This is a genomic window from Leminorella grimontii ATCC 33999 = DSM 5078 (genome assembly GCF_000439085.1).
Classification (GTDB): Bacteria; Pseudomonadota; Gammaproteobacteria; order Enterobacterales; family Enterobacteriaceae; genus Leminorella; species Leminorella grimontii.
In genome coordinates, this window is record NZ_AUUA01000011.1 from 1 (window position 1) to 115343 (window position 115343).

Annotated in this window: 101 protein-coding genes, 1 tRNA gene, 1 rRNA gene, 1 pseudogene and 1 riboswitch (1 of these 105 running past the window's edge); of the genes and pseudogenes, 40 read left to right on the top strand and 64 right to left on the bottom strand. The window is 54.8% G+C overall.

The features are described from left to right. Both G544_RS0112630 and gmhB read right to left on the bottom strand, forming a co-directional pair. A 16S ribosomal RNA gene (locus G544_RS0112630) occupies positions 1 to 67 on the bottom strand; the annotation flags it as partial. Positions 68 to 433: 366 nt separating this feature from the next. After that, positions 434 to 1000, bottom strand: coding sequence for a D-glycero-beta-D-manno-heptose 1,7-bisphosphate 7-phosphatase (gene gmhB / locus G544_RS0112635; protein ID WP_027274949.1), 567 nt, complete (start codon positions 998 to 1000; stop codon positions 434 to 436). Positions 1001 to 1202: 202 nt separating this feature from the next. On the opposite strand from gmhB, the gene metN reads away from it, so the two are divergent. The 6 genes from metN (at position 1203) to proS (ending at position 6805) form a co-directional block, all read left to right on the top strand. Beyond that, positions 1203 to 2234 carry a methionine ABC transporter ATP-binding protein MetN gene (metN, locus tag G544_RS0112640; protein ID WP_027274950.1) on the top strand — a complete coding sequence of 344 codons (1032 nt, stop codon included), beginning with the start codon at positions 1203 to 1205 and terminating at the stop codon, positions 2232 to 2234. Continuing rightward, positions 2227 to 2880 carry a methionine ABC transporter permease MetI gene (locus G544_RS0112645; RefSeq protein WP_027274951.1) on the top strand — a complete coding sequence of 218 codons (654 nt, stop codon included), beginning with the start codon at positions 2227 to 2229 and terminating at the stop codon, positions 2878 to 2880. The genes metN and G544_RS0112645 overlap by 8 nt, the downstream gene beginning before the upstream one ends. A gap of 52 nt (positions 2881 to 2932) precedes the next feature. After that, positions 2933 to 3748 carry a MetQ/NlpA family lipoprotein gene (locus tag G544_RS0112650; RefSeq protein WP_027274952.1) on the top strand — a complete coding sequence of 272 codons (816 nt, stop codon included), beginning with the start codon at positions 2933 to 2935 and terminating at the stop codon, positions 3746 to 3748. Positions 3749 to 3887: 139 nt separating this feature from the next. Next, the gene (gene rcsF / locus G544_RS0112655) at positions 3888 to 4226 is read left to right on the top strand and encodes an Rcs stress response system protein RcsF (RefSeq protein ID WP_027274953.1); all 339 of its coding nucleotides are present in this window, start codon (positions 3888 to 3890) and stop codon (positions 4224 to 4226) included. Further along, positions 4227 to 4934, top strand: coding sequence for a tRNA (N6-threonylcarbamoyladenosine(37)-N6)-methyltransferase TrmO (gene tsaA, locus G544_RS0112660; RefSeq protein ID WP_027274954.1), 708 nt, complete (start codon positions 4227 to 4229; stop codon positions 4932 to 4934). It begins immediately after the preceding gene. 149 nt (positions 4935 to 5083) lie between these two features. Beyond that, on the top strand, positions 5084 to 6805 hold the full coding sequence (gene proS, locus G544_RS0112665; protein WP_027274955.1) for a proline--tRNA ligase: 1722 nt from the start codon (positions 5084 to 5086) through the stop codon (positions 6803 to 6805). 83 nt (positions 6806 to 6888) lie between these two features. Here proS and G544_RS21360 read toward each other — a convergent pair whose 3' ends face one another. The 5 genes from G544_RS21360 to G544_RS0112690 form a co-directional block, all read right to left on the bottom strand. Beyond that, complete coding sequence (locus tag G544_RS21360; protein ID WP_081650788.1) at positions 6889 to 7443, bottom strand: fimbrial protein; 555 nt, start codon at positions 7441 to 7443, stop codon at positions 6889 to 6891. 11 nt (positions 7444 to 7454) lie between these two features. Continuing rightward, positions 7455 to 8438: a fimbrial protein gene (locus G544_RS21365; RefSeq protein WP_051155737.1), complete on the bottom strand. Its 984-nt coding sequence runs from the start codon at positions 8436 to 8438 to the stop codon at positions 7455 to 7457. A 13-nt stretch (positions 8439 to 8451) separates the two neighbouring features. Then, positions 8452 to 10989, bottom strand: a complete 2538-nt coding sequence (locus G544_RS0112680) for a fimbria/pilus outer membrane usher protein (RefSeq protein ID WP_027274956.1) — start codon at positions 10987 to 10989, stop codon at positions 8452 to 8454. An 89-nt stretch (positions 10990 to 11078) separates the two neighbouring features. Next, positions 11079 to 11756, bottom strand: coding sequence for a fimbrial biogenesis chaperone (locus G544_RS0112685; protein WP_027274957.1), 678 nt, complete (start codon positions 11754 to 11756; stop codon positions 11079 to 11081). A 96-nt stretch (positions 11757 to 11852) separates the two neighbouring features. Further along, positions 11853 to 12374: a fimbrial protein gene (locus G544_RS0112690; protein WP_027274958.1), complete on the bottom strand. Its 522-nt coding sequence runs from the start codon at positions 12372 to 12374 to the stop codon at positions 11853 to 11855. A gap of 793 nt (positions 12375 to 13167) precedes the next feature. Between G544_RS0112690 and G544_RS0112695 the strand changes: the two genes are divergently transcribed. Further along, a complete protein-coding gene (locus G544_RS0112695; protein ID WP_027274959.1) occupies positions 13168 to 13686 on the top strand; it encodes a hypothetical protein in 519 nt (172 codons plus the stop codon). A gap of 2 nt (positions 13687 to 13688) precedes the next feature. Here the strand turns inward: G544_RS0112695 and G544_RS22725 are convergent, their stop codons facing one another. From G544_RS22725 to G544_RS0112725, 6 genes are all read right to left on the bottom strand, one after another. Then, positions 13689 to 14369, bottom strand: coding sequence for a C40 family peptidase (locus G544_RS22725; RefSeq protein ID WP_051155738.1), 681 nt, complete (start codon positions 14367 to 14369; stop codon positions 13689 to 13691). Positions 14370 to 14681: 312 nt separating this feature from the next. Further along, entirely contained in the window at positions 14682 to 16037 is a 1356-nt protein-coding gene (locus G544_RS0112705; protein ID WP_027274960.1) for an MFS transporter, read from the bottom strand. A gap of 506 nt (positions 16038 to 16543) precedes the next feature. Next, complete coding sequence (locus G544_RS0112710; RefSeq protein WP_027274961.1) at positions 16544 to 19081, bottom strand: autotransporter outer membrane beta-barrel domain-containing protein; 2538 nt, start codon at positions 19079 to 19081, stop codon at positions 16544 to 16546. A gap of 385 nt (positions 19082 to 19466) precedes the next feature. Further along, complete coding sequence (locus G544_RS0112715) at positions 19467 to 20612, bottom strand: glycerate kinase (protein WP_027274962.1); 1146 nt, start codon at positions 20610 to 20612, stop codon at positions 19467 to 19469. Positions 20613 to 20617: 5 nt separating this feature from the next. Further along, complete coding sequence (locus G544_RS0112720) at positions 20618 to 21886, bottom strand: GntP family permease (RefSeq protein WP_027274963.1); 1269 nt, start codon at positions 21884 to 21886, stop codon at positions 20618 to 20620. A gap of 118 nt (positions 21887 to 22004) precedes the next feature. After that, positions 22005 to 23141 (bottom strand): sugar diacid recognition domain-containing protein, encoded by a 1137-nt coding sequence (locus G544_RS0112725; RefSeq protein ID WP_027274964.1) that lies wholly within the window; start codon positions 23139 to 23141, stop codon positions 22005 to 22007. A gap of 418 nt (positions 23142 to 23559) precedes the next feature. Between G544_RS0112725 and G544_RS0112730 the strand changes: the two genes are divergently transcribed. From G544_RS0112730 to G544_RS0112740, 3 genes are read left to right on the top strand one after another with little or no spacing between them, the layout of a single operon-like run. After that, the gene (locus tag G544_RS0112730) at positions 23560 to 24966 is read left to right on the top strand and encodes an MBOAT family O-acyltransferase (protein ID WP_027274965.1); all 1407 of its coding nucleotides are present in this window, start codon (positions 23560 to 23562) and stop codon (positions 24964 to 24966) included. After that, positions 24953 to 26056, top strand: coding sequence for an SGNH/GDSL hydrolase family protein (locus G544_RS20520; RefSeq protein ID WP_071783380.1), 1104 nt, complete (start codon positions 24953 to 24955; stop codon positions 26054 to 26056). The genes G544_RS0112730 and G544_RS20520 overlap by 14 nt, the downstream gene beginning before the upstream one ends. Before the next feature lie 14 nt (positions 26057 to 26070). Beyond that, positions 26071 to 27273 carry an SGNH/GDSL hydrolase family protein gene (locus G544_RS0112740; RefSeq protein WP_051155749.1) on the top strand — a complete coding sequence of 401 codons (1203 nt, stop codon included), beginning with the start codon at positions 26071 to 26073 and terminating at the stop codon, positions 27271 to 27273. Between the two features lie 61 nt (positions 27274 to 27334). On the opposite strand, the gene G544_RS0112745 is transcribed toward G544_RS0112740, so the two are convergent. Then, positions 27335 to 28087, bottom strand: a complete 753-nt coding sequence (locus G544_RS0112745) for a protein bax (RefSeq protein WP_174788502.1) — start codon at positions 28085 to 28087, stop codon at positions 27335 to 27337. A 360-nt stretch (positions 28088 to 28447) separates the two neighbouring features. Between G544_RS0112745 and G544_RS0112750 the strand changes: the two genes are divergently transcribed. The 4 genes from G544_RS0112750 (at position 28448) to acnA (ending at position 34201) form a co-directional block, all read left to right on the top strand. Next, positions 28448 to 28945 (top strand): hypothetical protein, encoded by a 498-nt coding sequence (locus tag G544_RS0112750; RefSeq protein WP_027274968.1) that lies wholly within the window; start codon positions 28448 to 28450, stop codon positions 28943 to 28945. Then, entirely contained in the window at positions 28939 to 29781 is an 843-nt protein-coding gene (locus G544_RS0112755; protein ID WP_027274969.1) for an SDR family NAD(P)-dependent oxidoreductase, read from the top strand. Before G544_RS0112750 ends, G544_RS0112755 begins: the two co-directional genes overlap by 7 nt. Then, positions 29778 to 31307 (top strand): AMP-binding protein, encoded by a 1530-nt coding sequence (locus G544_RS0112760; RefSeq protein ID WP_027274970.1) that lies wholly within the window; start codon positions 29778 to 29780, stop codon positions 31305 to 31307. Before G544_RS0112755 ends, G544_RS0112760 begins: the two co-directional genes overlap by 4 nt. A gap of 221 nt (positions 31308 to 31528) precedes the next feature. Further along, entirely contained in the window at positions 31529 to 34201 is a 2673-nt protein-coding gene (acnA, locus tag G544_RS0112765; protein WP_027274971.1) for an aconitate hydratase AcnA, read from the top strand. A gap of 182 nt (positions 34202 to 34383) precedes the next feature. Here acnA and G544_RS0112770 read toward each other — a convergent pair whose 3' ends face one another. After that, positions 34384 to 35079, bottom strand: coding sequence for a helix-turn-helix transcriptional regulator (locus G544_RS0112770; RefSeq protein ID WP_027274972.1), 696 nt, complete (start codon positions 35077 to 35079; stop codon positions 34384 to 34386). Between the two features lie 513 nt (positions 35080 to 35592). Here G544_RS0112770 and G544_RS0112775 point away from each other — a divergent pair. The 5 genes from G544_RS0112775 (at position 35593) to G544_RS0112795 (ending at position 41214) form a co-directional block, all read left to right on the top strand. Next, complete coding sequence (locus tag G544_RS0112775) at positions 35593 to 36027, top strand: DoxX family protein (protein ID WP_027274973.1); 435 nt, start codon at positions 35593 to 35595, stop codon at positions 36025 to 36027. Between the two features lie 167 nt (positions 36028 to 36194). Beyond that, the gene (gene hlyD / locus G544_RS0112780; RefSeq protein ID WP_027274974.1) at positions 36195 to 37181 is read left to right on the top strand and encodes a secretion protein HlyD; all 987 of its coding nucleotides are present in this window, start codon (positions 36195 to 36197) and stop codon (positions 37179 to 37181) included. Positions 37182 to 37190: 9 nt separating this feature from the next. Further along, complete coding sequence (locus G544_RS0112785; protein ID WP_036024051.1) at positions 37191 to 38948, top strand: ATP-binding cassette domain-containing protein; 1758 nt, start codon at positions 37191 to 37193, stop codon at positions 38946 to 38948. Then, positions 38941 to 40083 (top strand): ABC transporter permease, encoded by a 1143-nt coding sequence (locus tag G544_RS0112790; RefSeq protein WP_027274976.1) that lies wholly within the window; start codon positions 38941 to 38943, stop codon positions 40081 to 40083. Before G544_RS0112785 ends, G544_RS0112790 begins: the two co-directional genes overlap by 8 nt. A 3-nt stretch (positions 40084 to 40086) precedes the next feature. Continuing rightward, on the top strand, positions 40087 to 41214 hold the full coding sequence (locus G544_RS0112795; protein ID WP_027274977.1) for an ABC transporter permease: 1128 nt from the start codon (positions 40087 to 40089) through the stop codon (positions 41212 to 41214). 48 nt (positions 41215 to 41262) lie between these two features. On the opposite strand, the gene G544_RS20525 is transcribed toward G544_RS0112795, so the two are convergent. The 10 genes from G544_RS20525 to nudF form a co-directional block, all read right to left on the bottom strand. Beyond that, positions 41263 to 42252: a tetratricopeptide repeat protein gene (locus tag G544_RS20525; RefSeq protein ID WP_051155740.1), complete on the bottom strand. Its 990-nt coding sequence runs from the start codon at positions 42250 to 42252 to the stop codon at positions 41263 to 41265. 227 nt (positions 42253 to 42479) lie between these two features. Continuing rightward, positions 42480 to 43895 carry a cell division protein FtsP gene (gene ftsP, locus G544_RS0112805; protein ID WP_027274978.1) on the bottom strand — a complete coding sequence of 472 codons (1416 nt, stop codon included), beginning with the start codon at positions 43893 to 43895 and terminating at the stop codon, positions 42480 to 42482. A gap of 94 nt (positions 43896 to 43989) precedes the next feature. Beyond that, positions 43990 to 44736, bottom strand: a complete 747-nt coding sequence (locus G544_RS0112810) for a 1-acylglycerol-3-phosphate O-acyltransferase (protein ID WP_027274979.1) — start codon at positions 44734 to 44736, stop codon at positions 43990 to 43992. 209 nt (positions 44737 to 44945) lie between these two features. After that, a complete protein-coding gene (gene parC / locus G544_RS0112815) occupies positions 44946 to 47216 on the bottom strand; it encodes a DNA topoisomerase IV subunit A (RefSeq protein ID WP_027274980.1) in 2271 nt (756 codons plus the stop codon). A gap of 57 nt (positions 47217 to 47273) precedes the next feature. Further along, the gene (gene parE / locus G544_RS0112820) at positions 47274 to 49163 is read right to left on the bottom strand and encodes a DNA topoisomerase IV subunit B (protein WP_027274981.1); all 1890 of its coding nucleotides are present in this window, start codon (positions 49161 to 49163) and stop codon (positions 47274 to 47276) included. Positions 49164 to 49336: 173 nt separating this feature from the next. Continuing rightward, positions 49337 to 49918 (bottom strand): esterase YqiA, encoded by a 582-nt coding sequence (gene yqiA / locus G544_RS0112825; protein WP_027274982.1) that lies wholly within the window; start codon positions 49916 to 49918, stop codon positions 49337 to 49339. After that, on the bottom strand, positions 49918 to 50745 hold the full coding sequence (gene cpdA, locus G544_RS0112830; protein ID WP_027274983.1) for a 3',5'-cyclic-AMP phosphodiesterase: 828 nt from the start codon (positions 50743 to 50745) through the stop codon (positions 49918 to 49920). The genes yqiA and cpdA overlap by 1 nt, the downstream gene beginning before the upstream one ends. 49 nt (positions 50746 to 50794) lie before the next feature. After that, entirely contained in the window at positions 50795 to 51208 is a 414-nt protein-coding gene (locus tag G544_RS0112835; RefSeq protein ID WP_027274984.1) for a DUF1249 family protein, read from the bottom strand. A gap of 242 nt (positions 51209 to 51450) precedes the next feature. Next, positions 51451 to 51789, bottom strand: a complete 339-nt coding sequence (locus tag G544_RS0112840; RefSeq protein ID WP_134389158.1) for a hypothetical protein — start codon at positions 51787 to 51789, stop codon at positions 51451 to 51453. 133 nt (positions 51790 to 51922) lie between these two features. Further along, on the bottom strand, positions 51923 to 52555 hold the full coding sequence (gene nudF / locus G544_RS0112845) for an ADP-ribose diphosphatase (RefSeq protein WP_027274986.1): 633 nt from the start codon (positions 52553 to 52555) through the stop codon (positions 51923 to 51925). Between the two features lie 223 nt (positions 52556 to 52778). On the opposite strand from nudF, the gene tolC reads away from it, so the two are divergent. The 3 genes from tolC to G544_RS0112870 all read left to right on the top strand — a co-directional run bounded on the left by tolC (position 52779) and on the right by G544_RS0112870 (position 56281). After that, positions 52779 to 54128 (top strand): outer membrane channel protein TolC, encoded by a 1350-nt coding sequence (gene tolC, locus G544_RS20530; RefSeq protein WP_071783383.1) that lies wholly within the window; start codon positions 52779 to 52781, stop codon positions 54126 to 54128. A 308-nt stretch (positions 54129 to 54436) separates the two neighbouring features. Beyond that, a complete protein-coding gene (locus G544_RS0112865; RefSeq protein ID WP_036024058.1) occupies positions 54437 to 55108 on the top strand; it encodes a DUF1190 family protein in 672 nt (223 codons plus the stop codon). A gap of 12 nt (positions 55109 to 55120) precedes the next feature. Beyond that, a complete protein-coding gene (locus G544_RS0112870) occupies positions 55121 to 56281 on the top strand; it encodes a glutathionylspermidine synthase family protein (protein WP_027274988.1) in 1161 nt (386 codons plus the stop codon). A gap of 57 nt (positions 56282 to 56338) precedes the next feature. On the opposite strand, the gene ygiD is transcribed toward G544_RS0112870, so the two are convergent. Then, a complete protein-coding gene (ygiD, locus tag G544_RS0112875) occupies positions 56339 to 57121 on the bottom strand; it encodes a 4,5-DOPA-extradiol-dioxygenase (RefSeq protein WP_027274989.1) in 783 nt (260 codons plus the stop codon). A 294-nt stretch (positions 57122 to 57415) separates the two neighbouring features. Between ygiD and zupT the strand changes: the two genes are divergently transcribed. Then, the gene (zupT, locus tag G544_RS0112880; protein WP_027274990.1) at positions 57416 to 58180 is read left to right on the top strand and encodes a zinc transporter ZupT; all 765 of its coding nucleotides are present in this window, start codon (positions 57416 to 57418) and stop codon (positions 58178 to 58180) included. Between the two features lie 66 nt (positions 58181 to 58246). On the opposite strand, the gene ribB is transcribed toward zupT, so the two are convergent. Further along, entirely contained in the window at positions 58247 to 58900 is a 654-nt protein-coding gene (gene ribB, locus G544_RS0112885; protein ID WP_027274991.1) for a 3,4-dihydroxy-2-butanone-4-phosphate synthase, read from the bottom strand. A 106-nt stretch (positions 58901 to 59006) separates the two neighbouring features. After that, a riboswitch (FMN riboswitch) is annotated at positions 59007 to 59181 on the bottom strand. 151 nt (positions 59182 to 59332) lie between these two features. Here ribB and ubiK point away from each other — a divergent pair. After that, on the top strand, positions 59333 to 59584 hold the full coding sequence (gene ubiK, locus G544_RS0112890; protein WP_027274992.1) for a ubiquinone biosynthesis accessory factor UbiK: 252 nt from the start codon (positions 59333 to 59335) through the stop codon (positions 59582 to 59584). Positions 59585 to 59618: 34 nt separating this feature from the next. Here ubiK and yjeH read toward each other — a convergent pair whose 3' ends face one another. Beyond that, on the bottom strand, positions 59619 to 60878 hold the full coding sequence (gene yjeH / locus G544_RS0112895) for an L-methionine/branched-chain amino acid transporter (RefSeq protein WP_027274993.1): 1260 nt from the start codon (positions 60876 to 60878) through the stop codon (positions 59619 to 59621). A gap of 11 nt (positions 60879 to 60889) precedes the next feature. Next, on the bottom strand, positions 60890 to 62317 hold the full coding sequence (gene hldE / locus G544_RS0112900) for a bifunctional D-glycero-beta-D-manno-heptose-7-phosphate kinase/D-glycero-beta-D-manno-heptose 1-phosphate adenylyltransferase HldE (RefSeq protein ID WP_027274994.1): 1428 nt from the start codon (positions 62315 to 62317) through the stop codon (positions 60890 to 60892). Positions 62318 to 62513: 196 nt separating this feature from the next. On the opposite strand from hldE, the gene G544_RS0112905 reads away from it, so the two are divergent. Next, a complete protein-coding gene (locus G544_RS0112905) occupies positions 62514 to 63452 on the top strand; it encodes a Kdo(2)-lipid IV(A) acyltransferase (RefSeq protein ID WP_027274995.1) in 939 nt (312 codons plus the stop codon). A gap of 39 nt (positions 63453 to 63491) precedes the next feature. Here the strand turns inward: G544_RS0112905 and G544_RS0112910 are convergent, their stop codons facing one another. The 4 genes from G544_RS0112910 to fdrA form a co-directional block, all read right to left on the bottom strand. Further along, complete coding sequence (locus G544_RS0112910; RefSeq protein ID WP_134389160.1) at positions 63492 to 69200, bottom strand: autotransporter outer membrane beta-barrel domain-containing protein; 5709 nt, start codon at positions 69198 to 69200, stop codon at positions 63492 to 63494. A gap of 237 nt (positions 69201 to 69437) precedes the next feature. Then, complete coding sequence (locus G544_RS0112915) at positions 69438 to 70343, bottom strand: carbamate kinase (RefSeq protein WP_027274997.1); 906 nt, start codon at positions 70341 to 70343, stop codon at positions 69438 to 69440. Positions 70344 to 70826: 483 nt separating this feature from the next. Next, positions 70827 to 72092: a YlbE family protein gene (locus tag G544_RS0112920; protein WP_027274998.1), complete on the bottom strand. Its 1266-nt coding sequence runs from the start codon at positions 72090 to 72092 to the stop codon at positions 70827 to 70829. Positions 72093 to 72104: 12 nt separating this feature from the next. Continuing rightward, positions 72105 to 73775: an acyl-CoA synthetase FdrA gene (fdrA, locus tag G544_RS0112925; RefSeq protein ID WP_027274999.1), complete on the bottom strand. Its 1671-nt coding sequence runs from the start codon at positions 73773 to 73775 to the stop codon at positions 72105 to 72107. 463 nt (positions 73776 to 74238) lie between these two features. Between fdrA and allD the strand changes: the two genes are divergently transcribed. The 3 genes from allD (at position 74239) to G544_RS0112940 (ending at position 77717) form a co-directional block, all read left to right on the top strand. Continuing rightward, positions 74239 to 75288, top strand: coding sequence for an ureidoglycolate dehydrogenase (gene allD / locus G544_RS0112930; RefSeq protein ID WP_027275000.1), 1050 nt, complete (start codon positions 74239 to 74241; stop codon positions 75286 to 75288). Between the two features lie 267 nt (positions 75289 to 75555). Next, a complete protein-coding gene (locus G544_RS0112935; protein WP_027275001.1) occupies positions 75556 to 76773 on the top strand; it encodes an MFS transporter in 1218 nt (405 codons plus the stop codon). A 101-nt stretch (positions 76774 to 76874) separates the two neighbouring features. Beyond that, positions 76875 to 77717, top strand: a complete 843-nt coding sequence (locus G544_RS0112940; RefSeq protein WP_027275002.1) for an oxamate carbamoyltransferase subunit AllH family protein — start codon at positions 76875 to 76877, stop codon at positions 77715 to 77717. Here G544_RS0112940 and allS read toward each other — a convergent pair. From allS to G544_RS0112960, 4 genes are all read right to left on the bottom strand, one after another. Next, positions 77714 to 78658 carry an HTH-type transcriptional activator AllS gene (gene allS / locus G544_RS0112945; protein WP_027275003.1) on the bottom strand — a complete coding sequence of 315 codons (945 nt, stop codon included), beginning with the start codon at positions 78656 to 78658 and terminating at the stop codon, positions 77714 to 77716. The two genes, G544_RS0112940 and allS, sit on opposite strands and share 4 nt — an antisense overlap. 204 nt (positions 78659 to 78862) lie before the next feature. Continuing rightward, complete coding sequence (locus G544_RS20535; protein WP_051155742.1) at positions 78863 to 79324, bottom strand: YfbM family protein; 462 nt, start codon at positions 79322 to 79324, stop codon at positions 78863 to 78865. 59 nt (positions 79325 to 79383) lie between these two features. Beyond that, on the bottom strand, positions 79384 to 80466 hold the full coding sequence (locus tag G544_RS0112955) for an SMI1/KNR4 family protein (RefSeq protein ID WP_027275004.1): 1083 nt from the start codon (positions 80464 to 80466) through the stop codon (positions 79384 to 79386). Positions 80467 to 80504: 38 nt separating this feature from the next. Continuing rightward, a complete protein-coding gene (locus G544_RS0112960; RefSeq protein ID WP_027275005.1) occupies positions 80505 to 81527 on the bottom strand; it encodes a DUF4272 domain-containing protein in 1023 nt (340 codons plus the stop codon). Between the two features lie 358 nt (positions 81528 to 81885). Between G544_RS0112960 and G544_RS0112965 the strand changes: the two genes are divergently transcribed. Then, positions 81886 to 82869 (top strand): alpha/beta hydrolase family protein, encoded by a 984-nt coding sequence (locus G544_RS0112965; RefSeq protein WP_036024061.1) that lies wholly within the window; start codon positions 81886 to 81888, stop codon positions 82867 to 82869. A 76-nt stretch (positions 82870 to 82945) separates the two neighbouring features. On the opposite strand, the gene G544_RS0112970 is transcribed toward G544_RS0112965, so the two are convergent. From G544_RS0112970 to G544_RS0112980, 4 genes are all read right to left on the bottom strand, one after another. Next, positions 82946 to 83338, bottom strand: coding sequence for a hypothetical protein (locus G544_RS0112970; RefSeq protein ID WP_027275007.1), 393 nt, complete (start codon positions 83336 to 83338; stop codon positions 82946 to 82948). Continuing rightward, complete coding sequence (locus G544_RS22200; RefSeq protein ID WP_147654620.1) at positions 83335 to 83550, bottom strand: hypothetical protein; 216 nt, start codon at positions 83548 to 83550, stop codon at positions 83335 to 83337. The genes G544_RS0112970 and G544_RS22200 overlap by 4 nt, the downstream gene beginning before the upstream one ends. Positions 83551 to 83715: 165 nt before the next feature. Next, positions 83716 to 86556, bottom strand: coding sequence for a bifunctional [glutamate--ammonia ligase]-adenylyl-L-tyrosine phosphorylase/[glutamate--ammonia-ligase] adenylyltransferase (gene glnE, locus G544_RS0112975; protein WP_027275008.1), 2841 nt, complete (start codon positions 86554 to 86556; stop codon positions 83716 to 83718). A 25-nt stretch (positions 86557 to 86581) separates the two neighbouring features. Then, positions 86582 to 87871, bottom strand: coding sequence for a CYTH domain-containing protein (locus G544_RS0112980; protein ID WP_027275009.1), 1290 nt, complete (start codon positions 87869 to 87871; stop codon positions 86582 to 86584). A gap of 406 nt (positions 87872 to 88277) precedes the next feature. Here G544_RS0112980 and G544_RS0112985 point away from each other — a divergent pair, with 406 nt between their 5' ends. The 3 genes from G544_RS0112985 to G544_RS0112995 all read left to right on the top strand — a co-directional run bounded on the left by G544_RS0112985 (position 88278) and on the right by G544_RS0112995 (position 90956). Then, positions 88278 to 88901, top strand: coding sequence for a TIGR04211 family SH3 domain-containing protein (locus G544_RS0112985; RefSeq protein WP_027275010.1), 624 nt, complete (start codon positions 88278 to 88280; stop codon positions 88899 to 88901). Between the two features lie 111 nt (positions 88902 to 89012). After that, positions 89013 to 90251, top strand: coding sequence for a multifunctional CCA addition/repair protein (locus G544_RS0112990; protein WP_027275011.1), 1239 nt, complete (start codon positions 89013 to 89015; stop codon positions 90249 to 90251). Between the two features lie 138 nt (positions 90252 to 90389). Continuing rightward, entirely contained in the window at positions 90390 to 90956 is a 567-nt protein-coding gene (locus tag G544_RS0112995; protein ID WP_027275012.1) for a hypothetical protein, read from the top strand. A gap of 48 nt (positions 90957 to 91004) precedes the next feature. Here the strand turns inward: G544_RS0112995 and bacA are convergent, their stop codons facing one another. Continuing rightward, positions 91005 to 91832: an undecaprenyl-diphosphate phosphatase gene (bacA, locus tag G544_RS0113000; protein WP_027275013.1), complete on the bottom strand. Its 828-nt coding sequence runs from the start codon at positions 91830 to 91832 to the stop codon at positions 91005 to 91007. 105 nt (positions 91833 to 91937) lie between these two features. Then, a complete protein-coding gene (gene folB / locus G544_RS0113005) occupies positions 91938 to 92306 on the bottom strand; it encodes a bifunctional dihydroneopterin aldolase/7,8-dihydroneopterin epimerase (RefSeq protein WP_027275014.1) in 369 nt (122 codons plus the stop codon). 109 nt (positions 92307 to 92415) lie between these two features. On the opposite strand from folB, the gene plsY reads away from it, so the two are divergent. Continuing rightward, on the top strand, positions 92416 to 93054 hold the full coding sequence (plsY, locus tag G544_RS0113010) for a glycerol-3-phosphate 1-O-acyltransferase PlsY (protein ID WP_027275015.1): 639 nt from the start codon (positions 92416 to 92418) through the stop codon (positions 93052 to 93054). 6 nt (positions 93055 to 93060) lie between these two features. Here the strand turns inward: plsY and tsaD are convergent, their stop codons facing one another. Then, on the bottom strand, positions 93061 to 94083 hold the full coding sequence (gene tsaD / locus G544_RS0113015; protein WP_027275016.1) for a tRNA (adenosine(37)-N6)-threonylcarbamoyltransferase complex transferase subunit TsaD: 1023 nt from the start codon (positions 94081 to 94083) through the stop codon (positions 93061 to 93063). Positions 94084 to 94332: 249 nt separating this feature from the next. On the opposite strand from tsaD, the gene G544_RS20540 reads away from it, so the two are divergent. The 6 genes from G544_RS20540 (at position 94333) to G544_RS0113045 (ending at position 101043) form a co-directional block, all read left to right on the top strand. Then, complete coding sequence (locus tag G544_RS20540) at positions 94333 to 95859, top strand: vWA domain-containing protein (RefSeq protein ID WP_134389170.1); 1527 nt, start codon at positions 94333 to 94335, stop codon at positions 95857 to 95859. A 160-nt stretch (positions 95860 to 96019) separates the two neighbouring features. Then, positions 96020 to 96235 carry a 30S ribosomal protein S21 gene (gene rpsU, locus G544_RS0113025; RefSeq protein WP_027275017.1) on the top strand — a complete coding sequence of 72 codons (216 nt, stop codon included), beginning with the start codon at positions 96020 to 96022 and terminating at the stop codon, positions 96233 to 96235. A 192-nt stretch (positions 96236 to 96427) separates the two neighbouring features. Beyond that, entirely contained in the window at positions 96428 to 98176 is a 1749-nt protein-coding gene (gene dnaG / locus G544_RS0113030; protein WP_027275018.1) for a DNA primase, read from the top strand. A 199-nt stretch (positions 98177 to 98375) separates the two neighbouring features. After that, the gene (rpoD, locus tag G544_RS0113035; RefSeq protein WP_027275019.1) at positions 98376 to 100229 is read left to right on the top strand and encodes an RNA polymerase sigma factor RpoD; all 1854 of its coding nucleotides are present in this window, start codon (positions 98376 to 98378) and stop codon (positions 100227 to 100229) included. Between the two features lie 81 nt (positions 100230 to 100310). After that, positions 100311 to 100886, top strand: a complete 576-nt coding sequence (ybiA, locus tag G544_RS0113040) for a riboflavin biosynthesis intermediates N-glycosidase (RefSeq protein ID WP_027275020.1) — start codon at positions 100311 to 100313, stop codon at positions 100884 to 100886. 81 nt (positions 100887 to 100967) lie between these two features. Beyond that, a tRNA-Ile gene (locus tag G544_RS0113045) sits at positions 100968 to 101043 on the top strand. Between the two features lie 42 nt (positions 101044 to 101085). Here G544_RS0113045 and G544_RS0113050 read toward each other — a convergent pair. From G544_RS0113050 to G544_RS0113085, 9 genes are all read right to left on the bottom strand, one after another. After that, positions 101086 to 101694, bottom strand: a complete 609-nt coding sequence (locus G544_RS0113050) for a hypothetical protein (protein ID WP_134389172.1) — start codon at positions 101692 to 101694, stop codon at positions 101086 to 101088. A gap of 60 nt (positions 101695 to 101754) precedes the next feature. Further along, positions 101755 to 102396: a hypothetical protein gene (locus G544_RS21370; protein WP_134389174.1), complete on the bottom strand. Its 642-nt coding sequence runs from the start codon at positions 102394 to 102396 to the stop codon at positions 101755 to 101757. Continuing rightward, complete coding sequence (locus tag G544_RS0113060; RefSeq protein ID WP_027275023.1) at positions 102378 to 102938, bottom strand: hypothetical protein; 561 nt, start codon at positions 102936 to 102938, stop codon at positions 102378 to 102380. Before G544_RS0113060 ends, G544_RS21370 begins: the two co-directional genes overlap by 19 nt. Before the next feature lie 95 nt (positions 102939 to 103033). After that, on the bottom strand, positions 103034 to 103324 hold the full coding sequence (locus tag G544_RS0113065; RefSeq protein ID WP_027275024.1) for a helix-turn-helix domain-containing protein: 291 nt from the start codon (positions 103322 to 103324) through the stop codon (positions 103034 to 103036). A gap of 2 nt (positions 103325 to 103326) precedes the next feature. Then, a complete protein-coding gene (locus G544_RS0113070; RefSeq protein ID WP_027275025.1) occupies positions 103327 to 103638 on the bottom strand; it encodes a toxin HigB-2 in 312 nt (103 codons plus the stop codon). 359 nt (positions 103639 to 103997) lie between these two features. Next, the gene (locus G544_RS22730; RefSeq protein WP_373876287.1) at positions 103998 to 104174 is read right to left on the bottom strand and encodes a FitA-like ribbon-helix-helix domain-containing protein; all 177 of its coding nucleotides are present in this window, start codon (positions 104172 to 104174) and stop codon (positions 103998 to 104000) included. A 19-nt stretch (positions 104175 to 104193) separates the two neighbouring features. Further along, a complete protein-coding gene (locus tag G544_RS0113075) occupies positions 104194 to 104610 on the bottom strand; it encodes a DUF3788 domain-containing protein (RefSeq protein WP_027275026.1) in 417 nt (138 codons plus the stop codon). A 26-nt stretch (positions 104611 to 104636) separates the two neighbouring features. Continuing rightward, positions 104637 to 105056, bottom strand: a complete 420-nt coding sequence (locus G544_RS0113080; protein WP_027275027.1) for a type II toxin-antitoxin system VapC family toxin — start codon at positions 105054 to 105056, stop codon at positions 104637 to 104639. Then, positions 105056 to 105310, bottom strand: a complete 255-nt coding sequence (locus G544_RS0113085) for a type II toxin-antitoxin system Phd/YefM family antitoxin (RefSeq protein ID WP_027275028.1) — start codon at positions 105308 to 105310, stop codon at positions 105056 to 105058. The genes G544_RS0113080 and G544_RS0113085 overlap by 1 nt, the downstream gene beginning before the upstream one ends. A gap of 633 nt (positions 105311 to 105943) precedes the next feature. Between G544_RS0113085 and G544_RS0113090 the strand changes: the two genes are divergently transcribed. Next, the gene (locus tag G544_RS0113090; protein WP_027275029.1) at positions 105944 to 106132 is read left to right on the top strand and encodes a hypothetical protein; all 189 of its coding nucleotides are present in this window, start codon (positions 105944 to 105946) and stop codon (positions 106130 to 106132) included. A 159-nt stretch (positions 106133 to 106291) separates the two neighbouring features. On the opposite strand, the gene G544_RS0113095 is transcribed toward G544_RS0113090, so the two are convergent. The 11 genes and pseudogenes from G544_RS0113095 to G544_RS0113145 all read right to left on the bottom strand — a co-directional run. Continuing rightward, the gene (locus G544_RS0113095; RefSeq protein ID WP_027275030.1) at positions 106292 to 106705 is read right to left on the bottom strand and encodes a type II toxin-antitoxin system HicB family antitoxin; all 414 of its coding nucleotides are present in this window, start codon (positions 106703 to 106705) and stop codon (positions 106292 to 106294) included. A 25-nt stretch (positions 106706 to 106730) separates the two neighbouring features. Continuing rightward, positions 106731 to 106915: pseudogene (locus G544_RS22370) on the bottom strand (type II toxin-antitoxin system HicA family toxin). A 519-nt stretch (positions 106916 to 107434) separates the two neighbouring features. Next, complete coding sequence (locus G544_RS0113105; protein WP_027275032.1) at positions 107435 to 107965, bottom strand: hypothetical protein; 531 nt, start codon at positions 107963 to 107965, stop codon at positions 107435 to 107437. A 3-nt stretch (positions 107966 to 107968) separates the two neighbouring features. After that, complete coding sequence (locus tag G544_RS0113110; RefSeq protein WP_027275033.1) at positions 107969 to 108910, bottom strand: ABC transporter substrate-binding protein; 942 nt, start codon at positions 108908 to 108910, stop codon at positions 107969 to 107971. A gap of 2 nt (positions 108911 to 108912) precedes the next feature. Further along, the gene (locus tag G544_RS0113115) at positions 108913 to 109599 is read right to left on the bottom strand and encodes an ABC transporter ATP-binding protein (RefSeq protein ID WP_245614595.1); all 687 of its coding nucleotides are present in this window, start codon (positions 109597 to 109599) and stop codon (positions 108913 to 108915) included. Then, positions 109596 to 110351, bottom strand: coding sequence for an ABC transporter permease (locus tag G544_RS0113120; protein WP_027275035.1), 756 nt, complete (start codon positions 110349 to 110351; stop codon positions 109596 to 109598). Before G544_RS0113120 ends, G544_RS0113115 begins: the two co-directional genes overlap by 4 nt. Further along, on the bottom strand, positions 110351 to 110908 hold the full coding sequence (locus tag G544_RS0113125; protein WP_051155745.1) for a hypothetical protein: 558 nt from the start codon (positions 110906 to 110908) through the stop codon (positions 110351 to 110353). The genes G544_RS0113120 and G544_RS0113125 overlap by 1 nt, the downstream gene beginning before the upstream one ends. Positions 110909 to 111057: 149 nt before the next feature. Continuing rightward, a complete protein-coding gene (locus G544_RS0113130; RefSeq protein ID WP_027275037.1) occupies positions 111058 to 111600 on the bottom strand; it encodes a 4Fe-4S binding protein in 543 nt (180 codons plus the stop codon). A 115-nt stretch (positions 111601 to 111715) separates the two neighbouring features. Next, complete coding sequence (locus G544_RS0113135) at positions 111716 to 112492, bottom strand: dimethyl sulfoxide reductase anchor subunit family protein (protein ID WP_027275038.1); 777 nt, start codon at positions 112490 to 112492, stop codon at positions 111716 to 111718. A 1-nt stretch (position 112493) separates the two neighbouring features. Beyond that, positions 112494 to 113111 (bottom strand): DMSO/selenate family reductase complex B subunit, encoded by a 618-nt coding sequence (locus G544_RS0113140; protein ID WP_027275039.1) that lies wholly within the window; start codon positions 113109 to 113111, stop codon positions 112494 to 112496. A gap of 10 nt (positions 113112 to 113121) precedes the next feature. Next, positions 113122 to 115343, bottom strand: the 3' portion of a protein-coding gene (locus tag G544_RS0113145; RefSeq protein ID WP_027275040.1) for a DMSO/selenate family reductase complex A subunit. Its footprint extends 208 nt past the window's final position; 2222 of the gene's 2430 nt are visible here — the last part of the coding sequence; the start codon falls outside the window, past its right edge; the stop codon is at positions 113122 to 113124.

Sequence of the window (115343 nt, forward strand, 5' to 3'; positions counted from 1 at the left end):
GTTCGACTTGCATGTGTTAGGCCTGCCGCCAGCGTTCAATCTGAGCCATGATCAAACTCTTCAATTAAAGTTTGATGCTCAAAGAATCTTTACTGTTAGTTCGTAATGAATTAACTGATGTTCACTCTTCAAGACTTTTATCTATCGTTTGCGCCGAAGCGCTGTTGGATAGCGTCCTGTGAGTGCCCACACAGATTGTCTGATAAATTGTTAAAGAGCGTGCGTCAGGGGAAAAACTTCCCGTGACGCGGGCTGCGTATATTACGTCATCCCGTTTCAGAGTCAAGCGGTAAATCACCGATTTGCGCATTTGCTTCTGAGGCTAACCGGCTTGTGCCGTGTCAGTGGAGGCGCATTATAGAGTGATTATTGCCAATGGCAAGCATTAATTAAACTTTCTTTCTGCCTATTTTAAACATCCGCCGATAATCGACTAAACTTTGCCCGTTTTAATAGCATTTGGTAGCGCAGCAAGGGAGTCAATAACGATATCCGCCGCTTTCTCTCCCTCTTCCGTTATGGATTTACCGCTTCGGACTAGAACCTTATGACCGACGCCGGCTTTTTGAGCCGCCAGCATGTCTTCAACTTTATCACCCACCATATAGGAAGCGGCCATATCGATGTTTAGCTCATCTTTGGCCGATAAAAACATGCCGGGTTCCGGTTTACGGCAGTCGCACTGCTGACGATACTCATCGACGCTTCCTTCCGGGTGATGGGGGCAGTAATAAATGCCGTCCAGATCCACGTCTCTGTCAGCTAAAGACCAATCCATCCACTCCGTCAGGGATATAAACTGATCTTCTGTAAACATGCCTCTGGCGATACCTGACTGGTTCGTAACAACCACCAGCGCAAACCCCATCTTCTTCAATTCCTGACAGGCTTCAATGACGCCATCAATAAACTGAAACCGATCTATTTCATAGACGTAGCCGTGATCGACATTAATGGTGCCATCCCGGTCTAGAAAAATTGCAGGAACAAGATTTGCCACGGGTCCCCCTCTGATGGCCTATAACTTACTGTGATTGTGCTCGATTTTACCCCCTGAGGGCGCTTTCCGATAGATCTAAAATTGTTTGACTTAGACGTCTAGACGCCTTAACATCCGTTCAATCACTCGGCCGATGCCGGGTTCTCTTTTATTGTCAATCGCCCGACGTTATAGCGATTGTAATGGCAGCTACAAATAGAAAATGATTAAACTTCATAATATTACAAAGGTTTTTCACTTAAAGGATAGAGCCGTCAGCGCGCTTTCCGACGTGAGCCTGCACGTCCCTGCCGGACAAATATACGGCGTTATCGGTGAATCCGGTGCTGGTAAGAGTACGCTTATCCGCTGCGTTAACCTGCTCGAGCGGCCGACGTCAGGTCAGGTTTTAGTAGACAATCAGGATCTCACCAAGCTGCTCCCCGGCGAATTAACAAAAGCGCGTCGGCAAATCGGCATGATTTTCCAACACTTTAACCTGCTCTCTTCGCGTACCGTTTTTGGCAACGTCTCTTTGCCGCTGGAATTAGACAATACTCCGGTAGAGGCGAGGAATAAGCGCGTAGAAGAGCTGCTGGCTCTGGTCGGGCTGTCGGACAAACGCGACGCCTATCCAGCCAACCTGTCCGGTGGCCAGAAGCAGCGTGTCGCTATCGCCCGCGCGCTGGCGAGTAATCCTAAAGTTCTGCTGTGCGATGAAGCCACCAGCGCGCTGGATCCGGCAACGACGCGTTCTATATTAGAGCTGTTGAAAGACATCAATCGTCGCCTTGGATTGACTATTTTGCTCATCACCCACGAGATGGACGTCGTTAAGCGCATCTGCGATCAGGTCGCGGTTATCAGCGGCGGCAAGCTGATAGAGCAGGATACCGTCAGCGCCATGTTCTCGCATCCCAAGACGCCGTTGGCGCAGCAGTTTATCCAATCAACGCTGCACTTAGACATTCCGGACGACTACTCTGCCCGCCTACAGCCTGAACAGCAGGAAAACACGCATCCTCTACTGCGTTTGGAGTTTACTGGCCAGTCGGTTGACGCGCCGCTGCTGTCGGAAGTGGCCCGCCGCTACGGCATTAACAACAATATCATCAGCGCCCAGATGGACTACGCCGGCGGCGTAAAGTTTGGCATCATGCTGACCGAAATCCACGGCACCAAGGAAAACACTGAGGACGCCGTTAAGTTTCTCCAAGAACACCACGTAAAAGTTGAGGTACTAGGCTATGTCTGAAGCAATGATTTGGATGATGCTGCAGGCGACCGGCGAAACCATCGTCATGACCTTCGCCTCCGGCTTTTTTGGTTTCCTGATTGGGCTCCCCGCCGGTGTGCTGCTATACGTCACCAGGCCAGGGCAAATACTTGAAAACGCCACGCTCTATCGCGGACTGTCCGCCGTTATCAACGTACTGCGTTCAATCCCATTCATTATTTTAATCGTGTGGATTATCCCCTTCACGACGATCATCGTCGGCACCTTTATCGGCCTTAAGGCCGCACTGGTGCCGCTGAGCATCGGCGCCGCGCCGTTTATCGCCCGCATGGTGGAAAACTCGCTTCTCGAGATCCCGACCGGGCTAATTGAAGCCGCACGCGCCATGGGCGCCACGCCAATGCAAATTGTCAATAAAGTGCTGCTGCCGGAAGCCCTGCCGGGCCTCATCAACAGCGCGACCATTACGCTGATTACCCTTCTGGGCTACTCGGCAATGGCGGGCGCCGTTGGCGCTGGCGGCCTTGGTCAGCTAGGCTATCAGTACGGCTACGTTAGATATGACGCTACGGTAATGAATACCGTTCTGATCCTGCTGGTTATTTTGGTGTATATCATTCAGTTTAGTGGCGATCGCATCGTTAAGTCCGTTACTCACAAGTAACGGGTCTAAATTAAGGCTGCTTGCAGCATACTGTTAACAGAGAGAGAAATTTATGTCATTTAAGTTCAAAACGTTTGCCGCCGTCGGCGCCCTCATTGGATCTCTCGCGCTGGCGGGATGTGGGCAAGAAGAGAAGAACCCGAACCACGTTAAAGTCGGCGTGATCGTCGGCTCCGAGCTGAAAGTCGCTGAAGTCGCCAAGCAGGTGGCTAAAGACAAATACGGTCTGGACGTTGAGCTGGTCACCTTCAACGACTACGTGCTGCCCAACGAAGCGCTGAGCAAAGGCAATATCGACATCAACGCCTTCCAGCACAAGCCCTATCTGGATCAGCAGATGAAAGAGCGCGGCTATAAGCTGGCCGTAGTCGGCAACACCTTCGTTTACCCGATTGCCGCCTATTCCAAGAAGATCAAAAGCATTGACGAACTGAAGGACGGCGCGCAAATCGCTATCCCTAACGATCCGACCAACATGGGCCGCTCACTGCTGCTGCTGCAAAAGCAGGGCTTTATCAAGCTCAAGGACGGCGTTGGCCTGATGCCGACCCCGCTGGACATCGTCGACAATCCGAGAAACTTCAAAATCGTTGAGTTGGAAGCGCCCCAGCTGCCGCGCGCGCTGGATGACAACCAAATCACGTTGGCCATCATCAATACCGCCTATTCCAGCCAGATCGGCCTGACGCCGACCAAAGACGGCATCTTCGTTGAGGATAAAAACTCGCCTTACGTCAACATCATCGTTTCACGTGAAGACAACAAGGACTCAGAGGCGGTGAAGAAGTTTGTTCAAGCCTTCCAGTCTGACGAAGTCGCTCAGGCCGCCAATACCGAATTCAAAGGTGGCGCGGTTAAAGGCTGGTAATAAATTACCTGACTGAGGCCCGTTCTCAGATATACTAAGGCAGATTGATTAATCTGCCTTTTTTATTATCCGCTCGCCCTGTTTACGACGGCGAAGCTGAGGCCCTTACGGCCCATTATTAACGATTTAAGGACAAGCTATGCGAACTCTCTCTTTCTGCCTGCTGGCGCTGCTGCTGGGCGGGTGCGCTCAGCAAACCTCGCTTTCGCACGTTGAGCCGGTAAAGCTCTATAAAACCGAAGCAGAGCTTTCCGGCGCAAAGTTTCAGGAGCTGGGCACAGTATCCGGCGACGCCTGCCAGTTTAGCGCTCAGGATTCCCCGCCCAGCATCACCGCGGCGATGCTGGACATGCAAAAGCGCGCGGCCTATAAGGATGCCAACGCCGTATTGCTACACCGCTGCGAGATGATGTCTTCCGCGCCGGGATGCTATCAGGTTGCCGTCTGCGAAGGCACGGCGCTGCGCGTTGCGTTTTAAATGAATTCGCTGTCGCTACAGCCTATTGGCGTTATCCGCTCGCCCTACCGTGAAAAGTTCGCCGTGCCGCGCCAACCGGGCCTGGTGGAAGACGGTACGGGCGAACTGCTCCTGCTGCCGCCCTACTCTCAGCCTGAGGCGGTACGCGGTCTGGAACAGTTTAGCCACGTCTGGGTCCTGTTTATCTTTCATCAGACCAAAGACGGCGGCTGGCGCCCTACCGTTCGCCCGCCCAGGCTGGGCGGCAATGCCCGCATGGGCGTTTTCGCGACTCGTTCCACCTTCCGCCCCAATCCTATCGGCATGTCACTGGTCGAGCTTAAGGGGATCCGCCTGAAAGGAGCAGAGGTTGTCCTTGAGCTCGGCAGCCTCGATCTGGTTGACGGTACGCCGGTCATTGACATCAAGCCCTACCTTCCCTTTGCTGAAAGCTTACCCCACGCGCGAGCGGGCTTTGCGCAGGATGCGCCCTCAGCCAACATGCCCGTCACGTTTTCACCCGACGCGCGGCAAACGCTGCTGCGAGAAGCGGTAAAATACCCTCATCTTGAGCGATTCATTACCCAAGTATTGGCGCAGGATCCTCGCCCCGCCTACCGCCAAAAAGAGCAGGAAGCACGGGAGTTTGCCGTCCACCTGCTGGACTTCAACGTCGTCTGGCGGGTTGAAAACGATGAAACCTGCGTTGTCGCTATTGATAAAAGATAGAAATTCCCGCTTCTCTCTTTTGGCAAGCCTTCGTCGCTGATACACTAAACCCCTTTTAAAAATCGGGCCGATTTCCTTTCGCCGCCGGTCTTCGGCCGGTGGAAGCAATCTCATGCCGTAACCTGACGTTTATATGGAAGCACTACACCATGCGCACTAGTCAATACCTGCTCTCGACACTCAAAGAGACGCCTGCCGATGCGGAAGTTATCAGCCACCAGCTCATGCTGCGCGCCGGGATGATCCGTAAACTGGCCTCCGGTCTTTACACCTGGTTACCCACTGGCTTACGCGTTCTGCACAAGGTAGAAACCATCGTTCGTGAAGAAATGAATAACGCCGGCGCGATTGAGGTTTCCATGCCGGTAGTTCAGCCAGCGGATCTGTGGCAAGAGAGTGGACGCTGGGAGCAGTACGGCCCCGAGCTGTTGCGCCTTGTCGATCGCGGCGATCGTCCCTTCGTACTGGGCCCGACGCATGAAGAGGTCATCACCGATCTGGTGCGTAACGAAATCAGCTCCTACAAGCAGCTGCCGCTGAACTTCTATCAGATTCAGACCAAGTTCCGTGATGAAGTGCGCCCGCGCTTCGGCGTTATGCGCTCTCGCGAATTCATCATGAAGGACGCCTACTCCTTCCACACCACGCAGGAGTCGCTGCAGGTGACCTACGACAAAATGTACGACGCCTACAGCAAGATCTTTACCCGCATGGGCTTGGACTTCCGTCCCGTGCTGGCCGATACCGGTTCTATCGGCGGTAGTTCTTCCCACGAGTTTCAGGTACTGGCCAGCAGCGGTGAAGACGACATCGTCTTTTCTACCGATTCCGACTACGCGGCCAATATCGAACTGGCCGAAGCGGTTGCGCCAAGCGCCCCCCGTGCGGAACCAACGCAGGAGATGCGCCTGGTTGATACGCCTAACGCAAAAACCATCGCCGAGCTGGTTGAGCAGTTCAGCCTGCCGGTAGAAAAAACCGTAAAAACGCTGATCGTTCACGCGGCCGAAGAGAGCGGCCACAAGCTTGTCGCCCTGCTCGTTCGCGGCGACCACGAGCTCAACGAAGTCAAAGCGCAAAACCTGCCGATGGTGGCAAGCCCGCTCGAGTTCGCAGGCGAAGAAGAAATTCGCGCGGCGATTGGCGCAGGCCCCGGCTCTCTCGGCCCGGTCAACATGCCGCTGCCGATTGTCGCTGACCGCGCCGTCGCCGCCATGAGCGACTTTGGCGCAGGCGCTAACGTTGACGGTAAGCACTACTTCGGCATCAACTGGTTACGCGACCTGCCGCTGCCGACCGTTGCCGACATCCGTAACGTCGTCATCGGTGACGCCAGCCCTGACGGCAAAGGTACGCTGCTTATCAAACGCGGCATCGAAGTGGGCCATATTTTCCAACTGGGCACCAAATACTCTGAGGCCATGAAGGCTACCGTTCAGGGCGAAGACGGCCGCAATATCACTATGACCATGGGCTGTTACGGCATCGGCGTGACCCGCGTCGTCGCGGCGGCCATTGAGCAAAATCACGATGAACGCGGCATCATTTGGCCTGACGCCATCGCGCCGTTCGAAGTGGTTATCATTCCGATGAACATGAGCAAGTCTTTCCGCGTACAGGAAGCCGCTGAGTCACTGTATGAAACCCTGAAGGCTAACGGCGTCGACGTGCTGCTAGACGATCGCAAAGAGCGCCCGGGCGTGATGTTTGCCGACATGGAACTCATCGGCGTTCCTCACACCGTTGTCATTGGCGATCGCAACCTCGATAACGACGAGCTGGAATATAAAAACCGCCGCGTTGGCGAGAAGCAGATGATTAAGAGCGACGACATCGTCTCTTTCCTGCTGTCTCAAATCAAACGCGCGTAATTCCAACGCTCACATAGACAAAGCGCGCCAAATGGCGCGCTTTTGCTTTATGGTCTTTACACGATTATCTCTGAGAGAATGCTTTACTGATAGGTAAAAGACACCATCATCGAGCTGGAAAATGTTCCCGCCACTATATTTTCGGTCGTACCTTGCGGCCGGCTGTCAAACGAGAAAGTCACAGAACGAGTATCGCTGGAAATCGCCTTGGTAATCGTTGGCCCCCCTGCTGGGATAATGCTGTTGTCGCTCCATCCCATTTCCGCCAGTTTTACCTTAATGCCAACCCCCGAGTAGGTACTTCCAATATAAGCGCCAAACAACGCAGGAGAGCGAGGATCGGCCGTACCCGTGACGGCCATAATTGCCGACGTTGTCGTTTCCGGGCAGTCGGTCAATCGAATAGAAAAGGATTTTGACACCCCGGCCGAACCTACGTAGGAAAGGCTGTTAGCAGGGATTTTGCCGAAGTCTACCGTCTGCATTTTATCATTCACATCAACAACGCATGGAGAAGCTAACACCTTCCCCGTGATGTTAACCGTTACCGTATCCGCTCGGCTATAAAGGCTACAAACGGTCAAAAGCGATAACAGGCAGTGGCGCCAAGCGCCAGACATGCTCGTCTTATTCATCATCTTGCGCCCTCTCACTGATAAACCATAGTAAGCAGTGCCGTCGTGTTGGCGCTGCCGGGCGTTACTTTAGGGCGGGTCTGGTAGTAACGAGCGGTAAAATTAAGCAGCTCTGACGTGTTGGCAGAACTCACGACCATACGGGTTTCACCTATATGCAGCGGCTGTGAATCTTGTAGGATCTGAACCCCCAGTCCCGTCGCTACGCCGCTTTGCCCAGCATTGGTCAAAGCCAGCACGCTGTCGTCGGACGTATCGCCGTTTTGAGTACCCGTCATAGCAACGCTAACGATAGTTCCGCTTTCACAGGTCAAGCCAATCTGGAAATCTTTGGAAACGGTCGTTGCCCCTACCTGCGTCAGGCTGTTGGACTGAACGTCCCCAAGAGGCACCTGAAGCTGCGTCGTGTTGACCTGGCAGGAGAGCGACTGGGGATAAATATTTATCGGATTAGAGGCGTATGCTTCAGTTGTAGTCACAGGATCGTATGTCGTAAGGGCAAGCGGCGAATACATCGTTATTGTCCCTTCCCTGACGGTATCCACTAGCACAAGCTCCATACGATAGTAAGCGGCCGGCGTATAGGTATTCGCAATAAGGCCATCATAAAACGAACTGCTTGAGCGCTCGGACGGAACAACCTGCCCATAGCTTGTATCATTAGAATTGGAATAATAAAGCCTGATTCCCACAGAGCTGTTAGTACTGGTGATAACGCCGTTTCCATAGGGAGACGCGGGCGTTGCACCGTAGTATCCTACAGTGGTTGTACTTGTCCACGAACAGCTAACTTTCGAGTTGCCCCCGCTAACCCATCCGCTATCGAAAAGTATGGTGCCCGGTTCAGCGTTGCGCTTAACATAAATGACCGAAGGGGTATTAATCGTTGTTTTTATTGTTCCACTGCCCCCGGAAAACGAGCAGTTAGCGAACGCTTTTCCCATTGGCAGCAGCGCCAACGCGATAAACAAGGCATATGCAATGCGCGCTTTTTTCATAGTCTTTCCTTTCCTATAAACAAACCGTTGACAGGCGATAAATCCCGGCAGCTTCCTGCGCCTGGCTCGCTTGATAAACGACGTTACACTGCTGCGAAGCATCGTTGCCCCATTTCACAATAAAGCGCCCTTGTTCAGGCATCCCCGTCATAAAAACGTCGCCGCCGTCGCCAACAATCGCCGAATTGGCCTTTTCGCTTTGCAAGCTGGCTACGCTGCCAAAAGGCACCGCATCGCCATTTTCCCTCGTGAGTGAAATCAGCATACGAAGTCCCACGTTAGGCGAGAACTCGGCGCGAACCATCGCGCCGCGCGTTGGAATGACCATTTGGCTGGTCAATGTCATATCGACATTATCCTTTAACGACGCCGTATCCAGAGTTATAGGCGTCTTACGGTATGGCGATACGTAGGGAACCACCGTGTAACCCCGCCAGTCAGTGCTGATGCCCACGCCGTTCATCACGCGAACGTCGCTTGCCAGCGGCGCCTTAACCAGCACGGCCGTTTCGCCAAACGCCTGAGAAAGCGTAATCCCGTCAGCGTGCGCAACGACACCGCCGCGCAGGCCGTAATTTACGCGCTGCATGTTTTGATCGTAGCTATAGGCCACGCTGGCTTCGCCGTATCCGCCCTTAAAGTTCAGACCGGCGTTACCCGTCGCGCCATCGCCGCCGTCGGTGTACCCTTGGCTAACGCTGTAGCTCAAGTTGTTCCTCGCCAACATCGTGCCGTTTATCCCAACGGTGTTTACCGTTTTTCCGTTGCGGCTGCTGTTTAAGCTGTAGTTGGCATAGCTGTTGGACAGCAGGCTGTCGATCGGGATACTCACGTTAAAAGAGAAAAGGTGATCATCCGTTGAATCGTCCGTTGTCGTATCGCTGCGGTTTTGGCTATAGGTATAGTTAATCCCATAGTTAGCGCTCTTCCAGCTATTGTTGTAGCCAAGGCTTGCAGAACGAACGTGTCGACCGTTATTCCAATATTCCTCATTACTGAGGCTCACCGAAAGACTGCCGCCGTTGTCCCAAAGCCTCTGGCTTAGCAGCAGCTCAGAGCGGCTTTTCTTGTGGTCGTAGCTTGAATCGTTGATGTCATACCTGTTGTTATAGCTATCCAACCCTTCCTGTAAGGTATAGAAGCCGGAGGTTGAGTAGCGATATCCCGCCAGTGAAAAGTTTGTCCCCGTGTCGACAAAATTCTTGCTGTAGCGCAACCGCCATGACTGCCCTCTTTCCGACGCACGATCTCTAAGCTCGGCTTTCGCATCCGTCATATCAACAGAAACGGCGCCGACCCATCCCATGTTTTTCCCCAGGCCAAGCGCCATTGAGCTATACCTGTCACCCGCAGACTGAAACCCACCGTACGCCGTCAGTCCCCAGGGTAAGCCATAAATCGCGGTTCCCTGAATGAACGACTTCTTCTCTATGTCACCGTTTGAAGGGCGATACTTCCCGCCCGTCACGCTGAACTTAAGGCGCCCCTCGCGCTGCAAAACGGGTACCGAAGCATACGGAACGGTGAAACTGCGCTCGCTACCGTCCGCTTCTTTCACTGTCACGGTAAGGTCGCCGCTGCCCGCGGTAGGATAAAGGTCTGATATCTCAAACGCGCCCGGCGGCACATAGTTCTGATAAATCTGGTAGCCGTTTTGATAAATCGTCACCTGCGCGTTGGTGTTGGCAATGCCTTTAACTACGGGGGAATATCCTTTCATGCTCTCCGGCAGCATGTCATCGTCGGAGGCAAGCTGGGCGCCGCGAAACGGTACGCTGTCGAACACGTCGCTGGGAGAAGTACTGTCGCCCAAGGTGAACTGACTTTTTAATGGAATAACGTCACGCTGCAGGTAAGTATTGATCGAGTCCCAGCGGTCTTCGCCGCCAGAATCTCTGCTCCAGGTGGAATAGTTACGCAAACGCCATGCGCCGACGTTTAACCCGGAACGTAAATTCAAATAGTAGTCATCGCTGTCCTGGTCGTTGCCCTGGCGCCCTTTAGAGTGTGCGCCGCTAAAGTTGTAGTTTAAAAGCAGCGCGTTAATGCCCTGTTCAAACTTATCGGGTGAAACATAGCCCCGAGCCTGAGAGTAAAGCGCCGCCTGAGGAATAGTGAGGTTCAACCGCTGTTGATTGAACTCAAACTTCACTGACGACATGGCGACCGCCTTCGTCAGGTCCACGCATTCTTCACTGTCACTTTGAGAAGAGAGCTCCGTTAGCCTAACGCCCAGAGACTCAAGCAGCGCTTTGCTCAGGCAGGGCTGTAGAAACGCATTTCCTGCAGTATCTTTTTCCAAAGTGAAGTCAATATCACGAGACTCAACGCTCTCGCCGTTTAAATACAGATCGACATGGTATGTACCGGGAGCCTGTACGTCCCCCTGCTCGAACAAAGAAAGATCCGCACCTTCTAACGACGGATTGTCTAGCGAGAGAAGCGCCGGGTTAAAGTATTCATCCGCTCTGGCGCTTGCGCCAAGCGCCAGCGCAACGTGAACTGAAAGAATCGCATATATAAACGGGCGGCAAGCCTTACGTCTGGCCATACTCTTTATTACTCCGGATGTCCTTGCCCCAACGGTGATGGCTCCTTTACCCCTGACTGTTTTTAGCCTGTCGGGCCATTACCTATAACTTATAAAGAGGTCGAATAAACTTTACTGATGCCGCCGTAGTCGTTAATGATTTTCCAACTCAGCGTTCCACTGCGCGCGCCTGCAGGTAGCTTAAACGTCATGTTGCCACCCGGAGGGAGCATCGTTGCTTCAGAAACCTTGGCGCCGTTGAGCGTTACGGAAAAAAACGTGATGTAAAAAGGAGACGCGTTTGTTGCGACTAACGAACTTCCTTCTTTTCGCCATTTCATCCCTTCTGCCGCTGCCTCCAACGTTTGGCCGAGGCCTGCGGGGCGATAAATCAGCTTGATGCGGGTTTTAACCGCGATCTGTAGTGAATTTTCAGCCTTCTTCGAAGAGGGGATTGACTTGATGTTTAGCCAAAACAAAGACTCTTTGTCTTCTGGCAGGTTTCCCCCGGTACGAACGACGCGCAGAACGTTCTCTCGTCCATCACCGTCCAGACGAAACAGCGGCGGCGTTACCGTAAAGGGCGCCTTTCCCGATACGCCGTCAGGGTTATCCACCCATGACTGAATCAGATACGACAAACTGTCAGGATTGGCTACGCTGATAGAGGACTCTTTACTCCCCCCGTCATAAATCAGGCGAGTACCGCCGATAACAACGCCGGCCTGGGCATAGGCGCATATCATCAGTAAAAAGGAAGTAACGGCTATCTTTATCATGGTTTTCATTTCGGTATTCCAACGAAAATGGAATAGCCAAGACAGGAACGTATAGACTTTCCCTCTTGGCCGTTCCAGACGGTTGACTAAATGAATTAGGTAATATTACGGATAGACAACGGTAAAGTTGGCTACTGCGTTTGCTGAACCAGAAACGATAGCTGTGTTGGTTGAAATATAATAAGCGGTGAAATCCAGAGAGTTCGCGCCTTCACTCAGAGGATATTTGGAGGAATCAGAACCAAAGACGATCTTCTGACCGGCATTGTCCTTAATCTGAACGCCTACGCCAGTCGCTACGCTGCCGCTAGCCAGATCGAGGACGTCCGTTTTACCAGCAACGGTTGTTCCTTCAAAGCGAATTTTTGCTCCGTCGGTCGTTACTGCCGCAGGGCATCCGGTTAATTTGAGGCTAAACGGCATTGCCGTAGAAACATCACCCACGCTGGTGAATACCGTTTTAGCCACCCGCCCCAAGTTTACGTCCAGGTTCTTAGAATTAATATCAACCGTACAGGCAGTATCTAAAATCGTGCCCTTAAAGTTAACCTGTCCGTCATAAGCCTGAGCGGATGAAACCAGAGAAGCGCCCACACAAAGCGCAGAAATAAGCAGATACTTATTCATATCTTTTCCTTTATCGAATATATCTTTGTGGCGTAGATCCCAGCCACTCCTTTCCTAAAAACAAAAAACCATCATCCCGTTATGTTTCAACGGGTTTTAGATGACAGGGGTTTTGTTTGATTTATATATTATAAAAAAAGCTTAGAACGCGTTATCCAAAAAGCGAAATCAGAACTAAAAATATTGAAATGGGCTCAATCATCTAAATATGAATAACAGGCTATCCTATGAAGATCAAATAAATAGGAAAATCAAAAGTCCAACAATAGACAATTGATATTTTGACGCAGAATCTCTCTGGCGGCATTTTCTTGGCCAAAAATAAGCCCTCCGAGGCAATACTCATACAAATCTCCAGCAAAGCTCAGCCAATAAATTACGCCAATCGCAATAATAAGGCTTACCTTATTTAAAACTAAACCAACCCCCAAATACAGGAGGCGAGCAATCGTTAAAAATCCTTAATATAGAAAAAATTACGTCACCCATTTACCTCTAAATGGGTGGCCCATTCATATTTATTACTCCCAAAAATGTTGCTGATTAATATATTCATAGAAAATACAACTTTTATAATATGTCCATCCTTCGTAATTAAGAAAACTATTTCTATAATAACAGTTAGTTATCCTAGAATTTTACTTCTCTATAGAGGGCCAACCCGCGTAGCGAAGCAGTAATAAAAGCGCCTCATGAAGGCGGCAAACAGCAAAGCCATTGACGCCCGTTGTTGGCCATCGCGGGCAGCGCTAAAATAGCGGCCAATCGCACACCACAAAAAGAGAGTTCGCCTTTGGCCAAGAAGTTTCAGGCGCTGATCCCCGCTCTGTTTCCAGAGGAAGAAGCTCAGTTTTGGCAACGATTATTTGACTCTGCGCCCCTGAGCATTTTCATCAGCCAACTTATTTTGGTCTTCCGGGAAGAACAGCGCTACTTGCCCAGAGAGGCCGCTCCGCTGTTTGAGGAAGCCGCCAGGTGCAGCCATCTGGATGCTGCCTATCGGGAAATTACGCCAGAATATCGCATTGAACGATGCGAATTTTCGCCCTGCCCCCATCCCTCAAAAGAGCTGAAAGAGGCAGGCTATCGCCACCTGCAGGAAAGGGAAAGAGAAGAGGATCGGGCTATCCCCTTTGAGGAGTACGATATTGAAGTTTTTCTCGATGAAGAGGCGGATGTGGCAAGGCTGGACTTTCTGCCTAAAATTCCGCCGGGCCTGAGCTGGATGGATATCGGTATGGGCGGGCCAGGTATGACTATCTATATAACGCTGACCCAACACGATCTGATTCAATACTGGGGCTATCGCTAACCTCAGCGAACGGCGTAGGCCAAAAGCACTCGACGAGCGCCGATGTAGTGGTCCTGCCAATAGTCATCGTCGAGTCGGCTAATCTGGATGTCTTTTCCCGTACGCGGCGCCTGAATAAACTCGCCGTCGCCCAGATAAACGCCCACGTGGTCGGCATGCTGATTGCTGCGGCCGTGGGTGCGGAAGAAGACCAGATCGCCCACGCGCAGTTCCCCTCTATCAACCCGCTTAGCCTGCGAAGAAGACATGTGATACATGCTGTTTGCCGTACGCGGCAGCGTCGACTTTAGCTTATCCCGATAGGCATAGTTGACCAACCCGCTGCAGTCAAAGCCGGTTATCGGCGACATGCCGCCATAGCGATAAGGCTTACCCAGCTGATTCATCAATTTGGATATCACGATGTGCCTTGCTGACTGGATTTTACTCTTTTCCTGAGCGGTCAACATGGGGGCGGCGCCTTTTGGCTCACCTGAAGCAAAGGGGTTTTTTCCTACCGGAGCGCGGTACTGTGACGTAAGCGACGCAGAGCTGCTGCCCCCTGCCTGCCCTGACGCGCTTTTCTTACGCTTATAGCCGCTCTTGTTTTGAACCTTGGTTGCGACTGGAGTCTTAATATACTTGTGATGCCCCGTAGCATGGGCGCAGGAAGAAAAAAGCAGCAATATCGCTACAAATGCCATCGTCTCCCAGGAAAAATTGAATAAAGCATCGAGTCTTGTTTGTAAGTAAGTCGTCATCATAAGCCAATTTGGATCTGTCTGTTTTCGATTAGCCAGCGGCGGCGACATTTAGTCTATTCAGGAAATCCTCGTTGGGAATGGCTTTTTTGTAACGTAACAGCAGATAAAAATGACAGGATATTTCAGCATGAAACATGATTCGCAAAATGCGAGTCGTATTATCAATGCGAAAAAGCGATGGTGCAGCCAAAAAAACGAGTGTAAAAACGCCGGGAAATCCCCGGCGTTTTCAATCATAAAGCGAAAGTCAGCTTACTCAGCGACAACGCCCGCCGGCGATGCCTCACTCTGCCTGCGTTTTGCCGTCCAGCCCTTATAGGACAGCGGCAGAAACGCCACGGCAACGGCCAGCAGCGATACGAAGCCCACATAGTAGGCCGGCGCCATGTGGCTTTGCTGCAGCCATGCGCCGGTAATCATCGGCGTCAGGCCGCCAAAGACGGCGTAAGACAGGTTATAGGCAAAGGACAGCCCGGAGAAACGGATCGCCGGAGGGAATGCGCGGGCGCCGACAATAGGCGTCGTCGCGATAGCCCCGGAGAACAGCCCCATCAGGCCGTAGTTAAACATCAGTTCGCCTGCGCCGATGCCCGTATGCAGCGCGCTATAGAAGTGGAAGGCGCTCAAGGCCAGGCCGCCCCACGACGCTACCATGCAGACGCGGGTTCCCAGCTTATCGCTAATCCATCCCCAAAAAATACAGCCCAAAGTCAGCATTAGCGTCGCAACGCAGTTCGCCTGTAGCGAAACGGTGCGATCGATCTGATACATTTTTTCCACTACCACTGCCGGCGTCATCAGTACCGTCACGACCACCGCGGTTGACAGAGACCAGGTTAATATCGCCGTAATGATACAGGCCTCTTTATGGCTCCTCATGACGGTTTTCACCGGCATCTCTTTAGCCAGCGCGTGCTTGGCGGCCATTTCCTTAAAGATCGGCGTTTCCTGCAGGAACTTGCGCAGATAAACGGAAATAAAGCCGAATATGCCGCCAAGAACGAAGGGAATACGCCAGGCATAGTCATTGATTTCAGCCGCGCTGTAGCTGCGTTGGATAAAAATAGCCACGATAGAACCCAGCAGAATGCCGCCGGTAATACCGGAGGTCAGCGTACCAACGCCCAGGCCATAGCGCTGAGCAGGCGTATGCTCTGCGATAAACACCCATGCGCCAGGCATTTCGCCGCCGATGGCCGCGCCCTGAAGAATGCGCATTAACAGCAGCAGAGCCGGAGCCAGCATGCCGATCGTTTCGTAAGTCGGCAGGAGGCCAATCACCAGCGTAGGCAATGCCATAAGGAAAATACTTAGCGTGAACATGCGCTTACGGCCAATTTTATCGCCGTAGTGCGCCATAATAATCCCGCCGATGGGGCGAGCGAGGTAACCCGCAGCGAAAATGCCCAGCGTTTTCATCTGAGCGATAAACTCATTGTCGCCCGGGAAAAACAGATGGGTTAACGTTCCCGTGAAGAATACGAAAATAACGAAATCATAAAACTCTAAAGTTCCCCCCAAAGAAGACAACCCTAAAGTTTTATAATCATTTTTATCTAACGGTCTAGCCTGGGGCTGGCCCGCCTGCGGATCTGAAGACGCTGTCATTGCCTTATAACCTGCCATTAAAACTGTCGTTTTTAAAACGTCGCCTAAAACACTGTCGGTTAATGCAACCGACGCCAAACGCGCCCGCTCAATAAAAAGCGAGGCCGGAATTTATCATTCAAAAATGGTCTATCGCTGAAGTCGTTCAATCCGTTGAAACGCGGTTGGTACTACGCAGCTGTGATGAATGGGTTCGTCTTAATGTTATAGCAGTATGTTCGAATCTCTGTAAACCTTTTAGTTCAAAATAGGGTTATCTGCTTTAAGCATCAGCGAAATATGGAACAAACCACCAAACAAAACGCATTTAGCACGTTTATTGTTGTTGAAGGCGGGGTTCACTCCGGTGCATGCGTTAGTCTTTTAGTGCTATTTTTATTAAAAATGCCCGATTAGCGCCGTTCGACAGGCTAATAATTCGCCCCTACCGATAAAAAATCGCTGAAAAAAAGCCGACGCCCCATAAAAAAGCGTCGGCCTTAATCGCCTCAAGTTAAACCTTCGGCTTAGAAATTATAGCGAATGCCCAGATTGCCCTGCATCGGTTCTTCCATCTTGCTGCCCTTTGCGTAGTTCACTTCGGCAAACACGGAAACCTCTTTATTAACCGTTGCGCTGACGCCTAAACCATACTTACCCATATCGCCGGAGAGATCGGTTTTAAAGGTATTCAAATCGTTAATCGTCGTACGGTTATCGTCAATATACTCATGAACCCAGGCGGCCTTCACGTACGGCGTTAACGTGCTATTGGCGCCGACGTTAAAAGTGCGCCCCAGATTCATACCAAGCTCGGTCGTAAAGGAGTCCTGATCGTCAATGCTGCCCCTCATTCCGTTGCTCAGTCTGACGTCTTTGCCTTCTACCTGAACGTAGGTCAGCTTGGCATAGGGTTCCGCCCAAACGCCGTAGGCAACGTCAACGTTGTAGCCTGACTCCAGCGAACCGCCGATCGCATTCTGGCTATAGTCGCCGCGGATGCCGTCGCCGTTGGTCGATACGGCTTTCACATCGTTGCTGAAGTGGTTGTACTTCAACACTCCGTCGACATACCAGCCGGTATTGTCAAAGTAGGTGGCGTATGCGCCCACGCTGTAGCTGTCAATGTTACTGTTACCGCCCCGGTCGTGTTTGACCTTAGCCGTACCGTAGCTGGTAAAGCCGCCGAAGAACGCCCTGCCGTTTGCATAGTCAACGATACGATCGGCGCCAACCTCAAGGCCAGACTGTTCCAGCTTGAAGTTGGTGTGTCCGGTATTCAGGCGGTTTGTTCCATCGGTCAGCCTTACCCACGCGCCGGCGCTGCCTTCGTTTTGTTCCAACATGCCTTTTCTAAAGCGCAGGTTTTGCAGCTCGTTGTTAAAAATCAGCGTCGGAGCGACGGCCATCGACAGCACCGCATCGGTGCTCGGCGTCGTTTCCGGCCGCGTTACCGGCGGCGTGACTTCTCCCGGCCCAGGGTTAGGCGCTGAAGGATCGTCTTTTGTCGCGCTCAGATACCAGATCTCGCTGCCGGCCTCTTCGCGATGATTCAGGCTGTACATATAGGTACCACCGTCGACCGCGTTGATATTCGTCCCGCTCAGGCTCGCCAGCGTGAAGTTGGCGCCACGGCTCTCGTCGGTAATCAAGTCCAGGCTGCGCTGACCGGGCTGCGTGATTTCCGTTCCGGAATCGGCCACGGAAACCTTATGGCTCCCGCTGCCGCTGCTTACCGTCAGATAGTCACCGCGGCCATTCTCAATCGACGTATTGAATAAGAAGTGCAGATTTCCCGACAGGCTGTCAACCTGAAGACGGGAATAGATCGGTTCTCCCGTCACGCTATCAGCGCCGCTAATAAAGCGAACCTTACCGGAACCGCTAAGCGCGCCGACGCGGGCCGTATCCGTATCTGCCGCGTTAGCGATCGCCAGCAGCACGGCGTTTTCACCGTTTAAGGTAACGTCCTGCGCATAAGCGCCGCCGGTTCCCGCCGCGGACGTTAGCTGCAGTTGACCATTGTCATAAACCTGCGTGACGCCTTCCAAGCGAGCGCCTGCGGCCAGCCAGGATTTAGCGCTATCGCGAACGGTGACGTTATCGGCAAACGAATTGCTGTAAATACTTTGAGTCGCGCTATCAAACAGCGCTACGTTGGACGCGCGGCCGCCCTGCTGAACCTTCTGGGCGCCGGTGCCGTAAATCTTGGTATCGTCAGAAACGCCAGCGACGGCGGACGGGTCGGAACCGCTGATATACAGATACTGAACGCCGCCGCTGTTGATTGTCGTAGCGTTGGCGATGCCGCCGTTGAAGACATACTGCAGGCCGCCGTTGTTGATAGCCGCGCCGTCAGACACGCCGTCGGAGGTTACGTACTGATAGCCGCCTTCATTAACTATGGTGCCGTTCGCCAGCCCTTGCAGACGAACGTACTGGATACCGCCTGCGTTAACCGTTGTGCCAGAAGCGCTCCCCTCCTCCTGCACGTACTCATAGCCGCCCTGATTGACGACGGTTCCTTCACTTTTGCCGCCCAGATAAACATAAAGCTTACCGCCGCTGTTGACCTGATTGTTGACAGACAGCCCCGGATCGTTCGCGTCTCCGGTATTAGAAACGTATACCGTCCCGCCGTTCAGGAAAGAGTCTTTGAGCGTACCGCCATCAAAAACGCGAACCAGGCCTCCGTTGACGTTGATGTTTGTCCCCAGTGCGGGAACCGTCGCATCGTAGTCGCCCACCGCGATTCTGGCATCTTTGGTAATGTAGACTTCTGCGCCGGTATTCACCGTTGAGTCTCGCATAAAGCCGATAACGCTCAGCTTGCTTCCGCTAAGCATATTAAGATTGATGGCCTCACCGGCGTAGCCGTTTTCTCCACCGTAATTCCAGGCGCCGATTTCTAAGCAGCTGTCGCCGTCCAGATCGCCGGAAAACGTTACGTCACCACCGTAGGTAACATGGGGCCTGCTGCCGCAAAAAGTGTCCGCATAAGCTGACTGAGATAAAGAGAGCGCTGTAAACAGTGCAATAGAGGAAAGCGTGGTTTTTAGTTGCATGGTGCCAAAATCTCCCTATAAAACAACAACCCTAAGAATTAACGATGGGTAAGATACCAAAATAGGGAAATAAAACAACACATTTAAATAATAAAAATAACAAATAAACAACACTTATATTTTTATTCATTACTATGATATTAAAGTGATTTAATTAAAAACAGCCCCACAAGATAAAAATAACAAATTGATAATAAAGGAAAAATAAATTCAATTAAAGAGACATAATAACAACGAGAAATAAATACAACCTTAAGGTTATTTATTCCCTCTATTTTAGTCAGGGAAATATATCGTATTAATGATAGCTGTCGTCTACATAGATAAAGTTGGGCCGTGTTCTATAAAGAACGCGGCCCGTGTACATAAACGCGCTTAGGAGAGATTATCCCGCGTGTGCCTGTGCCATCTTCCAGACGCTCGCCACATTGCGCGCAGTGACGCGCAAATTGTACTCAGCTTCCTGTAGCGCGTCAGGCAGCGTAACCACTCGAGTGAGAATCGAGAATGCCGCATCCAAGCCGTGCTCATGGACAACCGGGTAGTCTGGCAGCAGCCCTCCCGCTAAAGCGACAACCGGCTTGCCGTAGCGCTTAGCCGCTCGCGCAACGCCGATAGGCGTTTTACCGCAAATGCTTTGGCTATCAAGCCGCCCTTCTCCGGTGATCACCAGATCGGCATCCGCAACCAGATTCTCTAATCCCAACGTTTGGATAACGATATCAACGCCAGGCTTAAGCTCTGCGTTAAGCACGCCAAGCAGAGCCGCGCCCATGCCGCCCGCTGCGCCTGCGCCCGGTACGTTTATTACGTCCCGGCCGGTAGCCTGAAGGATAAGCTTGCCGTAGGCCGACAGAGCGCCGTCCAGCGTTTTAACCATTTCAGGCGTGGCGCCTTTTTGAGGGCCGAAAATAGCCGAAGCGCCGTTAGGGCCGCAAAGCGGGTTATTTACGTCGCAGGCAACGGTAATAGAAACGCCGTTTAACTTAGGATTCAACGCCTGCAGGCCTATCGCCGCCAGCGAAGTCAGCGCGCCGCCGTTAAGCGCAAGCGGCTTTGCGTCAGCGTCGAGCAAAGAAACGCCCAGCGCCTGCAGCATGCCCGCACCGCCGTCGTTAGTAGCGCTACCGCCGATGCCCAGCAAAATGCGCTCTACGCCGTGTTCCAGCGCGGCTAAAATCAGCTCGCCGGTGCCAAAGCTGGTGGTCATCAACGGGTTACGCAACTCCGGAGCGACGTGATGAAGGCCGGACGCGGAGGCCATTTCGATGATGGCGGTTTTGCCGTCGCCCAAAAGTCCCCAGCGCGCCATTACCGGCGTTCCCAGCGGCCCCATGACTTCCTGATGTACATAGCGCCCGTTCGTTGCCTCAACCATGGACTCAACGGTGCCTTCGCCGCCGTCCGCCATCGGCAGCTTCACGTACTGCGCATCGGGGTAGATCTCGCGAAATCCCTGCTCGATGGCGGTAGCAACCGCCATCGCAGACAGGCTTTCTTTAAAGGAATCCGGAGCAATAACTATCTTCATTTTTACTACCCCGCCAATCCAAATACGCCGAACATCAGCGTCGACACTGCGGCGATAACGAAGCCAACGATCGTTTCATAAGGCAGAAGGCCAAGGCGCTCGCGGATCTGCATGTTAACGCTGCCGCCAGTCGCGTGGAAGAAGCTGCCGTGGGGCAAGTGGTCCAGCACGGTCGCACCGGCGTGGATCATGGCCGCACCGGCCAGCGCCGTTACGCCAAGATCGAGCAGCGTCTGGCTAAATACGCCCGCAGCAACCGCCGTACCGGCAGTGGTAGACGCCGTCGCCATTGACATAATCGCACCGGAAATCGGCGCCAGCAGATAAGGCGGCAGGCCGGAAGCGGTCAGGCCTTCAATCAGCACCTCTTTCAGCGCAGAGTTGGCGATAATACCCGCCAGCGTCCCCGTGCCAAGCAGCATGATGGCAACGGGCGCCATACGAGACAGGCCCGCCATCATAAAGGAGTTACTTTGCTTGATGCGTCCCATCATCAGTGCGCCTACCAGGCCGCCGACGGGCAGCGCGATCAGCGGATCGATAGCAATGCCCGCAATCGGACGCAGCGCCAGCAGCACGATGGCGACCAACGGCGCGCTAATCGCAGCGAGGAAACCGGGCTGCGCTACCGACGTATCGTGCGAAATCACCTCTTCTGCACTCACCTTGCTGCCTTTATTGGTCAAACGCTTTGCCAGGAAGTAGGCTACGACCAGTCCGAAAAGCCCGGGAACGATACCGGCCATCATGACGGACGTCAGCGGGACGTGGAATGCATCAGAGGCGGCAATGGCGTTAGGGTTAGGAGACATCACGTTCCCCGCCTTGCCGCCGCCAATCATGGCGAGCAGGATGGCGGTTTTGGAAAGATCTGCGCGACGGGCAATGGACAGCGCGATCGGCGCTACGGTAATAACCGCAACGTCAATGAATACGCCAACGGCGGTCAGAATCATCGTCGCAATCGCCAGCGCCAGCAGCGCACGGGTTTCCCCAACCTTCTTGACGACCGTTTCGGCGATCGTATTCGCCGCGCCGGATTCAATCAGTACGCCCGCCAGCACGCCTGCGGCAAGGATGCGCAGCACCGCGTTGGTGATGCCCTGTGCGCCGGTCACCATCAGCGTGACAGTTTGAACCAGATCAGCGCCGCCGATAAGCCCCCCCACCAGTGCGCCGACCATCATGCCGTACGCAGGTGAAACTTTCCTTAATATTAAAACAATGGCTACCACCAGTGCGGCGATCGCGCCAACAGCGGATACAGTCGTCATACTTTCACTCTCCATAAAAAAGACTGAGTGAAGTATGAAAAACGCCGCCAAAAAAGGATTGAGCGTATTGACGAAAGATCTGGCCGTTTTAGAGAGAAAAATTGTAGAAACAGACAGTCTAGCGCTGAAGCTCCATGCCGATATACAGCCAAAACAGTTGTCTCAAATTATTGATCTTTATATTGGTTATATCCTCGATTCGCTGTAGGCGGTAGCGCAGCGTATTCACGTGGATATGCAAACCGGTGGCGGTTTGAGAAAGATCACAATTCTGCTCAAAATAGTGGCGCAGGGTGGTTTGCAAAACGCCCTTGGGATCCTGCTCGATCAGGCGCAGCCAAATTTTGGACAGCTCTTCCGCCTGCCAGGTGTCGGACAGCCCGCCAAGCAGCGAAGCCAGCGCATAGTCGTCATAAAATACGTACTGATTTTTCAGCCGAAGCCTCTTAACCATCGCCTGCACGGCCCTAGCCGTTTGATAGGAGCGCCGAAGCCCCGCTTCGCCGGGGAAATAGCCGCCGACGATAATGCGAGAAAATCCGGAGGATTGCGCATAATGCTTAAACCGCTGAAGCTCGCTCAGCTCTTGCTGCGTATCCCACTCTCCCTGACGCAGGGTGATAGGCTTGAGAATAATCAGTTCGTTAAAGTCGGTGAAGGTCACCAGGTGATCGCGCGCGCTGTATTCAAAATAATCCATCAGGTTACGTAACGCATCGCGATCGGGCTGCTGCAGCTCAAGGATAAGAACGACTCTGGGCTGCAGCAGGTTGACGCCGAGATAAGACACCATCGCATCGAGAGACGCAGGACGGCTTTCCCTCAGTATCAGCTGATGGACAAGCTCTTCGCGGTAGCGTTTATCCCACTGCTTTTGCTCCAACAGCGCCGTTTGTTCGATAATGAGCTCCGACGCCATTTTAACCAATTCGGCATAGGCCCTGACTTCGTCCGGCTCGCCGGTAATACCCAACACGCCGATTAGCCGATCGCGAAAGTTTATGGGCAGATTAATGCCGGGCCTGACGCCCTTAAGCCGATTGGCCGTAGCGGAATCAATTTCCACTACGCGGTTTTCCGTCAGCGCCAGCACGGCCCCCTCATGGCGCTGGTGAATGCGAGAGGCTTCCCCTGAGGCGATAATCATTCCGAACTCGTCCATCACGTTAACGGAGTAGGGGATTATGCTCATCGTGCGCTGCACTATTTGACGGGCCGTCGTGTCTTTTAAATAGCTGGTCTGGGTAGTATTCATCGGTATATCTCAAAACGGCACAAAAAGAGTTCTTTAGCCCCGTATTTTAAACGGCTAAAATATCGACACTTATTAGCGAATTTATACAGAAAATGTCTCAGAGAAAGAGACAAAGAAAGGCTAATTGTGAGGTAGTATTTTGTATTTACATACAAATCCAGTCGGGTTCCTATTGTGAAACATATTACGGTTTATTAATAATTTCAACACATTGAAAACACTTAAGCTTGGCGAGACGCGTGTTTTTACCCTTCGGAAGGGTACTATGACGCCGTTCACGATTTATGACTTAAAAACGCGGGCATGACCGCCTTAAAAAATCGTTGAATATTGCCAATTCTCGTTGATTACCTGCCGTAAGTTGGAATAAATTATACGCCTCTCTGGAGGGCTAAGATCGCTATCGTTGGATCGAAGAATGAATTTTTTTTCGTTAGGCTTTGCTTACTGTTTTTTATTATTTTTCTTATTGTACTGGTCCTTTCGCCCTTCAGTTTCTATACAAAATGGCCTGCTGTTGGGGGCGAGCTATCTGTTTATCGGCTCGTTTTCCCTTGGCTCAGCCGCTGTTCTGCTGATTTACAGCCTGCTGATTTACGGGCTGGCGCGATTTGCCCACCGAACGGAAAGTAAAAAAACCGGCTATATACTGCTGGCGCTGCTCGTATGCGCCTTTTTCGTCGTTTTCAAATACTACCCATTCTTTAGGGAAAGCCTCCAGCTACGCTTAAGCCAGCTCGGCCTACGGGGAAGCCTTCCCACGTTGGACATTCTGGTGCCCCTTGGGCTTTCTTTTTACGCCTTTCACTCCGTCAGCTACGTTGTGTCCGTCGCTAAAAAGGAAATAGAACCGGCGCGCTTTCCCGACCTGCTTCTCTATTTGAGCTTTTTTCCCAGCGTCGTCGCAGGGCCTATCAATCGGGCGATAGTTTTCCTACCGCAAATCCGCCCGCCCCATTTGCGCGAGCTTCGCTTCACCAATCGCGCAATTGGCCTGATAGCGTTGGCCATCGCCAAACTGTTTTTATGCAGCGCTTTTTTAGCGGAAAACTACGTCAACGGCGTATTCGACGCGCCGGACGGCTACACGCCGCTGCAAATGCTGGCGGCGGTTTATGCCTACGCCTGGCAGATCTATTTTAATTTCTCCGGCTACACCAATCTGGTCACCGGCCTGGCGCTGCTGCTCGGTTTCTACGTTCCCAAAAACTTCGATGCGCCCTATGTGTCTCTTAATCTACAGGAATTCTGGAAACGCTGGCACATCAGCCTGTCGACCTTCATCCGCGACTATATCTATATTCCCTTAGGCGGCAATCGCCACGGCTTCATCCGTAAAAACGCCAACCTGATGGTGGCGATGGTGCTTTCCGGCATATGGCACGGTGCGGGCGTTAACTTCATTATCTGGGGCGCGCTTCACGGGCTTGGGCTGGTGCTGTTTAACTGCCGGAACAGGCTGTTTCCTTCCGCGCCTTCAGGCGTAGCGGTAAGCTTTCTGGCGCGCCTGCTAACGTTTCACTACGTTTGCTTTGCCTGGATATTCTTTAGAGCGAACGATCTGGACACCGCAATGGCTATCGTTCGCGGCATATCGTCTCTTTCTTTGTCTTCGTTAACTTCCGGCGCGGGCGCAGGAGCGGTTTGGTCGTTCCTACTGTTTTTTATCGCCTACCCTCTGCTGGTTCGGTTCAAGACAAAGTTTTCAGCCGCCGTTAACGCGCTGCCCTGGTACGCCTATCCCGTACCGCTTGTTGTCTTTTTGACGTTGATTTTTATTTTTACCCCTGCGGGAATACCGGGATTTATTTATGCGAACTTCTGACGGCAGCACAGCGCTGACAAGGATGTACCAGGTCGTCTATATTCTGCTGTTAAGCTCCCTGGGCCTGGTTTGGCTGAACCAGCGCTCGCTGTCTCTTTACTGGCAACAGGAGTTTCATCAGGAAAGCCCGTGGGCAACTTTTGACAATCCGCTATGGCTCGCCGGCGGGCGCTTTGTTCCCGCGCTGGAGGCCGGCAAGGAAGCCTTTGTCGCCTCATTGAACGCCGAGAGTGAAACCTCCGTAGAGTTCGCTCCAACGTTGGACGTATCGGCGCTGGCCCTGCCGCAGTGGGGGTGGAAGGGTGTCCACCGTCTGCCTCATTCCAGCGCGCACCCCGGCGATCGCGCGCCGGAGGGTAGCACGCAGGAAGCCTCGTCTCGGACGCATTCCGACGCGGCTATCGTACTCTCGCCGCAAAGTAAGGTTCTCCTCGTTGGAGATTCCATGATGCAGGGCGTCGCCCCCCACATGATGAAGGCGCTGTCCAAAGACTACGGCATAAAAAGCATCAACCTGAGTAAACAAAGCACCGGCCTCTCCTATCCGGGCTTTTTCAACTGGCCTAAAACGATCGACGAAGCGCTGGAAAAAGATGAGAACGTCGATCTGCTGGTCGTCTTTCTCGGCCCTAACGACCCTTGGGACATGCCGCCGTCAAAGGGCGCTCGCTTTCTCAAGTTCAAAAGCCCGGAATGGGAAGCGCTGTACCGCAGTCGGATCGAGACTATATTAGAAAGCGCCCAGCGTCACCACAGCCGCGTCATCTGGGTCGGGCCGCCAAATATGCGTAAACCTGCGCTGTCAGATGGAGTAAACTATCTGGACACGCTGTATCGTGCCGAAGTGACCGCCGCCTCGCAGCTCTATATCTCCGTCAACGACGTGTTCGGCTATCAGGGCGCGGACTACTCTGACTATCTGGAGGAAAACGGCAAGAAGGTTAAGCTTCGCAGCGATGACGGCACCCACTTTACCCCTACGGGGCAAAGGCTGATTGCGCAGCGCATACTTTCCGCAATCAGCGTTACCGCGCCGGAAAATCCGGAAAGCCCAAAAGGCCCGGAGCACGTTGAAATGGCGCATAACTGATGAAGAAAAACGCAATGAATGCACGACAATTAAAGATTTTTCTGCCCGTAGCCGGCCTTCTCTGCGCGCTTTCTCTGGTCTCTTGCCATACCACGAGAGAAGACGGCGCGCCGTTAGAGAAAAAGAGCGACGGCATCCACTATGGGCAGTTAACCAACTACGGCGAAAAGCGCATCGCAGGCTTCGCCAATCGGCTGACCCACGCACGCAGCCAGAGCGTACACATCGTTCAACTAGGCGACTCCCATACGGCGGCAGACTTCTTCAGCGGCCAGCTTAGATCGCGGCTACAGCAGCGCTTCGGCAACGGCGGCCCAGGATTCGTCAACCCGCTGTCCGTTCCCGGCCAGCGTCACGGCCTTGTCGGCTTTAGCCAGGAAAAAAAGGCCTGGAATTTTTATACCAGCCGTAAAGACGACCGCGCCGACTTTCCGCTCGGCGGTTTTATCGCCCAACCCAATGCGGACCAGGCTTCCGCAACAATAAGGCTCTTTAGTAAAGACGGCGCCCCCTATTTGGTCAGCGCGCTTTATCGCGCTTCAGGCGACGCCCGCCTCTCGCTCAATGGCCGCGCCTTATCGCTTGGCGATACCCAGGGCCAGTGGAAATTCTCGGCCCAAGAGCAGGTTACCTTCCCCGCTGAGATCGCCGCTTCCCGCCAAAATAACCTGATGCTGGGAGGCTGGCTGATACAGCGCCCCGAGCACGGCGTCATGCTGACGCCGCTGGGAATCAACGGCGCCACCCTGACCATGGTGGACAAATGGCAGCCCGGCTGGATGGATACGCTAATTTCCCTCAAGCCTGACATGGTGATTTTGGCCTACGGCACCAACGAAGCGTTTAACGACAGGCTGGATCCTGCGCAGTACCGCAACCAGCTAGAACAAAAGATCGCGGCAATACGCCAGGCGCTGCCGGACGCACCCATCCTGCTGGTGGGGCCATCGGACAGCATCAAAAACAAGAAAGGCGAAAGCTGTGCAGAGATGCAGCCGGCTCAGCTCAACGCGGTTGTCGCTATCCAAAAAGAGGTGTCCCAGTCGCAGCACACCCTGTTCTGGGACTGGCGAGCGTTTATGGGCGGCGAGTGCGCCATCCAACGCTGGGCTGACGCCGGCGACGCGCGGCCAGATCTGGTTCACCTGTCGCAAAACGGCTATAAGAAAAGCGCAGACGCGCTGTTTGAACAGCTGATGGCCCTTATCGGGCGCTAAGCGAAGCGCACAAAAAAGCCGGAGATTATCTCCGGCTTTTTTCTTTACTCATCTATATCAATCAAAACTCGTCCCGAATGCTGGCGGTTTCAACGTCGTTTTGCGCCTGAATGATCAGATGCTCGTTGTTATCCAACACGCGCTGCAAAAACCGACTGTAGGATGCGCCTCTTTCAGAGTAGCGCCCCAGCTTGTTCACCAAATGATCGGCGGTCACCGTATCGCCCTGGCTTCTTAGCTCTGCCCGAGACTCACGCAGTTTGCCGTAGGCTCCGTGGCTATTCATATTCAGCATATAGGCGCGAACGGAATCATCGACCGTATCGTAGGCGGAATAGCCCTTTATGTTGCCGGGCTCGCCGCAGGTCTTACTTCCGCACCGCATGCCAAACAGGTTATTGTTAACCTGAGCAAGCTTAGAGGTTCCCCAGCCGGACTCCGCCGCCGCCTGCGCAACGACCAGGTGGGTCGGAAGCGTATCGACGCGTTTTAGCAACTCGGTCCACTTCACCTTTTCAGGATTAGAGGAACACTGCATCCGATAGTTTGAACAAATCTGCTGCAGACGGGCTATCTCTTTAGAGCTCCAGGCCTGCGACAGGCGTTTTCTCAACAGCCATTCCCTATCCTGGCGAATGAGCGCGTTTTGTTTGTCTATAATAGGAACTACGGCGTTTAAAAAGGCCTTCTTCCGTTGAGTGCCCGAAGGGTATTTTCTCAAATCGGGTAGGCTTTCCAGCTTATCATTGAGAGAATACTCTTGATGATTCATCGTACCCGTTGAAGCCCAGGCGCTCGAGAATCCTATGCTCATAACGAGCACTGCCGATCCTATTATTTTAAAAACAAGTGAAGTCATAGTACTCCTGCAGGTTTTAAAATAACTCAGATTACTTGCGGACAGATGGTCAATGATGCCCGACTAAAATGAAAGCTGCAAGATGTAACAAAAAACGACTATCTTATAAATTTACTGACATTCAGCATAAAACGTGATGAATAATAATGTTTTTAGCTGGTTATGCTAGTTCAGTTTGAGAGTTCTAAGAGAAAAAAAATACAGGCGTGGCACCTTTAAGCCGCCTCTTACGATCGTCCATGCCAGAAAAATTGAGAAAACGCAGCAGCCGTGTTATTACCTTGACGACGGTAAGTAAGGACAGGCGAACTCATCATGGAAATTGAAGAACTATGGGGCCTTATCGCGCTGGGTAAAGACGCGCCGCGTGACTATACCGACTGGGCTGAGCATCGTATGGCGCAAGAAGAATCGGATACGCTGGTTATTCTGGCTTCGCTGGGCTTGGATAAAGAGCCGATAAGAGAAGATGTCGTTCACTATTTTCATCGATATCTTAACGAGCGCTTAATCACACAGCCGACAAAAGAAGAGAGCCTCTCGCGCTACGTTAATCATCTATGTCGGCAAACGATCGACAAGGCGCTCGATCCTGACTGCGCCGTTCTGTTGCTGGCTGACCTCCATCGAAATACGGGTTTTGAAGGCGGATGGGATAATCCGTGGTCCCAGCTCTCTTACGATTTGACGCTGCTGGATATGGGGGAGAAAGTTCGTTTCTTTCATCCTGAGCTAAAACAAAGCAACCGGAATGACTATATTATGTCTTTTGCTTCGTCTTATCTTTCCCTGCGAACAATTTCCGTATGTTAAACAAACTCGCCTCACGCCTGCTGTTCCCCTGCCTCCCAGTGGATAAAAGCGCCCTTCGCCGTCGGCTTAAAAATAAAACTGTTCTTATTACCGGCGCCAGCTATGGCATCGGCGAAGCGCTGGCTTACGCACTGGCAGACCTTCCGGTACGGCTTATTCTGGTCGCTCGCACGCAGGAAAAGCTACAGCAGATACAAAGCGACTTTACCGCGCGCAAAGCCGACTGCCAAACGTTCGCCGCCGACCTGTCGAAGCCCGACGAATGCCAAACGCTGGCAGAAGCGATCGACGCGCTGCCCTACCCCGTCGACATCTTCGTCAACAATGCCGGCAAGTCTATCCGTCGTCCCCTGATGGCGTCGTTAGATCGCCTGCACGACGCCGAGCGGACGATGAGCCTGAACTACTTCGCTCCGGTGCGGCTATGCCTTCACCTTCTAAAGGGACACAGGCCAAGATTTACGCACATCGTCAACGTTTCGGCGGCGAACGTGCTTCTGGCGCCCACGCCCCACTGGGCGGCCTATCAGGCCTCAAAAACCGCGTTCGACCAGTGGCTGCGCTGCGGGGAACCTGAGCTTAGGGCAGGCGACGTGCGCGTAAGCTCCGTCTACTTTCCCCTCGTCGGCACCCGTATGATTGAACCAACCTACGCCAACAGATCCGTCCCGGTTTTGCCGGTTGAAAAAGCGGCCAACATTCTCTGTCGGGCGTTGCTTACGCAAAAAAGCGCCTTCAAACCCTGGTGGCTACCGCTGGGCCAGCTGTGTTCCGTCCTGTTTAATTCCCCGTGGCGGCGGGGATGGATCCGCTATCTAAAAGCGTCAACAAAATGAATAAACTGCAACTGCTAAGACAAACGGGCGTTCTGTCCGCCAAAGGGCTGCTGGCGTTAATCAAGTCCATCATGGCCAACGGCATCAGCCTGACGGCGCTTCTTGGCTATGCCGCAGCACGATACCCGGAACGCACTGCGGTTCACGATGACGATGAAGCGCTCACTTACGCCGAGCTTTACTCCCGCACGCGCCGCCTTGCCGCTGCGCTGAAGTATCGCCACGGCCTTGGGCCCGGCCAGAAGGTCGCACTGTGCTGCCGCAATCACAAAGGCCTGCTAACCGCCCTGTTTGCCTGCGCCTATACCGGGGCCGATCTCTTTCTTATCAATACCGAAATCGCACCGGAAAAGCTGGGCGCGCTGGCGGGCAAGCACGCCTTTAACCTGATGATTTACGACAGCGAGCTGAAACCGCTCATCGCAGCCTGCGGCTATCGGGGAAATCAGCTTCCCGTTGACGACGCGCATTTCAACGCCTGCTCCTCTGTTCAAGGGGCTGATTCACTGCCTGCACGCGTAGCCTACGGGCCAGGAAGCATCACCGTATTGACCGGCGGCAGCACCGGCGCGTTTAAAAGCGCCTCACGTAAACCTTCTCTATCGGCATTTCTTAACCCGTTATTCACCCTGTTGGACAAGCTAAGGCTTAGCCAATACCGGAAGCTTTACATCGCAACGCCAATTTACCATGGCTTTGGCCTCGCGGCCCTGTGTCTGGCTACTCTGCTTGGCGCGACCGTTTACCTTAGCAAGCGCTTCGACGCCGAGCGGGCGTCAACGCTGATATCCCATCATCGGGTGGAAGTTATCGCGCTCGTCCCCTTAATGCTTAGCCGGATGCTCCAGCTGGATCCCGAACGTTTGACGCCCCTGCGCTGCATTATTTCGGGCGGCGCGCATCTCACGCCTGCGCTGGCCGAACAAGCCCAAACCCGACTGCCCGGCGGGCTGTTTAATCTGTATGGCACGTCCGAAGCGGGCGTCTGCACAATAGCAACGCCAAAAGAGCTCCATGAGTCTCCCGGCACCATCGGCCGCCCGATTGAAGGCCTCAATTTACGCCTGTTGAATTTACGCGGCGGGCAGCCGATAGCCGACGGCAGCGTCGTTGGTGAAATCATCGTGCGCTGCGCCTGGTCGGCGCAGGGCGCTGACAGTGACGTCGCCACCGGCGATCTGGCCTACCGCGATAAAAATGGGAACTATTTTCTGTGTGGTCGAATTGACGACATGATCGTATCAGGCGGTGAGAACGTCTATCCCATCGAACTGGAAAACGTGCTGATAACGCACCCCGCCGTCAGGGAATGTCTGGTCGCCGGCGTTGAAGACGCTGAATTTGGTCAGCGCCTGAAGGCATGGGTGACGATTACCCCCGCCGAACGCATCGATAAGTTTGAACTGCTGTCGTGGCTTAAGCCCCGCGTGGCCCGCTACGCTATGCCGGTAGACGTCGTTTTAGTAGAAGAAATTCCGCTCACCGCCGTCGGTAAGCCGGACGTCCGACGCCTATTGCAACAATAGGCCGAATTTAAAACAGAGCCCGTTCCTCCGCATGCTCGGAAAGACGGGCGGTTCATCTCTCTCTTCCTTCTTTAGCCTCCAACGCATATTGGCCCTTCTTCACACTTCGATAATGTTAATAATATGTTGCTAATTTTTTATGTTATCTTTAATAAAAGAAAGAAGCGTCAATAAATACGCGCCGGCTCACGCCGGAGTACTTGATGAATACTGGAGGAGCCATGTCAGCTGATTTACGTAAAAGTTATGAAGATGTCCTCGCAGTCGACGGTCAAACGTTTAGCTACTATAGCCTGCCCAAGGCCGCCGAAGCGTTAGGAGACATCCAACGCCTGCCTAAATCCCTAAAAATTTTACTGGAAAACCTGCTCCGCTTTCTGGACGACGACACGGTGAAAGAAGCCGATCTGAAGGCCATTGTTGAGTGGCTGGCGCAGGGGCACGCCGACCGTGAGATCGCCTATCGCCCGGCACGCGTGCTGATGCAGGACTTTACCGGCGTGCCCGCCATCGTCGATCTGGCGGCCATGCGCGAGGCCGTTCGACGATTGGGCGGAGATCCCGCCAGCGTAAACCCGCTTTCACCGGTCGATCTGGTTATTGACCACTCGGTCACCGTGGACGACTACGCCAACGCTGACGCATTTTCTACCAACGTCGGCTTGGAGATGCAGCGAAACCGCGAACGCTACGCCTTTCTTCGCTGGGGACAAAACGCCTTTAGCCGCTTTCGCGTCGTGCCGCCCGGAACCGGCATCTGCCATCAGGTCAACTTGGAGTATCTGGGCCAGACGGTCTGGCGGGAAAACAAAGAGGGTAAAACCTGGGTCTACCCGGATACGCTGGTAGGCACTGACTCACACACCACCATGATAAACGGGCTGGGCATCCTCGGCTGGGGCGTCGGCGGCATTGAGGCTGAGGCCGCCATGCTTGGTCAGCCCGTATCGATGCTTATTCCGGACGTCGTTGGATTTAAGCTCGTCGGCAAGCTGCGTGAAGGCATTACCGCGACGGATCTGGTGCTTACCGTAACGCAAATGCTGCGTCAGCACGGCGTAGTGGGCAAATTCGTCGAATTCTACGGCGACGGGCTGGCACAGCTTCCTCTGGCCGATAGGGCGACTATCGGCAACATGTCGCCGGAGTTCGGCGCCACCTGCGGTTTCTTTCCTGTCGATGAAGAGACGCTGCGCTACATGCGCCTAACCGGGCGCGATGAAGATCAAATCGCGCTGGTAGAAGCCTACAGCAAGGCGCAGGGCCTGTGGCGCAATCAGGGCGACGAGCCGGTCTTCACCAGCTCGCTATCGCTCGATTTGTCAAAAGTAGAAACCAGCCTGGCCGGCCCCAAGCGGCCACAGGACCGCGTTCTGCTGGCAATGGTCAAGCAGGCGTTCGCAGACTATCAGGCGCTGGACGTCGCCTCGCGCACCGCGCGTCAGGAACAGGTTCCTGTCACTATCGACGGAAAAACCTATCCCCTCAAGCAGGGTGCCGTCGCCATTGCCGCCATCACCTCCTGTACCAACACCTCCAACCCCGGCGTGATGCTGGCGGCGGGCCTGTTGGCCAAAAAGGCAGTAGAAAAAGGCCTATCGCGCCAACCGTGGGTCAAGTCGTCACTCGCTCCCGGTTCAAAGGTGGTCACCGACTACCTGAATGCGGCCGGTTTAACGCCCTATCTTGAACGGCTCGGCTTTAATCTGGTCGGCTACGGCTGTACGACCTGTATCGGCAACTCCGGCCCGCTTCTGCCGCAAATTGAGGAGGCTATCAGGCACGGTGACCTGACGGTAGGCGCCGTGCTGTCCGGCAACCGTAACTTTGAAGGGCGCATCCATCCGCTGGTAAAAACCAACTGGCTCGCCTCGCCGCCGCTGGTCGTCGCCTACGCGTTAGCCGGTAATATGAGCATAGACCTTACTCAAGAGCCGCTAGGAAACGATAAAAACGGTCAACCCGTTTACCTGAGCGATATCTGGCCGACAACGCAGGAAATTGCACGAGCCGTAGAAGAAGTAAACGCCGGCATGTACCGCAAAGAGTATGCCGAAGTCTTCACCGGCGATCGGGAGTGGCAAAGCATTGCCATAGAGCCCTCCCTGACCTATGGCTGGCAGCAGGACTCCACTTACATTCGCCAGCCGCCTTTTTTCACCACCATGAAGAAAGCGCCCGAACCGGTTGAAGATATCCATCACGCCCGCATTTTAGTGCTGTTAGGCGACTCGGTAACCACGGACCACATCTCGCCGGCCGGCAGCATTAAGGTAGACAGCCCCGCGGGCCTCTATCTCAGCGAGCACGGCATTGAACGGCAGGACTTCAACTCTTACGGTTCAAGGCGCGGCAACCATGAGGTCATGATGCGCGGCACGTTTGCTAACGTACGCATCCGTAATGAGATGGCGCCCGGCGTGGAAGGCGGATTTACCCGCCACGTTCCGTCGCAGGAGATTATGCCCATTTACGACGCGGCGATGCGCTACCAAAAAGAAGGCGTGCCGCTGGCGGCCATAGTCGGCAAAGAGTATGGTTCCGGTTCGAGCCGCGACTGGGCGGCAAAGGGGCCAATGCTGCTTGGCGTTCGCGTCGTTATTGCTGAGTCTTTTGAACGGATCCACCGCTCAAACCTTATCGGCATGGGCATTCTTCCTCTGGAATTTCCTCAGGGCGTTAGCCGCAAAACCTTAGGATTGCGCGGCGATGAGACCATCACCGTTACGGGTTTGAATGCGCTATCGCCGGGACAAACGGTGCCCGTCACGCTGACGCACGCCGACGGCCAAAGCGTCACGATAGAGACGCTTTGCCGAATCGATACCGGCAACGAGCTGGCCTATTATCAAAACGGCGGCATTTTGCACTACGTCATTCGCAAGATGCTATAACTGTAAAAAAAGAATAGGCCCCATTTTGTGCTAAAAAATAGGGGCCTATCTGCATAAAGTTTTTTATTACCGCAAGTTATCAGCGACAAAAGTAACAAGAAAAAGCGATAAATATGTTATTTGTCATCATAAAATTACATATCTGAATTATCGATTCCCTCTGAACTTGTGAGACTGAATTCTCAATTAAGCAGGTTCAATTCTATCGCTTTCTTTATCGCGTGCTTAGCGTTTGATACGTTAAGCTTATTAACGATATTCTTCATATGAAATTTAATCGTTCTCTCACGGATGCCTAGAATTATTGCCGATTCTATATAGGTTTTACCCATACTCACCCACTTCAATATTTCCAACTCACGGGAAGACAATAGGAATTCCTCTCTTTCCTCAACAAGTTCATCATTAATATAGCGTATGACTTTATCATGAGTGTTAATAAGAAGAAGCTGCAATTCGGCCTGATATAATCTTATATTTTCATGGAAATTTTGATTTCCATCATAATTACAGAAACTCAACAGTGCGATTCGATTACTCGCATCATGAACTGGAAAGGTAAATCCGTCAAAAAGCCGGTTTCGATGCCTAAACTCTGCGATGCCCTCAAGCGGATAGCTCCGCTTCTTCATGTCGAGTTCACGCCAAGAGAAGGGAACAATCGTTTGTTTCGCATGAAGAATAACCGGATCGGTAAGATAGTATTCCGCCGCAATATACTCATCTATCCATTCCTGCGGATAGTTAGAAATAATGGTGGTTGCATTGCCGCTATACTTGGAAAATAAGAAATAGCAATACTCCTTGAGACCATAGTGCGATAACCGTTTCTCAAGGAATGAACGAATACTTTTATCCCTTTTTAAAGGTTTCATCATTACACTGCCTCATCATATACCTAATTCCCTTTTATTCTATATAGCATAATCTGATATCGCCGTCGGCGAAACTGTCATAATTACCAATATTGAAAAAAGTAGCGAAGGATAAAAGTCTATCCTTGGAAGTTATCTATACAAAGATAAAGACTAAGAACCCGTTTATAATTTATTATTCTGTCAGACTCGCATGATTCACTGAATTTATCAAAAATTATTAAACAAAAATCGACACTTATCGCCAATTAGCGATCAAATCCGATCTAAAAATACACATTTACGATCTAAAATATAAATTTATTCTGGTAAGAAGAGCGTAAAAGAGATCTTATTTTTTCAAATGAATAAACTCTACGCGCGATTTTTCGTTGACTTTCAGACCATCCTTCTGCACTCTCCGCATCGTCCAGTATATAGCTCCAAAATCTGCTATATTTATCCATAACTACGTTAACGGTTGCAGGCCAGATGAGACGTATCTACGCCTATGCGCAACAACAAAAGGAAAATGATATGGTTATCAAACTTAACCAAATGTTTACACGATTGACCGACCATCAAGACGGCGGGAAGCTTCTACTGAGAGTTATGGTTGCCGGGTTGATGCTGTTTCACGGCATTGCCAAAGCGCAAAACGGCGTGGGCTGGATAGGCGATTCCTTGGTCAATATGGGCTTTCCCTACTTTATTGCCTACGGCGCCTACGTGGGTGAAATCATCGCGCCAGTCATGATCATCCTAGGAGTGCTCACGCGACCGGCAGCGCTGGTCGTCGCCATTAATATGGTCGTGGCCGTTCTGATGGTCGGCGCTACCGGTAAGTTTTTCACTCTAACCAAAGTTGGCGCCTGGGGGCTCGAAACCGAAGCCTTTTTCATCATCGGCGCCGTTATTGTCATGCTGCTGGGCAGCGGTAAATACTCTATCGTTTCCGCCGATTACAGATAACCGCCGTCGGCCCCGAGTCGCTCGGGGCCACGGTTAAAAAAATCCCGCTTTTTACCACGCTTTATATATACGTATCTAAGTCAACGTTAATAAAAAAATCAATACGTTCCGCTTGAGTGTTTATGCTAGGCTGTGAAAAGTAGTTACCGCGATGGAAACGACAGCCTATGAAAAAGAAACCGCTTTTCGTTCTTTTAGCAATCGTAGTTTGCGTTATCGGCGCATTTTTGGGCTGGCAGCGCTATGCCGACAGCCATCAACCTGCCCTCACCCTGTATGGCAACGTGGATATCCGAACCGTTAACCTCAATTTCCGCGTTGGCGGCCGTCTGGCTGAGCTTCGCGTCGACGAGGGCGATAAGATCAAGGCAGGAGACGTTCTCGGCCGCCTTGACGATGCGCCTTATCGCATTGCCGTCGCGCAAGCCAGAGCCAACGTGGACGCCCTGAAGGCTCGGCTGGCGCTGATGCAGGAAGGCTACCGCGCGGAAGAGATAGCCCAAGCCAAAGCCGCCGTTGCACAAAGCCAGTCGGCCTACCAGTATGCAGAAAGCTTTTATCGCCGCCAGCAGGGCCTCTGGCAAAGCCGCTCCATTTCCGCAAACGCGCTGGATGACGCCCGCAGCGCCAAAGATCAGGCCTACGCTACGCTGCAATCGGCCAAGCAAAAGTTAACGCAGTTCGAAACCGGCAATCGCCCTCAGGAGATAGCAGAAGCCAGCGCCAACTATGAGCAGGCGAAAGCCGCGCTGGAAAAGGCAGAGCTGGACCTGTCCGATACGACCCTTGTCGCGCCTTCCGCCGGCACCATCCTGACCCGCGCCGTTGAGCCCGGCAGCATGGTTAACGCAGCGAACTCCGTATTCAGCGTTTCTTTAACCAGCCCGGTTTGGGTAAGAGCCTACGTCAGCGAAGTCAATCTGGCCAAGGCGGTTCCCGGCACGGAACTTGAAATTTATATCGACGCTCGTCCAGATAAGCCCTATCGAGGCACAGTCGGCTTTGTCTCGCCTAACGCGGAATTTACGCCCAAAAGCGTCGAAACGCCGGAACTGCGCACCGATCTGGTGTATCGCCTGAGAGTTATCGTTTCCGACCCTGACGAAAGCCTGCGTCAGGGAATGCCGGTCACTATCCGGTTTCCTTCCCGCTAAGGCCTGCCTATGACGGACGGCGCAATCGATCGAGAACGCTGCATCGTGCTGGAGAACGTCATTAAACGCTTTCCAGGCATGGCGCAGCCCGCCGTCGCCAGCCTGACGACTCGAATTGAAAGCGGCGCGGTTATGGGGTTGGTCGGCCCAGACGGCGCAGGGAAAACCACGCTGATACGCATGCTTGCCGGCCTGCTTACGCCCGACGACGGCGCAATACGCGTCGTCGGACTCGATCCCGTTACGGACGATAAGGCGCTGCACGCGGTGCTGGGCTACATGCCACAGAAGTTCGGCCTGTATGAAGACCTGTCGGTAATGGAAAACTTAAGCCTGTACGCCGACCTTCGCAGCGTGGTGGGAGAGGAGCGAGAGGCGACGTTTAAGAGGCTTTTGGCCTTTACCGATTTGTCCCGCTTTACCGACCGCCTGGCGGGTAAGCTCTCCGGCGGCATGAAGCAAAAGCTGGGGCTGGCCTGCACGCTTATCGGCCAACCGAAGGTTTTGCTGCTCGACGAACCGGGCGTCGGCGTTGACCCCATATCCCGCCGAGAACTGTGGAAAATGGTGCACGAATTGGCAAGCGAAGGCATGCTAATCCTTTGGAGCACCTCTTATCTCGACGAAGCCGAACAGTGCCGCAGCGTGCTGTTAATGAACGAAGGCCAGCTGCTCTTCAACGGCCCGCCCGGCGAGTTGACCCAACGCATGGCCGGGCGCAGCGTGCTTATTTCGGCGACGCGCGGCACCAACCGCAGAATGTTGCAAAAAGCGCTCACTTTACCGCAGGTTACCGATGGCGTTATACAGGGGAGATCCGTTCGCCTTATTCTGCGTGAGGGCGAAGATCATTCGCGCCTTCCTGAACTGCTGGATCAGCCATCGGCTCCGGTCACCGAAGCTGAACCTCGCTTTGAGGACGCGTTTATCGATCTGCTCGGCGGCAATCCCGCCAACGAGTCCGCACTCAGCCGAATTATGACGCGCGTTGAGGGAAACCCGGAAGATGTGGTGATCGAAGCCGTAACGCTGACAAAAAGGTTCGGCAGCTTCGCCGCCACGGACAACGTCAGCTTCCAGGTCAAACGGGGAGAAATCTTCGGCCTCCTCGGCCCGAACGGCGCGGGGAAATCAACGACGTTTAAAATGATGTGCGGCCTGCTTAAGCCCACGGCGGGTAAAGCGCTGGTGCTGGATCTCGATCTAAAAACCAGCTCGGGAGAAGCACGCCAGCGGTTAGGCTACATGGCGCAGAAATTCTCGCTCTACGGCAACCTGACGGTAGAACAGAACCTGAAGTTCTTCTCCGGCGCTTACGGGCTGTACGGTAAGCCGCAGCGCAAGAAGATGGACGACATGATAGAGGCCTTCGGTTTTACGCCAATTCTCAACCAGGAACCCAACGCCCTGCCGCTCGGGTTCAAACAGCGTCTGGCGCTTTCCTGCGCATTAATGCACGAGCCTGACATCCTGTTTCTCGACGAGCCGACCTCGGGCGTCGACCCGCTGACCCGCCGGGAGTTCTGGCTGCACATTAACGGCATGGTGGAAAAAGGCGTTACCGTGATGGTAACCACTCACTTTATGGACGAAGCGGAGTACTGCGATCGCATCGGGCTGGTCTATCGCGGCAAAATCATCGCCGCAGGTTCGCCGGATGCGCTCAAGCAGCAGGCGGCCAGCGACGACGCCCCTAACCCAACGATGGAGCAGGCGTTTATCTCGTTAGTGCTCGGCTATGATAAAGAGGAGGCGGCGCGTGGCTAATTCGCTGAGTACCTCATTCTCCCCGCGCAGGCTGCTGGCGCTGTGCCGCAAAGAGACCTACCAAATCCTGCGCGACCCCAGCAGCGGGCTTATCGCCTTCGTTATTCCCCTGATGCTGCTGTTTATCTTCGGCTACGGCATCAACCTAGACTCCAGCAGGCTCAACGTCGGTATCCTGATGGAGCAGCAAACGCCCGAAGCGCGCCGCCTGGTGGACGCATTCATCGGCTCGCCGTACATCAATCCGACTATCGACACGGACAAAAAGCGGCTTATTCATAAGCTACAGGCGGGTGAAATTCGCGGCCTTATCGTCATTCCGGTCGACTTTTCCGAACGCCTGCTCAACGGGCAGGACGACGCCCCCGTTCAGGTCATCACCGACGGCAGCGAGCCCAATACCGCCAACTTCGCCCAAGGATATGCTGAAGGCGTGTGGCAAATCTGGCAGCGAAACCAACTTCAGGACAGCGCGCAGCAGGCCCACGGCCTGATTGACGTTCAGCTGCGCTACTGGTTTAACCCTTCGGCCATCAGCAGAAACTTCATTATTCCCGGCGCCATCACCATTATCATGACCGTTATCGGCGCTATTCTGACGTCGCTCGTGATTGCTCGCGAGTGGGAACGCGGTACGATGGAAGCGCTGCTCTCTACCCAAGTCACGCGCGCGGAGCTGCTGCTGTCGAAGCTTGTCCCTTATTACTTCTTGGGGATGACCGCCATGACGCTGTGCGTAGCGGTTGCGGTGTTTGTGATGGACGTGCCGTACCGCGGCTCTCTGCCGATTCTGTTCGGCATGAGCAGCCTGTTTCTTGCCAGTACGCTCGGCATGGGGCTTTTGATATCAACGCTGACCCGCAACCAGTTCAACGCCGCCATGGTAGCGCTGAACGCCGCGTTTTTACCGGCCATCATGCTATCGGGCTTTATCTTTGAAATCGACAGCATGCCGCAGGTGGTGCGAGCGGTCACTTACGTTATCCCCGCCCGCTACTTCGTCAGCACGCTGCAGACCCTGTTTCTGGCAGGGAACATCGCCCCGATTTTAATTATCAACCTGCTGTTTATGGTGGTTTCCGCCATTTTCTTTATCGGATTGACGGCAATAAAAACCAGGCGGAGGCTGGACTAAGCAATGAAGAACTCGACGCTTACGACGCTGCACCGCCTGCTTTCGCTTATCTTAAAGGAGCTTCAGTCGCTGCTGCGCGATAAGCAAACGCGCTTTATTTTGATCATGCCGGTGCTGATGCAGGTCATCCTGTTTCCCTTCGCCGCAACGCTTGAGGTGACCAACGCCACCGTCGCCGTTTACAGCGAGGACGCAGGGCAAGCCTCCGTTGAGCTAACCCAGCGCTTCGCCAAGGCCAAGGCGTTTAGCAACGTGCTTTTGCTCAACGGCGCTCAGGAAATCGCCCCGACTATCGACGAGCAAAAGGCGCTGCTGCTGGTGCGCTTCCCAGCCGATTTCTCCCGCAGGCTGGCGGCCGGCGATACCGCCTCCCTACAAATTATTCTCGACGGTCGACGATCCAACAGCGCCCAGATCGCCGCCAACTACGTGCAGCAGATAGTCAGGCAGTATCAGTTAGAGATAACTCCAAAAGCGCAGGCGCAGAGCCAAAATCGTCTGGTTATTCGCAACTGGTACAACCCTAATCTCGACTACAAGTGGTTCGTCGTACCTTCGCTTATCGCCATGATTGTGACCATCGGCGTGCTGATCGTCACCTCGCTGTCGGTGGCGCGCGAGAGAGAGCAGGGAACGCTGGAACAGCTGCTGGTTTCACCGCTGGCCACCTGGCAAATTTTTATCGGTAAGGCGGTGCCGGCGATGATTATCGCCATCTTTCAGGCCTCAATCGTGCTGGCTATCGGCATCTTCTTTTACCAGATCCCCTTTGCCGGATCGCTGGCGCTGTTCTACGGCACGATGTTGATTTATACGCTGTCACTGGTGGGCTTCGGCCTGCTCATCTCTTCGGTGTGCGCTACGCAGCAGCAGGCGTTTATCGGCGTGTTCGTCTTTATGATGCCCGCCATATTGCTGTCGGGCTACGTCTCCCCGGTGGAAAACATGCCGGTGTGGCTGCAAAACCTGACCTGGGTGAATCCGATCCGCCACTTTACCGACATCACCAAGCAGATTTACCTCAAGGATGCGGACTTTTCCATCATCTGGGGCAGCCTGTGGCCGCTGCTGGCGATTACCGCCGTGACGGGGAGTTTGGCGTATGGGATGTTTAGGAGGAATATTGCCTGATATTTTTACCATAGCGCGCGGTAATCCGCGCGCCTTAAATCCATTGGCTTATGACGTATACTTTTCAATATACTCCTGAGCCAGGGCCTGTGCCGCTTTTAGCGTTTTTGCATCCAGTTCTTGCTCAATATCTTTTTTAGTTTCCAATGATGCTTTACTTCCTGATATCTCAGCTACACGAACCCACGCGTAGGCAAGTAAATTATTTTTCTCTACGCCTTCTCCCTGAAAATACAAATACCCCAAATTGTTCTGGGCAGCAGCATTACCCAATTGAGCCGATTTTTGTGACCAATAAAAAACTTGTTCCATATCTCTTTCAATAATCTTGCCTTCAAAATACATGCCGGCAAGATCGCACTGAGCTGAGGCCTCATCCTGTTCCGCCGCCCGCAGCAGCCAATAATGAGCTAATTGGCCATTTTGCTCAACACCATTGCCTGTACGATAAGCTCCCCCCAACATGTGTTGAGCTTCAGCATTTCCTTGTTCAGCTGCTTTGCGGAACAAATCGCACGCTTTGACAGGATCCCTTTTAACCACTTCGCCGCTCTCATAATAGAGCCCAAGTGCATACTGCGCCGCTGCATAGTTTTGTTCCGCAGCTTTACGAAACCATTTAACCGCGGCCTCATCGTCTCGCTTTTTTATAGCATACACGCGAGCTACGCGATCCTGAGCCTCCACAAGCCCCAGTTCCCCCGCTTGTTCATACCAATAAATGGCGAGATCCAAATTTTCTTCAATACCCTGGCCATTTTCATAAGAGACGGCAACATTATATTGCGCTTCAGGTATCCCCGCTTTCGCCAAATCCAGCGTATCCTGAAACTCTTCGTCACCCTGTTCATCTTCTGAATACGTGGGAATCGTTCCGCCTAATCGCGTAACCAGCTCTTCAAACGCGGCCGCGTCCCCCTGCTCTACTCTTTGCTGTAATTTTTCTATTTCAGCTTCGTTGAGTTCAGGCTGTGAAGGTTTCTTCGTACCCGCTTGCTGCATTAATTGACCAATAAAAGAAAAAATACCCTTTGCCATGATTACTCCCTGTCTTATTCACTGCCAGCTATTATTGTTATCGAAGTTGAGCCAAACGGAACAACATGATAACGCTATAAATAATTTTAACCGTGATTATATCAAACAAAGAAAACCGCACAGCAACAATTCAGCATGTACTTTATTCAGGAAAATAGGATAAAGAGGTATTAAAACGGGCGGCCAACGCCGCCCTGTATGTGGTTGAGGATAAAAACAGCGTTTTGTCAGGCGTGCTCCTTCACCCACAACTGCCCTACATTTCCCCGGTCCGCCATCTCCAGATTTTGGCTGTAGTACAAAAACGGGAAGTGTTCGGAAGAAGGCTGGGTAAACCGCACCAGCAGTTCGACCTTGCCGTCGACCCAGACGGTGTCCTTCCAGCCGCTGTCTTCCACCGACGGGGCCGCGCCGTTAACCGCGCTTACGAAGAACTGCGCGCCCTGAACGTGGAAAGGCTGCGGCATCTCTGCGTTAATAATCCAGCGCTCCCAGGTACCCTGTAGGGATTCCGTATTGATGCGCATTGGATCCCAGATTGCGCCGCTGATGCCGGGAATAGCATCGCCTAGAACGAATTCACGAGAGCGGACGATGCTGCCGTCGAGGCGATCGACGCCCTTCAGATTAGCAGGTAAGGGCTGAGTAGAGAGCGCCATCAGCCCGGTTGGGCGCAGCGTCAGAACCAGCGACGAGTTAAGCAGGCTGGACGGTTCAAAGAAGCTGCGAAGGCGGTCGACAACGCCGGCCGAAGCGCCGGCGGTAATAGAAACTTCGTCCCCTTTAGAGACGTCGATCAGCACTTCCCGACGTTCGCCCGGCGCCAGATTAATCTGGGGCATGGCAATCGGCGCAGGCAGCAGGCCGCCGTCGTTAGCCACCAAATGGAACGGACGTCCGTCGCTCAAAGACAGCGTGTAACGGCGAGCGTTTGACGCATTCAGCAGGCGAAGCCTCACCCAGCCTCGACCAACCTCAACGTAGGGCCCCTGAGCGCCGTTAGTTAGCAGCGTATCGCCAAGGAAGCCGGTCTCACCCGTCTGAGGGTATTCCGGCTGGCCGAAGGAATCGAAGCGCTTGTCCTGAATAATGATGGGGAAATCGTCCACGCCGTAGCGGCCAGGGATAGTCAGACCGCGGCTGACGTCGTCCTCCACAATCCACATTCCCGCCAGACCGTTATAGATATGGGGCCCCATCTTATTAGGCGTAATGGCATGATACCAACAGGTCGCCGCCTGCTGGCGGATCGGCACAATAGGCGACCAGTCAACGCCGGGAGACATCAGGCGAGCGCCGTTACCCGTCAAAACGCCCGGCGTTTGCAGGCCGCTTACGGTTACGGCGACCGGCTCGCTCAACCGATTGCTGTAAACCATCTTGACGTCGTCGCCGTTGCGCACGCGCACCGTCGGTCCCAGGTATCGACCGTTAAAACCCCATACAGGCGCCTTAGAATCAGAAAACTGCCAATGGGTGCGCTGCATGGACAAATAGAGAGGCTGACCACGGCGCATTTCCAGCAGAGGAGGAACCGGCAGCGCCGGCTGCGGCGTAGCCGCCAGCGCAGCTTTTGAAGACAGCATGTTGGCGCCTAGCGCGACGCCCGCGGCCTGCAGCAGGCGGCGGCGGCTGATAGGCAGTACATTCTTTTTCAGTTCAAAATCCATCAAAACAGACCTTTGGCTATAGCGTCCCTATTTTATCGGCGTCCCATAATGACAACCCGATTCTGGGTTAGCTTCCGCGCTTTGCGTCCTGCGCTTCAAGCTCGGCCACTTCCCGATTAATCTCGTCCAGCTTCTCGACCATCACTTGATGGCAGTGAAGCGCCAGCTCGCGAACCTGGTCTTTGCCATACTGCGAGGTGTCAATCGGCGCCATCATCTCTACGATAACGCGGCCGTTGTTGCAGCGGTTCAAATCAATTTTGTTGTGGGTATTGGAAACGCAAATCGGTACGATCGGTACGCCCGCCGCTATCGCCGCGTGAAACGCGCCGGTTTTAAACGGCAGCAGTCCGCGGCCCCGGCTGCGGGTACCTTCCGGGAACATCCAGATTGAAATATCGCGCTTTTTCATCTGATCGACGACCTGATATATCGTTCCGCGCGACTTGGTTTTGTTGTTGCGGTCAATCAGGATATTGCCCGTCAGCCAGTAAAACGGCCCAAAGAAGGGGATCCACAGCAGGCTTTTTTTGCCAACGGTAACCGTTCTTGGCTGAACGGCCTTAGCCGCCGTCACCATATCGTAGTTGTTTTGATGGTTGGCAATATAAATACAGTTACCGATATCGCCCACGCCCGGATAGATCCGCGTTTCCACCTTCAGGCCAAACACCGGCGCCAGCCTGCCGAACAGGCGGCCAAAGGTATAGGAATGACGAGGATGCCGAGGGCTAAAAAGGCAATAGATTGACCCCAGCAGGCACACCAATATACAAAACGGAATAACCACCAGAGCGCGCAAAATTAAAAGCATATGAACCCCTTTCGTTTATAGCCGAATAAGTATACCGACTTATAAAGAAAACGCACCGCCTCTCGGGGCAGTTATACAATAGAACCCGGCATTTAAGCCGATAAAAACGCGCGCTTATTCTACTCTACTCCACGCGTCCTGATGAGGTATTTAATAAAAAAACAGGCCGCCCCCTATCGGAAAGCGGCCCGTCGTTTACGCTATGCTTCTCAGCCGGCGTTCTCACTTCCCGCCGGAGGCGGCGTCTCGACGTCAATACTGTCGATGCGCTGTAGCCCGCGGGGCAGAAGCGTTCCTTTGCGGCCCCGCTCGGCGCGGAACTTCTGCAAATCTTCGGGCCGCAGCAGCAGCTTGCGTTTACCTACGTGCAGCGTCACCGATGAAGACGGCTGAAGCAGCAGCAGGTAGGCAATCTTGTCCTCTCCGCTGGCCGCCTGCGCTGCAGGGATAGAGACAATCTTGTTCCCTTTGCCTTTAGACAACTGAGGCAAATCCCCCACGGGGAACAGCAGCATTCTTCCCGCCGCGGTGATAGACAGCAGCAGTTCGTCTTCTGAATTCACCTCCAGCGGCTCCAGCACTTTTGCGTTTTCCGGCAGCGTAATCATCGCCTTACCGTTGCGGTTGCGCGCCACCAGATCTTCAAAGGTACAGATAAAACCATAGCCCGCGTCGGACGCCATCAGGATCTTCTTATCGTCCGTAGCCATCAACACGCGGTCAACGCCCGCGCCCGGCGGCAGCTGGAGCTTGCCGGTGAGCGGCTCGCCCTGGCTTCGCGCCGACGGCAGCGCCTGCGGATCGAGCGCGTAGCTCCGGCCCGTAGAGTCAAGGAACACCACCGGCTGATTGCTCTTGCCGCGCGCAGCCGCTTTGAATGAGTCGCCCGCGCGATAGCTCAGGCCGGAAGGTTCGATATCGTGCCCCTTGGCGCAGCGCACCCAGCCCATATCGGACAACACGACGGTCACCGGCTCGGACGGCACGAACTCGTGCTCGCTCATGGCTTTCGCCTCGGCGCGTTCAACGATTGGCGAACGGCGGTCGTCGCCGTAGGCCTGAGCATCGGCCAGGATCTCTTTCTTAATCAGCGTGCCCATTTTGCGATCGGACGCCAGCAGCGCCTGAAGGCTGTCGCGCTCTTTCGCCAGTTCGTCCTGCTCGCCGCGGATCTTCATCTCTTCAAGCTTGGCCAGATGGCGCAGCTTCAGTTCCAGAATCGCTTCGGCCTGGGTGTCGGTAATGCCGAAACGCTGCATCAGAGCCGGCTTCGGCTCGTCTTCGGTACGGATGATTTCGATAACTTCATCGATATTCAGGAAGGCGACCAACAGGCCCTCAAGGATATGCAGACGCTTTAACACTCTTTCTAGGCGATACTGTAAGCGTCGAGTCACCGTATCGCGGCGGAACGTCAGCCACTCCTTAAGGATTTCAATCAGCCCTTTCACCGCCGGTCGGCCGTCCAGCCCCAGCATGTTCAGGTTAATGCGGTAGCTCTTTTCCAGATCGGTGGTGGCGAACAGGTGGTTCATCACCTGCTCCAGATCCACGCGGTTAGAGCGAGGCACCAGCACCAGGCGCGTCGGATTCTCGTGGTCGGACTCGTCGCGCAGATCGTCTATCATCGGCAGCTTTTTCGCCCGCATCTGGTTGGCTATCTGCTCCATGACGCGCGCGCCGGAGGTTTGGTGCGGCAGCGCGGTGATGACAATCTCGCCGTCTTCCTTTTTCCACACCGCCCGCATGCGAACCGAGCCCTTGCCGGTCTGATAGATTTTTCTGATTTCATCGTGCGGAGTAATGAGCTCCGCTTCCGTCGGGTAGTCCGGCCCCTTGACTTCGCCCATCAGGTCATCAAGCGTCGCGTTGGGGTTGTCCAACAGCATAACCGCCGCGTTAGCCACTTCGCGCACGTTGTGGGGCGGAATGTCGGTCGCCATGCCGACCGCAATGCCGGTTGTGCCGTTAAGCAGGATGTTCGGCAGGCGGGCGGGCAGCGTTTTCGGCTCTGAGAGCGTGCCGTCAAAGTTGGGAATAAAGTCGACCGTGCCCTGCCCCAGCTCGCTCAGCAAAAGCTCTGCGTACTTGGACAGGCGCGATTCGGTGTAGCGCATGGCCGCAAACGACTTGGGATCGTCCGGCGCACCCCAGTTGCCCTGACCGTCCACCAGCGGGTAACGGTAAGAGAACGGCTGCGCCATCAGCACCATCGCTTCATAACAGGCGCTGTCGCCGTGCGGATGGTATTTACCCAGCACGTCACCCACGGTGCGCGCCGATTTTTTAAACTTCGCCTGAGCGTTGAGGCCCAGTTCAGACATGGCATAAACGATGCGGCGCTGTACCGGCTTCAGGCCGTCGCCGATAAACGGCAGCGCCCGGTCCATAATGACGTACATCGAATAGTTGAGGTACGCATTCTCGGTAAACTGGTGAAGCGGCTGCTGTTCTACGCCGTCGTGAGTAATATCACTCATAGTATAACTTTTCCTTGCTCGCTAAAGCGGCCTCTGTAGGCGGCCTTCGCGTTCAAATTAAACCTCGATCTCCACCAGATCGCCCTTCTCCTGCAGCCAGTTGCGGCGATCTTCCGAACGCTTTTTGGCTAGCAGCATGTCCATCAGCGCCATAGTGGCGTCGCTGTCTTCCAGCGTCAGCTGCACCAGGCGGCGAGTGTTTGGATCCATGGTGGTTTCGCGCAGCTGAAGCGGGTTCATTTCACCCAGCCCCTTAAAGCGCTGTACGTTGGGCTTGCCCTTTTTACGCTTAAGCTGTTCAAGGATGCCCGCTTTTTCTTCTTCATCCAGCGCGTAGTAAACCTCTTTTCCAAGGTCAATACGGTAGAGCGGCGGCATGGCGACGTAAACGTGTCCTTCTTCCACCATCTTGCGGAAGTGGCGCACGAACAGCGCGCAGATAAGCGTTGCGATGTGCAAGCCGTCTGAGTCCGCATCCGCCAGAATGCACACCTTGCCGTAGCGCAGCTGGCTGAGATCGTCGCTGTCGGGGTCGATGCCGATAGCGACCGAAATATCGTGAATTTCCTGCGAGGCCAACACTTCATCGGAAGAAACCTCCCAGGTGTTCAGGATCTTGCCCTTCAGCGGCATGATAGCCTGAAACTCGCGGCTGCGCGCCTGCTTGGCTGAACCGCCCGCCGAATCCCCCTCGACGAGGAACAGCTCGGTCACGCTCAAGTCCTGCGAGGAGCAGTCCGCCAGCTTACCCGGCAGCGCGGGCCCGCTGACCAGCTTTTTACGCACTACCTTTCTGGCGGCGCGCATACGCTGCTGGGCGCTGGAAATAGCAAGCTCGGCCAGCTGTTCCGCCGCCTGTACGTTCTGGTTAAGCCAGAGGCTAAAGGCGTCTTTGATAATGCCGGAAACGAACGCGGCGCTCTGACGAGAAGAGAGGCGCTCTTTGGTTTGCCCGGCAAACTGCGGATCCTGCATTTTTAAAGACAGCACGTAGGCGCAGCGATCCCAAATATCTTCCGCGCTCAGCTTCACCCCGCGCGGCAGCAGGTTGCGAAATTCGCAGAACTCGCGCATGGCGTCCAGCAGCCCTTGGCGCAGGCCGTTAACGTGAGTGCCGCCCTGCGTCGTAGGAATAAGGTTGACGTAGCTTTCGCTCAGGGTTTCTCCCCCTTCAGGCAGCCACAGAAGCGCCCAATCCACCGCCTCAACGTCGCCGGAAAAGGCGCCGACGAACGGCGCTTCCGGCAGGGTAACCAATCCGTTGACCGCTTCCATCAGGTAGTCGGTCAGGCCGTCCTGGTAGCACCAGCGCTGTTCGGTCTGATTGACCTTATCGACAAAAACGATTTCCACGCCGGGGCAGAGCACAGCTTTGGCCTTCAGCACGTGCACCAGACGAGAAACGGAAAAGCGCGGGTTGTCGAAGAAGCTGGCGTCAGGCCAAAAGTGGACGCTGGTACCGGTATTGCGGCGACCGCAGGTGCCGATGACCGTTAAATCCTGCACCTTGTCGCCGTTTTCAAAGGCGATGCTGTATACCTGCGCGTCCCGACGAACCGTAACTTCCACCCGCGTTGACAGGGCGTTAACGACGGAAATCCCCACGCCGTGCAGGCCGCCGGAAAACTGGTAGTTCTTGTTGGAAAACTTCCCGCCGGCGTGCAGGCGGCACATGATAAGCTCGATAGCCGTCACGCCCTCTTCGGGGTGAATATCAACGGGCATCCCGCGACCGTCGTCAATCACTTCCAGCGACTGATCTTCGTGCAGGATAACCTCTATTTTATGCGCATGACCGGCCAGCGCTTCGTCAACGCTGTTATCGATAACCTCTTGCCCAAGGTGGTTGGGCCTGTCGGTTTCGGTGTACATGCCGGGGCGGCGACGTACTGGTTCTAGTCCGCTGAGCACCTCAATGGAGTCAGCGTTATAACTGGATTGGCTCATGATTTGGCTTTCTGGAATCTGATTTTATTCCTCGCCTTTCGCACCGCGACGCTGTCGCAGTGGGGAAACGAGAAGCATTGGATCTCTTTATTTATAGAGAATAAAAACGATCGCGACGCGCCTGTCGGCACATACCGGCGAACTTTCCCTGCCCGACCGACTGAGGATGACTATTAAGCCGCACTAAGCCCTAAAAAATCAACAATAGCGGGAAAATAGTGTTCAAAACCGACAAAGCTGTGGTTCCCTCCGGACTCTACGGTCTGACGGCAGTGCGTGTAGTACGTCACCGCCTGACTGTAATCGAGCACTTCATCGCCGGTTTGCTGCAATAGCCACAGCAGGTCCGGTGCTTCCAGCGGCTCTATCTGCATCACTTTAAGATCGTAAACGTGGCGAGACTCTATCACATATTGCTGGCCAGTGTAGGGATTCTCGTTGCTGCCGATATATTCCTGTAGCCATTCGAAGGGCTTCACTGCGGGGTTCACCAGCACGGCAGGGATCATAAAGCATTGAGAGAGCCAGGTCGCATAGTATCCCCCAAGAGAAGAGCCGACGATGCCCAAAGGCTCCCCTACGCGCTCCAGCACGATATCTTCCAGTACCGAGGCCGCATCTGACGGATAAGGGGGAATAGCGGGGATCAGCATCTCGATATGAGGATGATGCTCAGCCAGCCACCGCTTGAAGTTGGTAGCCTTGGCCGACTGGGGAGAACTGTTAAAACCGTGTATATAAAGCAGCGTCGCCATCAATAACCGTCCGAGTTCATATCAGGACGGAACACATCGCTGTTTAAGCGGCATACCGTCGTTTCAACTGAACCATCCGCATAAAGGTCAAGGTAGCGCCAGCCCGGCGCAAGGTCATCAATAGTAAAGTTAGTACAGTGCGGCTTAAACTGCACGCAGGTGGAAGGCGTAGCCAGTACGCGACGGCCGTTCCAATCCAAAGAGAGATCCTGATGAATATGGCCGCACAGCAGCGTTTTCGCCTGAGGGTGCCGGTCTAACACCTCTGAAAGCACGTGCGCATTACGAAGGCTGTGCTGATCGAGCCAGGTGCATCCGGAAGGCAGAGGATGGTGATGTAATAAAATAAGCGCATGGCGAGAGGCGTACTGCGTCAAAGATCGATCCAGCCACTCAAGCTGATATTCGCTCAGCTCGCCGTGAGGTACGCCAAGCACCTGGCTGTCCAACAGGATGACAAACCAGTCTTCGCCCAGCAGCGCCAGCTTGGAGGGAAGAATGCCGGCCTGCGCCATCGCGTCGACCATCGCCGGCTGGAAGTCGTGATTTCCCGGCAGCCATACGCACGGAGCGTGAAGTCTGGATATGCCGTCGGTGAAGCGTTGATAGGCGGCAAAGCTGCGGTCCTGCGCCAGGTCACCGGTTGCGACGATCAGGTCGTAATCGCACTCCCGTCCGGTAATTTCGTCGAGGACAGCGTGAAAGCTCTGCAGCGTATTTACGCCTAAAAGCGTTTCATCCGCACCGGAAAACAGGTGGGTATCAGTAATCTGTAATACTCTCACTTTGGACCCACTCGCCAAAGGGAGTTGAAAAAGGCTTTCCAAGAGGTTTCCTTCAAAAAATTGAGTGAGTAAGCTCCTGCTTTCTACGTGTTTAACAAACGACAGCAGACCTTAGGCAAAAACGCAGCCAGTCCGCCAAAAATTGATTAATTTGGTGCTTTTCATCACGCTGGTGCAAATTTCTATTGGGATAATCATAACTTGCTTTAAATCGAAAGATCTGTTGACTGGAACACACTTCTGCAACTAACGCGTCGTGATAAAGCCGAACGTTTAAACTCGGCATGCTCCAATAGCTGACTTTCGGCTGCACCTGCTTAATAGCAACCAGCGAGGTGTAACGAGTGGACTCAAGCGTTTCGATACTGTAAATCGCCCTATCGACCTGTAGCTCAACGCGACTGCCTATTTTTTCATCGCGGGGGATCAGTCGGCGCAGCTGCGCATAGTTGACCTCGGTCAGGCGCATCATGGCGGGAAAATCAGGAGTATATCGCTTTTTCATATTACATCGGTCGGACGCCAAACGTTCCTCTCTTCGTATCGACTCTGGTCTATTTTCGCCAGTAATAAATGTCTTGCGGTATTAATCGAACGGGCTTGCTAAATAGGCATTCCATTATGAAGGAAACTTTGACAAAAAATAAAGAAACAAATGCGAAAAGCCGAGGTTAATGGAGAAGTTTCTCCACCGAAAGGCCGATATAATACCCATGACAATATAAGGGAAAATAAATAAGCGAATGCTCAAACGTGCGTATAGTTCACTTCGCAATAAAAACCTTTCATATCGCTGCCGCCGGAAATCAGCCTGTAGCTAATAATATGATCGTTAGCCCGGCGGGAATAAAAGGTGAAATAGGAGTACTGCATTGCGGTAACAAAGGCCATAAAATGTTCTTTGATCTCGTGCAGTTCGGTACGTCGAAGGGATACGTCGATAATGTATTTATTTTCGATGACTTCGTAGCTGAACTCTAACACGGCCTCATGCTGATGAAAGAAATCATAAATGGAAGAATCAATCCACGGATCGGTAATCAGCTCAATGCTGCTGATGATATTTTCAACAATTCGATTGGCCACGGCGCGTCTCCCCGTCATTATTATTTTTATATTAGCAGCCCATTATCGCTTTTACAGACGCCGACGATAAAATTATCGTCGGCGTCCGAAGGCGATGATTAAGCGTTCAGGTTTTGTCCCCTGATGATGAAGCTCAGCCTACCCATTCTTTCTGCAATTTGCGATAGTTGAGCTGTAACCACTGAACGGCGATCACAGTTGCCGCGTTATCAATAACGCCCTCTTCTACCCATCGATAGGCCTGTTCGCGGCTAACGACGTGAACCCGAATGTCTTCATTCTCCTCGGGCAGTCCGTGAACGCCCTTGGCGTTTGACGCGTCAACTTCACCGACAATAATAGACATGCGTTCCGACGTTCCGCCCGGACTCGCCAAATAGCTCAGTACGGGTTTACAGCGCCCCACCTCAATGCCGGCCTCTTCCTGCGCCTCGCGTCGAACGACGCTTTCTACGTCTTCACCGGGCTCGATCATTCCCGCAATCATTTCCAACAGCCACGGCGTTTCGCTGGTTTCCATCGCTGCAATGCGGATTTGTTCAACCAGCACAACTTCATCGCGCCGCGCGTCATAGGCCAGCAGCACGCCCGCGTGGCCTCTTTCAAAAATCTCACGAACGACTTCACCGCTCATCGAGCCGTCAAAGCGGCGGTGGCGAAAACGGTACTCCGTCAGCGAAAAGAAACCGCGGTAAAGCGGTTTCTGTGCAATAATTTCAACATCGCGTTTGTCTAACGTTACCGGAGTCGGTTCATATAGCGGCATGGAGCATCTCTTTCTTAACGGATTTAGGAACATGCCCTATTTGATGACCTATGGCCGCCGACTTCAACCAGGAAATGAAAAAAACGCGTAATTTTTCTGTAAATAATACAGTTATGGCACATAAAGCTACCTTTATTATCATGAATACTCTGGTAGAATTTGCGACTATATTTATGTCAGAGTCAGACAATACAACACGAGTGCTGTACAACAAGGATCGCCCATGAAAAAACTGCTTCCTTTGATTATTGGTCTTAGCCTGGGAGGCTTCAGTGCACTAGGTCACGCTGACGATCTCATGCAAGTCTATCAGCAGGCCAAAAGCAACAACCCCGATCTGCGCAAAGTAGAAACCGATCGCGATGCAGCATACGAAAAGATCAGCGAGTCCCGCGGCGCTCTGCTGCCTCAGTTAGGCTTGAACGCAGGCTATAACATCAACCGCGGCTATCGCGACAACAGCGGCAGCAAAAGCGACGTCAGCAGCGGCACGCTGCAGCTCAGTCAGACTATTTTTGACATGTCATTATGGCGTCAGCTCAACATCACCGAGAAACAGGCCGGCGTTCAGGACGTCGCCTATCAGGCCCAGCAGCAAACGCTGATTCTGGATACCGCCACCGCCTATTTCAACGTGCTTCGCGGCCTCGACATTTTATCCACCACGGAAGCGCAGAAAGAGGCGCTGTACCGTCAGCTGGATCAGGCTCGCCAGCGCTTTAACGTAGGCCTGGTCGCCATCACCGACGTGCAGAACGCGCAGGCGCAGTACGACCAGACCCTCGCCGACGAAGTCGTTGCCCGCAACAATTTGGAAAACTACCTGGAAGTGCTCCGCCAGATTTCCGGCATGTTCTATCCAGAGCTAAGCTCGCTCGACACGCAGCGTTTTACTACTAAGCGCCCGAACGACGTCAACAGCCTGCTGAAAGAGGCGGAAAGCCGCAACCTGAACCTGTTGACCGCACGCCTGGCGCACGACGTCGCCCGCGAGCAGATTCGACTGGAACAAACCGGCCACATGCCGACCGTATCGCTCAACGCGTCAACCGGTATGTCTAACAACGACTATCGCGGCTCGGGCTCGATGAATAATCCCGATAGCATCAACGGCAACACCACCGCCGGCATTACGCTGAGCTTCCCGCTGTTTAGCGGCGGCCAAACCAGCTCCCGCGTAAAGCAGGCGCAGTATAGCTACGTCGGCGCTGGCGAAGCGTTGGAAAGCGCCCACCGCTCAATGATTCAGATCGTGCGTTCGTCCTATAACAACGTATCTGCCTCCATCAGCTCCGTAAGCGCCTATAAGCAAACCGTCGTTTCGGCGGAAAGCTCATTGGAAGCGACGCAGGCAGGGTATGACGTCGGTACTCGCACCATCGTTGACGTGCTGAATGCGACCACTACGCTGTATAACGCCAAGCAGCAGTTGGCCAATGCCCGCTACGACTATCTGATCAACCAGCTCAACATCAAGTATGCGCTGGGTACGCTAAACGAAAACGATCTGGCGACGTTAAACCGTACGTTAGGCAAGCCGACCACGACAATCCCAACGATCAAAACCAATTAATCGATCGTTTCATCTCGTTTGGATAAACAAGATCCCTGCTTCTAGCAGGGATTTTTTTATCCAGACGTAAAGCGAGAATTCGCGCACATTTTGCCAGATTGGGCATGAAAAAACGGCGAAAAAAAACATCTTTGCTTTAATTCATCAGCTATTTCGCCTATCCTACGGGGTGCTTAATTAAAGGGAATTTCCCCGCCATTTCCGCAGTGCTCGGCTAATGATGAATGCTTTTAAGCGCATTGTTAAAACGCCTTAATGGGTCGGCGTGGCGGTAATCAAACTTCGTATTTAACACCAGGATTGAAATCATGAAGCGCACAAAACACATTAACCGTGACTCCTTTCGCAAATCATTTCGCACCTATCGCCTTGCGCCGGTTGCGTTAGCGGTTAGCGCCGTATTTATGCTGTCAGGCTGTGAGCAGGCTGACGAAAGCGTCTCTTTATTCAAAGACGCTGAAGAATGTAAGCAGGTCAATCCGTCTCTGGCGGAGCAGTGCACCACGGCCTATAACACCGCACAGGCCGAAGCGGTTAAAACCGCGCCCAAGTACGCCAGCAGAGAAGACTGCGTGGCCGAATTCGGCGAATCCCAGTGCGTAGAAACGCCTGCACAAGCAGGCGTTGGAGCAACCAGCCAGTCGTCTCACAGTACCTGGATGCCGCTGATGGCGGGCTACATGATGGGCCGCATGATGAGCGGCGGCTACGGTCAGTCACCGCTGTTTACCTCCAACTCGCCGAACAGCCCCGCGCGCGGCAAGTTCGTTGACGCGACCGGCAAGAGCTTTGGTAACGCCACTACCGGCAGGACGATGAAGGTAGACAAGAGCGCTCTGGCGCCCAAGCCGGCCACCACGACTACGGTAACTCGCGGCGGCTTTGGTGAATCGGTTGCCAAGCAAAACGCGGCTACGCGCAGCACCAGCACCAGTTCAAGCTCCCGTTCAAGCAGCGGCAGCCGTTCTTTCGGTGGTTAAGGTCAACGCCTAATGATTCGTCAAACGATTAGCGAGCGCCCCAACTGGCGCGAGGTGGCTACCGAGTATGGCTTTAACTTTCACACCATGTACGGCGAGCCCTACTGGTGTGAAGACGCCTACTACCAGTTTACGCTGGCGCAGGTAGAAGAGCTGGAAAGCGCAACCGCCGAGATACACGAAATGTGTCTGCAGGTGGTTGAAGAAGTCGTCGACAGCGAAGAGCTGCTGACGCGTTTTTGCATTCCGAAACACTGCTGGGAATTCGTGCGCAGCTCCTGGAAAACCCAGCAGCCTTCGCTCTATTCCCGCCTGGATTTGGCCTATGACGGAAAAAGTCCGGCCAAGCTTTTGGAAAACAACGCCGATACGCCTACTTCGCTGTACGAAACGGCCTTTTTCCAGTGGATGTGGTTTGAAGACCAGGTCGCTGCGGGCAAACTGCCGCAAAACTCCGATCAGTTCAACAGCCTGCAGGACAAGCTGATTGAACGCTTTGCCGAGCTGAAGTCTCGCCACGGCTTTAACCTGCTGCACTTTGCCTGCTGTCAGGATACCGAAGAAGACCGCGGCACCGTCCAGTATCTGCAGGACTGCGCCGACGAAGCGGGGTTAGCCAACGAGTTCCTCTATATTGAAGACATCGGGCTTGGCGAGAAAGGCCAGTTTACCGATATGCAGGACCAGGTGATCGGCAATCTGTTCAAACTGTACCCGTGGGAATTCATGTTCCGGGAAATGTTCTCCACCAAGCTGACGGACGCCGGCGTTCGCTGGCTGGAGCCGGCCTGGAAGAGCATCATTTCCAATAAGGCGCTGCTGCCGATGCTGTGGAAGATGTTCCCCAACCATCCGAACCTGCTGCCCTCCTACTTCAGCGACGAGCCGCACCCGGAGCTTTCCCACTACGTGGTTAAGCCGCTGTTCTCTCGCGAAGGCGCCAACATCCGCATCGTGGAGAACGGTAAAGATGTCTGCAGCGTTGACGGCCCGTACGGCGAAGAAGGCTTTATCATTCAGCAGTTCCAACCGCTGCCGCGCTTTAACGACAGCTACACGCTTATCGGCAGTTGGCTGGTAAACGATGAGCCCTGCGGCATGGGAATACGGGAAGACCACAGCCTGATTACTCAGGATCTTTCCCGCTATTATCCGCATATTATTTTGGACTAACGTCGGACTTAATATATCAGTACGCCCTGAACCTTCAGGGCGTACTCGTTTTTAAACCTACCCAACCTGCACCGACAGCATGCTAATCGCCGCCATATCGATACCGTCCAGCGGCACGCTGACCGCTTCGCCTTCCTGACGCGCCCCTAAAACGTACAGCAGCGGTAAAAAGTGCTCGGGCGTAGGGTTAGCCATTTTTGCATCCGGATGCTGCATAAAGTTAACTAAAGGGTGAGGTTCTCCTTTTTCCACCAGTTGGCTGCGAACGAAGTCGTTAAATCGCACCGCCCAGTCATGGGGCTCGCCTTCGCCCTGCCACTTCACCGCCCTCAGGTTGTGCACCACGTTGCCGCTGGCGACGATCATCACCCCTTCGCTGCGAAGCTTAGCCAGCCTTTGGCCAATCTGGTAGTGGTAAAGAGGAGGCTGCGTGCCGTCAACGCTCAGCTGCACGACGGGAATATCCGCATCGGGATACATTTTTATCAGCACGCCCCAAGCGCCGTGATCCAATCCCCACTCGCTTCGGTCAAGGATCGTTTCGGCTGGCGCCAGCAGGTCCGCCACCCGCTCGGCCAGCGCGGGTGAACCGGCGGCCGGGTACTGCGTGTCAAACAGCGCCTGTGGAAAGCCGCCGAAGTCGTGGATCGTCCGGGGCTTTTCCATGGCCGTCACCGCCGTACCGCGCGTATACCAGTGAGCGGAAATCGCCAGCACCGCCTTAGGTTTAGGAAGGGTTTCTCCGAGTCGACGCCAGGCCTGCGTATACGCATTTTCTTCTAATACGTTCATCGGGCTGCCGTGTCCCAGAAAAAGAGCCGGCATTAAATAAGCATTCATCGCTAGGCCTCCATGATGGGTTTATACCGTTCGGTTGCGCCATGCCGGATAATCGGCTTTACTCAGTAAGGCGGGCGTACAACTCGGACATTCCGTACGCTCTCGTAATAGGGCTATTATTGGCCCTAATTGAACACTTTGATAGATAATAACTATGATGTTCTCTGTCAAAAAAAGTGAACAATCGGTTTTTAAATTCGCCTATTAAATAAATCGACTTCAACGTATTTGTTTTTGTTTATGGCTCTGTTAGATTTATGAATGATAATTATTATCATTTAAGGAAAGGTGTTTATGTCGGTTCCACTTATACTTACCGTACTCGCCGGAGGCTCAACCTTTATAGGGGCCTTTCTGGGCATTATTGGCCAAAAGCCCTCTAATCGCCTGTTGGCTTTTGCGCTAGGCTTCGCCGCCGGCATTATGCTGCTGATCTCACTCATGGAAATGCTGCCCGCTTCATTAAGCACGCCAGGCATGCCGCCGGTGCTAGGGTACAGCATGTTTATTCTGGGGCTGCTGGGGTATTTTTTACTGGACCGCCTGCTTCCGCACCAGCACGCTCACGACCTGATGCCGGGCCAGAGGCCCCCTCGCAACCTGAGGCGCACCGCCATTCTGCTGACGCTCGGCATTAGCCTGCACAACTTTCCCGAGGGGATCGCCACGTTCGTTACCGCCAGCACCAACTGGGAGCTGGGGCTCGGCATCGCGCTGGCGGTTGCCATACACAACATTCCTGAAGGCCTGGCCGTTGCCGGCCCGGTTTATGCCGCTACCGGCTCAAAGTCGTCCGCTCTGCTGTGGGCCGGGCTGTCCGGCGTAGCGGAAATCGTCGGCGGCCTGTTTGCCTTTTTCCTGCTGGGGCCGAACGTTTCGCCGATTATCATGGCCGCAATAATGTCCGCCGTTGCGGGCATCATGGTCGCCCTGTCGGTCGATGAGCTAATGCCGCTGGCCAAGGAAATCGATCCCAACAATAATCCAAGCTACGGCATCCTTTGCGGCATGTCGGTCATGGGCCTTAGCCTGATGATGCTGCAGATCTGGACGATATAGAAGATAACTCAGGGTATAGATAGACAAAAAGCCGCAGCTGCGGCTTTTTGTATTTACAGCGCTCGCTTACCCTGCCTTTTTGGCATGCAGCGCGATATAGGCCACCAGGTCTTCAATCGTTACGACCGGCATGTTGTGCTTTTTACCAAACTCAACCACCTGCGAACCGTTAGCCATGCTGCCGTCGTCGTTGGTAAGCTCACACAGAACGCCCGCGGGCTTAAAGCCGGCCAGCGTTACCAGGTCGATAGTCGCTTCAGTATGGCCGCGACGGGTCAACACGCCGCCAGGACGAGCGCACAGCGGGAACATGTGGCCCGGGCTGTGCAGGCTGGCTGAGGTCGCGTCATCGGCAATCGCTGCTTTGATAGTCGTTACGCGGTCTTTGGCGGAAACGCCGGTAGTGACGCCTTCAGCGGCTTCAATGCTGATAGTGAACGCAGTTTGATAACGGCTGGAGTTGGCCGGCACCATCATCGGCAGCTTCAGGCGATCGCGCGTCTGTTCGTCAATGCAAAGGCACACGATACCGCTGCCATGGCGAATGGTCAGCGCCATTTGCTCAACGGTCATGGTTTGTGCGGCAAAAATCATGTCGCCTTCGTTTTCGCGGTTCTCGTCGTCAAGCACCATGACGCCGCGGCCTTCGCGCAGCGCGGCCAGCGCCGTTTCAACGCGCTCAATCGGAGTACCAAATTCGGAAAGTAGAGTCTGATTCATGGTAAAAATAACCTCTTAAAAATTGTGGATTACCAGAATCAGGGCAGCTTAGGAAGTCGGCAAATAGCCGAAATAACGAGAGGCAAGCGAACGCTTGACCCGTTACCGTTACTCTCTCCCATCCGGACTATAACCGTCGGCCCCGGAATTACACCGAGTCTGCTGACCTTTGGTTTGAATGAGCCAGGCTATACCAAACCAAAGCGCTCGCGGGCTTCCATAAAATCGACATTCTATGGTTTACCGCCGGTGGGGACTTTCACCCCGCCCTGAGAATAAGCGAAGCTACTATAGCGCTTATCACAGGCAGGAGCAACGTTTGCGAAAACGCAGACACCGAATCAGTAAATGGTTATACTCACATCAGGCCGCGTCCCGCCGCCGTTGAACGCTGAGAAAAGAGACGCCATCAACTTCATAAAGGATAGCCCGATGATCGATCCGCAAAAAATTGAACAAATCGCCAAGCAGATTCACGAGTCCATGCCGAAAGGCATTCGCGAACTGGGCGATGAAGTCGAAAAGAAAATCCGTCAGGGACTACAAAACCAGCTCGCCAAGCTGGACGTGGTAAGCCGTGAAGAGTTCGATATTCAAACTCAGGTGCTGTTAAGAACCCGCGAAAAGCTAACCGCGCTGGAAAAGCGCCTTGCGGAACTGGAAGCAAAAAGCCGCGAAGAGTAACGCCTTTTTCGACGCCTAGCGAAGTCCTGCTCCGTTAGGCGTTCTTACGTTCGAAAGCCTTCTTGCCTCTCGGTAGAACAAGCCAGAGCGCCGCAAATACCGCTACCGCATACAGAACCTTCCAGCCAATCATCGCTAAAAGCAGCAGGCACAGCACGCTGCCAAGTATCGACATCAGCCTGGCTCGCCCCTTCAAAAGCCGACAGCCCGACAGCATGCACAGCAGATAGATAAAGACGAAGATGCCGTTGGCATAAACGATAAGGGCATCCAGAGGAAGCGCCAGCCAATGCGCCAGCAGAGAAGAAACCAGACAGCACGCCAAAACGACCGTTAAGGCATTGAGCGGGGAATGCGAGCGGGAAAGCTGCGCCAACCAGGCCTTGGGGCGATGCTCATAGCTCTGCGACCACACCAGCCGGGCGAAGCTCTGGGTGTAGATATTCAGGCTGGCGAAGCAGGCCAAATAGCCAATAATGCAGGCAATCCACAGCCCGTTGCTGCCGAACAGCTTCACCACGATAGACGGTAGCGACGCCGCGGCGGCCATCTCGCCACCAAACGCGCCGAACGCCAGCACCGCCACGGTGCATCCCCAGTACACTGCGCCCGCCAGCAGCAGGCCAATAAGCAGCGCTCGGGGGAAGTCCCGCTCGGGGTGACGAAACTCCGCCGCAAGGTGAGCAAACGCCTCAAGCCCAACGAAGCACCAGAACATCACCGCCAGAGCGTCAAACAGAGCCCCGCCGGACATCGACGCGGGCGCCGGCCAGGCGACGGTGGTCGGCGTAATGCCGCCGCGCCACCAGATGGCGACAATCATCGCCACGATCAAAACGGCAATCAGCACCTGGACGTTGGCGCTCGAGCCAGCGCTACGCATGCCGAGCAGCCAGATTATCAGAAGCGTAGCTACCTGCACCATCAGCAGGCCGAACTCGCTAAAACCAAAGGCCGCCTGCCAGAAGCCGGAGGCTATTTGCAGCGCAGCGGGCAGGCCGACGGGAATGACGGACAAAAACAGCCATCCGGTCACCTTGGCCATGTGCGGGCCAAACGCCAGGCTGACGAAATGCGCCGCGCCGCCGGCGTTAGGAAAGTGACGCCCCAAAGAGGCAAACGCGATGGCAATCGGAAATACCAAAACGATCAGAATCGGCCACGCCCACAGGCTGCCTCCGCCGGCGACCTGCGCCGCTAGCGCCGGAACGGCGAACACGCCGGTCCCCAGTAAAGACGTAGACAGTAGCCCGATGCCCTGAACCAGCCCCAGTTCCTGCTTTAATCCGCTCATATCGTGGCGTACTAACCGCGCTCCCTGATAGTTTTAATAATGTTGCTGGTCGAACATCCATCCTCAAAGTTCAACACCCGAACGTCACCGCCTGCGGCCCAAACCTCTTTGCTGCCGGCAATGTCTTCCGGCCTGTAGTCGCCGCCCTTCACTAGCAGATCGGGAAGAACGTCGGCGATCAGACGCTGCGGCGTATCCTCTTCAAAAGAGACCACCCAGTCAACGGACTCCAGCGCGGCCAAGACGATCATTCGCTGCGCCAGCGGGTTGACCGGCCTGGTCTCCCCTTTAAGCCTGCGGGTCGACGCGTCGCTGTTAACCGCGACAATGAGCCTGTCCCCCAGCTTGCGGGCGTTAGCCAGATAGGAAACGTGCCCGGCGTGCAGAATGTCAAAACAGCCGTTGGTCATCACCACTCTTTCGCCGCGGCGGCGGGCGTTAGCGACCGCCTGCTTAAGCTGGGCCTCGTCCATAACGCCAAAGCCGGTGTCGGCGCGGCCGCGGATCGCGTTTTCCAACTCAATAGGGGAAACGGTCGACGTCCCCAGCTTGCCGACTACCACGCCGGCCGCCGCATTGGCCATAAAACAGGCCTCTTCCAGAGAAAGTCCGGAAGCCAGGCTGGCGGCAAGTACGCCGATAACCGTATCGCCGGCGCCGGTAACGTCATACACTTCCTGCGCCTGCGTCGGCAGGTGGAACGGCTCTTTCCCCGGCTGCAAAAGCGTCATGCCGTTTTCCGAGCGGGTAACCAGCAGCGCGCTGAAATCAAACCGAGCAATCAGCTCCATACCGCGCGCCACCAGCTCTTCTTCGCTCTTGCAGTGCCCTACCACCGCCTCAAACTCCGACAGGTTCGGCGTCAGCAGCGTCGCGCCGCGGTAGCGTTCAAAATCAGAACCCTTCGGATCGATAAGCACCGGCACGCCCGCCTTGCGTCCCAGAGCAATCAGTGACTGGACGCAGTTCAGCGCGCCCTTGGCGTAGTCCGAAAGCACCAGTGCGCCCAGCTTAGGCAGCGCCTGCTGCACGCGATCGAGCATCGGCTGAGGGTCGACGTTCTCAAACCCTTCTTCAAAGTCCAGACGCAAAAGCTGCTGGTTGCGCGACAGCACGCGAAGCTTAGTGATGGTTGGGCACGAGGGCACCGTGACAAAGTCGCAGCGCACGTTGACGTCGCTCAGGCGCGTGCTCAGCACACGGGCCGCTTCGTCCATCCCGGTTAGCCCCACCAGGCGGGAACCGCCGCCCAGCGCCGCAATGTTCATCGCCACGTTCGCCGCGCCTCCGGGCCGGTCTTCCACCGTATTCACCTTAACGACCGGTACCGGCGCTTCCGGCGATATGCGGCTGGTCGGCCCGTGCCAATAGCGGTCAAGCATAACGTCGCCCACCACCATAACGTTGGCGCGACTAAAATCGGGTAACATGACTTTCATCCCAAACTCCAAAAACGAGGACAGCGTGAATGGCAAAAGTTTATCATAACCTCGCCTAACGCTGCGCTTCTTTAATTATTTGAACGCGTCATGCTCAGATTCCGGGTGCGCCTAAACAATAATCAATTTGGCCCAAAATAGGCATTAAATGAAAATATAGTTACACTAAGCGGACTGTTTTCAATAAACTTTCGTTATGGCAAAGAATCACGTTCACCCACACTTTACTCGCGACCTTCTGCATCCGCGCTACTGGACTCTGTGGCTGGGCATCGGTGCGCTATACGCCGTTACGCTATTGCCCTATCCGGTTATCAACGCCTTAGGCAGAAGAATTGGTCGTCTAGCTATGCGCCTGATGAAGCGAAGAAAGGCAATTTCGCGTCGTAATCTTGAGCTTTGTTTCCCTGACGACAGCGAGTCACAGCGGGAAGAATGGCTGATTCGAAACTTTGAATCGACGGGCATGGCCATTTTAGAAACCGGCATGGCCTGGTTTTGGCCAGACTGGCGCATTAAGCGCTGGAGCAAAGTTCAGGGCTACGACTACCTGCTGAAAGCAGCGCAGGAAAAGCGCGGCGGCATCGTTATCGGCATCCACTTTCTCACGCTGGAGCTGGGGGCGCGAATTATCGGCCTTTATACGCCAGGCGTCGGCGTTTACCGCCCGCACGACAACCGCCTGATGGACTGGCTGCAAACCTGGGGCAGGCTGCGCTCTAACAAATATATGCTCGACAGGCGCGACATTAAGGGCATGATCCGCTCGCTAAAGCAGGGCGAGCTGCTGTGGTACGCGCCGGATCACGACTACGGCCCGCGCAACAGCGTATTTGCGCCGTTTTTCGCCGTTGAAAAAGCGGCCACCACGATCGGCACCAGCATTCTGATGCGCGCGGCAAATCCGCAGCTCATTCCCTTTACGCCAATGAGAAATCGCGACAACAGCGGCTATACGGTGGTTATTGACGCGCCGCTGGAAGGCTTCCCGATGGACGACCAAACGGCAGCGGCGGCCTTTATGAATCAGGCGATTGAAAAGCAGATCGCCATCGCGCCAGAGCAGTACATGTGGCTTCACCGCAGGTTCAAAACGCGCCCGGAGGGCGAGCCTTCGCTGTATAAGTGCGCCTGACTACCAGGGGACGGATACCGTCCCCCTACCTCTTTCCGCCTAAAAACGGTACCTGACGGCCAACGACGCGGACGTGTCGCTATATCCATCGTCGCCCAACCGCTGTCCTATATTTCCCCATAAATCCCATCGGGCGCTCAATGCGCCCTTGACGCCGACTTTTAGCTCGCCAACGTTGCGATCGCCCTGCTGCCGAACCGCTACGCCGTCCAAGGCTACCGCCGTCGGTTTTCGGTTATACAACCAGTTGGCCTCGACATAGGCGGTAAACCGCGCCGCATCGCCTCTATCCTCACGGCTTACGCCTCGGCGAGAAAGCTCGACGCCGACCCGCGTCTGGAACGCATCATCGTTCAGGCTCTTAACGACGGTGCCATTACTCTCCGTATGGTCGTCGGCCTTAATGCCGCTCCACACTGCCTGAAGCTGCGGCGTCAGCGCCAGCTCGCCGGTTGCGCTTTCGCTAACGACGTAGCGATAGCCGGATTCCACCGACGCGCTGTAGCCGTTAATGTTATAGCGCTCATCGGATAACCCCTGACCGCCCACGCTGGCCTTGAACCAGCTATACTGCAGCCAGGCGTCAAGGTAAGCCCCGCGCTGCGCTGCGGCGTTCTGCCGCCAGGTGCTGTAAATGCCGGTTGAATAACCGTTCAGCGAACCTTTGGCGTCATAGCCGCTCATCGTCGATCCGGTACTGCTGCTGGTATGGCCGTACCCCGCCATTACGCCGCCGGACAGGCTGCCTTCACCACCGACCGGCAAGGAAAACAGGTCGCCGCCGCCCTGAACGACATAGCGATTAGTCTGAGTTCGCAACTGCCCGCTATCATCGCGAGAACGCGTATGGCCGCCAACCTGCCGTAGCCACATGCCGCCGTTTTTCTCACCGATGTCTCTATCCGTCAGGCGAAGCGCAAACAGCGTACCGGCGGCTGCGGCGTTAGCCACATAGCTTCCTGCTTCCGGCCTGACGACGGCGTCTTGCTGATTAAGAACCGAACGCAAATACCAGTTTCCGTCGTTCTCGCTCGGCGTTCCCCGATAGAGAAAGTAGTCATAGGCACCGGCCACGGGGCGATTGGCCAACGTAAAGACGCCGTCCGACTTCCCCGCGACGGATACAATCTGGATGCCGTTAACCGTATGTCCGCCCTTTCCCCCCGCGTTATTCACCACAACCGACGTGCTGCCGCCGCTGTCGCCTAAAATAACCAGCCGGTCGGTCGCCGAATCGTCGCCCGCCAGCGCCGCGCTCAGCGCTAACGCACCGCCTTCGCCAAGGTAGTTGCCTTTCACTATCAGGCGGCTGTCGGGGTCTACGCTCGCCATCACAATCCGGCCCGCGTTATTTAAATCACCGCCGACGGTAAAGCTGCCGGTTTGCCGATCGGCAAATTCAGGCAGCGCATCGGCCACCGCCAGCGTCCCTCGGTTGTTAACGCTGCCGTTCACCTGCCCGTAGCCACCGAGCGTTGCACCGGCCAAAACGTCTATCTTGCGGCTGTCCAGCGTAACGTCGGGATGGCCGTCGTCGCCGACAATCAGCGTCCCTTCGCTGACCGTGGTGTCGCCCTGATAAGACTGGCTTTGGCTGAACGTTAGCGCCCCGGAGCCCATCTTATTTACTACGCCTTCGCCGCTGACAGCGCCAAGATACCGTACGTCGTCGGCGCGATTGAAGGTCAGTATGCCGTGGTTGACGATATTTCCGGCGACGCTGCCGCTATTGCCGCCGGCGCCCAGCCGCAGCTCGCCGCCGTTAATGACGGTATCGCCGCTGTAAGTGTTGTTGCCGGTAAGGGTAAGCAGATTGCTTCCCGCCTGCGTTACCTGCCCGCTGCCGCTAATCGTACCGCCGTAGGTCAAATCGCTGCTGCGATTAAAAACCAGCGCCGCGTCGTTGACGATGTCGCCGATGACGCCGCCCGTCGAGCCGCCGTCGCCGAGCTGAAGAACGCCTTCAGCTACCGTAGTCGTTCCGACAAAGTCGTCGTCTGCGCTTAAAATCAGCGTACCGTCGCCGGTCTTTTTCAAACTACCCAACCCGCTAATTTGGCCGGAAAACAGCGTCGTTCCCCCTTCGTTGTGCTGCGTCAACAGCCCTTGACCGAGGATTATCCGCCCGGAACCGTTCAGTTGATGGATAAGCTGATCGGCTTCGCCGGTTATCAGCATAGCGCCGTCACTAATTTGCACCCGCGCGCTGTCGGCAACGGCATTTTCTGCCTCCAGCCGCAAAATGCCGCCCTGAATCAGGGTGTCGCCGGTATACTGGTTTTGCTTTGACAGCACCAGCGTACCCTGCCCGGCCTTGGTCAAAGACTTACCGTCCCAGCCCGTGGCGCCGTTTTCCGCGACGTCCAGCAGCACGACGCCCAGATTAAAAAACTCCCGCTGGTCGCTTAGCGTAAAGGTACCGTGCGCCTTTTCCGGCGTGCTGGTATAGCCTTCATACCAGGTCAGGCTCAGGCCGATATCGTAGTACTGCCGAAGAGGATCTACACCGCCGGTAAACGTCACGTAGTCAACCGGCGACGCTGCGCCGCCCATGCTGATGGATGAAAAGTCGCCGGACAGCCGTCCCGGCGCGGAGGTGCCTATCACCTGAAACGCCGCCCGTCCCATACTCGCCACGTTGTTGGTTGGCGATAGAGAAAGCCCGCCCAAAACAAACGTCGAGTCGCTCCCCAACGCGGCCGAATTGGCGCTGATAATAGGTTGAGAGACGCCGGAATTACCGTCGGCCAAAAGGCTTAATTGGCCGTTCATCGTAAATTGGCCGCCAACGTCCAGGCGGGCGCTTCCCTCTATCGAAGTCGTCGCGCCGCTTTGGGTAACGACGTCGCTAATAACGGAGAATTCTCCCTGCTGGGCAAACGCCAGCTCGCCGGAGTTAACCTCCACGCGGCCCATGGAGGAGTTATCCCCGGTCAACATTGCGGCAGCGCTGCCGTCCTGAGTCAGCGTTCCGCCGCCGGCAAACGTATTGCCCATGGAGCCGGGAGAGAGAAAGCTCAGCGTTAGCGTGGCATCGTTTGTGACTACGCCACTACCCAGTGCGTTTGCGCCATTAAGAATAAGCACGCCGCCGTTAATCCACGTTCCGCCGCTATAGTCGCTGTCGCCTGAAAGCGTTAGCGCCCGCGTCCCCTCTTTAATAAATGCCCCGGTTCCGGAGATTGCACCGGCAAACAGCGCATCCGTACGCGCGTCCACCGTTAGCGCAGCGCTGCCTAAAACAACGCCGCCGCTCCCGGTCAAATCGCCTATACGCTGGGAAAAGCCGTTCAGATTCAGCGCGCCGTCACCGTCGATAAACACGTCGGAGCCGCCGAGCGCGTTCGCAATGCCGGTTTCCACCGTTCCCTGATTAATCAGCGTTGGCCCACCGTAGGCGTTCACCTGAGAAAGCACCAGCGTTCCCGCACCCTCTTTAGTTAACGTTTTGCCGTCCCAGCCGCTGGCAAAGACGCCGCTGCGGTCGCCCAAGGCGACGTCGACATTAAAACGATCCGCGGCGTTCGCCAGCGTAAAAATGCCGTTGCCGTTTTGCTCATCGGCAAGCCAGGTCAACTCAAAGCCCACGTTGTAATCCTGCCCGTTAGCGCTCTTTCCTCCATAAAGCAGAACGTAGTCAACGCTGCTGTTCGCGCCGCCCAGATTAACGGAAGCGAAATCGCCGCTGATGCCGCCCGCGGCGGCGGTATGAATCAGGGTGTATTGCGTCGACGTTAGCGCACTGGCGGTATTCGGCACGTTAGGCCCCAAACCAGTCACGTTTAGCGCGCCGTCGAGGCTAGCGATATTGGCGTTAATCAGCGGATCGGCGCTGCCTAAAGCCAGATTTAGGGCTGAGCCGGACGACTGGGTAAATTGCCCGTTCACCGCCAGCGACGCCGTATCGGACAAGCTGGTGGCCGCACCCGAGGCGGTCATATAGTTGCCGGCGGTGGTAAAGGCGCCGCTTTGCGCTAACGCCAGCTCCCCGCCTAAAACGCTTAAGTTTTGTACGCCCGAGCCTGTACCGGTTAACGACAGCGAGCCCACGCCCGCTTTAGTAAACGTGCCGTCACCGCTGAGCGTTCCGGTTATCGTATTCGTTGACGACGTCGTCACTATCCCGCCCTGGCTGCCAACAGTCACGTTATGGTTCAGGCTAAAAGAGTCCAGCAGCGACAGCGTCGCATTGGCATGGTTTAGAGTGACGTCGCCGACGTCATTGCCAAGGCTCTCGCTGCGCCCTATCGCCAGCGTACCCGCGTTGATTAGCGTTCCGCCGCTGTAGGTGTTCACTCCCGTTAGCGTAATCAGCCCGTCGCCAGTTTTCTCTAACGCATAGCCATTACCGCCGTCGCCAATCGACCCGCTGATGGTGCCGGTATAGCCGGAAAATACCGCCGTCACGCGCGCATCTCCGGTGAGCGTCACCGGGCCGCTTACGTTTGGGCCGCTGTCGAGGCGCAAAGCGCCGAGTCGACCGAATCCCGGATCGTCCCACCCTTGTCCTTCAATATACAGGGCGCTGCTAAAGTTCCCTGAACTGCCGAACCACAGCGTGCTGTTGTTCTCAACAAAATAGTGCGCCAGCGGCGCCGGGCTGGACGAACCGATGCGCAGGCGCACGTTGTTGCCGACGACGATGTTGCCGTAAAACTCGCTGTCGCCGTTACTAAACGAATAGTAGGACTCGCCCCTTACGCCGGTGCCTTTAAACAATAAAACGCCGCTGCCGAAGACGCGATCCGTTAAGTCCAGAGCGCCGTCAGAACGGAAGAAAGAGACGATGCCGTCAGCCTGAATATGCGCCTGCTGTAAATCCCCCACGATCCCGCCGTCGCCTATTTGAAGCTCTGCGCCCAGGGCAACCTCCACATTGCCGCTATTTGCATTCAGATTCCCCGTCAGCGTTAGCTTTCCCTGATTAACGGAAATGGAGGGAGATGAATTTCCCATATACACATCTCCCGCCAGAGTCCATGCCAGTCCGTTCATTTCCAATGACGAAAAGCCTGAAATCACACTGCTTACGCCGCCGATACTGCCGCTTCCCGCCAAAACGATGCGGTTACCGGTCCCGCTGCTGTTGACGTCGCCGACAACCGTAGCGCCGTCGTCCAACAGCAACAGGTTGTTATTACCGCTGATATCAACGGCGGTTCCCGCCGTTCCTAATATCATTCCCTGATTAATGACCGTATGGCCGCTGGAAGCGATATGTACGCCGGCGTTTCCGGCAATGATGCCGCTACTTTGGTTAGTAAACGTAGACGCGGTATCGGTCGTTATCTCAAGCCCCACGCCCGACCCCTCAATGCGTCCTGCATTGCTTAACGAATAGCCGCCGGACGAAAACAAAATCCCGGTGCTGCCAACAATGGAGCCTCCCGCCTCATTAACGATTGAACCGCCGTTAAGCAGGGCTATACCGACGCCGCCGACCGAAATGCTGCCGCTGTTGGTAATTTGCGCCCCATTGTTGGTTGCTGAAAGCAGGTGAATACCGTCTGCTGCGGCAACCACGCTGCCCTGAACGTTCAATTGCCAATCCTGCGAGCTATCGCCGTCAATGCCGTTGCCTGCGGCTGTCTGAATTAGCGAACCGTTCGGCAGTACAAAATCAAACTCGCCGGGAGCGAACGATTGAAGCGTAACCGTGGAGGAAGAAGAGGGAAGCGTAGTTTCAGCACCAACGAGAGGCGAAGCGAAGCCGATTGAAATCAGCACCGCCAGCGCTAGAGGCGACACCGTAAAAGCCGCTGATAAATCGGTCCTGTTTATACGTTTTTTACCTTCATAACTATGCCGCATTGTTTATCCAGAGATAAAGGGCTCCATATATGAAGCGTAGATATAAAGAGGGGGTTTTCAAACGGCGGCAGATAAAAAAGCGAAGCCCGAATAGAGAGTTAGTTTTTTGTTGATAAAAAAGCCTCTGATTACAGAGGCTCATTTTGGAAAGGTTACAAAACGCTTTTCATCTCTCTAGGCTAAGCGAATGCAGGTACCCTTTTCTTCGCGAACGATCGCCAAGGCGTCCTTCAGCGCACCGATAAACGCCTTTTTGCCCGTCTTCTCCACGAACTCAATGGCCGCTTCGGCTTTCGGCCCCATGGCGCCGTCCGGCGCGGCGAAAGGCCTCAGCTCGTCAGGCGTAACCTGGCGCAGCGCTTTGGCCTGCGGCGTGCCCCAGTCCTGATAAACCGCATCGGCGTCGGTCAGGATCATCAGGTACTCCGCGTTCAGCTCACGCGCTAGTAGGGAAGCGACCAAGTCTTTGTCGATCACCGCCTCAACGCCCCTGTATCCCTCTTCCCCTTCAATCATGGGAATACCGCCGCCGCCGCAGCAGATAACAATATGTCGCTTATCGAGCAGCAGCCTGATGGCTTCGCTATCCTGAATGCTTTGCGGCGCAGGTGAAGGAACAACCCGACGCAGGTAGTTGCCGTCAAGCTTCATCTGCCAGCCGTACTGGCGCTCAAGATCCTTCTGGCGCTCCGGCTCGTAGACCGGGCCGATATACTTGCTGGGCGTGTCGAAGGCGGGATCGTTTTTATCGACCACGACGCGCGTCAATATCGTCGATACCGGGCGCGCATTCGCATTTTGCGACAGCCGCTGCGCCAGCATATAGCCGATCATGCCCTGACTTTCCGCGCCGAGAATGTCCAGCGGATAAGACGGCACCGCTTCATACGCCAGGTTTTGCAGCGCCAGTAGCCCAACCTGCGGCCCGTTGCCGTGCACAATCACAATGCGATAGTGTTCGGCCAGCTCGCCTATTGCGCTGGCTATCTTAGCGATACTTTTATACTGATTATCGGCGGAGAGTACTTCTCCCCGCTGGAGTAACGCGTTACCCCCTAAAGCAATCACTAGTGTTTTCATTTGAGTGCTCTTTTTATAAGTCCGTTTTGTTGAGAAAGGCATAACATCAGCCAATTGATAAACAATCCTAATCAAGCTCAGCGGATATTCCGGCCGAAAATACACTGCGCTAATATAGCCACCGTGCTCGGCCGGAAGAGCGCCTGTATTAAGCTTGGGTGCGCGGCGGGCCTAGCCCTCCTACGGGCCGTTATAAAGCCCTTCGGGCTTCACCCATCAGTGCCAGCGCAAGCGCTGTTCAAACCGGCTTTGCCGGTTTGTCGTTGGCTTACGCCAAGTCGACCCCAACGGACAACGCCTTTAGGCGTTGAACAACACGAAGTGTTGGCCCGTAGGGCGAGCAAAGCGAGTAGCCCTCTCCCTCCGATTAACTCTGTAGGCTCGATCCAAGACCTTTATCATCAATCTCTGGCATAGCCTGTAGCTAAAGGCCCTCCTTCCTTCACCCCGCATGGGGTGAAGGAGAGGCCCGGAGTAAGCTGCTTATGCCTTGATGTTCATCTTCTCGGCCAGCGCTTCGAGCGCCTTCTCGAAGCAGGCTAACGGCGCGCGCACGGTGCCGGCGCCAATCTGGCCTACGCCTGCTTCGCGGTGGGCGATGCCGGTGTTGATAAGCGGCGTAATGCCGGTTTCAACAACGCGAAGCACGTCCAGACCGATACAGGCGCCCTGGAAATCCCAGGTAGGAATTTGCAGCATTCCATTACGCTCGAGGTAGATTTCGCCCATTTCTTCCGTCACCTCCAGCGCGGCGCTAATTCCGCCGCCGGCGCCGACAAACCGGGTAACGCCCGGAGCGGCAACCATGGCCGCGCCGCCGATGCCGAAGGTTTCCGTAATGGCGCTATCGCCGATGTCCGGGTTGGCGTCCGCCTGGCTGTACCCGGTAAAGAACAGGCCTTCCGGGGTATTAACCGGCGCGGTGAACCAGCGATCGCCTAATCCGCTAACCTTGATGCCGAAGTTTTCGCCGTTGCGCGTCATCACCGTCACGACGCTGCCTGCTTCTATTTGTGCGCCCGCGTCCATTGCGGCCTTACAGTAGGCCATCGCCAGGTTGAGGAAGAACTGGTCCGTCACGCTCAGGAACTGCATCACTTCCGCCAGCTGCGCTTTTTCGCGCGCAAGCAGGGTGATTTTCGGCGCCAGGGTGCGCATCAGCAGCGCCGAAGCGGCGATGTTACGCTGGTGGAATTCGTCGCCCATCGTAATGGCCTGCGCCATCACTGCGGTGAGGTCAATCCCGCCTTCAATCGCCTGCAGCGCTTCGCTGAGCACCGGCGCCAGCGTATCGCGCATCCAGCGAAGGCGAGCCTGTACCTCTTCGTTGTAGGCGCCAAAGCGCATTACCTTACCGATGCCTTCGTTCAGGTTGCAGTAGGAGCGGTTGCCGTGAACCTTGTTCTCCACCACCAGCATCGGCATGTTGGCTGAAGTAATGCCGCCCATCGGCCCTACCGCGTCGACGCTGTGGCAGGGTAAAAACTCAACGCCGCCGCCGTTTAGCAGGCTCAGCGCCTCTTCCTCGGTTTTTGCCCAGCCTTCAAACAGGCAGGCGCTGATGCAGGCGCCGCGCACCGGGCCGCTCATTGCCGCCCAAGTAACCGGCGGGCCCGCGTGCAGCAGCTTGCGGCCTTCCTGCAGAGTAGGGATAACCTGTTTTGCCGGCTTTACGTCCAACCAGTGGGGACGCGCTTCTTTGATACGCTCGATGACCGCTGCGTTAGCTTCTTGAATAGATGCGTACATAAAAAAGACCTCTTATTGCATTTGTTTTAATAGGTTGGCCAGCTTGCGGTTACCGCCAGCGATAGGGGCCCACTGGTAGTGCACAACGGGTACGCCGGCAGACTGCAAATCTTCGGCAAAGCTACGCAGTCCGGCGTTAATGACGGCCACGCCGTTTAACAACGGCGCCGACTCATCGGCCTGACGACTCCCTTCGGAGTCGATAAGACCGTGGCTCAGCATGGCGGCCTCCGGCAGGGTATCGACGACGGCAATTCCTGCCGCCCGCAGCGCCTCGATTTGCGCCGATCTGACCTGAGGATCCTGTTCGGTCCCGGTTACCGTCGCGATAACGGCCAGAGGATTCGCTTCCCCACGGCGATCGCGGGCCTTGTTCACCGCGTCAACCAGAGAGCCGGTTGGGTCCTGCTGCGCGCCATAGCCAATTACAACGTCCAGCAGAAGAACGCCGACGTCGGGGCGATTCGACAGATTGACGATTTCCTGATTGCGGGTTGAAGGGTCGATCATCGGGTGAGGTTTGCCCTGCGTGTAAAAATCATCGCCCAAGTCGATAATCTTATGTCCGTCGGCGTCCAGCATCGTGCCGCGATCGTGTTTACTGTCGACCTCGGCGCCGAGGCGCTCGGCCAGCAGCATGGCCACCTCAACGGCCAGCGTTCCGCCGGTATACAGCCCGACGATCTTTTTACCCTTCACGGCAGGAAGGCTTTCCGCCTGCTCCTGAACGCGGGCCAGCGCGGCCGCCAGGCGCGCCGCTTCGTCCAGCGTATCGGCCAGATAAACGTTGCCATCGCGCGTCTCGCCGTGCTTAACGCCCAAAAACAGCGTAACGATAGGCTTGTTGATTTGCTTCATCGCGCTGAATACGCGCTGGCGCACGGCTTCGGCCGGCGGTTTGGAAACGAACAGCAGCACTTTGCTTTGCTCGTCCTTGGCCAGCATGTCCAGCGCGGTCAAAGCGCTGATGCCGCCGACGTCGGCGGAAAGGTCGCGACCGCCCAGGCCTATCGCATGGCTAATGCCTTGCCCGGCCAGCGCAATCTGAGAGGCCAGCTCCTGAATCCCGGTGCCCGACGCGCCGATAATGCCGATCCGCCCCTTAGGCAAAACGTTGGCAAACGCCAGCGGCGCGCCGGCGATCATCGCCGTTCCGCAGTCCGGCCCCATAACGATAAGCCCTTTATCGCGCGCTTTGGTTTTCAGCGCGACTTCCTGCTCGATAGACACGTTATCGGAGAAAATCATTACGCTTTTGCCGCGATCCAGCGCCTTGTCGGCCAGCTCGGCGGCGTATTCGCCGGCAATGGAAATCAGCAGCAGGTTCGCGTCAGGCAGCTTTTGCTCCGCGCTGTCCCAGCGGCGCGCTTTTAGGAGAGACTTGCCGCCCTTCTGCCCTTGCGCAATCGCAGCCAGCGCTTCGTCCAGCTGTTCGCTGACGTACTGCGTCAACGCGCCGTCGCCGTTGTCCTCAGCCTTGATGGCCACGCAGATGTCGTTCGGCGTCGCTTCATCGAACATCGCGTGCCAGAAGCCGGTATTGGTCAATAACGACTTGTTGGCCGGCGTCCCCATCATTACGGAAACTTCATCAACGCGAGGAAGCTCGCTTAACTTCCGGGATATCAGCATCAGGCTGACCGAGTCCTGAAAACTGCCCTTTTTTATAAAAGCATGGATCATAGATAGGCCCTTTATCGTAAACTAAAACATGAACCCAATATTTTCTGCATACGCCATCCAGAGGTATAAACAGGAATAGGTTTCTATTCTAATTAATAGCTTGGCATTAATTCTCCCCACAGGGAAAACCAAAACGCTTAATAAAAATTAAAACCCATTACGCGACAGAAAAAATTCAAACCTGCGACAACTCACTAAGTTGGCTAAAAAGCTATATAAAAAAACCGCTCATCAAAGTGAGAGCGGTCACACTTCGGTTATTATAAAAAAAATGTATCAAATCAGTAGTCGATTATTTAATTAACTAAGAGGAATCCATTTATTAAGTTATTTTAATAATCCCACATTCATTTAATGAATTTTTTTTCCAATTCCGTAACGCCAATGTTGATCACATTATTTCACTCTTTTTATCGCAATTATCGGCACAGCGTTTTTTACCATGCAAAAGGATGACCCTGTAATGAGAATCTCCCGACAGAAGCTTCATCAGTTGATAAAAAACAAAATTGCCGCCGCCGGGCTCCCGCCTGAACACGCGGATACGGTTGCGGACGTTCTCGTACACGCTGACGCGAGAGGCATACATTCCCACGGCGCGGTTCGCGTCGAATACTACGCCGAGCGCATCAGCAAGGGGGGAACCAACGGCGCTCCCCACTTTACGTTTGAGAAAACCGGCCCCTGCAGCGGCATCCTTGACGGAGACAACGGCGCCGGGCACGTAGCGGCCAAGCTTGCAATGGAACGCGCCATTGAAATGGCTCAAGAACAGGGCGTGGCCGTCGTGGGGGCCCGTAGAATCGGCCACAGCGGCGCGCTGTCCTACTACGTTCAGCAGGCAGCAAGGGCCGGCATGATTGGCGTTTCCGTATGCCAGTCCGATCCGATGGTCGTTCCCTTCGGCGGCGCAGAAGCCTACTTCGGCACCAACCCTATCGCCTTTGCCGCACCGGGGGAAAACGACGATATCATCACCTTTGATATGGCGACTACCGTACAGGCATGGGGAAAAATACTGGATGCGCGCGCTCGCCGAGTCGCCATTCCCGAAAGCTGGGCCGTCGACGGTCAGGGCGTTCCCACAACCGATCCCATGGAGGTCAAAGGTCTGCTGCCGGTGGCTGGCCCCAAGGGTTACGGCCTGATGATGATGGTTGACGTGCTGTCCGGCATCCTGCTGGGCCTTCCCTTCGGCAAGCACGTCAGCTCGATGTATCACGACCTTTCCCAAGGCCGGGAACTGGGGCAGCTGCACGTGGTTATCAACCCGGCGTACTTTACTTCGGCTGACGCATTTAGAAGCCACATCAGCCAGATGATGAGGGAACTGAACGCCGTGAAGGCTGCGCCGGGTACGGAGAAAGTGCTTTACCCCGGCCAAAACTGTGACATCGCCGAGCGAGAAAGCGATATTCACGGCATTGAGATTGTTGACGATATCTATGAATACCTGATATCTGACGCACTTTATAAAAATTCTTACGACCAAAAAGATCCGTTTGCTTCATAACGCAATGCGAAGGTTACCCCCATTATTATTGCGGTTATTTTAAACGGTTAATATTAATTAACGGACATCGTCGAAAATATGGCCTAAAAAATAGCAGTGATAAAAAATTTTGGCCTCGATAAAAAATCAATAGCAAGGAGTTCAACGCCATCATCACAAGAAAATATTCTCCCAACGGGAGAGTGGGCGCAAAAACGAAAGAAATAATTAGCTTTTAAAGAACATTTAAGAATAGTGTGGTTATATAAATATCGTTGAGGATTCATTATGGATAACGAAGTAAAAAAAGAGCTTTTCCCCTATTGGATTAGGCTCGTCATAATATTTTTTCTCGGCTGGATCGCAATCTATGCGGGCCGTTCTGTATTAAACCCCATCATGCCCCTGATTCAGGCCGAATTCGGCCTGTCAAAGGGCAACCTCGGACTTATCAGCAGTCTCTTTTTCCTTACCTATACCGTGCTTCAAATTCCAGCCGGTATCTACGGAGACAAAATCGGCCGAAAGAAGATCATGGTTCCCGGCTTTATGCTGTTTGCAGCCTTTATCGCTTCCGTCAGCATCTCTCCAAGCTTCATCATTTTCATCATCTTTTGGATGATGACCGGCGCGGCTCAGGGAGCGTACTACGGCCCGCAGTACGCACTGTCCTCTGAAGCTATCCCGAAGAAGTGGATTACGCTTGGCAGCGCCGTCATCGGCAGCGGCATGTCGTTCGGCATCGCGTTAGGCTACTACCTGTCGAGCACCATGGTAGACAGTTTCCACACGTCCTGGAAAATGCCGTTTTTGGCGATTGCAGTACCTATTTTTATCGTTGCTCTGCTGATGCTGTTCTTTATCCGTGAAAACGCACAGCCAAAAGGTCCTCAGGCCGCGACGGCCCCCAAAAGCGACTTCCGCTTTACGGATCTGTTCAAAAACCGCAACCTGATCATGGCCTATATCACCATTTTCTGTTCGATATACGGCTTCTTCGTCATCATCACCTGGCTGCCCTACTACCTGCAAAAAGAGCGCGGGATGGACATCGTTCACGCGGCCAGCATCGCGTCGATCGTTCCGTGGATTTCCATTATCGGCACGCTGATTTGCAGCTACGCCTCCGACAAGCTGGGTCGCAGAAAGCCGGTGGTGCTGTTTATGATGCCGCTGTCGCTTTTAGCCATCTTCGGCATCGTTTATTCCAGCTCTGAAGCCGTGCTTATTGCCGTGCTTATCCTGTACGGGTTTATCGGCAAAATCAGCCTCAACCCGGTGCTGGTGGCTCTCGTCGCGGACAACGCCCCGAGAGCGGCGCTGAGTACCGCCTTCGGCCTGTATAACTTCTTCGGCATGGCGGCGTCTATCTTTGCCCCGGTCGTTACCGGCTTTATCGCAGACAGCACCGGCAGCCTCAACGCAGGTTTCTACTTCGCGGCCGTAGTGACCGTGGTCGGGATTATCGCCATGCTGTTCGTTAAAGAAGGGGAAAAGCAGGCCTAAGCTGCTTATGCCGCCAAGCCACGATGCGCCCGACGCCGCTTATCGAGTCTGGGCGCATCGCAGCAGGCGGAAAAGATAACGTATGCAAGGCAATCATTACGATGACTCAGCTTTCCACTCTGGCTTATAGCCACGCGGCGCCCCACGCGTCAGGTTTGGCTACCTGCATCGGCGTTTACAGCAAGGCAATCAACCTGCTGACTGAAAGCGGCGGGCTTCTGACGCTTCATGACGCTACCCACGGCCTGAGCGCCGCGGGTTGGCTATTGGCAGACGCGGATTTCCATACGATAGGCAGAAAGATACAGCCCCAGTCCATCGTCCGCTTAAGCGCTGAAGGGCTGGAATCTGACGGATTTCTCCTAAGGCGCGCCGGGCGTCGGCTAAACTTGCGATTAAACGCCTCCGCCAGGCCGCTACACGCCGAACGCCTACGGAGCGTCCTATGTCATCTTCCTAAGGAAACCGGCCTTTACGGCCCCCTTCACCGCCTCGCCGCCGCTCCGCTTAGCGCCGAGCTAAAGCGCATAGTCGCGCTGTTTTCACAATCGCTGTGCGGCCAACGGGTAGACTGGAGTTCCTATATCGGCATGGGACCAGGGCTGACGCCCAGCAGCGACGACGTACTGGTCGGCATGCTGGCGGCAGCCTATGGCTATACGCCCAGCGCGCACGCGCTGCGCCGCTGCCCGCTCTTCGCCCACGCTCAGCCGCTAGAACGGCTGACGACCCACGTCAGCTGCGCCTATTTGCATCACGCCGGCAAGGGCTATTTTTCAACGCCGCTGCGGCGTGCGGTGTTCGCACTGCGGCAAAATGGCAGGGATATGGCTGCCGTTGCCCGGCTGCTGTCGCACGGCCACACGTCGGGAGCGGATACGCTATTGGGCGTCTGGCTGGGCGCGACGGCGATTGAACAACTGCCTTCCGGTTTTTCCCTCTAAGGCTGCCCTTGGGCAGCGCTAATGGGGCTGTCGATTCGGTATAAAAAATCCTGAACGATAGGGCTTCGCTCTTCAAACAGCGACACGATCTGCTGAGTAACCTTCCCCATCGTCGCATCTTTCCAAGCCAGACACAGCGGCGAGGGCTGGCGATAGTGGGGCACGTCGCGCTGAATAAGGCTACCGTCATCCAAATAGGGCTGGCACAGCGCCTTGGGTAAAAAACCGACCCCCAACCCGCGCAGATGGCAGGCCAGCTTGGTATGAAGGTTCGGCACTTTGATATCCCTCTGCCCTGGAAGCAGCCAGGCAACCCGCTTGGGCAAATTGCGCGACGTATCTTCGATATTAATCGCCGGGTAGGCGCGCAGCTGATCTTCCGTCAGGCTGCCGGTCACTTTTGCCAAAGGGTGATGAGGGGCGATAACAAACACCCAGTTCAGCTCGCCGAGCTGTAAAATGTTGATACCGTTATCCAGAGACTCCCAGCCGGTGGCGCCGATGGCGATTTGATAGCCGTCATTAAGCAGCGTATCCCAAACGCCCATATACACCTGACGGGAAATCTGAACCTGAGTAAACGGGAAAAGCTGGTTCAGATGGCTCAAAAGCTCCGCCGCCGCCACCGGGCTGTACAACAGGTTGTTCACCACGATGTTGACCTGACGCTCAACCCCGTCGTTAATCTGGCGCAGCTCTTCCGACATGCCTTCCAGCCAGGTATTCCAACGGTAGCACTGGGCCAGCAGGTACTCACCGGCGGAGGTCAGCGAGACGGAGCGCGTAGTGCGGTGAAACAGCGGCGTTCCAACCCGCTCTTCCAGCATTTTGATGCGGTAGCCGATGGCCGCAGGCGTCTTGTGCATCGCTTCGGCGGCTTTAGAAAAGCTGGCGCTCTCTGCGACGTTGATAAATGAACGGATAGTTTCCCGATCGAGCATCGTAACCTCGGCTCATGAAGGCTGTGTCGCTTGGTCGCCTGAGGAATATCAGATACCGAGAAAAGCGCCGCAGCCCGTGATTAACTGGAACCTGCTATTGTATCCGGATATAAAAATGACGCGGTGATCCGCGTCATAGAATATGATTAACCTTATGAATAAAAAGGGATTTGTATTACCTATAGCTGTATTACCTATAGTTTTCTAACAAATTTCAAAAACCACATGGCTCCCGGAAGCTCCTGCCGCCTGATAAAACGCTTTCAAATCGCAGAAGTTTTGCCAAAGGTAATCATAGAGTTCCTTTTCAACTTCACCTTCGCGCAACGGATAGACTTCATCCGCCATCATCGCGTCAAAATCAAACCTGTCGGTAAAAGCCGTACTGTCGATCGCAGCAAGCCCATCGGCAGCCGCTTTTACCTGTAGAGGCGTCAATATCGCTGCCATTGTCGCCCTTTCCACGTGCTCTACCTCATCACAGAGCGGGATGACATAGCCAAGCGGAGGTTCCCCATCCGCAATATCCCCGGTCAGCAAATAGTGAATAAGCTCCCAGCTTTTATCAATGTCGCAGTCGACCGCGTCATAGGGGAAATCGTCACCGTCGCGATAACGCTCGACTTCTTCTTCCGTCATTTTTTTAAATAAGCCAATCATGCCCATAGTGTTATTCCTACATCGTTATTTCACAACGTTAACGCGACATATTACCATCGCGCGCCTTAATTCCACTCTCCGCGCAGATATCCCTTAAGCTCCCCTTCGGGCGACTCGCTTGCTCGAATAACTTCCAGCGTGGTGTCTTTATTCACAAAGGTAAATGCTTCCCCCGGCAGCGCATCGCGAAGGGCGTAACGCATATAGGCGCGCCAGGGTGCCAAGTCCCCGACCTTGTAGCAGTACCCGCCAGGAATGGCGTAGTCGGAGAACGCTTCGCTGTCCTCAATCAAAAAGTCTTCGTCGTCGATATATCCTACATAGGTTGACGGCTTTCCGTCCTCACAGGGCTTATCGCCGTAGCGAATAACCCACGGTTCCCCGCGGCTCACGGCGAACACCACTTCTTTTTGCAGGTGACGATAAACGTCCGCACGGGCCGTTTTCCAGTCCGGGCTACCGACGTTTTTTTCTACCCATTCGGCGGCGCTTATCAGCTCTGACGGTGCGAGCAGCTTAAACACTTTGCCGCTTTCTTTGTCCGAATCTGAAACCTGCCAAGCGCGCCCTTCGTGGGTCAATTCAAGATAATACGACGGCAGCTTCACGCCCAGACGGGCTTCCGCTTTGGCTATCTCTTCTGGCGAAAAGTCGGCGTCCGTCATCTCAACGGTTAATCCCGCTCCGTGGCGGTTGAGCTGCGCTACCGTTTTCTGCCAGACGCTATAAAATTCCGCCATCGTCTTGGCTTTCGCCATCTCTTTTTTCAGAAAGTCATTCGGCAGCAGCACGCCGCCGCCCGTCACGGTGAGCGAAGCGCCGTCTTCCATTACAGCCTCGCCGGAAATTTTATAGGGGACGATGGTGGTTATCGGCGGCAGAGCGACCTCATTAATCGGTGTGTCAGCGTCGACCTTAAGGCTGAAGGCGCTCCCGTCCAGCTCAAGGATCAGCGCCTCTTTGACCTGATCGTCGCCCAGCCCGTTAGCCACATAGATACCTTCACGGTGCTCTTCGGTTGCCGTCGGCACATCCCGTGAATCCCAGCGCTGCAGCACGTTGTACCAGATGTAGGCCATACCCGAACCGACGATAAAAAACAGGCACAGCGCGGCGCCTATCAGGATATTTTTTTGCGTTTTGGTCATTTGATTCAATCAATTCCGTGTGATTATTTTTAAACGGCTCAGGCCGGCGTATCGACCTCGTCCCATTCTGCGTCTTCGAAGCGCACCAGCCAGTTCAGGGCATGGTGGCGTTCGCTGATAACGCTGCCGGACAGGTTGGCAGGAATGTCTTCCCCCCGCTGTCCCGCCTCGCGGATAGCCCAGTGCAGGCGATAGCACAAATCCAACGCGTCTAAAATTTCATCCGCCGGGCGAAGCCGAGCGGCGTCGATAAAGCTTTGCGTATCTTCGGCCAGAATAAGGTCCGTTACCCCATCAACGTCGCAAATCTCGGTCGGTAGGGAAAGTTTGTCTATCTTGCCTAAGCTCCACAGCAGCAGCGCCAGAGCTTCGTAGCGCCACACCGCGTTGATGACGTCCTGCTCCTGCGGAGACGGCTCCGCCATAAAGCACGCCTCTTCGGGGCTTAACAGCGATGCGGCGAGCGGCAGGCGAGAATAAATATTCTCAATATTATCGCCTTCGTCCTGAGAAAGACTTAACGCCCGCGCCGCGACGGACAGCAAAGCCACGCAGCGCTCGGCCACCTCTTTCGCCGAACGCAGCACCGCTTCGCCCTCCCCCATCACCGGCGGCAGTGAATTGGCGACGCGCACGCCCAACTTCTGGCAGTATGCGTCATTACTCGCCTTTCGGGCCAACGCGTCAGCAGGATAGGGCACCGAGCCGGTAATATCGCCCTCCCCTGGGGTCGCCAACAGCTCGCCCTCAGGAGATATCACCGAGCCGTCATTACAAAAACAGATGCCGTTCACCTGGCGCATCCAGTCGAAAAACGCGTCCGTATTCTCTTCTTCAATCTCTAGACTGAACTGGGTTTGAACGCGGCCAATGTGCTGCAGCAGGTGATACAGGTGAGCCGTCATCTGACTGCCGCTTTTCTCATAAACATAGCCCTGAAATCCGTTTAAATGCGGCTTAAGCTCGGGGTCAGAGCGATCGCGACGATGGTTGAGACGATGCGGGAAAGCGGGCGCCGACGGCGTATGCAGCGTGGAGTAGACGTTGAGTAGGAGCGCCATAGAAATAAGTCCTTTTAAACTGAATTCCGCTATTGGTGGAAATAACCCGGCGTTAAACCGCGTAACTTTACTGGAAATACCTTAATGAGTTTCGCTGAAAAATGCTTTCCATATCGATCCTCAGCAGACAGTCGTTTGCGATGCGGATAAACGCTATTCCGTCCTCATCGACAGTTTCTACCGCTGCGCGAATAAGCAGTAATTCATTTTCAATACAAAAGCCCGCTTGAATTCAGGAAAGAAAGCATCGGAGCGCTTTATTGCAGACTTCGCGATGGGTTAATAGAGAGGCTCATTGAAATGCCCTATAACCACTGGCAGTATGTGCGAGAATATCATTTCATCAAGGACGATTACTATGACAAAACGAATTAAAGCTCCCTTTTCTATACTGCTGCTTATGGGGCTTTTCACGCTTGCAGGCTGCGGCCAGGACGAAAGCGCTACCAGCAATAATCCAACGCTGTCCTCTGAGCGCGCCGCTTTCCAGACCAATATTATCGACACCAGCTTTGTTGGTGACGGCGTGCCGGCCACTCCCCCTAAAGAGATCTTTAACCTGATAAGCTACCCGGCAAAAGATGGCCAGATGGCAGCCTACGTCACGCCCGACCCTCAAGACGGTAAAAAGCATCCGGCGGTTATCTGGCTTATCGGTGGCTATGGTGGAATCGGCAACGATGACTTTTTCTGGCAGCCGCAGCCCAGAGACAACGACCAAACCGGCAGCGCCTTCCGTAAGGCGGGGCTCGTTATGATGGTGCCAAGCTTTAGGGCTGAAAACGCTAACCCAGGCCGCTACGAAATGTTCTATGGCGAGCTGGACGATCTGGAATCGGCCCGCGCCTGGCTGGCCCAGCAACCGTATGTCGATCCGCAGCGCATCTATTTAGTCGGCCACAGTACCGGCGGCACCAGGGCGCTACTGGCCAGTGAGCTTTCCTCGGCTTATCGAGCAGTATTTTCCCTCGGCGGCATTCCCGATTTGAAAAAGCGAATAGAGGGAGGGCGTATGATGGTCAACGTTCCTTTCGATCAACGTAACGCTCAGGAGTTCAAACTGCGTTCGCCGCAGTTCTTTGTCACCTCCATCACCACGCCAACCTTCTATTTTGAAGGGCAGGAATATTACTGGAGCGAGTTTGACGATATGGGCGACGTCGCTAAGCGGAAAAACGTTCCGTTCTACACATACATGCTGCGCGGTGGCGATCACTTCAATATTATTTCGCCCGTAACGGAAGCTATTGCAGAAAAGATCCTCGCCGACGGCGGAGAGAAGACCAATATTACCTTCGATAAAGCAGACATTAGCCGCATCGAAAAAAATATTGGCCGGTAGTTTTTAATAGCCCCGGGAAACCGGGGCTATAGCACAGGGGGAAGATCCTCTTCTCCCTAAACCACCGCCGCCAGCTTTATTGGTGGAAATAGATCCCCATACGCTCCTGCGGTACGGTAATTTCCCAGCGAGAGCCGACAACAGGCGAAAATGCCTCTTTCGTATCTAGCATCAACAGACAGTCGTTCGCGACGCGGATAAACACCATTCCATCTTCATCGACGGCTTCTACCGCTGCACGAATAAGCAGTAACTCATTTTCAATACAAAAACCAAGCCACTCCCCATCATATGGGCGACAGCTGTCGCAGGATAGCGGCCAGTCAACGTCAAACTCCACGTAAAAAACGCCGTTCGGCAAGGGTTCGGCTCCGCCTCGCCAATAGCCGACGCCTTCGCCATAGGGGGAATCAAAGGTGATAAGAACGCCTTTTTCATTCTGCGCAATCGTCCTAACGGCGACATTCATTCTTCGTACTCGTTGTTATGAACAACGGTTGTAGCACTCGACGACGGCAATATCCCTACCACCACACCCTGAGCAATAAACCCGCCTTCCCACAGGCGAAACGTTGTTCCCACACGCACATGGTGAAAAACCTCATCGGGTGAAAGAAAGATCATCGGCACCGCATGAACGGTCTCTCCCAAAAACGCGCCGCGCCCGAGTTCATCAAACAATATCCGGCAATCGTAGCCGTGGGAGGAAAGCGCCTCAACGCTCTCGAAAAAGACCGGGCAGCCGTAGCGTATCGCCGGGATATCTCCTTTTCTTCCGCTTTCGGACGCGGGAAAAATCGGATATCCGCAATAAGCCTGCTCACACTGAGCCCTCTGTCAACGTCCCTACTCCCCAAGCCACCGCCGCCAGCTCTCTTTAACCTGCGTCCGCTCAGGGATAAAGGCGTCCATCGCGACTTTTCCGGACGTTTCCTGCAGCGCCAGACGGTGGATTTCGTCACGCATCGTCACGTAGGCGCGGGTCAGGGCCATCGCCTCTTCCTCATCCATAATTCCGTGGTTCGCCATCAGCTCGAAGATCCTGACGTTGTCCGACCAGCGGGTCAGCTTTGGCGTGTCGTGGGCATAGCGCAGCACCAGATACTGGGCGATAAACTCGATATCGGTAATGCCGCCTTCGTCGGCCTTCAAATCGAAAAGATCCGCTGACTTGCCGCCCAGATGGACGCGCATCTTCTCGCGCATTTCCCGCACGTCCCGCTTGAGCGTTTCCTCATCGCGCGCAAGGCAAAGCGTCTCATGGCGAACGCGGTCGAACGCCGCTTGCAACTGAGCATCTCCATAGACCAGCCGGCTGCGCACCAGCGCCTGATGTTCCCAGGTCCAGGCTTCGCTGCGCTGATACTCTTCAAACGCCGCCAGCGTCGTCACCAGCAGGCCCGATTCGCCGGAGGGCCGCAGCCGGGCATCGACCTCATACAGAATGCCCGACGCCATGCGGGCGCTGAACAGGTGCATAATACGCTGTGCCAGCCGCAGGTAGAACTGTCGACCGTCGATGCTGCGCGGGCCGTCCGTCGCCACGTTGTCCGGGCAGTCGTTAAGAAAAACCAGATCCAAATCGGAGCTGTAGCCCAGTTCGATGCCGCCCAGCTTGCCGTAGCCTATCACCGCAAACCCTAGTCCGTCTCTCTCCTGCAGGTGCGTCGGCTGGCCGTAGCGAGCCGTCATCTGGAACCACGCCTGCCTGACGACGGCGCCAATAATGGCTTCAGCCAGATAGGTGAGGTGATCGCTGACCTTCATCACCGGCAGCGCGCCGGCGATATCTGCCGCCGCGGTGCGCAAAATATGGGTCTGCTTAAACTGGCGCAGCGCTTCCAGCCGCTGCTCTTCGTCCTCTTCCGGCACGCGCAGCAAAAACTGCCGCAGCTCGTCGCGGTAAGCGCTCAGCGGGATGGCCTGATACAGGGAACTGACGTCCAGCAGCTCGTCAAGCAGGATCGGGTAGTCCGCCAGCTGCTGCGCCACCATCGGCGACGCCGCGCACAGGCGGATCAGGTGCGTCATGGCCGACGGGTATTCAACCAGCAGCTCCAGATAGGTGGTGCGCGTCACTATGCAGGCAATCAGGTGAGTCAGCCGCGGCAGCAGGCTGTCGGCGTCGTCCCGCTGGCAAACTTCCGCCAGCAGCCTTGGCATCAGGCGATCCAGCACGTCCCTTCCGCGCTGGCCGACGGCCCGCTTGTCCAGATCGTGGCGAAACGCGTTCAGGTGTTCGCCGACGCCCCGCTGCGCCTCACTACCAAGCTTCGGCATCAGAGACGCAAGCTCTTCCTCGCTCAGCTCGTCTTGCCAGAGCGTGACATACCCCTGAGCGCTCCGCTCCTCTTCCCCCTCAGACGCGTCCTCGCCGATAAGCGAGCTAAACACTTCGCGCACCGCCTGCGTATGCCGATCCAGCACCCTCATCATGTCGGCCCAGTCGCCGCACCCCATGCCGTAGGCCAGCCGCGCGCGGTTTAGCTCATCGGTCGGCAGGGTTTGAGTTTGCTTATCGTCAATCGCCTGCAGCAGGTTCTCCAAGCGGCGCAGGTAAAGGTAGCTATCCCTGAGCGCATCGGCCTGCTCTCTCGACAGCAGCTCGAGCTCGGCGATGGCCTCAAGGGTCGGCAGCAGCGCGTTCCCCTGCAGTTTGGGCTCCCGCCCTCCCCGAATAAGCTGAAAAACCTGAGTAATAAACTCGATTTCCCGAATGCCGCCCGCGCCGAGCTTAATGTTGTCGGCCAGGCCGCGACGGCGGACTTCGCGGGCGATCATGCCCTTCATGCCGCGCAGAGACTGAATCACGCTAAAATCGATATAGCGACGGAACACGAACGGGCGCAGCATCCGCTTAAGCTCTTCGGCGTAAGCTTCCCCCGCGTCGCCCAGCACGCGGGCCTTGACCATCGCGTAGCGCTCCCAGTCGCGCCCCTGCTCCTGATAGTAGTCTTCCAGCGCGCTAAAGCTGAACACCAGCGGGCCGCCGTCGCCGAACGGGCGCAGGCGCATGTCGACACGATAGACAAACCCTTCCATCGTCACCTGATCCAGCGCCTTAATCAGGCGTTGGCCAAGGCGAGTGAAGAACTGAACGTTGTCGAGCTCGCGACGCCCGCCTCGGGTCTCCCCGTTTTCCGGGTAGGCAAAAATAAGATCGATGTCGGAAGAGAAGTTAAGCTCGCCGCCGCCCAGCTTTCCCATCCCCAGGATCAGCAGCGGCTGCGCTTCTCCCTGCGCGTTGACCGGCGTGCCCCATTCGCGGCAGCACTGCGCGTAAAGCCAGTCCCGCGCGCCGATAATAAGCGTTTCGGCCAGTTCGCTCAGCTGCGCCAGCGTCTTTTGCGTAGAGCACAGCGACAGGCTTTGCGCCCAGGAAATGCGCATCAGCATTTGGCGACGAAACAGGCGCAGCGTTCGCATCAGGGACGCTTCGTCCGTCACCTCAGCCATCGCGGCCCCAAGCCACTCAAGGTAGCGCTCCAAGCCGTCATCCTGCGGCGCAACGCGGTACAGCTCATTCAGCCAATCTGGTCGGAACGTCAAGCTTTCGCTGACAAAGTCGCTCAGTGCCAGTGCGACGCCGTCTTCCGGCGTAAGGTTCGGCAGTTCAGACGACAGCGCCAAAAGCGCTTCTTGCCGCTTCAGGCGCTGAGTTTCAAGTAATGGAGGAAGCGATTGCATGGCATTTCCTTAATTAAAAAGGGGCTCAGGCGCGCCCGTCGCCGCTTAGCCAAAATCCTGGCTGCGCCAGCGCCCGGAGCCGATGCGCTTCGCGATCGCCCGCGCCGTCATAAAGCAGCTGCCAGGCGTCGATATAGCCCGCCGCCGCGTCGGGATAAGCGCCGGACAAAAGCCAAAACGCGATAATCATGCGTTCAAGGCGAGGCTTACGGTCTTTGTATTCGTCCGGCGTCAGCGGCGCGCAAAACGCCTCTTTAAGCTCGGCGCGACAGCGAGACAGCATCACGTCGGCAAAGCGCTTGAAGGAACCGTTCAGCTTTTTCTCGTCGCGCTCGTCGATAAACGCGCGCCACCGTTGGCCGAGCATCCAATCCATCAGCTCAAGCTTCAGCGCCAAATAGCCTTCGCCATAGCAGACGTCGCCGGCCGCATGGCGAGCCGACAGCCTCTCTTCCAGCGCCAGAAGCCGCTCTCTGAGCGCGCTCGACGCCTTGCGCGGGATCATGCCGCCCACCAGCGCTATCGCCTGCCGAACGGCCACCAGCGCGCGCCTGACTTCCTGCTGCGCATTTGCGTGCCCTTCAAACCAGCTGGCTTCGTTGCGCTGCCAGTGAGCAAGGGCCCACTCCAGCGCGGCGCAAAAACCCTGTTCAACCGTCGCTCTCGCCGGGAGCGCCAAAAGACCAAACGGCTCCGGCATCAGCTCGGAGCTCCCTTGCGAAAGCCGGTATCCTCGCGCCGCCTTACTCAGGCTACCCAAACGAACGCCGGTCGCAGACGCCAGCCTTTTCGCCAGCGCTAAAACGTCCTCAACGCGCCCCGCTTTCAGCTCCATCTCCAACTCACAGATAGGCTCTCGCTGTTCACCGACCCGAACTTCTCCGAGATCCAGCGCGACCTCAATCTGGCTTTCGCCTTCATTCACCAGCCAGGCTTCGCGGGTAAAGTCTGTAGTAAACAGCGCGCCCAGCGCGCCCTCAAGCCCAGATGCGCTTATTTCTTCAGGCCACGCGCTTTCGGGCAGCAGGCCTATCTCCAAGCGTTCGCTCTTTAACGGAACGTTATGCTCCGCCCGATGAGATACGCCGCCGACATGACTGCCGCCGGACTTCAGCGTCATTTCAAAGCGCCCGTCGTTTCCCCGAACTCGCAGCCCTACCCGATGGCGGCGCAGCAGGCCGTCGGCGGTGTCATAATAGGTGTTGGACAAACGCAGCGTTTCGCGGCTCTGCACGGGCCAGCCCGCAACAAGGACTTTCAGCGCCTCAACGGCCGTCGGTTCGACGATAAACTTCAGTTCGACTTCAATACTCATAGGCCCATTTCCACTGCCGTCACGGCATGCTTATACCCGTCATACTTCAAGTTGCCTGTACGTTGGCTGCGCTCACTCACCCCAGTCACGTACTTATGTACGCTCCTGGGGATTCTCTCCCTTGCCGCGTGATTCGGCCTAAAGGCCTCACCCTTTCAGGGCCAGCGCAAACGCTGTTCAAAACGCCATAGGCGTTTTGTCATGCAACTCGAATTATTTAGGGTATATATTTAAACGATGCTTTCAGTGTAACAATTTCCACCGTTTTTCAGGAGAATAACCGCCACAGGAAAGTGATTAATCCTATTTACGCGGTTAACCGGGTTTTACATTTGCACCGCGCCCCTGAAATCTCTACTATCCATAGCTATGTTATTTCGCAACAGAAGATAAAAAAATACTGACGATGCTTAAATTCAAACGATTCTCGACGCTTCTGCTGATATCGCTCAGCATCGCCTCTTTCGGCGCCGCGGCGGCCGAAGTTCGCTATATTTCGGACGACCTTATCACCTACCTGCGCGGCGGCCCATCAGACAACCATCGGATCACCGGCGCGATTAACGCGGGTGAAAAAGTCCAGCTGGTTAGCGTCAACAACGACACCAAGTACGCACAAATTACCGACGCCAAAGGCCGCACCGCCTGGCTTCCCCTGTCGCAGTTGAGCACCGAGCCCAGCCTGAGCGAAAAGGTGCCGGCGCTCGAGCAGCAAGTCAAAGATCTCACCGACAAGCTTGCCAATATCGATAACAGCTGGAACCAGCGCACTGCCGAAATGCAGCAAAAGGTCTCCAGCAGCGACGGTATCATTAATGAACTAAAGCAGGAAAACCAAAAGCTGAAGGAAGAGTTGGCGGCCGCACGCAAAAGCGTCAGCGACATCAGCCTACAGCTTGACGACAAACAGCGCACCATTATTCAGCAGTGGTTCATGTACGGCGGCGGCGTCGCCGGGCTGGGCCTGCTGTTAGGGCTGATTCTGCCGTACCTGATCCCGCGTCGCAAGAAAGACCGCTGGATGAACTAAACGCAGAATGTTTGTCGAAAACTAATGTTTGTAGAAAACTATAGTAACGCCGGTGCCCTTTGGCCGGCGTTTTTATTCAATGTCTGAATACGCTCTTCGCGCGGAGGCGATGTGAAAACCTATCTCGTTGGCGGTGCCGTCCGCGATGCTCTGTTGGGACTGCCCGTTCATGAACGCGACTGGGTGGTAGTCGGCGCTACGCCCGAACAAATGCTGGCGCTAGGCTATCAGCAGGTGGGAAAGGACTTTCCGGTCTTTCTGCACCCCGATACGCACGATGAACACGCGCTGGCCCGCACCGAGCGCAAAACCGGTGCAGGCTATACCGGCTTTAGCTGCTACAGCGCGCCGGACGTCACGCTGGAACAGGATCTGCTTCGCCGCGATCTCACCATCAACGCTATCGCGCAGGACGCAGACGGCGCCCTTATCGATCCCTACCACGGGGAGCGCGATATTGAGCAAAGGGTGCTGCGTCACGTCTCGCTCGCCTTTAGGGAAGACCCCGTGCGCGTACTGCGCGCGGCCCGCTTTGCCGCGCGTTTTGCGCCGTTGGGCTTCACTATCGCGCCAGAAACGCTGCAGTTGATGAAAGAGATCGTCGACGCCGGTGAAATCGCCCACCTTACGCCCGAACGGGTCTGGAAAGAGACAGAAAAGGCGCTGAAAACCGATGCGCCCCAGACGTTTTTCCAGACGCTGCGCGACTGCGGCGCGCTGGCGGTGCTGTTCCCCGAACTGGACGCCCTGTTTGGCGTTCCCGCGCCGGAGAAGTGGCACCCGGAAATAGACACCGGCGTCCACGTTTTGATGGTGCTTGAGATGGCTGCGCGCCTAAGTAAGGACGTCGACGTTCGCTTTTCCGCACTCCTACACGACGTGGGCAAGGGGCTGACGCCGCCGAACCTTTGGCCTCACCATCCCGGCCACGGCACGGCGGGGATCCGGCTGGTGGAAGACATCTGCCAGCGCTATCGAATTCCCAACGCGACGCGCGAACTGGCTCGACTGGTGTCTGAATTTCACGATCGGGTCCACACCGTCTACAGGCTGTCTCCGGAGGCATTGCTCGAACTGTTTGATACCGTGGACGTCTGGCGCAAGCCGCAGCGCTTAGAGCAGCTTCTGCTCGTTAGCGAAGCCGACTACCGGGGGCGTACAGGGTGGCAGGAGAAGCCCTATCCGCAGGCGAACTATCTCAACGAAGCCTATCGCGTGGCCTGCGCCGTCAGCGTAAAAGAGATCGTCGCGGCGGGATTTAGCGGTATCGCGATAAAAGACGAATTAACCCAACGGCGCATCGCTGCGCTCCGCACCTGGATAGACAGCCAACCGCCCATTCAGGCATAAGTAAACAAGTTCGGCTATCCTTACGGATGATAGAGATTAAATGGATTGTGTCTCGTCCTGCTTGCATGCCGTTCCCAACGTTGGGAAGCGGCAGCGCAGACAGCGTAAATTTATTTAACCTTATCGGTAGGTGCCGCCATGAATCCTTTGTACCCAACAACGCTCCTCGCAGGCCTTGTCCTGAGCGCTTATGCCTTCGCTACACAGCCCGCCAACTACGACACGCGCTTTCTTCTGTCGGCGCACGTTCCTGAAAGCGCGACCATTACCGATGCTCAGGGCGTCCCCGTCACTGAAATCGCATTGAGCTTAACCCCTTCCGGCAGCCAACACGCCGCGCCCGCAACGCTATCGGCCGATACTCTGGCGGTAAAACCGCTGCGCATATGGAGCAACAGCACCGAAGCCGAACGAGTAAGGATCACCATAGACGATGGTCAATCGGCCACGGGCCAGCGCTTTTCGCTCAATGGCTATGGGCGCAATGGGCCTGAGAAAATGGAATATACCGTGTCGACGGTCGACGATTCCGGGAAAAAAACCTTTCTCTACAGCGGTGCACAGCACGACTACACGCTGACGCCCATGAGCACTCATGCGGAAAAAAGCATTGCCTTCGTTTTTGAATCGTCGCGCGCCTATGGCGGCTATACGCCGGGAAACTATAGCGGCATCGCTTACGCCAGCGTCGCCGTCCTGCCCTGACAGGCCCTATGCCCGGCGCACGTTCGCGTCGCCGGGCATAGAGCGCATTTAGAAAAACACAAAGTAAATCACGCCCGCCACGAAGAAGCGATAGATAGCGAACGGAATAAAGGAAAAGCGCTTAATCAGACTCAGGAAGGTTTTAATCGCCGCCAGCGCGACCAAAAATGCAGTGACAAAGCCCACGGCGAACATCGGCAGATCGCTCCACGCCAGATGCCCAATGCTCTTGTACATCACCAGAATGGTTGCCCCCAGCATCATCGGCACCGCCAGGATGAACGAAAACTCCGACGCGGCGTAGCGGCTGACGCCAATCAGCATGCCGCCGGAAATAGTCGCGCCGGAACGGGAAAATCCGGGCCATAGCGCCAGACACTGAAAGCAGCCGATAATGAAAGCCTGACGGTAGCTCACGTCGTCCAGCCCTTCCGCTCTCGGCTTTTTAGGCTTGAGCAGCTCGGCGGCAATCAGCAGCAGGCCGCCGGCAATCAGCGCATACATCACGGTTTTCGCGCCGAAAAGGTGTTCTTTAATACTGTCGTGAAGCGCAAAACCGGCCACCACAGCGGGCAGCATGCCGAGAATAATATGGATAAGCGTCAGGCGGCCTGTTCCCCTTCCTTCATGAGGCACCTCTTTTTTACCGAAGTAGATGCCGATAAGCCCAAACATCCGGCGCCAAAACACCACGACGACGGCCAGAATAGAACCCAGTTGAATCACCACTTCAAACGTTGACGCCGTATCGCCGGAGAAGCCCAGGTACTCGCCAACGATGATCATATGCCCCGTAGAAGAGACCGGCAGAAACTCGGTTAGCCCCTCAACAACGCCAAGAATAAACGCGACGACGAGATCGTGTAAGCCATCCATCAAAAAAACACCTTATGAAAGAAAAAAGACAAAAAAAGGGGCCTTTCAAAAAAGACCCGTGAACGTTTTATCCGTCAATCTCTGACAGGCCGCCGGGCAGTTAGTTCAAGCGATGCGCGCTTCGCGCGAGCCGCGTTCAATCACGACGCCAACGCTTGCCGCTCTCGCGACCGCGCCCGGCTTGTCGAGGCGAATTCTAACCCAGGGAATGGAAAAACGGTGCATTAAAAGTTTTGCCACCTCTTCTGCTACGCGCTCAATCAGCGCAAAGCGGCCTCCCTCAATCAGCTCAACCACCGCATCGCTGACCTCAGCATAGTTTAAACAGTCCGCGACGTCGTCGCTGGCCGCCGCTTTTTTATTGTCCCAGCCCATTTCGATATCGAGCACCAAACGCTGCGTAATGGTCTGTTCCCAATCATAAACGCCAATGGTAGTAAACGTTTCAAGTCGTTCTATAAAGACGGTATCCATGATTTGACTCTCTGTTTTTTCAATTAAGACGTACCACTTCTTATCGAATGTGCGTATTATCCACAGTTATCAGGAGTAAAACGACAACCGTAATATGAGGAGCGAATTTATGAGTGCTATCGCGCTTGGCATGATCATTATCGCTTATCTGTGCGGCTCGATTTCCAGCGCCGTGCTGGTGTGCCGAATCGCAAAGCTGCCCGACCCTCGGGAAAACGGCTCCGGCAACCCCGGAGCGACCAACGTTTTGCGCATCGGCGGCAAAGGCGCTGCGGCCGCCGTACTTATTTTCGACGTGCTCAAGGGGATGCTCCCCGTCTGGGCCGCCTACAAGCTGGACCTTCCCCCGTTTTCACTAGGGCTGGTGGCTATCGCTGCCTGTCTGGGACACATCTACCCCATCTTTTTCCACTTTAAAGGCGGTAAGGGCGTTGCCACTGCCTTCGGCGCCATCGCGCCCATCGGCTGGGATATCACCGGCCTGATGACCGGCACCTGGCTTCTCACTCTACTGCTTAGCGGCTACTCCTCGCTGGGCGCGATTATTAGCGCGCTGATAGCGCCGTTTTACGTGTGGTGGTTCAAACCCCAGTTCACCTTTCCCGTCGCGATGCTCTCCTGCCTGGTGCTTATTCGCCACCACGACAACATTCAGCGCCTGTGGCGCGGGCAGGAAAGTAAAATTTGGGACAGGTTCCGCAAAAAGAAAAACGGCGACGCGTCTGATAAAGACGAATCGCCGGAATAACCATCCTCAAGCCGCCGCAACCGGCGGCAGCTGGTCCAACGGCCAGCGCGGGCGGACGATGACCGGAAGGCTGGCGTGCTCTCCCGCCTTCAGCCTGACCATGCCTGCATAAGCAATCATTGCGCCGTTATCGGTACAAAATTCCGGACGCGCGTAAAACACTTCTCCGCCTCGCGCGGCCATCATCTCCGCCAGCTTTTTACGCAGCGTGCGGTTGGCGCTGACGCCGCCCGCCATCACCAATCGGGTAAAGCCGGTTTCATCCAGCGCGCGACGGCACTTAATCGCCAGCGTGTCCACCACCGCGTCTTCAAACGCTCGGGCGATGTCCGCCTTGCTTTGCTCATCGTCTCCCGACTGGCGAACGGTGTTGGCAGCATAGGTTTTCAGGCCGGAAAAGCTGAAGTCCAGCCCCGGACGGTCGGTCATGGGCCGAGGAAAAGTAAAGCGACCGGCGGTTCCCGCCTGCGCCATTTTAGACAGCATCGGGCCGCCCGGATAGTCGAGCCCCAGCAGCTTGGCGGTTTTGTCGAACGCTTCGCCCGCCGCGTCGTCAATGGACTCTCCCAGCAGGCTATACTGCCCGACGCCCGTAACGCTGATGAGCTGAGTATGCCCGCCGGAAACCAGCAGCGCCACGAAGGGAAACTCGGGCGGATTGTCTTCCAACATCGGAGCCAGCAGGTGCCCTTCCATATGATGCACCGCCACCGCAGGCACGTTCCAGGCCATCGCCAGCGACCGACCGATGGTCGCGCCGACCAGCAGCGCGCCGATAAGCCCCGGCCCCGCCGTATAGGCCACGCCGTCAATATCCGCCGGGGTAAGCCCAGCTTGCTTCATCGCGGCCTGGATCAGCGGCACCGTTTTGCGCACGTGATCGCGCGAGGCCAGCTCAGGGACGACACCGCCGTAGTCGGCGTGCAGCTTGACCTGGCTATAGAGCTGGTCGGCCAAAAGCCCCCGCTCGTCATCATAAATGGCGACGCCGGTTTCATCACACGACGTTTCAATTCCCAAAATGCGCATAGCTCATTAACCCGCAAGACTTCAAAAAAACAGCGACGATCATAGCATAAGGAGCGGAGGACTTAACGGCAGCTTGTGTAAAAATGCTACTTGATAGCGACAGCCGCCTACCGATTCCGCTAAACTACGCGCCAAACGTGCTAAAACACGCTGAAAGACGCCCGTCCAAGCAGTTGCAATTTGAAGTATGACGGGTATACGCTTTTCGGCGCCCGTTCCATTCCAAACAACCACTTGATCGAGACTGAAATGACGAAAGCCTACAGAGTGAACCGCAAAATCGCCTCTCTGGCCCTATTGAGTACGCTGGTCATTGCCGGCTGTAGCTCGACGGATCCCAACGCGAACCTTCCCGCTGCGGCAAAAACGACCGCCGGCGCAGAACAAGGCGCGATGTACACAGTAAGCAGCGCTGGCCCGGCAATGTCGATATCCGCTGGGCAAAACAACGGCAGCTACCTCAACGCACGCCGCTCGCTCGTCAACGGCAAGCTCCCCGACAGGCAGTCAATTCAGCTAAACGACTGGGTGAACTTCTTCCCTTATAGCTACCCGCAGCCTCAGGGGCGCATCCCCTTCTCGGCTTCAAGCGAAATCGCCAACACGCCGTGGAATTCAGAAACCAAGCTGCTGCGCGTCGTAGTAAAAGCAGACGATATTCAGGCAGCAGAGCGCCGTTCAGCCAATATCGTCGTTCTGGTTAATCCGGATGACACCGATCTTTCGCTGGTAAGGCTAAGCCTGACCAAGCTGGTAAATCAGCTGACGCCGCAAGACAGCCTGGCGATTCTGACCTACGCCGGCGACAACGGCGTCCTGCTGGCGCCGACGCCCGGCAGCAGCAAGGATAAAATGCTGTCCGCTATCGACAATATTAAAAGCGGCCGGGCCGGTAAGGGCAGCGAATCGCGCCTTGCGCAAGCCTACCAGTTAGCGAAAGAACACTACGTCGCCAACGGCGTTAACCGCGTGATTCTGGCGGGCGGCAGCGGCTTTAACGCTGGCTTCAAAAACGTGATGCAGGCGCAGAGCTTCTTCTCCGACGCTCAGACTGCGGATATTTCCTTAACGACGCTGGGCTTCGCGGTTAACCGCTTTGCGCCTTCCGCGCTGGCGGAGCTGGCGACTATCGGCCACGGCGTCTACGGCTACATCGACAACGAGCGCGATGCGGAAAAAACCTGGGCCGAGCAGCTTCGTTCAACCCAAACGCCGGTAGCCAAAAATTTCCTCATGACGGTGGAATTTAACCCGAGCTTCGTAAAAGCCTATCGCCTGCTGGGTTATCAGCCGACGAACGCGACAGACGAAGGCCAAGGCGTTGTCGTTACCGGGCAAGCCCTGACCGCGCTGTATGAAGTGGTTCCGGCCGGCAGCAACGGCGGTTGGGAAGGCGAAACCTTTACGCCTAACGCCAATACCTATCTGCGTCCGACGCAGGAAATGGCCATGGTACACCTGCGCTATCAGCAGCCTACCGAACAGAGCGCCCCGCAGCGCATTGAGCTGCCGGTACCCAGCTCGCAGATGAGCACCTCACTGATGCAAAGCAGCAAAGACTTCCGCTTTGCCGCTGCGGTAGCCGCGTTCGCGCAGCAGCTGAAGTATAACGGCGCAGCTACTGGCCAGTTCACGCTGGACGATACGCTGAAGCTGGCCAAAGCCGGTAAAGACGACGACAGGTTCGAGCTGCGCGGCGAATTTATCCAGCTGGTGGAAAAAGCGCAGGAAGCCCTGCCGAAAAATTCGCCAATCAAAGGCCAAAGCCAGAACTAGAATAAATAAAAACCTTGCCGATTCGCACAGCGCAACGGTGAGAGAATCCGCATCGGGGGTTTACAAACACCCTCGATTCGAAGTAGAATTCCGCACCATTTTGAATATCGCTGGCGATAACGTCAGCAGCAAACCGATTTCTTATTGAGGTGAAAGGTACATGCCGGTAATTAAAGTACGTGAAAACGAGCCGTTCGACGTTGCGTTACGTCGCTTCAAGCGTTCCTGTGAAAAAGCGGGCATTCTGGCAGAAGTTCGCAGCCGCGAATTCTACGAGAAGCCGACCACAGAGCGTAAGCGCGCTAAAGCGTCTGCAGTAAAGCGTCACGCCAAGAAACTGGCTCGCGAAAACGCACGCCGCACCCGCCTGTACTAATGCATTCCGGCTTTCTGCCGGGCACGCGTTGACCGCGCAGGTTGGTGTCGCATCGGTCGTTATTGCGAGACTTGTCGCGAAACGTAGCCGCACTTCCTTAAGGAAGGCCAGCTAACCGACTGCAAGCATGCCGTGCTTTCCATAAGGAAGCGCGGCTTGTTCTCATTTATGGACTTACGATTTTGAGGCTGAATGGCTGGACGAATCCCACGCGTGTTTATCAATGACCTGCTTGCCAGAACCGACATCGTCGACCTTATCGACGCTCGGGTAAAGCTGAAAAAGCAGGGCAAGAACTATCACGCCTGCTGTCCATTCCATAATGAGAAAACCCCTTCTTTTACCGTTAACGGCGAAAAGCAGTTTTATCACTGTTTCGGCTGTGGAGCCCACGGCAACGCCATTGATTTTTTGATGAACTTTGACCGACTGGAGTTTGTCGAAAGTATTGAAGAACTGGCCGCCATGCACAGCCTCGAGGTTCCCTATGAGGCAGGAAGCGGCACCAGCCAGCTAGAGCGCCACCAGCGGCAAAATCTTTATCAGCTGATGGACCCTCTGGCAACGTTTTATCAGGAAGCGCTCAAGCTTCCTCAGTCCCAAAACGCGCGCGACTATTTGGCCCAGCGCGGCCTGAGCGATGAGGTTATCTCGCGTTTCGCCATCGGCTTTGCGCCGTCGGGTTGGGACAACGTACTTAAGCGCTTTGGCCGTGCGCAGGAAAGTCGTGAGCTTTTAAGCAACGCCGGCATGCTGGTGACCAACGACAACGGCCGCACCTATGACCGCTTTCGCGAGCGCGTCATGTTCCCCATCCGCGACAAGCGCGGGCGGGTGATTGCCTTCGGCGGGCGCATTTTGGGCAGCGGTACGCCCAAGTATCTGAACTCGCCGGAAACGGAAATTTTCCATAAGGGCCGCCAGCTGTACGGCCTTTATGAAGCCCAGCTCAGCCACCCCCAGCTCAACAGACTATTGGTGGTGGAAGGCTATATGGACGTCGTCGCGCTGGCCCAGTACGGCATCGACTACGCTGTAGCCTCGCTGGGGACGTCGACGACGGCGGAGCACATTCAGCTGATGTTCCGCTATACCGACAGCGTGATTTGCTGTTACGACGGCGACAATGCAGGGAGAGAGGCTGCCTGGCGAGCGCTGGAAACGGCCCTGCCCTATTTGAACGATGGCCGTCAGCTGCGCTTTATGTTCCTGCCGGAAGGCGAAGACCCGGATACGCTGGTGCGTAAAGAGGGCAAAGAGGCGTTTGAACGGCGCATGGAGCTGGCACAGCCCTTATCGACGTTTTTATTCGACACGCTGCTGCCGCAGGTGGACCTCAGCACCCCGGACGGGCGTGCTAAACTTAGTACACTGGCGTTGCCCCTTATCGGTAAAGTGCCTGGCGAAACGCTCCGCCTCTATCTACGCCAAGAGCTTGGCATGAAGCTCGGCATTCTGGACGACGCGCAGCTTGAAAAGCTGATGCCCAAGCAGTTGGATACGGAGCAGACAAAGCAGATGCCGCAGCTCAAACGCACCACCATGCGTCTGCTGATCGGGCTTTTGATTCAGCGCCCGCAAATGGCGACGCTGGTGCCGTCAACCGACGGGCTTGAGCAGTCGGAACTGGCCGGCGTGCCGCTGTTTATCGAACTGGTGAAAACCTGCCTGTCCCAGCCGGGGCTGACGACGGGGCAGCTTTTGGAGCTTTATCGGGGCAATAAGTTCAGCCAGCAGCTTGAAATGCTGGCCATGTGGAACCACATGATCGTTGAAGAGATGATCGAAGACACGTTTTTAGATTCTTTAGCTAAACTATATGACTCCATACTGGAGCAGCGGCTGGAAACGCTGATCGCCCGCGACAGAACCCACGGTCTGACGGCGGAAGAACGAAAAGAACTTTGGTCGTTGAACGTCGCTCTGGCAAAAAAGAGCTAGGTTCAACGAACTTAATACCCTGAATAATTTGAGTTGCGTGACGGGTATACAGTATTAACGGCTTAAGTGCCGCATAGAGCAGGAAGCAAATCCTGCGTTGAAGCTGTTTAAGGCCGCAGCTGATAAAAACGGCCCAATCGCTTATGATGACCGGCTTAGCCGATAAAAACTTACTACTCTGAAGTGTGGATACCGTCTTATGGAGCAAAACCCGCAGTCACAGCTTAAGCTTCTTGTTACCCTAGGCAAGGAGCAGGGCTATTTAACCTACGCTCAGGTTAACGATCACCTGCCGGAAGATATCATCGACTCCGATCAGATCGAAGATATCATCCAGATGATCAACGACATGGGCATTCAGGTTATGGAAATCGCGCCTGATGCCGACGATCTCATGCTCGCTGAAAACACGGCGGATACCGACGAAGATGCAGCAGAAGCCGCCGCTCAGGTGCTTTCCAGCGTAGAATCCGAAATCGGGCGCACCACCGATCCCGTTCGTATGTACATGCGCGAAATGGGAACCGTTGAGCTGCTTACCCGCGAAGGCGAAATCGACATTGCCAAGCGCATTGAAGAAGGTATCAACCAGGTTCAGTGCTCCGTCGCCGAATATCCGGAGGCTATCACCTATCTGCTTGAGCAGTACGATCGCGTAGAAACCGGTGAAACCCGCCTGTCGGACCTCATCACTGCCTTCATCGATCCCAACGCGGATGAACTTGGCCCGGCCGCTACCCACGTCGGTTCTGAGCTGTCCAGCGAAGAGCAGGACGATGACGACAGCGATGATGATGATGAAGACGGCGAAGATTCTGATTCCGATTCTGATGAAGACATCGGCATCGATCCGGAAATGGCGCGCGAGAAGTTCGCCGAGCTGCGCGACCAGTATGAAGCGACCCGCAAGGCTATCAAAGCCCACGGCCGCAGCAATGCGAAGGCGCAGGAAGAGATAGTCAAGCTTTCTGACGTATTCAAACAGTTCCGCCTGGTGCCCAAGCAGTTTGACTATTTAGTCAACAACATGCGTCAGATGATGGACCGCGTGCGCACTCAGGAGCGCCTGATCCTCAAGCTGTGCGTTGAGCAGAGCAAGATGCCGAAGAAGAACTTCGTCAACATGTTCGCCGGCAACGAAACTAACCTTGAATGGTTCAATGGCGCGGTCGCCATGGGCAAACCGTGGTCTGAAAAGCTCAAAGAGGTTGGCGAAGAGGTCGAACGCAGCATTCAGAAGCTGCAGATGATTGAAGAAGAGACCGGATTAACCATCGAGCAGGTCAAGGACATCAACCGCCGCATGTCTATCGGTGAAGCCAAGGCTCGCCGTGCGAAGAAAGAGATGGTTGAAGCCAACCTGCGTCTGGTTATCTCTATTGCCAAGAAGTACACCAACCGCGGGCTGCAGTTCCTCGACCTGATTCAGGAAGGCAACATCGGCCTGATGAAGGCGGTAGACAAGTTTGAATACCGCCGCGGCTACAAGTTCTCGACCTATGCCACCTGGTGGATCCGTCAGGCCATCACGCGTTCGATTGCCGATCAGGCGCGCACCATCCGTATTCCGGTGCACATGATCGAGACAATCAACAAGCTTAACCGCATCTCTCGCCAAATGCTGCAGGAAATGGGCCGCGAGCCGCTGCCGGAAGAGCTGGCCGAGCGCATGATGATGCCGGAAGACAAAATCCGCAAGGTGCTGAAGATCGCCAAAGAGCCTATCTCCATGGAGACGCCGATCGGCGACGACGAAGATTCGCATCTGGGCGACTTCATCGAGGACACCACCCTCGAGCTGCCGCTGGACTCCGCGACGTCCGAGAGCCTGCGCTCGGCCACCCACGAAGTGCTGGCCGGCCTTACCGCTCGCGAAGCGAAAGTGCTGCGCATGCGCTTTGGTATCGACATGAACACCGACCACACGCTGGAAGAGGTCGGCAAGCAGTTTGACGTTACTCGTGAGCGTATTCGTCAAATTGAAGCGAAAGCGCTGCGCAAGCTGCGTCATCCGAGCCGCTCAGAAGTCCTGCGCAGCTTCCTGGACGACTAAGCGACCGCGCTCTCGCACTTTGTTAATACAAAGGCCTCCAGCTCGCTGGGGGCTTTTTTTATCTATTAAGGAAGTTAGTTTATGCAACAGGGAAACTACACGCTCGACGCGCTGCAGCAGGCGGTGCGGGCCGGCAAGCGCTTCAAGTACCTCTATTTCTGGGGCCACCGCCCTTCCCCCAGCGGCGCGGTAACCGCCTCCTGCTTTAGCCAGTGGTGGCCGTCGCCGTTTGAGGTCGACGGCGTCACCTACGCCAGCGCCGAACACTGGATGATGGCGGGCAAGGCCAGGCTGTTTGGTGACGAAGCTATTCTGCCCCGCATTCTGAACGCCAAATCACCGGCAGAGGCAAAAAAGTTCGGCAGGCAGGTGGCGGGCTTTAATCAACAGGTTTGGGAAGCGTGCTGCTTTGAGATGGTGTGCGAAGGCAACTTCCACAAGTTCAGCCAGCACCCGGCGCTGGGCGAGTTTCTCATCGGCACCCGCACGCGCGTGCTGGTTGAGGCCAGCCCCGTCGACCGCATTTGGGGCATCGGCCTGGCTCAGGACGACGAACGCGCCGCTAACCCTCTGCGGTGGAACGGCACTAACCTGCTCGGCTTCGCGCTGATGGCGGTCAGGGACAGGCTTGCGGGCATTGATGCAACAACTAGATAAATCAGTTGCACAGAAAACCCGCAGGCAAACGCGGCAAGTGTAGATTTTTCACCGGGTTTTACCGTATAATCGCCGCCTACTGGCCCCTTAGCTCAGTGGTTAGAGCAGGCGACTCATAATCGCTTGGTCCCCCGTTCAAGCCGGGGAGGGGCCACCAGATTTTAGACCTGCGTTTACGCAGGTTTTTTTATATTCCCTACTACTTTTTATCAGCTAAATAGAATCTATATTGCCCCTGCCAATCTTGTGTTTTTGAGGTGGTGAAGAATATCCCGCCAGTATACGTACGCTCCTGATATAGCGTCACCAATAAGCTATTATTATCTTTCCGAAGGACCGCCATATTGAAAACACCAACGGTCGTTTCATACATGGGATACGTATATCTATGTTTTATAACCAATCGCCCATTCTCGCAATAATATGAAATAATAAAATTTTTCAGCAAGCGGCCATTGTCTAGAGCAAACGTTACATTCACACCTTCTTCATCAACTTTTAGTACAAGAGGCGTTTTTATTCCTAACGTGGAAATATCTATAGCGTCACCGATACGTTCATCGAAAAGAAAGTAATCATTAATTAATGATGCCAAATTATCGGCGTCATAAAGAGAACGACCAACTGGCTTACTTATTATCGTACCCTGGCGTAAAAACTCCCCATCAACTACCGGACACTGTACCAGCTCATGAAGTAAAGGCTTTTCAGGATTAATGCCGTCTACCGAAACGCTACAGCCTGAGAGGAGCAGCAGGCACAGCGTAAGAGACGACTTTATACTCCAGCCAAATTTAAGTGGGAACACAGCTGCTATCATCCCTAAATTTACTATGTTGTTTAAGTAATGAACCCGCTAGAGTGAATATCAGTAACTCAGAGCAACTAGCTGCCCGGACTTTTTCAAGAAAAGAATAAAGTGTTCACTATTAAATAACCGATAAAATCTCACCGCCAGCGCTCTGACATAGTCAGCATGTTTTTCTTTAGGGATATTGCCGTAGCGCATATCCAGAAAGTAGGGATCGTCATCAATATAAGCGAAGTCATCATATACTCGGTTCCAATGCCAGACCACCTTATTTATCGATGAACTATCACACTCTAAATACCAACCTGAAAAATATTTAGCCACTTCAAACCATAGCTCTTCATCGGAATTGGCAAAAGCAATCTTCTTAAAAGCCCTACGCACGTAATAATAATCGGCCTCATCCCTCTCTGGGATTGAAACCCCAACTTCCCTTAAGTACGCATAAAAATAGCGTGAAACGTCATACCAGTCTAATTCGGGATCCAGCCCAAGAGAGGCCAATATCAGTACGTTCTTAGACGCGTTTCCCTTTATCACCTGCTGCTCGGCCCAGTCAGTATATTCACGAAGATGGATATCTTGTATATCTCGCACCGCCATGCCGCACAGGTCTTTTAAATCGATTAAACATACATCCATAGTTAAACCATTCGCCGCTGTCTTAGGGCCCAAAGCACCTAAGGTTCCCTTTTCCAAACAGTGACATCGCTCGACGTTGCGCACACCAGAAATTCACCACACCAGGAAAAACCGACGGCGCGAATATAATCCGAAATAAACCGGACGCACCCTTCTTGAAAAGAGGAAATAAGCGCCGCTTTTCCCGGAGGGCAAAGGATAACGTCTTCAACGGGCCAGTCAGGAGCAACTCTTTCCAGCGACTCACCGTAGCGGTTAACAAAAGGCAATCCACCGCCACACAGCCCGGAAATATGAATGAACTCGTCTTCAACGCGACCTATCCCTTGGCAAACCAGATTAACGGGATCGTACCAATCGCCATATTCTTCATAGTCGCGGGCAATTTTTTCGCCCGTCATGCAATTGATCAGGCCGCGCCCCGAAGAGGAAATAACAAGCAGATCGTTGGTTCTCTTTGAAAACCCAACTTCGGTTAATCCGCCAACGGCTATCGTCGTATGCCTTTTCCACCCGCCAGGGCTCTCGGCAGTCGTTATATTTTTTAAGATGTCCAATACCCGTAGGCGGTTTTCATTTTGGATAGTTATACGGTTCAACGAGTTCTCCCGATGTTTGATTGAGGATTAGGACATTTTCTCTTTCTGCAAATAGTTTTTCCTACTATAAATACAGAGAAAGATAGCCGATCACCTTATTTCGCCAACGCTGCTAATACGTGAACCGGATCGTTTTCTATTGCTTTTAGCAGCGCTTTCGCCGCCCCAACCGGCTCACGCCGTCCCTGTTCCCAATTCCTTAACGTGCCAACGTTAACGTCAATTAACGCAGCAAAACGCGGCTGGCTTAATCCGGTCATTCGGCGAATTTCTTTAACGTGCACAGCGGTAACAACGGTGACTCGTGATGGAGAACGCTCTCCATCAATAATTTCATTCATCTGAACCATGCTTTCAGTCAAACGAGAAAATAACTTTTTATCCATATTTACCACCTTTCATTTAGCTGCCGTAGAGCCCTTTTCTCAGCAACGCTTAGATCGTCCTTCACGCCTTTTCTATAAATCAACAGCATCCGCATCTGTGAATCACTCACTTTATAGTAATAAATTATGCGAACGCCGCTGCGCTTCCCTTCGCCTCTTACCAACCATCGGACTTTACGCAGTCCACCCGTACCTTGGATCACGTCTCCTGCTACTGGATTTTCCGCTAAAAACTGCTGAAGATACAGATAGCTATCGTCCGTTAATAGAATTTTACAGTCTTCAGTAAAGATTGGTGTTTCAACAAAAATCATCGTCCTTAATGCCTTCATTATTTAATATATATAGCAAGACACAGTACGTCAATGACGTACTATTTCTTCGCATTTGAATTACTAAAAAAATTAAAATAGACCGCTTGAGAAAACGCGCTGATTTATAGAGCTCGTGGAGAAAAATTAAGCCTCTATATGTGCCCCACATTATGTAGTGGAATGGAATATGAGTTTGGCGCAATGCCTGGCGGCAACCGCGTCGGCGCACGAATCATATCTAAAACAGCATTCGTGCCGAGAATTCTCATTATTCAATGTTCGCCGCACACGGCAGCTCATAACGATCGGGCAATTCCAGCTCAATACCGTCGATCTGACTGAAACGTTGGTGAACCCAGCTACCGAATCCTTTTTGTGATTGAACCTAATGTCTGACGCAGAATATAACAGGCCTCTTCTTCTATCGAGTTGCCATGACGAGCCGCTGCTACGCGCAAGCTTTCCGCTAGTTCACCGTCGAGATTATGAATCGTGATAGTTGTCGTAAGCTTCCCTTTTGATTGTATTACTATCATCCATCCCTTAGCTGACGATTTACGGATCTTTTTTATCAACCCTACGCTTTATCCCAAGCAGCTTCATAAAATCAGCAAACAGCGCTTCCTGCACGTCGAACAGAAGCCATTTCCCGTCATGGTACGCCGTGGCCGCATCAAATTTTTCTACGATTACGGCAGAAAATTCCCCGCGCAGCGCCTCAAATTTCGCCTGTTCCGGCTTGCCGAAAACCACCATAAAGCCGAGCGCTTCCTCATTGAAAAGCAGTGAACATACCGTCTTGCTCCCTTTGCGGAACTTCAGCTCATAGGTCCATTCCTTTCCGCCGGTATGCCAGACGTTCTCCAGAGAATATCGGCTTTCTATTTCTGCTATCAGCTTTTTCTGGTTTGAAAATAAAGTATTGCCAAGTAGGTTTTGCAGCGTTCGTACGTTGGGTGTTTCTATAACCATGGTGCCTCCTGAAAAGATTCGTATACTCACCCTTCCCACGGATCCAATATCCCCACTCCTGAAGCAACAAAATCCGCCACGTTACGCGTCACAACGGTCATACCGTGCACCAGAGCAGTGGCTGCAATTAGACCATCACGCAACGGCTGAGGGTTTGGAACGTGCAACTTGGCGCTACGCTGCGCTACAGCCGTATCCACCGGCAGGATGCGTTGAGCGAAAGTGGGAAGAACGTGACCACTCAACCACGCACGTAAAAGCGCGCCTTGCCTAGGGTCTCGTCGCTCCACAAGCAACACACCGATATCCAACTCCTGTACGGTAACGGCAGAGATGTATAAATCGGCAGCGTTTACGCTTTCCGCCCAATGCGCTACGTTTGGATCGGCCTTTCCTGAGCGAGCCTTGCGCAGCTCGGATACAACGTTAGTATCAAGAATAAACATCAGGAAAACTCCGCCGGCCGAGCAACCTCGCGCGAAATCGGGATATCCAGCTCAATATCCTCAACGCCTGGCATCGCCAATAGATCGACGATATTTTGCTGTTGGTCAACCAGCCGTCGATATTCTTCAATACTCAGCAGTACATGCGCTGGCTTACCGCGATCGGTAATAAAAACCGGGCCGTCCTGAGTGGCTTTCTTCGCGCGGGTAACGTCCTGATTCAGCTCTCGACTGGATATAGTAGTAATTGCCATTGTCCTTTCCTCGCGATCATCAAATAATGTAGTAATGTTACTACATAATAATGGAATTGCAAGACGCCGCGTGGAATTTAGTCCCTTCAATTGTATTGATGTATGCCGTTCAACCCGCTGATGCATAGATGATTCTCCTTCCGTTGAGCTAACGCCGTTGGCCGAATTCATAGGTGAAAACGGGCCCATAGCCTGATGGTCCATCACCTTAAATCATCAACAAAAATAAAGCAGTGCAGAAATCCAACAACTGCGGCGCTGATAGCAAAGCACTTTTCTAATTACAGACACGCTCATCCCTCTTTGCGATCCCCCTCGATTTTCCCTCATCTCCCCATTGCCGACTTTACTGTATAAATATACTGTGGCGTTGCGTTCGGCCTTTGCCGTTCGCTATACCCCAAATAAGTAAAGTTTATGACGGGTATAAAAAGCCGAAACCCCGCGGTGCGCAAACACCAACGGGGTTTCTAACCACAATGTTATACGAGGTAACACCATGGCTGTTTTGAAGCTTATCCAAACTCGTCCGCAATTTATACGCTCGTTAAGATCTTTTTTCCGATCCATCTCGAAAAGATCGATCTTTCTCCGCCCCGCCGTCGCTTCCTTCCTATTTAAGGAGATGGAGCCATGCTGAGCTACGTCAATACCCGAACCGAAGATCCGCTGGAGCTTATCGAGCAGTGTCTGGCGCTGGCCGGCGCCGTTATCAGTATCGATAACGCGGCGGTCAAAGAGTCGCTGCAAATGATCCTGCACGAGAAAGTGAGCGCACTGTTTTGCGCGCTGTATGAAAAAAACATGCCCGAGCCAGCCTAATCGCGCATTTAGAAAAGAAAAGGGGGCAATCCTGCCCCCATATGATCCGCCATCGGCCAGTCACAGCTCAATCGAACGTTTCCAAAGCAGAAAACGATCGCTATCTCCAGAGGAGGTGGCTAAGGGCTGATAATAAATAGCGCCCAAGACGGCTACACTTCAAACGATCGACACCTCCAGCCGCTTCCCTAACGCCAGCAGCGCTTTTTCAATCGTATCGATCTTGGTGGCGTGATTTAGATTCACGATGCGCTGCATTTCCTGCGGACGCGTGTTCATACGGCGAGCAAGCTCGGCTTGGGACATGCCGCTTTCCAGCATGGCGTTAAGCAGCAGCACCTTGATCGCTACGCCTGCCGGTACGTCTACCCATTCGTCGTCATCCTCAATCGGCGTTGGCATCGGCACCGGACGTTCGTCTTCAAAATAGAAGTCAAAAGCGACGATTAGCGCATCGTGCGCCATCTCCAGCGCCTCTTCACGGCTATCGCCACAGGTCAGCGCTTCAGGGATATCCGGAAACGAAACCATATAGTTACTACCGTCTCTTTCAATATCAACACGATATCTCATGATTTTCCTTAATTTCGTCAATGCGCTACTGAACGTTCTTCAAACCAAGCTGTTTAACGATAGCTCTTCTCAATCTGTCATTAATCTCTCTCGCCGGGCGCCTCGGCATCACGGACTGTCGGCCGTTCAAATAGACTTTCAGATGGTTTGTTCCATCCTTAAACCGTGCCCCTGTTCCTCTAGCCAGCGTTTGAATTCGCTCTGCTTCACGCTAATGCTACCCCACCCGTCAAATATAAACATTTTTGTTTAATTTCATCAGCTTTAAATAAACATTTATGATTATTTTAAAGCGCCCCTTTCATTCCGTTTGATTAACAGTATCGGTGCGCCAGAGAGGCTTCAACGCTCAAAAGAAGGTTTACATCAGCCGGTCAGAAAAGGCCGCAATCGGAGTGAAAAAAGGAAGAAGGAGAACAAAAAAATGGGGTGCTTTACTCAAAATAGCGATAACGATTTATGCCGAAGAGGGGACTCAGCGCAAGCGACTAAAACCCACTTTTCGCCTATTCCTTTCCAAATTACCGCTTGAACCGCGTCTCGTAATTCGCATGCTTCAACGAAAACGCCCGGAGCACATAGTTCTTCGGCTCGCTTGGCTTAGCTTCATGGCGCTTCCCTACGGCTGAAAAGAGGGCGCTCTTATACAAGCCGTCAGATGAAAGACCGAAAAAGGAAAGCACGGGCCGTCCAAAACGGAGCCGGCCCGCGAAGTCACGAAGAAAAAAGCTACTTCCACGCAAAGTGGAACAGCGCCTCGTCCGGCATCGTCATAATCTGCCGAACCTTCCCCGCCTTGTATTCAAGATAAGCATCGTAGCCTTCGCTTCCCTCTTCGACCGCCTGCCAGGTCGAAACCTGTGAGCGGAACTCGTCGTCAAGCACCGACTTATCGGGCCAGACGACCAGCGTTTTGCCGCGATAGCCGATTTCAAACAGGAAGCTGCCCACTAATGAAGCGGGAGCATCGGCTTCCGGATGGCTCAGCGTCGGGTTTTGCAGGCAGCGCCCATCTCGCACCGCGTGGGACACCATCTCTACGCAGTCGAGAATGCCGGGGCCGGGGAAGCCGACCTGCCAGTACAGCTCACGGCGGCGCACTGGCTCCTGCGGCGACAGCTGGCTGAAGGTAAACCGGCACAGGCGAATCATCAGCGCCGAGGCGATAACGTTCTCTTTAGTGGCGTATTTCAGCAGGTCTTCCCGCGTTAAAACAATGTCGCCGTCTCTGTCGTGGACGGTTACGCTACACGCTTGCATTGGTTAACGCTCCATGGCCTGAGGGATAACAATAGCGCCGATATCCGGCGAGTTGCGCATCATATCGTTGTCTAACATGAAGCGAACGTCGTCTTTCATGCTGTCGATATCGCCCTGATTCATCCGCTGGGTAAAGTGTGAGCCGTCAAACAGACTTTGTGCATCCTCAACGCTGATGCCCTGTACCTTGGCGCCCAGCGCAATGGCCTCAGCCTTGTGCTCTTCAATCCACTTGCCCGCTTCGTCGTGAGCCGCTACCGCGGCCTTAATCCAGTCCGGGTGATTTTTCACTACCGCTTCGCTGGACGCCATCACCAGCTTCGGCACCACCAGTCCGTCAGCCGTCGTCAGCACCTTAGCGCCTTCCTGCTCGGCCTTAATCACGGACGTCGCCGCCAGCAGCGCGGCGTCAACCTGGCCGCTCTGAAGCGCAGCGAATGCCTGCGGAATGTCCATCTGTACAAACTGTACGTCTTTCATGGTCAAGCCGTTTTTCACCAGCGCGGCGACCAGCGTCTGGTGCAGCACGGTACCCTTCGGCCCGGCGACCTTCTTGCCCTTCAGGTCGGCAATCGACGTCACGCCGCCCTTTTTCGCAACAATGGCGAACGTGCCCGTCGGGCGGGAGACGCCGGCGATAATCTTGACCGCATTACCTTCACCGTTCGCCATCAGTACCGAAGAGGTGTTCATGACCCCAGCCACGTCCAGATCGCCGCTGGCTAACGCCTGAGCCTGCTTGGCGCCGGAGGTGATTTCATGCCACTTGACCGTCACGCCGAGCTTCTCGGCCTGCTTTTCTAAAAGCCCCTGCTCTTTCATCACCATCATTTGCAGGTTGAACGGCGCCTTGACGTAGCTGATGTCGATAGTCTTGTCGGAAGCATGAGCCTGGCTCAGGCCAAGCAGCAGCGCGAGCGCGCCGGTTAATACCGTCTTTTTCATTATCATTCCTTGGTTTCAATCGGTTGTAGGTAGTTAAGGATCTGTCTTTTTAATTCAGTCGGATATCCGCTCTCTGCGCGAATAAACTCCGCAGAGATCCGCCCCTGATTCATTACCAGAATGCGGTCGCCGATGGTTATCGCCTCGTGAATGTCGTGAGTGACGAACAGGCAGCTCGTCCTCTGCCCATTAATCAAGCCGCTCAGCATGTGCTGCTGTTCGGCGCGGGTAATGGCGTCCAGCGCGGCGAAAGGCTCATCCATCAGCAGCACTCTGGGGCGTTGCAGCAGCGCCCGGGCGATCCCTACCCGCTGGGCCATTCCGCCGGACAGCGACGCGGGCATCATATCCCGTACGCCGCTTAGCTGAACCTTCGCCAGCGCGTCGTCAATAGCCGCGCACTTATTCGAACGCCAAAAGGGCTGCGCCAGCGCCAAGTTTTCCGCTACCGTTAGCCACGGCAGCAGCCTAGGCTCCTGAAACACCATGGCGCAGTCGGCGGGCGATACGTTAACCGAGCCGCCGTCAGGGGAAATAAGCCCGCCCAGAATGCGCAGCAGCGTCGACTTACCGCAGCCGGAAGGCCCCAGCAGGCAGGTTATCTCGCCTTCGGGCAGAGAAAGGGAGACGTTTTCCAGCACCGCTCGCGCGCCGTAGCGTTTACTAATCGCCGTGAGCCCCTGCATCATCGGACCACCTCCGGGAAGCGCCGCGCTAACCCTCTGGCCATCGCCTGATAAAACAGCGTATCCAGCAACCAGCCAATGAGCCCGATGGTCAAAATCCCCACCATCACCGCGTCGGTACGCATCATTTCCTGAGAGTCGACGATTAGATAGCCGAGCCCGCTGGCGGCGGCAATGAGTTCCGCGCCAATAAGCGCCCGCCAGCTGTAGCCGAAGGCCAGACGAACGCCCGTCACAGCGGACGGCACGGCGCTAGGGATAACGATGAAAAACAGGTAGCGAACGGACGACAGGTTCAGCGCCACCGCCAGCTCGCGGTGCTCCGGCGACACGCGGCGCAGGCCGTCCCGAGTATTGAGAAAAATGGGAAAGATAGACGCCAGCACGATAATCGACAGCTGGGTGGCTTCGCCAATTCCCAACCACAGGATCAGCAGCGGCGTCATCGCCAAAGGCGGGATCATGCGAAACAGCGCCAGCGGCGCAGACAGCAGCTGTTCAAGCCAGGAAAAGCGCGCCACCAGCCCCGCCAGCAGCATGCCCAACGTACAGCTGATGAGAAACCCTTCAAACACGCGCTTAAGGGAGGTCGCAATGTGCAAAGGCAGCGCTCCCGAACGCCACATGTCGGCGGCAGAATGGAGCACCGTCAGAGGCGGCGGCAGCAGGTAGGCTGAAATCACGCCCGAACTCGCCAAAAGCTGCCAGTACACTACCACCAGCAGCGGCGTCAGAAGCGGTCTAAAATAGCGCATCACAGCAGCCGAACGGCGTCCTGAGCGCTTACGGTGAGCAACACGTTGGCTAGCTGATACTTGGCGTCCGTCCATCCGCACAGAGCTTCTTCGGTGGCATCCGCCCGCTTGCTGGCGCGCCCCATGGCTAAAAACGATTCCGGCGGCTGGCCGACGGCCGGCGCCAGCTCAACGCTTTTCCCACGATAGCTGAATTTAAAATAAAAGCTGCCAGCAATGCCCTTCTGCGCAGCGGGGTGAACGTAGTCAACGTCCAGCGTGAAGCGCCCTTCGCTCACCATGCGGCTCACCAGCTCAAATCCGTCCCTCGCGCCCAAGCCGGGAAAGGCGGTAAACAGTGACAGTTCGCGCCGTTCAAGCAGTTCGCCGTCCTCGGTTAGCAACGCAATGGCGCGTTGCAATAAGCGAAAGCCAAGCACTACGCCGCCCACCGCGTCATAGCCGTGGTAGTTGAAGGCGTCTTGAAGAGTAAAGGCAATCGGTTGACCACTGTCCGCGACGATTAACGTCGGCGAAACCCAGTCAGAATGGGGGATAAGGCGAGGATTGGCAATCACGGGAACTCCTTGGGTTCTGCTTTTTGTTATCCCGTGATTTTAGGCATAAATACAAATGATATCAATTCTCATTTATGTTTATAAAGTGTTACCAATGCGTTTTAAATGTGTTGTATCTGAGACAATATCGGAGGGGGAAATACGAGGGATCAGATAACCGTCATTTCGAGCGCATTCACCGGGCAGGCAAACGCACATTCGCCGCAGCCGTCGCACTTCTCGGCATCGATGGTCGGCGCCAGTGAACTTTGCCAGACGATAGCGGATTTTTGGCAGCGCCGACGGCAGGTGTCGCAGTACATATAGCGGTTCTGGCAGGTGTGCTGCACCAAGGGCCGCCCGTTGAGGCGAAACGTCCCTTCCAAAAGCGCGCCCTGCCCACAGGCCTTCACGCACTCGCCGCAGCGCGAGCAGTAGTTGGCGATAAAATCGAGCGCCGGGTAGCCGCCGTTCATGACGATAAGGGATTCAGGGCAGGCGGTTACGCAGTCGCCGCAGCCGTTGCACTGCTGGCGAAACAGCGCTTCGCCCACTGCGCCCGGCGGGCGAATCACGTCGGCCTTTATCTCGAGCTTCCGCGCCTCTTGTTCGACCGCATCCTGCGCGCCCTTAAACAGCCCGCGCAGCAGGCCGCGTCGGCTCACCTCGCGGTGTTCCATATAGGCACGATAAAAGCGTTCGTCTTTAGACAAAGGGGAAACTCCAGAGAATAGGGCTACGGTCTCGATTATACGCCACCTTTCAGTCTGGCTAAAAGGGCATATCGTGGGGTGGATTAACGGCCGGGGGTTTCCCGGCCGTCGAGCCTTAAAGGGCGACCGCCCAAAGGTTATAGAACGCGATGCGGGAAAGCAGTTCGCCAACCACTACGCCGCAGGCGCACAGCGCCAGAGCCGCTTTGGCGCTCTCGCTTTTCACCAGCGCGACGGCTGCGGCAGCAATGCCTAACGCCAGGAAGAACGCCTGAACGGCCCACAGCGTCGTTTGCGCGCCGGAAAGCGCAGGGTCGGCGTCGGTAACGAAGCTCAGATAGCCGGGCTTGGCCAGCAGGCTTAAGACAGCCCCCACCAACAGCGCGAAGCCGCCGACTTTACGCACGCCCGCCAGCAGCGCACAGGCGCCGCCGCCGACCAGCACGGTCATCCACATCTGCCACGCCGTGTGCGGCGTATTCCAACTGCCGACCGTCGCCAGCTGATACACCTGCGTCATCGACCAGACAAACGCCAGCCCGACGACGATGGTCAGCACGTTGAACAGCGTCGCAAGCGCTGCGCTTTTTTTCACGTAGAAGAAGAACAGCGTGCAGAAAGCCAGGCCGATAAAGGCACCGCCGAGCACGATCTCGTTGCTCATCGGCGAGCGGCCGACGCCCGCCAGCATGTTGAACATGCGAAACAGCTGCCCGAGGTGAAACGTACTGCACGCAAGCCCAACGGCCATCAGGATAAACGCCAGCAGGTTGGCGCGCTTGAGCCCTTCCCAGTCAGACAGTTTTAAACGGTAGCTAATGAAGGCCAGCAGGAAAAGGCCCACCGCGCTTTGCCCCAGCACGGTGAAAAAGACTAACGGGAGTTCATGCATGTTACACCTCCGCCGGGTTCTGGATGCGGCCAGACTTATCGCCGCACGGTTTTGCATCGCGATGCGCTTTGATAACCAGATTTGGCCCGGTCAATCCCGGATCCGGCAGCGGAGCCACTGCGTTTTCATCGCCGTATTTCTCACGCAGCACGCCGATTTCATCGAAGTCCAGCGCCCGCTGCGGGCAGGACTCGACGCAAACCGGCTTTTTGCCCTCTGCGACGCGCTGATAGCAGCCGTCGCACTTGGACATCACCTTCTTCTCGGCGTCAAACTGCGGTGCGCCGTAGGGGCAGCGCATCTCGCAGTAGCGGCAGCCTACGCAGATCTCCTGATTGACCACCACCAGCCCGTCCTCTTCCCGCTTGTGCATCGCGCCAGTCGGGCAGCCTTCCACACAGGTGGGCGCCGCGCAGTGGTTGCAGGCGATGGAAAGGTAGTAGCTGAACACGTTTTGCGTCCACAGGTTGCCCTCCTTTGCCCAGCTGCCGCCGCCGTATTCGTACACGCGGCGGAATTTTGGCCCCAGAGGCAAGTCCTTCTCATCTTTACAGCTCACCTGACAGGTTTTGCAGCCGGTACACTTGGAGCTGTCTACAAAAAAACCATATTGTTTCATCACGATCTCCTTACGCCAGCTTTACTTCAACCAGGTTGGTGTGCTGCGGGTTGCCCTTCGCCAAAGGCGACGGCCGCTGCGTAGTCAGGGTGTTAATACAGCCCCCGACGTCCAGCCCCTGCTCATTCACGTCGCGCCACGCTCCCTGAGGAACGGCGACGACGCCCGGTAAAACGCGCTGCGTGACTTTAGCCGCAATGCGGATGCGGCCGCGATCGTTGAAAATTTCCACCATGTCGCCGTGCTTCAGCCCGCGCGCTTCAGCGTCGATTGGGTTGATCCATGCCATGTGCGGCACCGCCTCGCGCAGCATCGCCACCGAGTAGTAGGTCGAGTGCGCGTGGCCCTTGTCATGGAAGCCGGTCATCTGCAGCGGATAGGTCTTCTGCTTCTCTTTATCGCTAACGCCCTCATAGGTTTCACAATACTCAGGCACCGCCGGGATGCGGTCGCCTTCCGGCAGCTCCCAGGTCGCAGCGATTTCAGCCAAGCGCTCGGAGTAGATTTCGATCTTGCCCGACGGCGTTTTCAACGGATTGGCCTGAGGATCGTCGCGGAAATCCTTCAGCGCGATGAACTTGCTGCTGTCCGCCAGCGCTCTGTCGATAACGCCCCTGTCGTTGGTTTCGGCAAAGGTCGGCAGCGACGGGTTCTTCTCGCGCATTTTGTTGTAGCAGTACTCAATCCACTGCTCGTGAGTGCGCCCTTCGGTAAACTTGTCGCGGATGCCCAGCTTCTCCGCCACTTCGGCCAACACGTCATAGGACTGACGGCACTCCCACAGCGGTTCGATGGTGTTTTGCATGCGGGTGAAGTAGTGGTATGCGCCGCTGGCATAGGAGTTGTCGATCAAATCGTTGGACTCGACGTAGGTGACGTCCGGCAGCAGCAGATCGGCGTACTTGGCGGTCGCCGTCATGTGGTTTTCCCACACCAGAATAAATTCACACAGGGATTCATCCTGCAGGATTTTGTGGGTCTTATTCAGGTCAGAGTGCTGGTTCATCGGCACGTTGCCCGCATAGTTCCACAGGAATTTGATGCCGACCTCGAGCCGATCTTTGCCCTTAACGTGGGCATTCTTGGCCGTCATCTCCGTTGGGCGAGCGATCGCATCGGTCCACATAAAGCAGGGGATCACGGTTTTCACCGGGTTGGGGATGCTAAAGCCCGGCACGCTGTACTTCACGTTGCCGCCCCAGCCGCCGGTGTTAGTTCCCGGACGACCGATCTGACCGGTCATAATCGGCACCATCATGACGGCGCGGGAAGCCTGTTCGCCGTTTGCCGTACGCTGTAAGCCCCAGCCCTGAGAAATCCAGGCCGCCTTGGCGGTGGCGATTTCCCGCGCCAGCTGCTTGATGCGAACCGCTGAAATGCCAGTGATGCCGCTTGCCCACTCGGGCGTCTTGGCTACGCCGTCCGGCCCGTTGCCCAGCAGGTAGTCTTTATAGGAGGCGTTCTTCGGCGCAGACGCCGGCAGCGTCGTTTCGTCCCAGCCGATGCAGTATTCCTTCAAAAATGCTTCGTCGGCCAGCCCTTCCTGAATCAGGGTATAGCCGATGCCAGCCACCAGCGCGCCGTCGGTACCGGGGCGGATGGGTATCCACTCGGCGTCAAGGGTGGTAACGCTGTCGGTTCTGCGCGGATCGATAATAATCACGCGGGCGTTGCTCTGCTTTAAGGCGTTCAGCGTTTCATAAAACTGGCCGCCGCCCGACATGCGGGTTTCCCCCAGGTTGTGGCCGAACATCACTACCAGATCGGAGTTTTTGATTTCCGACAGCAGGCTTTCGGGCGCGCCGCCGTAGACGTAGGGAAAGATGTGGTTAATCTGCGCCGTAGAGTAGGTGCCGTGCTGCTCCAGGAAGCCGCCGTACAGGTTCAGCAGGCGCTTACAGGCGTTACGTCCCTGCAGGTTGGCGCCGGTAGAGCCGGAGCCATATTGATAGTAGATAGCTTCGTTGCCGTATTTCTCAACGGTGTACTTTAATTTCTCGGCCAAAAGCGTGGTGGCTTCGTCCCAGCTGATGCGCTTGAACTTGCCTTCTCCGCGCTTGCCGGTACGCAGCATCGGATATTTGACGCGGTCGGGATTGTAGGTTTTCCAGCGGATGGAGCGCCCGCGCAGGCAGGGGCGAATGTGGTGTTCGCCGAACTTGGCGTCGTCGAACGTAGTTTCAGAGGCGACTTTGACAATCACACCGTCTTTAACGTGAACCTTCAGCGGAC

What these genes read in the sequence shown, in the direction of transcription:
- G544_RS0112755 (WP_027274969.1), top strand. Translation starts at nt 28,939, where the DNA reads ATGTTAAACAAACTCGCCTCACGCCTGCTGTTCCCCTGCCTCCCAGTG.
- G544_RS0112760 (WP_027274970.1), top strand. Translation starts at nt 29,778, where the DNA reads ATGAATAAACTGCAACTGCTAAGACAAACGGGCGTTCTGTCCGCCAAA.
- yqiA (WP_027274982.1), bottom strand. Translation starts at nt 49,918, where the DNA reads ATGGCGACGCTGCTTTATATACACGGTTTTAACAGTTCTCCCCAGTCG.
- G544_RS0112680 (WP_027274956.1), bottom strand. Translation starts at nt 10,989, where the DNA reads ATGGCCAGACGTAAGGCTTGCCGCCCGTTTATATATGCGATTCTTTCA.
- rcsF (WP_027274953.1), top strand. Translation starts at nt 3,888, where the DNA reads ATGCGAACTCTCTCTTTCTGCCTGCTGGCGCTGCTGCTGGGCGGGTGC.
- fdrA (WP_027274999.1), bottom strand. Translation starts at nt 73,775, where the DNA reads ATGATCCATGCTTTTATAAAAAAGGGCAGTTTTCAGGACTCGGTCAGC.
- G544_RS0112715 (WP_027274962.1), bottom strand. Translation starts at nt 20,612, where the DNA reads ATGAAGATAGTTATTGCTCCGGATTCCTTTAAAGAAAGCCTGTCTGCG.
- G544_RS0112775 (WP_027274973.1), top strand. Translation starts at nt 35,593, where the DNA reads ATGGTTATCAAACTTAACCAAATGTTTACACGATTGACCGACCATCAA.
- G544_RS0112960 (WP_027275005.1), bottom strand. Translation starts at nt 81,527, where the DNA reads ATGGCGCTCCTACTCAACGTCTACTCCACGCTGCATACGCCGTCGGCG.
- G544_RS0112935 (WP_027275001.1), top strand. Translation starts at nt 75,556, where the DNA reads ATGGATAACGAAGTAAAAAAAGAGCTTTTCCCCTATTGGATTAGGCTC.
- proS (WP_027274955.1), top strand. Translation starts at nt 5,084, where the DNA reads ATGCGCACTAGTCAATACCTGCTCTCGACACTCAAAGAGACGCCTGCC.
- dnaG (WP_027275018.1), top strand. Translation starts at nt 96,428, where the DNA reads ATGGCTGGACGAATCCCACGCGTGTTTATCAATGACCTGCTTGCCAGA.
- G544_RS20540 (WP_134389170.1), top strand. Translation starts at nt 94,333, where the DNA reads ATGACGAAAGCCTACAGAGTGAACCGCAAAATCGCCTCTCTGGCCCTA.
- G544_RS0112720 (WP_027274963.1), bottom strand. Translation starts at nt 21,886, where the DNA reads ATGACGACTGTATCCGCTGTTGGCGCGATCGCCGCACTGGTGGTAGCC.
- G544_RS0112810 (WP_027274979.1), bottom strand. Translation starts at nt 44,736, where the DNA reads ATGCTTTTAATTTTGCGCGCTCTGGTGGTTATTCCGTTTTGTATATTG.
- allS (WP_027275003.1), bottom strand. Translation starts at nt 78,658, where the DNA reads ATGCTCGATCGGGAAACTATCCGTTCATTTATCAACGTCGCAGAGAGC.
- G544_RS20520 (WP_071783380.1), top strand. Translation starts at nt 24,953, where the DNA reads ATGCGAACTTCTGACGGCAGCACAGCGCTGACAAGGATGTACCAGGTC.
- G544_RS0112710 (WP_027274961.1), bottom strand. Translation starts at nt 19,081, where the DNA reads ATGCAACTAAAAACCACGCTTTCCTCTATTGCACTGTTTACAGCGCTC.
- parC (WP_027274980.1), bottom strand. Translation starts at nt 47,216, where the DNA reads ATGAGTGATATTACTCACGACGGCGTAGAACAGCAGCCGCTTCACCAG.
- G544_RS0112645 (WP_027274951.1), top strand. Translation starts at nt 2,227, where the DNA reads ATGTCTGAAGCAATGATTTGGATGATGCTGCAGGCGACCGGCGAAACC.
- G544_RS0113095 (WP_027275030.1), bottom strand. Translation starts at nt 106,705, where the DNA reads ATGAGATATCGTGTTGATATTGAAAGAGACGGTAGTAACTATATGGTT.
- G544_RS0113075 (WP_027275026.1), bottom strand. Translation starts at nt 104,610, where the DNA reads ATGGTTATAGAAACACCCAACGTACGAACGCTGCAAAACCTACTTGGC.
- nudF (WP_027274986.1), bottom strand. Translation starts at nt 52,555, where the DNA reads ATGCCGCTATATGAACCGACTCCGGTAACGTTAGACAAACGCGATGTT.
- G544_RS0113105 (WP_027275032.1), bottom strand. Translation starts at nt 107,965, where the DNA reads ATGCAAGCGTGTAGCGTAACCGTCCACGACAGAGACGGCGACATTGTT.
- G544_RS20525 (WP_051155740.1), bottom strand. Translation starts at nt 42,252, where the DNA reads ATGGCAAAGGGTATTTTTTCTTTTATTGGTCAATTAATGCAGCAAGCG.
- G544_RS0112870 (WP_027274988.1), top strand. Translation starts at nt 55,121, where the DNA reads ATGATTCGTCAAACGATTAGCGAGCGCCCCAACTGGCGCGAGGTGGCT.
- G544_RS0112795 (WP_027274977.1), top strand. Translation starts at nt 40,087, where the DNA reads ATGAAGAACTCGACGCTTACGACGCTGCACCGCCTGCTTTCGCTTATC.
- G544_RS20535 (WP_051155742.1), bottom strand. Translation starts at nt 79,324, where the DNA reads ATGGGCATGATTGGCTTATTTAAAAAAATGACGGAAGAAGAAGTCGAG.
- G544_RS0112905 (WP_027274995.1), top strand. Translation starts at nt 62,514, where the DNA reads ATGGCAAAGAATCACGTTCACCCACACTTTACTCGCGACCTTCTGCAT.
- G544_RS0112650 (WP_027274952.1), top strand. Translation starts at nt 2,933, where the DNA reads ATGTCATTTAAGTTCAAAACGTTTGCCGCCGTCGGCGCCCTCATTGGA.
- G544_RS0112985 (WP_027275010.1), top strand. Translation starts at nt 88,278, where the DNA reads ATGCTTAAATTCAAACGATTCTCGACGCTTCTGCTGATATCGCTCAGC.
- rpoD (WP_027275019.1), top strand. Translation starts at nt 98,376, where the DNA reads ATGGAGCAAAACCCGCAGTCACAGCTTAAGCTTCTTGTTACCCTAGGC.
- G544_RS0113115 (WP_245614595.1), bottom strand. Translation starts at nt 109,599, where the DNA reads ATGATGCAGGGGCTCACGGCGATTAGTAAACGCTACGGCGCGCGAGCG.
- G544_RS0112915 (WP_027274997.1), bottom strand. Translation starts at nt 70,343, where the DNA reads ATGAAAACACTAGTGATTGCTTTAGGGGGTAACGCGTTACTCCAGCGG.
- hldE (WP_027274994.1), bottom strand. Translation starts at nt 62,317, where the DNA reads ATGAAAGTCATGTTACCCGATTTTAGTCGCGCCAACGTTATGGTGGTG.
- G544_RS0112785 (WP_036024051.1), top strand. Translation starts at nt 37,191, where the DNA reads ATGACGGACGGCGCAATCGATCGAGAACGCTGCATCGTGCTGGAGAAC.
- ybiA (WP_027275020.1), top strand. Translation starts at nt 100,311, where the DNA reads ATGCAACAGGGAAACTACACGCTCGACGCGCTGCAGCAGGCGGTGCGG.
- ribB (WP_027274991.1), bottom strand. Translation starts at nt 58,900, where the DNA reads ATGAATCAGACTCTACTTTCCGAATTTGGTACTCCGATTGAGCGCGTT.
- hlyD (WP_027274974.1), top strand. Translation starts at nt 36,195, where the DNA reads ATGAAAAAGAAACCGCTTTTCGTTCTTTTAGCAATCGTAGTTTGCGTT.
- G544_RS0113135 (WP_027275038.1), bottom strand. Translation starts at nt 112,492, where the DNA reads ATGCATGAACTCCCGTTAGTCTTTTTCACCGTGCTGGGGCAAAGCGCG.
- yjeH (WP_027274993.1), bottom strand. Translation starts at nt 60,878, where the DNA reads ATGAGCGGATTAAAGCAGGAACTGGGGCTGGTTCAGGGCATCGGGCTA.
- G544_RS0113110 (WP_027275033.1), bottom strand. Translation starts at nt 108,910, where the DNA reads ATGAAAAAGACGGTATTAACCGGCGCGCTCGCGCTGCTGCTTGGCCTG.
- G544_RS0112690 (WP_027274958.1), bottom strand. Translation starts at nt 12,374, where the DNA reads ATGAATAAGTATCTGCTTATTTCTGCGCTTTGTGTGGGCGCTTCTCTG.
- ubiK (WP_027274992.1), top strand. Translation starts at nt 59,333, where the DNA reads ATGATCGATCCGCAAAAAATTGAACAAATCGCCAAGCAGATTCACGAG.
- G544_RS0112740 (WP_051155749.1), top strand. Translation starts at nt 26,071, where the DNA reads ATGAATGCACGACAATTAAAGATTTTTCTGCCCGTAGCCGGCCTTCTC.
- G544_RS0112705 (WP_027274960.1), bottom strand. Translation starts at nt 16,037, where the DNA reads ATGACAGCGTCTTCAGATCCGCAGGCGGGCCAGCCCCAGGCTAGACCG.
- G544_RS0112955 (WP_027275004.1), bottom strand. Translation starts at nt 80,466, where the DNA reads ATGACCAAAACGCAAAAAAATATCCTGATAGGCGCCGCGCTGTGCCTG.
- G544_RS0112745 (WP_174788502.1), bottom strand. Translation starts at nt 28,087, where the DNA reads ATGAGCATAGGATTCTCGAGCGCCTGGGCTTCAACGGGTACGATGAAT.
- ygiD (WP_027274989.1), bottom strand. Translation starts at nt 57,121, where the DNA reads ATGAATGCTTATTTAATGCCGGCTCTTTTTCTGGGACACGGCAGCCCG.
- G544_RS0112920 (WP_027274998.1), bottom strand. Translation starts at nt 72,092, where the DNA reads ATGTACGCATCTATTCAAGAAGCTAACGCAGCGGTCATCGAGCGTATC.
- metN (WP_027274950.1), top strand. Translation starts at nt 1,203, where the DNA reads ATGATTAAACTTCATAATATTACAAAGGTTTTTCACTTAAAGGATAGA.
- bacA (WP_027275013.1), bottom strand. Translation starts at nt 91,832, where the DNA reads ATGGATGGCTTACACGATCTCGTCGTCGCGTTTATTCTTGGCGTTGTT.
- G544_RS0112865 (WP_036024058.1), top strand. Translation starts at nt 54,437, where the DNA reads ATGAAGCGCACAAAACACATTAACCGTGACTCCTTTCGCAAATCATTT.
- G544_RS21360 (WP_081650788.1), bottom strand. Translation starts at nt 7,443, where the DNA reads ATGATGAATAAGACGAGCATGTCTGGCGCTTGGCGCCACTGCCTGTTA.
- G544_RS0113085 (WP_027275028.1), bottom strand. Translation starts at nt 105,310, where the DNA reads ATGGCAATTACTACTATATCCAGTCGAGAGCTGAATCAGGACGTTACC.
- folB (WP_027275014.1), bottom strand. Translation starts at nt 92,306, where the DNA reads ATGGATACCGTCTTTATAGAACGACTTGAAACGTTTACTACCATTGGC.
- rpsU (WP_027275017.1), top strand. Translation starts at nt 96,020, where the DNA reads ATGCCGGTAATTAAAGTACGTGAAAACGAGCCGTTCGACGTTGCGTTA.
- G544_RS0112685 (WP_027274957.1), bottom strand. Translation starts at nt 11,756, where the DNA reads ATGAAAACCATGATAAAGATAGCCGTTACTTCCTTTTTACTGATGATA.
- G544_RS0112980 (WP_027275009.1), bottom strand. Translation starts at nt 87,871, where the DNA reads ATGAGTATTGAAGTCGAACTGAAGTTTATCGTCGAACCGACGGCCGTT.
- zupT (WP_027274990.1), top strand. Translation starts at nt 57,416, where the DNA reads ATGTCGGTTCCACTTATACTTACCGTACTCGCCGGAGGCTCAACCTTT.
- G544_RS0112835 (WP_027274984.1), bottom strand. Translation starts at nt 51,208, where the DNA reads ATGAAAAAGCGATATACTCCTGATTTTCCCGCCATGATGCGCCTGACC.
- acnA (WP_027274971.1), top strand. Translation starts at nt 31,529, where the DNA reads ATGTCAGCTGATTTACGTAAAAGTTATGAAGATGTCCTCGCAGTCGAC.
- G544_RS0112730 (WP_027274965.1), top strand. Translation starts at nt 23,560, where the DNA reads ATGAATTTTTTTTCGTTAGGCTTTGCTTACTGTTTTTTATTATTTTTC.
- tolC (WP_071783383.1), top strand. Translation starts at nt 52,779, where the DNA reads ATGAAAAAACTGCTTCCTTTGATTATTGGTCTTAGCCTGGGAGGCTTC.
- G544_RS0112970 (WP_027275007.1), bottom strand. Translation starts at nt 83,338, where the DNA reads ATGAATGTCGCCGTTAGGACGATTGCGCAGAATGAAAAAGGCGTTCTT.
- G544_RS0113120 (WP_027275035.1), bottom strand. Translation starts at nt 110,351, where the DNA reads ATGCGCTATTTTAGACCGCTTCTGACGCCGCTGCTGGTGGTAGTGTAC.
- G544_RS0113090 (WP_027275029.1), top strand. Translation starts at nt 105,944, where the DNA reads ATGCTGAGCTACGTCAATACCCGAACCGAAGATCCGCTGGAGCTTATC.
- G544_RS0113070 (WP_027275025.1), bottom strand. Translation starts at nt 103,638, where the DNA reads ATGATTTTTGTTGAAACACCAATCTTTACTGAAGACTGTAAAATTCTA.
- G544_RS0112750 (WP_027274968.1), top strand. Translation starts at nt 28,448, where the DNA reads ATGGAAATTGAAGAACTATGGGGCCTTATCGCGCTGGGTAAAGACGCG.
- glnE (WP_027275008.1), bottom strand. Translation starts at nt 86,556, where the DNA reads ATGCAATCGCTTCCTCCATTACTTGAAACTCAGCGCCTGAAGCGGCAA.
- tsaA (WP_027274954.1), top strand. Translation starts at nt 4,227, where the DNA reads ATGAATTCGCTGTCGCTACAGCCTATTGGCGTTATCCGCTCGCCCTAC.
- G544_RS0113080 (WP_027275027.1), bottom strand. Translation starts at nt 105,056, where the DNA reads ATGTTTATTCTTGATACTAACGTTGTATCCGAGCTGCGCAAGGCTCGC.
- G544_RS0113140 (WP_027275039.1), bottom strand. Translation starts at nt 113,111, where the DNA reads ATGAAACAATATGGTTTTTTTGTAGACAGCTCCAAGTGTACCGGCTGC.
- parE (WP_027274981.1), bottom strand. Translation starts at nt 49,163, where the DNA reads ATGAGCCAATCCAGTTATAACGCTGACTCCATTGAGGTGCTCAGCGGA.
- G544_RS0112995 (WP_027275012.1), top strand. Translation starts at nt 90,390, where the DNA reads ATGAATCCTTTGTACCCAACAACGCTCCTCGCAGGCCTTGTCCTGAGC.
- tsaD (WP_027275016.1), bottom strand. Translation starts at nt 94,083, where the DNA reads ATGCGCATTTTGGGAATTGAAACGTCGTGTGATGAAACCGGCGTCGCC.
- G544_RS0112725 (WP_027274964.1), bottom strand. Translation starts at nt 23,141, where the DNA reads ATGAATACTACCCAGACCAGCTATTTAAAAGACACGACGGCCCGTCAA.
- G544_RS0112940 (WP_027275002.1), top strand. Translation starts at nt 76,875, where the DNA reads ATGACTCAGCTTTCCACTCTGGCTTATAGCCACGCGGCGCCCCACGCG.
- plsY (WP_027275015.1), top strand. Translation starts at nt 92,416, where the DNA reads ATGAGTGCTATCGCGCTTGGCATGATCATTATCGCTTATCTGTGCGGC.
- G544_RS0112965 (WP_036024061.1), top strand. Translation starts at nt 81,886, where the DNA reads ATGACAAAACGAATTAAAGCTCCCTTTTCTATACTGCTGCTTATGGGG.
- allD (WP_027275000.1), top strand. Translation starts at nt 74,239, where the DNA reads ATGAGAATCTCCCGACAGAAGCTTCATCAGTTGATAAAAAACAAAATT.
- G544_RS0113065 (WP_027275024.1), bottom strand. Translation starts at nt 103,324, where the DNA reads ATGGATAAAAAGTTATTTTCTCGTTTGACTGAAAGCATGGTTCAGATG.
- G544_RS22730 (WP_373876287.1), bottom strand. Translation starts at nt 104,174, where the DNA reads ATGATAGTAATACAATCAAAAGGGAAGCTTACGACAACTATCACGATT.
- G544_RS21365 (WP_051155737.1), bottom strand. Translation starts at nt 8,438, where the DNA reads ATGAAAAAAGCGCGCATTGCATATGCCTTGTTTATCGCGTTGGCGCTG.
- G544_RS0112770 (WP_027274972.1), bottom strand. Translation starts at nt 35,079, where the DNA reads ATGATGAAACCTTTAAAAAGGGATAAAAGTATTCGTTCATTCCTTGAG.
- G544_RS22725 (WP_051155738.1), bottom strand. Translation starts at nt 14,369, where the DNA reads ATGGCATTTGTAGCGATATTGCTGCTTTTTTCTTCCTGCGCCCATGCT.